Genomic DNA, 83813 nt, shown 5'->3' on the forward strand with positions numbered 1-83813 from the left:
GTGCACACCACCGCGCTGCCGGGGGGGCGGGGGGGCGGGGGGCCCCGCGCCGCGCGCGCCCGCGCCCGCGCCCCCGCGCCCGAATTCCTTGAACTTGCTCTCCCAGGCCGGGCCCAGCTCGGTGCCCATGCGGCGGCGGACGAAGGCCCAGCCCATGGGCGGCGCGTTGGCCTGCAAGGAGGCGAGCTGCTGCGCGTATTCCTCGGGTAGCGCATTGGGCACGGTGGAGAGGAACTGCGCCACCTTCATCAGCGGGCCCTTCAGCCCGCCGAGAACGGCCTTCAGATCCTCCGCATGCGCGGCCTTGTCGGTCTTGATGCCGAGGAAGCGCTCCCCCGCCACCCGCGCGGCGATGCCGCCCACGGCGCCGGAGGTGCGCGCCATCCGGCGGATCTCGCCGAAGAGAGAATTCTCCCGGTTATCAGCCATCCGCGCGCTCGAGTTCGTCGATGAAGCCGGCGATCACGTCCAATCCACGCTTCCAGAATTTCGGGTCGGAGGCGTCCAGCCCGAAGGGGGCCAGCAGCTCCTTGTGGCGCAGCGTACCGCCGGCACGCAGCAGGTCGAGATACTTGGCCTGGAAATCCGGCACCTGCCCATCCTGGTACACGCCGTAGAGGGCGTTCACCAGACAGTCCCCGAAGGCATAGGCGTAAACATAGAAGGGGGTGTGGACGAAATGCGGGATGTAGGACCAGTACACTCCATAGTCCGGCGTGAAGTCGAAGGCCGGGCCGAGGCTTTCGCGCTGCACCTGCATCCAGATCTCGGCGATCCGCTCGGATGACAGCTCGCCCTTCCGGCGCTCGTCATGCAGAAGGGTCTCGAAGCGGTAGAAGGCGATCTGGCGCACCACCGTGTTCAGCATGTCCTCCACCTTGGAGGCCAGCATCAGGCGGCGGCGCTGCGGATCCGTCTCGGCGTCCAGCATGGCGCGGAAGGTCAGCATCTCGCCGAAGACGCTGGCGGTCTCGGCCAGGGTCAGCGGCGTGCCGGACATGAGATAGCCCTGCTTCGCGGCAAGGCGCTGATGGACACCATGGCCGAGCTCATGGGCCAGCGTCATCACATCGCGCGCCTTCCCGTGATAGTTCACCAGCAGATAGGGATGCGCGGAGGGCACGGTGGGGTGGGCAAAGGCGCCGCTGGCCTTGCCCGGGCGCAGCGCGGCGTCGATCCAGGGCTTTTCGAAGAAGTCCTTGCCAAGCGAGGCCAGTTCCGGGCTGAAGGCGGCATAGGCGCTCAGCACCTGCTCCCGCGCGACGGGCCAGGGAATGTTGCGGTCCAGATCGCCGGGCAGCGGCGCGTTGCGGTCCCAGTGCTTCATGCGGTCCAGGCCCAGCCACTTCGCCTTCATGGCGTAGTAGCGGTGCGACAAGCGCGGGAAGCTCTCGACGACAGCGGAGACGAGGGCGTCCACCACCTCGTCCTCCACCATATTGGCGCGATTGCGGGAGGTGCCGGGGCGCGGGTAGTTACGCCAGCCGTCGATGATCTCCTTGTCCTTCGCCAGGGTGTTGGTGATCAGCGAGAAGAGGCGAATGTTGTCGCCGAACGCCTTGGAAACACCGGCAGCCGCGGCCTCGCGCACGGAACGGTTCGGATCCGACAGCAGGTTCAGCGCGGCGGAGACGGTCAGCTCCTCCGTCTTGCCGTCGCGCGCCACGGGCACGCGCATATGCGCGATCGTTTCGTCGAAAAGGCGATTCCAGGCGGAGCGGCCGGTCACCTCCTTTTCGTGCAGCAGCTTCTCCAATTCGTCGGAAAGCTGGTGTGGACGGAACACGCGGAGGTCGCGCAGCCATGGGCGCCAGCGGGCGAGCGCCGCGGATGAGGCGAGCCGGCCTTCCAGCAGGGAATCATCCAGGCGGTTCAGTTCCAGCGTGAAGAAGAGAAGATGGCTGCCAATGACCGTCACCCGCTCCTGCATGGTCTGGTAGAAGCGGCCGTTCTCGGCGTTCTGCGCGTCCCCGCTGAACAGGAGCTGGGCGTAGGACATGACGCGGCCGAGGATCTCCTCGATGCGTTCATACTCCCGCAGCGCCGCCTCCAGCGCGTCACCGGAGAGGGAAGCGAGCTTGCCCGCGTGCTTCGCCTCGAAGGCCTGGGCCGCGCGCTCGGCATCGTCCAGGTCGCCAAGCAGCTTGGGATCGTCGGGGCGGGCATAGAGGTCCCGCAGGTCCCATTCCGGGAGCGCCTCCCCCGCTGGGATGGCCCCGATCCGGGCCTCCGTGTCCCGAAGGGGGGCGTCACGCAGGGGGAACGGCTTTAGGAGGTTCATACGAGCGGGATGCCTTGTGGTATCGGACTTCTCCTCCCCGATATATGCCCCGGGCAGGGCGAGCCAAGGCCGCAGGGCCAGCATGATGGTGGGGAGACGGATGAATCAGGATACGGCGCGTTGGACCAGCCTGCCCGGCATGATGCTGGGTCTCGCCGCCCGGAACCCGGACCGGCCGATGATCCGGCACTGGCAGGGCGGGGAATGGCGCCGGACAAGCTGGCGGGACTTCGCCCTCGCGGTGGCCAGCCTGGCCGCTGGACTCCGGGCGCGGGGAGTCTCACCCGGAGACCGGGTGGTGCTGGTCAGTGAGAGCCGCCCGGAATTCCTGATCGCTGATACCGCGGTGATGGCCATCGGCGCCGTGACCGTTCCGACCTACACAACAAATACCGTGGCCGACCACGCCCATATCCTGCGGGACAGCGGGGCACGCGTGGCGATCGCCTCCTCCGCACGGCTGGCGGACCGGCTGCGCGAGGCGGCCGGGCCCGGAGGGCTGGACCTGCTGGTCTGCATGGAGGCGGCGCCGGATACGGTGCCTTGGGCGGAGATCGCCGCCACGCCGGGCGACATCGCGATGCTGGTGGCGGAGGTGCAGCACATCCCGGAGGGACGGTTGGCCTGCATCATCTATACCTCCGGCACGGGCGGACTGCCCAAGGGGGTGATGCTGCCGCACCGTGCCATGCTGGCGAACACGGAGGGGGTGCGGCCCTTCCTGCGGCAACTGGGGCTGGAATGGTCAGGGGCCTGCTATCTGTCCTTTCTCCCCCTCTCCCATGCCTATGAGCACACGGTAGGCGGGTTCCTCTTTCCGGCCTGCGGGATCGAGATCGTGTTCTCCCGCGGGGCGGAGCGGCTGGCCGCAGAGTTCCAGGAGATCGAGCCGGCTATCATCACGGCCGTACCGCGCCTGTTCGAGGTGCTGCGCGGCCGTATCCTGGCCGGGCTGGAGAAAGAGAAGCCCTGGCGCCGCAAGCTCTTCGAGCGGACCGTTGCCCTGGGATTGCGGAAGATGGACGGACCGCCGCTGAACCTGCTTGAGCGGGTGGAGGATGCGGTGCTGGACCGGCTGGTACGCGCCAAGGTGCGCGCCCGTTTCGGCCGCCGGATGGTGGCCATGGTGTCCGGCGGCGCGAGGCTTGATCCCGACCTGTCCGGCTTTTTCCTCGCGCTCGGGGTGACCGTTTTGCAGGGCTATGGGCAGACAGAGGCCGGGCCGGTGGTGGCCGTGAACCTGCCCTGGGACAATCACCGCCGCACCGTCGGAAAGCCGGTGGCCGGGGTGGAGGCGCGGATCGCCGCCGATGGGGAGTTGCTGATCCGCGGGCCGCTGGTGATGGATGGCTATTGGGGCGATCCGGAGGCCACGGCCCGCACCCTGGAAACGCCGGAGGGCGAGAGCGTGCCCTGGCTGCATACCGGCGATGTCGGGATGCTGGACGAGGCGGGCCGGATCATCATCACGGACCGCAAGAAGGACTTCATCAAGACCCTGGGCGGCGACATGGTCAGCCCCGCGCGGATCGAGGGCCTCCTGATGGCGGAGCCGGAGATCGCCCAGGCCGTGGTCGCGGGCGAGGGAAAGCCCGGGATTGTCGCGCTGGTGGTTCCGGCCGAGGGCGCGCAGCCCGAGCGCGCGATCCAGCGCGTGAACGCCAAGCTTTCGCCCACGGAGCGCATCCGCAAATGGTCGGTCGTGGCGCCCTTCACGGTGGAGGGTGGCACGCTGACCCCGACCATGAAGGTGAAGCGCCGCGCCGTGCTGGACCGGCACGCGGCGACGGTCGACACGCTTTACTGACGCCGCGCCGGGATCAGCCTCCCGGCGCCGGCAAGGCCTTGTCGTTACGACAGCGCGAGAGCGGAAGCGGCTCGGCCGCGATCAGGCGGCTGACCCGTCCCTGCGCGCGATCGAGCTCCACCTGAAGGCAGGCGCAGCCATAGCCGTAATTGCCGTTCACCTTGACCCATCCGCGGGTCGTCATGTCCGGCATCTCGTCCATGCCCGGCGCTTGGTAGCCGCCCTGTGCCGAGAGGATCCATCGGCCATCCCGGTCCGCCAGCCAGTGATTGCCGGGGGTCGGGTTCCACAGCCAGCCGCAGCGGCGCTCCGCCGCCTGCGCCGACCCGGCCGAGCCGGCCAGGACGAGCGCGAGGAGCACCGCGCGGCCCGCCATTGGATCACATGCCGAGCGCGCGGCGGTAGAGGTCGAGCAGCGTCTCCTGCTCCTCCACCTCGGCGGGCTCCTGCTTGCGGATGCGGATGATCTGGCGGACCACCTTCACGTCGAAGCCGGCGCTCTTCGCCTCGGCGAAGATGTCCTTGATGTCGTCGGCCAGCGCCTTGCGCTCTTCTTCCAGGCGCTCGACGCGCTCGATGATGCTACGCAGGCGATCCGCCGCAATGCCGCCGACATCCGGATCCGGGTCAGCCTCCTGCCTCGCGCGGCTCGCGGCTGCCTCATCGATGGTGTCGAAGGGCACGTCAGACATGGGCCTCTCCTTTTCGGTGACGGATGGGGTTCGGGAGGACCGGTGACACTTGGCCCGATGCACAACGACATCCCAAGCCAGCGCCGAGCCAGGTCGCGCTCCCTCAAGCCCCTGAAATCGGGTTGAAAATGCAGCGCCAGGGGGCGCTAAGGCGTGGCGCCCGCAGTCGCCGCGACGATGGGCATCATGAGCGGCCCTGGTCGCCCGACGACCGGACGCAGCCCGCTGCAACCCGCCCGACATTCCTGCCCGACGCTCGCCCCCAAAGACCAGCCATGTCGAAGTCCCCCTGCACGCGCCCATCGCGGGGATGGGCCCGAGGGTCTTACCCCCCTGCCCGGCTCGCCTCAATGGCAATGCTTATTCTGTTGAATGGAACGAAACGGCGGGGTGCCGCGCGTGCTCCGGAAGCCACGCCGCCCAGGCTGGGGCGCGGCGGCGCTACCGGATTGGTCCGTCCGCGCCCCGATGCAGAAGATGCGTCATGGCCGCCGTTCCCAACACCGGCACCAGCAGGTTCGCGATGGGCAACAGCGACATGGCCGCCAGCACCGCCCCGACGGCCAGCACGGAAAACTCCCGCCGCTTGCGCAGCACCCGAGCCTCGGCCACGGACATGCGGCGTTGCGCCACGCCCTCGAACAACCCGTGGCCGAGCGAGATGGCGGCCACGATCCAGAGCAGCACCGCGCCGATCACCGGCACCATCAGGGCCAGGGGCAGGAGCACGAGGTTCAGCGCCAGCACTTTCAGCGCCAGCGTGACGTTGAACACGCCCTGTGCGGCCAGCGAGGCACCCTGCGGCGGCGGAAGACCGGGATAGTGCCGCTGCTCCACCGCCGCCGCCGTCTCGTCCAGGAAGAGGCCGGCGATGGCGAGGGAAAAGGGGATGAACAGCCAGAATGCGGCGAAGAGGCCTGCCACCCCGCCCAATACGCCGGCGATGGTGGCCAGCCAGCCGGAGCCACCCGCCAGCGCCATCACGGCCCAGTCGGCCAGGGCAATCAGCGCACCGAGGGCCAGCACGGCCCCCAGCACGCCCTTGATCAGCGGGCCTCGGAAGCCCCGGTGCAGCATCTGGTCAAAGGGCATGACCAGGCTGGCGATGACGGCGTTCACGCGCGGTCAGTGGCCGGGATTCGATGCGGCAAAGGCCGCCTTCTGCTCCGCGCTGGCCTCGCGCTGGTACTTCGCCTGCCATTCCTTATAGGGCATGCCATAGACGATCTCCCGCGCCTCCGGATCAGGCAGCGGAATACCCTGGCCCTCAGCCGCCTCACGATACCAACGGGAGAGGCAGTTCCGGCAGAAGCCGGCCAGGTTCATCAGATCGATGTTCTGTACATCGGTGCGCTCGCGCAGATGCTGAACCAGGCGGCGGAAGGCGGCAGCCTCCAGCTCGGTGCGGGTCTTGTCGTCGATCTCGGTCATGGGTTCTCCCCCTTCGGGCGCCCAAGATGGTGAGTCACGCGCCGCTGTGCCATCCCCGGCGCCGGCTCGGGGCGGGTACTTATCCCTGCCCTTCCCCGGGCACGCGCGCCATGCCTTCGGCCCGGGTACCGGGATAGGCGGGCAGGCCGTCGGCGAAACGCATCCAACGCAGGCGGCGGGCGGTGCGCGTGTGGTCGGCCGGCGGCACCTTGCCAGGGTCGTCCAGGCTCGCCGTGGTCACGTCGATCTCGCCGGGCAACTCATGGGCGGCGAAGGTCAGGGGCGTGCCACAATCTCCGCAAAAACCGCGCTCGGCACGCGGGCTTGAGGCATAGCGGCGCATTTCGCCCGATGTGATGCGGAACTGGTTCCGCGCCACGCTGAACCAGGCGACGCAGGGAGCGCCGGCAACGCGGCGGCAATCGACGCAGTGGCAGATGGTCGGGTGGAAGGGCGTGCCGCGCGCCTCGTAGCGGAGCTTCCCGCAATGGCAGCCGCCCGCCAGAACCTGCATCTCGCCCATCACGGATCCCCCGCTGTGCCGCGACACCCTGGCGGGCGGCGCGGCGACGGGGAAGCCCTGATTTCAGTCGGCGTAGACGCCGGCTGCCTGGATGATCGGGCGCCACTTGGCGACTTCCTGCGCCAGGAACTGGCGGTGGAAGGCCGGGGTGGTCTGCTCGGGCGGCGGCACCTCCGTCACCAGCTCAGCGAAACGGGTGCGTAGGCGCTCCTCGCGCAGCGCGGCGCGGATCGCGGCGGAGAGGCGCTCCTGTACATCCTCCGGCGTGCCGGCGGGGGCGTAGAGGCCATGCCAGGTGCTCATCACGATTCCGGGCTGACCGGCCTCGGTGGTGGTGGGCAGGTCCAGCCCCTGCACGCGCTGCGGAAGCGTGATAGCGTAGCTCTTGATCCGGTTGTCCCGGATGAAGGGCGCGGTGTTCGTGGCCTGGTCGCAGAAGACGTCGATGCGGCCGGCCATCATCTCGGTCAGCACAGGAGCGGAGCCGCGAAAGGCAACGGTGGTGAGCTGCGTCTGCGCGGCATATTGCATGAGGATGCCGCAGAGATGGTTCGCGCCGCCGACGCCGGCATGGGCGAGGTTCAGCTTGTCACCCCGGCGTTTGATCTCCGCCATGAACTCCGCAAGGTTGTTTGCTGGAAAGTCCGGGCGCGCGACAATGGTCATCGCGGCGTTGGACACCAGCCCGAGCGGGGCGAAGGAGGTTTCCACGTTATAGGGCAGCGTGCGGTACAGCGTGGCTGTGGTGGCATGGCCGATATGGTGGGCCAGCAGCGTGTAGCCATCGGGGCGCGAGTTGGCGACGCGGCCAGCGGCGATGGTGCCACCCGCGCCCGTCACATTCTCCACCACCACGGGCTGGCCCAGGTCCTTCGACATGCCCTCGGCGACCAGGCGGTTGATGACGTCGGTGGGGCCGCCCGCGGCGAAGGGCACGATGACGGTGATCGGGCGGTTCGGGAAAGCCTGCGCCAGCGCACCGGAGGCCGGAAGGGCGAGCGGCAGGGCGGAAGCGGCGGCCAGCACGGCACGCCGGGTGGGCTTGAACATGTATTCCTCCATTCGTGTTTGTCGAAAGCCTGCACCATGGCGGGGGCGCCGTCAGCCCCCGGCATGGAATGGAATCAGGCTGGGGCGTTCGCGCCCTCGATCGCGGCGATCACGGCGCGCGTCACCGTTTCTGTATCCGCCGTGCCGCCCAGATCGGCGGTGAAGACGCCGTCGGCGCAGACACGCTCCACCGCCGCCATCAGCGCCTTGGCCGCGGCGGGCTCGCCCAGATGTTCCAGCATCATCGCGCCGGTCCAGAAAGTGGCGACGGGGTTGGCGATCCCCTTGCCCATGATGTCGAAGGCGGAGCCGTGGATCGGCTCGAACATCGAGGGGGCGCGGCGCGAAGGGTCGAGGTTGGCGGTCGGCGCGACACCGAGCGAGCCGGCGACGGCGCCGGCGAGGTCCGACAGGATGTCGGCGTGCAGGTTGGTCGCGACCACCGTGTCGATGCTGGCGGGCTTGCGGACCATGCGCGCGGCCATGGCGTCCACCAGCTCCTTCTCCCAGGTCACGTCGGGGTAGTTCTTCGCGACCTCCGCCGCGATGTCGTCCCACATCACCATGCCGTGGCGCTGCGCGTTGGACTTGGTGACGACCGTCAGCAGCTTGCGCGGGCGGGACCGCGCGATGTCGAAGGCGACGCGCATGATCCGCTCAACGCCGGCGCGGGTGAAGATCGCGACCTCGGTCGCCACCTCCTCCGGGTGTCCGCGATGCGCACGGCCGCCATGCCCCGCATATTCGCCCTCGGAGTTCTCACGCACGATCACCCAGTCGATATCGCCGGGCTCAACGGCGCGGAGCGGGCTGGTGAGGCCGGGCAGAACGCGGGTCGGGCGGATATTCGCGTATTGGTCGAAGCCCTGGCAGATCTTCAGCCGCAATCCCCAGAGGGTGATGCTGTCCGGCAGTTCCGGGTCGCCCACCGCGCCGAAATAGATGGAGTCGAAGTTGCGGAGGGTGTCGAGGCCGTCCTCCGGCATCATCACACCGGTCTGGCGGTAATAATCGCTGCCCCAGGGCAGCGTCTCGACATCCAGGGCGAAGCCGCCGTCGCGCTTTGCGAGTGCTTCCAGCACGCGCAGGCCGGCGGGGATGACCTCCTTGCCGATGCCGTCGGCGGGGATGGCGGCGATACGATGGCGTCGCATGGTCAGGTGATATTCCCTGGTCGTTGGAAAGCGTGTTGGAAAAAGCGGGCGCGGCTGGCATGCCGTGGCCGATGGACGAAACCTTGGATACGGGCGTGACGCCCGCCGAAGACGGCGAACGCAGGAGCCTCGGCGAATCCGCCTATCGCGCGCTGCGTGCCCGGCTGCTGGAGATGACGCTGCCCCCCGGCCATCAGGCGACGGAGGGCGACCTCGCGGCGCAACTCGGCATGAGCCGCACGCCCGTGCATGAGGCCGTGCTGCGCCTGCAGGCCGAGGGGTTCCTGGCCGTGCAGCCGCGGCGCGGCGTCCGCGTGTTGCCGATCGACCCGACGAGCATGGCCGAGACCTATGAGGTGCTGATCGCGCTGGAAGGGGCCGCGGCGGCGCGGCTGGCCGCCCATCCGAACCCGGCTGCGACCGAAGCCATGGCGCGCGCGACCGAGGCGATGCGCGGAGCCCTGGCGCGGGGGGACCGGCGGGGCTGGGCGGCGGCGGATGACCGCTTCCATCGCGCGCTGGTCGAGGGCTGTGGCAATGCCAGGCTGGCCCGCATGGCGCTGGAGGCCGCCGATCTGGCGCAGCGCGCCCGGCTGGCCACCGCCGCGCTGCGGCCGGAGCCGACCGGATCGGCCGATGAGCATGCGCGGATCCTGGAGGCGCTGAATCGTGGCGAGCCGGAGGCGGCCCGGGCGGCCGTTTCCGCGCACCGGCAGCGGGCCAGCGCGGAAATCCTCCACACCCTCTCCTTGCCTCTCATGCGTCTTGGCGGCCACTGACGGCACGGCGCGCTCCCTCTCGGCGCACCTTGTTCCATACCACCATGCATACCACAAGATGGAACTGCCGTGCGGGTCGGGCTTGTCGCGGGAGGGCAGAGGGTGATGATGCGCCCGGCACTAGGAGGGGCAGCCAATATGGAATGGGATGACCAGCGGGCCCGCGCGGCCCTGCGCCGGATGTTCGATGCGGCCGTGCGCAGCGCCGATCCCCGCGCCATCCTGAAAAACCATCTTCCCGAGCGGCCCGCCGGACGCGTGGTCGTGGTCGGCGCCGGCAAATCCGCCGCCGTGATGGCCGCTGCGCTGGAGGATGCCTGGCCGGATGTGCCGATGTCTGGGCTGGTCGTCACCCGATACGACCATGCCGTCCCGACCCGGCGGATCGAGGTGGTCGAGGCGTCCCACCCCGTGCCGGATGCAGCCGGCGAGAAGGCGGCCATGCGCATCCTGGAGACGGTCCGGGGTCTCACGGCGGATGATCTGGTCCTTGCCCTGATCTCCGGGGGCGGTTCCGCGCTGATGCCGCTCGCCGCGCCGGGGCTGACCCTGGCCGACAAGCAGGCCGTGAACCGGGCGCTGCTGGCCTGCGGCGCCACAATCAACGAGATGAACGTGGTCCGGCGGCACCTTTCCGCGATCAAAGGCGGGCGGCTGGCCGCCGCAGCGCATCCAGCGCGGGTGGTGACACTGGCCATTTCCGACGTGCCCGGGGATGATCCAGCGGCCATCGCGTCCGGCCCGACTGTCCCTGATCCCAGCAGCTTCGCCGAGGCGCGGGCCATCGTGGCCCGCTACGGCATTGCACTGCCCGAATCCGTCCGCGCGCATCTGGATGCCGCGGCGGAGGAGACACCCAAGCCGGGCGATCCCCGCCTTGCCCGTGCAGAGTACCGGATGATCGCCACCCCGCTCATGGCCTTGCAGGCCGCGGCGGCGGAGGCGCGCGCGCTCGGGCTCATGCCGCTGATCCTGGGTGACGCGCTGGAGGGCGAGGCGCGGGAGGCGGGCACGCTGCTGGCCGGCATCGCGCGCTCCGCCGCGGCGCACGGCCTCCCCGTCGCTCCCCCGGCGGTCCTGCTCTCGGGCGGGGAAACCACGGTGACTCTGCATGGCGCCAAGGGAGCGGGGGGACGGAACGGGGAATGCCTGCTCGGCCTGGTCGCCGCCCTGGCAGGGCATCCGGGCATCTGGGCCTTGATGGCCGATACGGACGGGATCGATGGCTCGGAAAGCAACGCCGGCGCGGTTGCCGGGCCGGATACGATCGGCCGCAGCCGCGCAGCCGGGGTTGATCCTATCGCCGCCCTGCAGGCGCATCGCAGCCATGACGTGTTCACGGCGTTGGGGGACCTCGTGGTGACCGGCCCCACCCTCACCAATGTCAATGACTTCCGGGCCGTCATAATCACTTAACAAATGTAAGCCGAACACCCCTCGTAAGGCAGGCTTATCCGAACTAACTCTAGCCCATGCGCGACAAGGCTCTCGAAGATCTCCTGGCCCGCCGTGGGGCCGTTACCCGGATTGCCTCCGGCCTCGGCATTTCCACCGCTGCCGTCTCCCAATGGCGCCGCGTCCCTCCCGAGCGGGTCGAGGAGGTGGCGCGAATCATGGAGGTGCCCCCTGAGACGCTCCTCCACTCCGAACCATCGTTCGCAGGAGCGTCCCGCTTGGCCAGCCGCATCCCGATCCGCCGCCGGCGGCGGACCAAGATCATCGCGACCCTTGGCCCGGCCAGTGCCGCGCCGGAGGTGATCGAGAGGCTGTTCCGTGCCGGGGCCGACATCTTCCGCCTGAACTTCTCCCACGGGTCTCATGAGGACCACGCGGCCCGTATCCGGACCATCCGCGAGCTGGAACGCCGCACTGGCCGGCCGATCGGCATCCTGGCAGATGTGCAGGGGCCGAAGCTGCGCGTGGGCAAGTTTGGCGGCGGGCGCGTGCAGTTGCAGCCCGGTCAGCCCTTCCGTCTCGACCTGTCGCCTGTGCCGGGTGATGTGCGGCGCGTGCAGCTGCCCCATCCCGAGATCATCCGGGCCGCCCGCATCGGCACAACGCTGCTGCTGGACGACGGCAAGTTGCGCTTGGGCGTGACCCGCCAGCGAGAAGACCATCTGGAGACCGAGGTGCTGGTCGGCGGTCCGCTTTCGGACCGCAAGGGCGTGAACGTGCCGGATGTGCCCCTTCCCATTCCGGCGCTGACGGAAAAGGACCGCACGGATCTCGCCTTCGTGCTGGAGCAGGGGGTGGAGTTCATCGGCCTCTCCTTCGTCCAGCGGCCGGAGGACGTGGCGGAGGCCAAGGCCATAGCCAATGGCCGCGCCTGGATCATGGTGAAGATGGAGAAGCCCCAGGCCGTCGAGCATATGGACGGCATCCTGGACCTGGCGGATGCGGTGATGGTGGCGCGCGGCGACCTGGGCGTGGAATGCCCGCCGGAGGAGGTGCCGCTGATCCAGAAGCGCATCATCCGCGGCGCGCGCGCCCGTGGCATCCCCGTGGTGGTGGCGACGCAGATGCTGGAAAGCATGATCTCCGCGCCCACGCCAACCCGCGCGGAAGCATCCGACGTGGCGACGGCGGTGTTCGACGGGGCGGATGCGGTCATGCTCTCGGCCGAGACGGCGGCAGGGCAGTATCCGTTCGAGGCGGTGAACATCATGGACCGCATCGTCGCCCGGACGGAGCAGGATCCGGGCTGGCGCGCCATCACGGACAGCAACCGCCCCGATCCGCGCCACACATCTTCCGACGCCATCGCCGCCGCCGCGCGGCAGGTGGCCAGCACGATCGAGGCCGAGGCGATCGCAGCCTTCACCTCCACCGGGTCCACCGTGCTGCGCGTGGCGCGGGAACGACCGGGCGCGCCGATCATCGGCATGACCGCGAGCGAGCGCACGGCGCGGCGGCTCGCCCTGGTCTGGGGCGTGCATCCCGTGCAGAGCAAGGAGCCCGCGAGCATGACCGACATGGTTGCCAAGGGCGTGCGCGCCGCGGCGGCGGAGGGCTTTGCCGTGAGCGGCGACGAGGTGGTGGTGGTGGCAGGCGTGCCCTTCGGGACGCCGGGCACGACCAACGCGCTGCGCGTGGCGATTGTGGAGTAGTGGCGAGCGTCGGGTCGGTGTATCCGCGCTGCACCTGCCTGCAGTGAGGACAAGGATGAAGCGTATCGCGATGGCCGCCCTGGTCGCGGTTCCGATGATGGCCCTGGCCGGTTTCGCCGCCCCGGCCCAGGCGCAGCGCAGCGGCCTCTACGATGTCAGCGGTGTGGCCGTGGACGGCACGGCCTATTCGGGCCAGATGGCGATCCAGCAGGTTGGCCTCGCGTCCTGGCACGTGGTCTGGAACCTGGATTCGGGACGGTACGAAGGTTACGGCATGTCGGCTGGCCCGGTGTTTTCCGTCGGCTTCACGGTGGGCGACCGGCCGGGCGTCGCGATCTACGAGGTAGCGCCGGATGGCGCCATGACTGGCCAGTGGACGATGATCGGCAGCAACGGCATCGGCACCGAGACGCTGCGGCCCCACTGATCCGGCGCAGCCGGGTTCAACCCCGCAGCGCTGGCCACATCAGGTAATCGCAGCGGCCGTTATTTGCCCCGTCCAGCGCCAGTTCCGGTGCATCGGGCGGGCCGCCGGCGGGGCGCCGCAGCACGCTTTCCCGCGTCACGACAAAGCCAGGCTGTTCCAGCACCAGGCGGAAACGTCCCTGCCCCACCGGGTCCAGCACGGTGTCAACGGCGGGGGCGCAGACGCCCGGCCCACCGCGCGTCAGCTCGGCCCGCATCGGATAGGGGACGGGCGCGGCTTCTGGGATGGCGACCAGCAGCTGGGGCATGGGGCTGGCCGGTGCGCGGATCGGCACCTCGGCCATAGGTGCGGGCGGCAGGTCCGGCGTGCTGCCGCAGGCCGCGAGGCCCACTGCAGCCAGGCCCGCCATGGCCAGGGCCAGATTCGGCCGGAGCGATCGGCGCATCGGAGCTTCCCTCATCCTTCGGTCCGGTCGCGCAACGCGCGAACCGGCCCTTGGCTTCAGGTGGCGGAAGGATCGCCGGGCTGCGCCGCCTCAAGCCGGTATCCCAACCCACGCACGGTCTGGATCACCACCCCGGCCTCGGCCTGGCTAAGGCGGGCGCGCAGGCGGTGGACATAGACCTCCACCGCGTTCGGCTGCACGGCGCGGTCCAGCCCGGCCAGCCGCGCCTCCAGCGTTTCCTTCGCCACCGGGCGCGGGGCCGCGCGCAGCAACACCTCCAGCAAGGTCCGTTCGCGGGGCGGCGGATCGAAGGGCACACCGGCGACGGTCAGGGCGCGGGAGAGCGGATCGAGCGAGATGGCGCCCAGCACCAGCGGCTGCACCCCGCGCCCGCCCCGGCGCTGCGCCGCGTTCAGCCGCGCCACCAGCTCCACCAGTGAGACCGGCTTGACCATGTAGTCGTCCGCGCCGAGGTCGAGGCCCTCGACCACCTCCGCCACCTCGCCGCGCGCGGTCATGATCAGGACCGGAGGCGCGCCGGGGCGATGGCGCAGGCTGCGCACCAGTTCGATTCCGTCGCCATCCGGCAGGCCGCGATCCAGCACCACCGCGTCGTACTCGCCAATCGTCAGCGCCGCCTCCGCCTCCTCCAGCGAACCGCCGATATCGGTCTGCCAGCCGGCGCGCCGAAGTCCTTCGGCCAGCAGCGCCGCGAGCCGGGCATTGTCCTCGACCAGCAGCACGCGCATCCAAGCCCCCCCTCGACTGCGCGCGGAGATTGCGTCGAGCGCCGCAGGATGCCAAGGCGGCGGACCGCTGGAGGGCCGGATGACCTTATGAACGGTGGAGAGCGAGACGCAGGAGCGCCTTCCACGCTCACCGGCGATGCCATGCCCGGGCGATCTGCTCTACTATCCTGCGATGGCTGCCCGCCCGCCCCCTGCCCGTCCGCGTAGCCTCGTCGGCCGCCTTGCCGCGGCCTATGCGGTGATTGGCGCCGGGGCGCTGGTGGTTGGCGGCATCATCCTGCACCAGACGCTGAACCATGTGGTCTGGCGGGAGCATCAGCGCGGGATCATGGCGGCGGGCGCGGTCGTCACCGAACGCATCACGCGCGAGGGGCTGGACGGCCTGATCCGCCCGCTTGGGGGCGAGACGGGCCGCCGCTTCGATACCTCCACCGGCTCGATGCTCTTCGCCGTGGTCGACCCTGCCACCGGACGCGAGATCGTCTCGCCTGGGGTGCGGGAGCAGCTGCCACGGATCGAGCAGGATGGCAGCTTTCCCGAAACCTTCCAGGAGGGCCGGGATGGCACGCGGCTCTGGGGCATCACGCGCTGGATGGACACGCCGGACGGCCATCATGTGGCCGTGCAGATCGCCCAGGACATGGAGCGTTCCTACATCGTGCTCGACGACGTGCCGAGGGCGGCCATTGGGCCCGTGCTCGCGGTGCTCGCCATCGGGGCGGTGCTGCTCTTCGTCGCGAATGTGGGCTTGCTGATCCTTCTCTCCGCCCCGCTGCGCCGGGCGGCGCGCGAGGCGGAGCGGATCGGCCATGGCGGCCCGTCCCGGCTGGAGGAAGGCGAGATGCCGCCGGAGTTGCTGCCGCTGATCCAGGCCGTGAATGGTGCGCTGGACCGTCTGGACGACGCGCTGGAATGGCAGCGCGGCTTCTCCGCGGAGGTGGCGCATGAGCTGCGCACTCCGCTGGCCATCATCCAGGCCGAGCTGGACCTTCTGGATGCAGGCGGGGTGACGGACCGGTTGCGGCGCGATGTGCAGGAACTGGCCCAGCTCGTTTCCGACCTGCTGGAGGCGGCCGAGGCGGCGCGCGACAACCCGGTGACCGGGGGTGCCTTCGATCTGTCGGAGCTGGTGGCCGACACGGCCCGCCGCTTCGGCCCAATGGCGGAGCGCGAGGGGCATGCCCTGCATGCCCCCATTGCCAACGCCCCCATCTGGGTGCGGGGGGAGCGCGATTCGATCGGCCGGGCACTGCGAAACCTGATCGACAATGCCTTGTCCCATTCACCGCCCGGCGGGGCGGTCACGCTTCGGCTCGGCACGCCAAAGGACGGCATGGTGACGGTGACGGTGTCGGACCAGGGCAAGGGCGTGCCGGTGTCGGAGCGGAAGGACGTCTTCCGCCGCCACTGGCGGGCGGGGGACGTGCGCCGGCGGGGCCTGGGGCTCGGCCTTTCGATCGTGGAGCGGATCGTGCACGCCCATGGAGGCACGGTGGAGGTGGGCGATGCGCCGGGGGGCGGCGCGGCCTTCTCCCTCCACCTGCCGCTGGCGCCGGTACCGACCGCGCCTGCGGAAAACGTCCTTCCGGCGGATTGAGCCGCCGGGCCTGCCGGGCCCGGCCTCAGTCCTGGGCGGCGCGGTCGATGAAGAGGGCTCCCCCGGTGACGATGCGGGCCTCGGGGTTCAGCCCGCTGGTCACCTGCACCATGCCATCGGACTGTAGCCCGGTTTCCACCTTACGCATGACGAAGCGGTTGTCATCTAGTGCCTCCCAGAGGGAGGTGCTGGCGCCACGGTGGATCAGGGCACCGGCGGGCACCGCAACCGCGTTGCTCGCATCGCCCACTGCGATGCGGAAGGAGGCGAACATCTCGGGCTTCAGCAGGTGGTCGGGGTCCTCCACCGCAGCGCGGACCGTCAGGCGGCGGGTGGTGGGATCCAGCGCACTGGCCACGTTCTCAATACGCGCGTTGAAGCTTCGCCCGGGCAGCGCGTCCACGCTGACCTGCACCTGCTGGCCCGGGCGGACCAGCGGAGCGTCCATCTCGCGCACGCCGGCCACCAGCCACATCTGGGACAGGTCGGCAATGGTGTAGATCGGGTCTGAGCCGCCGGCATTCAGCCACTGCCCCGAGCCGATGCGGCGCTGCACGACCGTGCCTGCGATCGGGGCGGTCACGGCCACCACGGCGTTCACGCGGCGGGTCTGCTCGATCTGGGCGATCTCTTCCGGGCTGCGGCCAAGCACGCGCAACTTGTCACGCGCGGCCGCGAGGGTCGCCTCCGCCGTGCGCTGGTCGGACAGGGCATTGGCCAGGTCGGCCTGCGCTTGCTCCAGGTCACGCCGGGCGGCGGCCTTGGCAGCGAAGAGGTCGCGTTGCCGAGCCTCGTTCCGGCGGGCGAGGTCGGCCTGGGTGCGGGACCTTGCGGCGGCGTCGAGGGCGGAGAGAAGGTCGTTCGCGGCCGAGGTGAGGTCCGTCGTCTCGATCTCAAACAGCACATCGCCCGCCCTCACCTGCTGGCCGGGCTGGGCGATGGCGCGCACCACGCGGCCCGTATAGGGCGCGAAGACGGGCGTCGAGCGTTCCTCATTGAAGGAGATGCGGCCTTCCGCAATGCGCTCCGGCCGGAAGCTGCGGGAGACGACGGGCTCAATGCGCAGCAGTTTCGCCTCGGTCGGGGAAAGCTTGAAGGAGCCATCCGCCTGACGACCGGTGTTGATCGCGGCACGTGCCGGGGAGGAGATGACCGCCACCTCCTCATGTCCGCTGAATTCCCGGTAGGCATAGACTCCGCCCAGCGCGAGCACGGCAACGCCGGCAAGCAGGATAGGCAGGCGGCGGCGCGGCCGGGCAACATCGGCAGGCGCGGAAACGACCCCGGTTTCGGCAATCTGGGGCGGGGTCATCATGTTCATGGCCAGCACCTGCGCTTTCTTCCCGGCAGGCAGGATCCATCCTTTCCACCGATGCGAAGGCTTATGGCGCAGGCAACTTACAGCCGGCTTACAGGCCGAATTTGCCCTTCCGCTTCGGTCACTCACACGTCAGATCAACAGCGCGCCGACCCGGTTCCGAGTGCCCCTGCCCCGGCTCCGCGCTTCCGTATCCTGACTTCCGGGAGCCGCCCTTGCGCCACCTTGTCGCCCAGGCCCTCGAGCGCCGTCCGCTCGTCCTGTTGCTTCTTGCCGTCTTCATGGTCGTGGGCGTGTTCGGCTTTCGGCATCTCAACATCGAGGCCTATCCGGACCCGGTGCCGCCGACCGTGGTGGTGATCACGCAAAACGCCGGGCAGAACGCCGAGGAGATCGAGCGCACCATCACCATCCCGATCGAGGTGGCGATGTCGGGGCTGCCGAATCTGACGACGGTGCGCTCCACCAGTCTCTTCGGCCTGTCCGATGTGCGCGTGCAGTTCAACTTCAACTACACTTATGAGGAAGCGGTCCAGCAGGTGCTGAACCGGCTGGGGCAGCTCGGCTCCCTGCCCAGTGGCGCGCAGCCCGCCATTTCGCCCGCTTCGCCCATCGGCGAGATCATGCGCTACCGGCTCGTCGGGCCGCCGGGCTATCCGCTGGAAGATCTGAAGACCCTGCAGGAATGGGTGCTGGACCGCCGCTTCAAGCGCGTGCCTGGGGTGATCGACGTCACATCTTTCGGGGGCATTTCCAAGACCTATTCGGTGCAGGTCGATCTCTCTCGCCTGAACGCCTATGGCCTGTCCCTGCCTTCCGTGGTGGAGGCGATCCGAAACGGGTCGGTGAATGTCGGCGCGGGCACGCTGAATGTCGGGCCGCAATCGGTCGTGGTGCAAGGTATCGGCCTGATCCACTCGTTGGACGATATCCGGAACGTGGTCCTGGGAAGCCAGCATGGCAGCCCGATCCTGGTTTCCGACGTCGCGACGGTCGGCGTCGGCAATCTGCCGCGCCTCGGCGTCGCGGGGCATGAGGGGGATGACGACGTGATGCTCGGCACGGTGCTGATGCGCCGCGGCGAGCAGACTCTGCCGACCATTCATGGCGTGCAGGAGGAAGTGCGCCGCATCAATGAGGGCGGCGTGCTGCCGCCGGGCGTGAGGATCGTCACTCTCTATGATCGCGAGGATCTGGTGAGCACCACCACGGTGAAGGTGGTGCACAACATCCTGGAAGGCGTGGTGCTGATCCTGGTGATCCAATGGCTCTTCCTGGGTGACCTGCGCGGGGCGGCGGTGATCGCGGCGACCATTCCCTTCGCCTTCTTCTTTGCGGTTCTGATGATGCTGGCGCGCGGCGAAAGCGCGAATCTGCTCTCCCTCGGCGCGTTGGATTTCGGCCTGCTGGTGGATGCCACGGTGATCATGGTGGAGAACATCTTCCGCCACCTGCATCTGGCCCGGCACCATCCCGGCCCCGACGGCAAGCCCCGCCCCGTGGCGATCACGGTGCTGCGCGCCGCGAGCGAGGTGGACAATGCCATCCTCTTCTCGATCATGATCATCATCGCGGCCTTTATCCCGCTCTTCGCCATGGGCGGGATCGAGGGGCGCATCTTTGGCCCGATGGCCAAGACCTATGCCTATGCCATCGGCGGCGCGCTGCTGGCGACCTTCACCATCACCCCCGCGCTTTCGGCCACGCTGTTCAAACCGGAGACGGAGGAGAAGGACACCTTCGCGGTAAAGGGCATCCGCTGGGCCTATACGCACCTGTTCCATGCCGGCATGCGGCGGCGTGGCCTGACCATGGCGCTGGCCGGCACCATGCTGGTGGGCAGCATGGGCGTCATGTCCCGCCTGGGGGCCGAGTTCCTGCCGACGCTGGAGGAGGGCAGCATCTGGCTGCGTGCCACCATGCCCGCGACCATCTCCTTGGAAGAGGGTAATCCGGTGGCCAACCGGATCCGCCGCATCCTGATGGAGTTCCCGGAGGTGATCACCGTCACCTCCCAGCAGGGGCGGCCGGATGACGGCACGGACAGCGCGGGCTTCTTCAACGCCGAATTCTTCGTGCCGCTGATCGCACAGGAGAAGTGGGTCACCGGCCATAACCGGGACGAGCTGGTGGCCGCGATCAGCAAGCGGCTGGAGGACGAGTTCGCTGGGGTGGAGTTCTCCTTCTCCCAGGCCATCTCGGACAATGTCCAGGAGGCGGCTTCGGGCGTGAAGGGCGCGAATGCGGTCAAGGTGATCGGACCGGATCCGGCCGTCGCGTCCCGCGTCGCGGACCAGATCCGCCGCGAGATGGCGCAGGTGCAGGGCATCGCCGATCTCGGTGTGCTGCTCAGCACGGGGCAGCAGACCCTTTCCGTCACGGTGGACCGCGCCAAGGCAGCGCGGCTCGGGTTGACCGTCAATGACGTGAACACCGCCATTTCCTCCGCCGTAGGCGGGCAGGAGGCGGGCAATCTTTATGAGCCGGGCGGCGATCGGAACTTCCCGATCATCGTTCGGCTCTCCCGGCAATACCGCGATGGTCCCGACGCGATCGGCCGTGTGCCGGTTGGGCCCAATGCGGTGCTGCGGGACGTAGCGAAGATCGAGATGATCTCCGGCTCCTCCTACATCTACCGCGAGAACTCCTCGCGCTACGTGCCCGTGCGGTTCTCTGTCCGTGGCCGCGATCCGGCCAGCGCGGTGCAGGAATCGCAGCAGCGGGTAGAGCGCAATGTGCAGCTTCCGCAGGGCTACCGCCTGGAATGGGTTGGCGAGTTCAAGAACCTGCAGGCGGCGGTGGCGCGTCTGATGGTGGTGGTGCCGATCGCCTTCGCGATCATCGCGATGCTGCTTTACATCGCCTTCGGCCGGCTGCGGGAAACGCTGATCGTCTTCGCCATGCTGCCGCTCTCCATCTCCGGCGGCGTGCTGGCACTCGCGGTGGCCGGGCTGAACTTCTCCGTGCCCGCGGCCATCGGCTTCCTTGCTCTGCTCGGCATCACGGTGATGGAAGCGATCATCTTCCTCTCCTACTTCAATCAGCTGCGGGAGCAGGAAGGGCTGGCCTGGACGCCGGCACTGACACGGGCAGGCTTCGACCGGCTGCGCCCGGTGATGATGACCTGCTTCGCCTCCTTCTGCGGCCTGCTGCCCATGGCGCTGGCCTCCGGCATCGGCGCCGATGTGACCAAGCCGCTGGCCATCGTGGTGGTGGGCGGGATCGGGCTGGTGCCGATCTTCATCCTCCTGGTGCTGCCGGTAACGGTGGACCTGCTGGGCCGCCGCCGTGCCGAGCGGGAGGAGCGGGCGGAGTTAGCCGGTGCTTCCACCCAGCCCGCCCCGGCCGAGTAACCGCGGCGGGTCCGTCCGGCCCGCCGCCGCATTCCTTCTTCCCTCGCCCGAATGACGCGAAGGTTTCCGTAAGATGACCCGCCTTCCCCACGCGATCCTGGCCGCCGCAATCCTGGCGCCGCTGGCCTTCACCACGCCGGCCCTGGGCCAGAGCCGCACGACCCGCGCCCCGACCGCAGCGGAACTGCCGATCCGCGCGCCGAGCCTGACCCTCGCCGAGGCGGAGGCGATGCTGCTGGAGCGTAATCTGGCGGTGGTCGCGGCGCGGCGGGGGGTGGATATCGCCCGCGCTCAGCGGCTGGTGGCGGACACCAACCCGGCAGGCTCCATCGGCTACAGCCAGACCACGGCGCAGGTGAACGAGCGCGGCCGCTTCAGCGGCTATAACGGCGGGCGCTACGTCTCGCCCCTCAACAACGCCTCGGTAAATCTTTCCTTCACCATCGAGCGCGGCGGCAAGCGCGAACTGCGGCGGCGCATGGCGGATGAGCAGATCAGCGTGGCCGAGGCGCAAGTGCTGGATGCGCTGCGGGCACAGATTTTCACGCTGCGGACCGCCTTCATCCAGGCCCTGCAGGCCCGCGCCAATCTGCAAGTGGCACTGGCCAACCGCAACAGCCTGAACAACACGGAGGCGCTGCTCTCCCGCCAGGTGCGCGACGGCGCCATCCCGGAATCCGACCTGCTGCGCTTCCAGGCCAGCCGCCTGCCCTTTGAACAGGACCTGGCCAGCGCTGCCCAGTCCTATGCCGCCGCAGCCGCGCAGGTAGCGGCGCTGCTGGGGGCGGACGCCACCCGCACGCCGGAGCCCGCGGCCCGCGCTGCCGGACGCGACCCGGTGGCCGCCATCCTCGCGGGCGTTCCCTTTGACCTGCGCGGCAATTTCGACAGTACGCCGAGCCTGGACGTGACACGCGAGACCCTGTCGGACGCCCTGCCCAACCGTCCCGACGTGCTCGCGGCCACGCGCGGGGTGAATGCGGCGGAGGCGAATACCCGCCTCGCCGAGGCTGCCCGGTCCCGCGACATCTCGATCAGCGGCGCCCTGACCCGCACGGAGCTGAGCCAGGATCTGCCGGAGAGCCGCCGCCCCTTGCGCGCCAATGACACGCTGGGCATCGGCTTCTCCATTCCGATCTTCACCAGCCGGATTACCGAGGGGAACGTCGCGGTCGCGACGGCGCAGCGCGGACAGGCGCTGGCCCAGGCGCAGGGCGTTCTCACGGCCGCGCAGGCCGACCTTGCCACCGCATGGGCATCCTATGTGCAGGCTCGTTCGCTGCTGGACCTGACCACCGGGGCCGCCCTGCGCCGTGCGGAGGAAGCCTATCGCTCGACCGAAGCCGCCTATCTCGCGGGCGGGCGCACTCTGCTGGATACGCTGGACGCCTTGCGGACGCTGAACACGACGCGGGTGGCGGCGAATGCGGCGCGGGCGGCCTATCTGAGCGCGCTCGCCGGGCTGGAACAGGCGAGCGGAGTCGGGGGAATCGGGCCAAAGTTGTAAGGGCGCGCGCCGAGCCCCTGGGCCGCGGCGCTGATCCACGCTGCGATCAGCCTTTCAGGGAAGCGATGACCTAAAACCGTGCCCCAGGCCTTGTTCAGGCTGACGGAGCGATCGTCCCTGGCTGCCACTCAGCGGGGCATGTTGAGGTGCCCGACACGGCACAACGTCTCAAATAAGGCGCGGCGTTGCAGATAGAGAACCGGGCGGGAGGTTTTAGAGAGCACACCTTTGGACGGCGTGTCCCTCGGCTGCACGGACAGTGCCACATACCAACGTATGATAAGGTGGGCGCCATGGCGGTATGGTGGGCTGAGCCATGTTGTGCCTGCCAAAATGCACCATCCCACGCCGCGTAGTCATGCCGGATGCAGGCTTTCGGAGCCGCGACCGACTGGTAGCGCAGCAGGTGCCGTTTCCGATGGCTTCCACCCCCTCTCGGTGAGGCACTGATGGCTGTCCGCGTGCCCCTGGATTCAGATCGCGACATCGTTCCCAAAGGCTGGGGCGTCGAGGTCTTATCGGATTGCTGGCTCCCGGCCGACGCGGTTCATCCGGCCGCGAAGATCCGGGTCGCGTTGCTGGACCATGCGCGCGGCATCGCGCTGATCGACATGGCGCCGAATACGGTCCCGGACGCCATTGAGCGATTTCTGTTGCTGTACCACCAACTCTTCCCCGAGGTAAGCAAGGCACCCCCGGTGGTGTACCGCTCGGTCTCCGCCGCCGATCTCCTGCAACTCAAGACGGTGCTCGACGAGGCTTTCGCAGACACGGCCCCCTTGGAGGCCGACGACGTGTCGCTCGACCTCGACGACGTGTCCTGGATGGAGATGGCCCGCCAGGTTCTCTCGCTGGAGGCCGGTCCGCAGCCCGGGATGCAGGCCGGTGCGGCGGCCGTGCCGGATGCGGTCACGGAGGCTGGAACCGGCCCGCCCAAGCCGACCAAGACAGCGGAGCCGATGCCAGGGACGGCCAAGGCTCCACTACCCGATGTCATGGCGGACCTGCTGTCGAGTTTCGTCGAGCCCGAGCCGCCGCCGTCCCCCACAATGTCCATGTATCCCCGGCTTCTCGTCGCTTTGGGCCTGGTGGCCGGCGCGGTGCCGCTCGGCTATTTCGTGGTGCTGGGTTACTTCGCGCTCAGCCATGAAATGAATCTTGCTGGGGCGCCACGTCCAACCGAGGCCCGCTTGACGCGGTCACAGGCAGCAACTGGAGACGGCACGGCGGTTCCCTTCGGCTCCGACAGGATTGCTCCCCCAAACCAGCGCGCCACTCTCGCCTCGCTTCCGCCGCTTCCCTCCGGGCTGCCGCCCCTGCTGCGGGACGAATTGGCGCCGGAGGCCGGTTCCGGCCCTGTCGAGGACAGTACGAGGTCTATCCTGGAGGCCGGGCTCGCTGGCGAGGCCGTTCCCGGGCCGGAAGCCGCGCCGGAAAGCGCCCTTTCCCCCTTCTCCGGAGGGTCTCCGGAGGATGTAGCTGCGGCCCCGGCCGGGGCTATTGATCAAGCAGTCGCCACCGCCTCCGGGCCCACGGCCGGGGTGCCGCCGGATCCGGGAACGGAACCGGTTACGGCGCCCGAGGTGATGCCCGCGACCATCGCGAGTGCCCTCTCGACCCACCCACACAATGAGCAGGCCGCTGGAACCACGCTGATGTCCGGGCGGGTCCCTGAGGGCACGCCCGCTCCCCAGACGGGGCAGCCGAGTGGTCCGGCAGGACTCATCCCGGCCATCGCTGATCGCGGTGCTATCCTTGGCGAGCCAGTTCCCTCCCTGGCCGCTCTCTTGCCTGCGGAACCTGACCATTCCGCCGTTGCACCGCCGGCTTCCTCCGAAACGGCGGTGGCATTGGCGCCTCCACCGCTCACGGTCGATCCTCCGGCCGATATGCCCGCCTTGGCCTCGGTGCTTCCGTTGCCAGAACCGGCCTCCGTGGCCACGGCTCCGGCGCCCGTGCCCGCCACGGCGGAACTTTCGGTGGCCGCTCCGGTGATAGCCCCGGCTATTCTGGAGGCCGAGGCGCCCGGCACGGCCGATCCATCGCCCGGAGATCCGGCCTTGGCTCCGGCTCTGTCGCAGCCAGCACCGGCCGCCGCCGAACCGCCGGCCTCCGCCACAGCGGAGGGTCTGATGCCAGCCAACGACCCACCGACCGTGGTCCCAGGCCTGGCCGCTGCATCTCTGCCGCCGGCAGCTGAGCCGCAACCGACCGGCATCACCACACCGGCAGTGGAAGCCGCGCCTGAGCCACTGACAGAGCCTGTGACCGCCCCAATGCTGGCTCTGGCTCCCCGCATGGCTGAGCCGTTGGACTCGACCACAGGACAGATGCAGGAGGCCGCGCGCGCTACGACCGATCCGGCGGCACTGACTCCGGCATCACGGTCAGAACCGCTCCCGGCAAATCCAGCCCGGCCGGATCCGCCTAAAGCGGATGGTGTGGCCTCCGCACCCGGTGCGCTGGCATCGGCCTCCCCGGCCCTGCCCGCTTCCTCGCCCGAGCAGGCTGCGCAGAGCGAGGCGGCGCCCGCTTCTGGCCCAGCCGCAGCTAAGACGCCGGCGACGCCCTCGGCTCCGGTGGTTACCGCCTTGGTGGCACCGCCCCCTGCCCCCGTGGCCAGGCCGGCCGCGTCCTCCCCGGTTCCGCCTGTCTCGATGGCGCCCGAGTTGCTGGACGCGCTGGTACGACGGGGCAACGCCATGTTGGCCGTCGGTGACGTTTCCGCGGCCCGGCTACTCTTTGAGCGTGCCGCTGCCGCCGGCAGCGCCATGGCTGCAACGGGCCTGGGGCGCACCTATGATCCGCTGGTCCTGGAAACGCTGAGCGTGCGTGGGCTGCGCCCGGATCCCGATATGGCGGCTTCCTGGTACCAGCGCGCTGTCGCAATGGGTGATCCCGCTGCGAAGCTGCTCGCCCAGCACTTGGGCGCCCGGCGCCAGGGTGGGGCCAGGCGGAGCGAATGAGGCCGCCGGCCCGGCGGGCAGACCAGGGGGAAGCGCGATGAACCATGGCATAGCGACACGGCGAGGCCTGCTCCTGGCCGGCGCGCTCACGCTGCCGGCGCTACAGCGCGCCGAGGCCCAGAGCCAGGGACAGTGGCAGGGGCAGCGGTCTTCCGGCCGCAGCGCGCAGGCCGCGATGACAGTGCGGGCGAATGCGGGAACCGTCGGGGTGATCTCTGGCGGTGTGGACGGTACCTATATCCGCATCGCGGCGGATCTCGCTGCCGTGCTGGATGACGGAGACCGGCTGCGCGTGCTCCCAATCGTCGGCCGCGGTTCCGTGCAGAATATCTCGGATCTGATGTTCGTCCGCGGCATCGATGTGGCGATCGTCCAGTCGGACGCATTGGCCTTTGTCCGCGGCCGTCGTCTCTATCCCGGCGCGGAGCAGGTGATCCAGTACATCACCAAGCTCTATGACGAGGAGGTGCATGTTCTGGCCCGGCAGGAGATCACGCGCGTCCAGGACCTTGCCGGCAAGCGTGTGAATGTGGACGTGGCCGGCAGCGGCACTGCGATGACGGCCTCCCTCATCTTCGAGGCGCTGGGCGTCGCGGTGGAGACGGCGAACGATCCGCAGGATGTCGCGCTGGACAAGCTGCGGCGGGGCGAGATCGCCGCGCTGGTCTATGTTGCCGGCAAACCTGCGCGCCTTTTCTCCAGCATCCCCGCGGATTCAGGCCTGCGCTTCCTGCCGCTGCCGATGACCCCGGCGCTGATCGAAACCTACCTGCCGGCTCGGCTCGGCGCCGAGCAGTATCCCGGGCTCGTGCCGCCTGACGCGCCTGTGGACACGCTGGCCGTCGGTGCGGTGATGGCCGTCTATGCCTGGCCACCAGGGACGGAACGCTATCGCAAGGTCGCGACCTTTGTGGAGGCGCTCTCCTCTCGCTTTGAGAACTTCCTGCGCCCGCCGCGGCATCCGAAATGGCGAGAGGTGAACCTCGAAGCTCAGGTGCCCGGCTGGGCCCGCTTCAGCCCAAGCCAGGAACCGGCCGAGAACCGCGGTCAGCGCTAGAGTAGCTTCAGCACGCCTGTCCGAGACCTTGCGCGGCGCAGGCGCCGAAGCAGCGGGCTTGGTGTTTGCCTGGGGGACCGCTCAGCTCTCGGCGGCCAGCATCGCCGCATCGATCTGCGCAAGGAGTTGCGGGAAATCCACCGGCTTCGGGTGGTAGTCGTTGCACCCGGCCTCCAACATGCGGTCGCGGTCCCCAGCCATGGCATGGGCGGTCAGGGCAATGATCGGAATCCCGGCGGTGTCCGGCTCCTGGCGCAGCTTGCGGGCGGCGGTCCAGCCGTCCATCACTGGCAGGTTCATGTCCATCAGGATCACATCGGGGCGTTCCGCCTGGGCCATGTCCACGCCCTGCTGGCCGTCATGTGCCAGGACCACGTCGAAGCCACGGCGCCGCAGGCGCCGGGACAGGAAGTCCCAGAGCTCCTCATGATCCTCCACCAGCAAGATCTTGGTCATGGCGATGCACTCTCCCTCTCCGGCTGAAACGGGGTGGGCGGCGACGGGTTCCCTGGATGGGCGCCCCGGGCGGCGATGCGGCGCAGCTCCTTCAGCAGGGCCTCGGGCGGCTCGTCATTGCTGGGCAGCACGCGGCGCACCTGGCCCCGGAGCGCCTCCAGCGCGGCGGGCGGCACGCCGCCGCCGGCCAGGGCGATGACCTGGACGTCCTTGCAGGAGTCGCGCTGACGCAGCTCATGCACCAGGGTCAGGCCATCATTGTCCGGTCCGGGCACGGCGACGAGGACGAGGCCATAGGGCGGGGCGGCGGGATCGGGCGCGATCAGGCGGGCCAGGGCGGCCTCGGATGAATCCGCCTCCTCGACGGACCAGCCCTCGCTTTCCAGGAGCTGGCGCAACTCGTTCCGCGGCTCGGGCTCGGCCTCGACTACGAGCGCGGCGCCGGGAGCGCGGTAGCGGTCCAGCACGGTGCGGAGGCGCTGCCATTGGACGGGCTTGATCAGATAGTCCGCGGCGCCCAGCGACACCGCCAGGGCCCGTTCCTGCACGATCGAGACCATCACCACCGGGATCTCCGCCAGCTCAGGGTCGGCCTTCAGGGCGGTGAGAACGGACCAGCCATCCATGCGCGGCATCATCACGTCCAGCAGGATGGCAGTGGGGCGAAGCTGCTTCGCCAGCCGCAGTCCCTCCTCCCCGTCCTGGGCGGTGCGGACGGCAAAGCCGTCGCGCAGGACGAAGCGGGAGAGCAGCTCACGTGAAGCGGGATCGTCATCGACCACCAGTACCAGCCCCGCCTGGGTCCGCTCCTGGGCGTCGGGCATCGCCTGATGCTGCACGGCCTCGGCCTCCGCCTCCGCCTCGGGTCCGGTCTCGCGCAGATCCATGGGGACGTGGATGATGAAGGTGGTTCCCTTCCCCTGCTCGCTCTCCGCCGAAATGCTGCCGCCGAGCAGCGTGCAGAAAGCCTTGGTGATGGCGAGGCCGAGGCCCGTACCGCCGAAGCGGCGCGTGGTCGAGCTGTCAGCCTGGGTGAAGCGGGTGAACAGCTTGGCGACCTGTTCCTTTGTCATGCCGATGCCGGTGTCGGCGACGTGGAAGGCGATCTCGCGCCGGCCCATCGCGTCCCGTCCTGCCTCGGCGGAGAGCGTCACGCGCCCGCCCTCGGTGAACTTGCTGGCATTGGAGAGGAGGTTGATCAGGCACTGGCGCAGCTTGACCTGGTCGGAATGCATCATACCGAGATCTGGTGGCAGGCGGACCTCGAGCGTGTTCGCCTTGCGCGCCATCAGCGCCTGCACCGTGGCAACGGCCTCATGCACCATCGCGTCCACGGCGAAGTCCTCTGGATGGGTTTCCATCCGCCCGGCCTCGATCTTGGAAAGGTCGAGCACGTCGTTGATCAGAGAGAGCAGGTGGCGCGCATTGGCGGCGATCTTCTGCAGATCCTTGGTCAGCACCTCGCCGCCTTCGATCTCGGCAGCCTCCTCTTCCAGCATTTCGGAATAGCCGATCACGGCGGAAAGCGGCGTCCGCAGCTCATGGCTCATATTGGCGATGAACTGGCTCTTGGCGCGGTTCGCATCCTCCGCCGCCTCGCGTGCGAGCGTTGCCTCCTCCTGCGCCTCGCGCAGATCGGTGACGTCAGTGTTGGTGCCGAACCAGCCGGTGATCTGGCCATCCGGATGCTCCTCATCCGGCTCGTCCCGGATCGGCACGGCGCGGCTCAGGAACCAGCGGTAGCGGCCATCGGCGCCGCGGAGGGGAAAGAAATCCTCCCAGGGCTCCCCGGCCGCGATGGCCGCGCGGAAGCCCTGCTCCACGCGCTCCACATGCTCGGGATGCTGGACGGTCTTCCAGCCCGAGCCCTTCATCGCCTCGAAATCCGTGCCGGTGAACTCGTACCAGCGGCGGTTGTACCACTCGATCTCGCCCTGCGCGTCGGTCTGCCAGGCAAGTTGCGGCAGGGAATTAGCCAGGGTGCGGAAACGTGCCTCGCTACGCCGCAGCCGGTCCTCCGCCCGGCGGCGGCGGGTGACATCCATCAGGATCAGGCCAGCCCCGTCCACCGCCCCGCCATGGGCCACGGGGAAGAGGGTGAGCATGAGGTGGTACCTCTCTCCGGGCCGGTCGGGGGGCGATACCTCCACCTGAACATCGGATTGCGGCCGCCCTTCCTGCACGGCGCGCAAGCGCGGCTCGACCTTCGCCCGAACCGCCTCGGGCAGGACCGTTGCGACGCCCGGCGCGGCTTCCAGCCCCATGCAGCGGGCCGTGATCTCCACCAGGGCGCGGTTCGCATTGATCAGGGCCATGTCGCGGCCGATGAAGCCAAGCCCGACAGGGGCGTTGGCCATCACCGTATCCAGCAGCGCATTCGCCTGCCGCTCCGCCCGGCGGCGCGCGACGGCATAGCTGCCGAGCAGGGCGCAAGCGAGCAGCGCGGCACCAAGCGCAAGGCCCCAGAGCCAGAGCCCCCGTTCCGTGGAGAGGCGGTTGAGCGTTTCGACCCGCTCTCGGACCTGGGCCTGGAGGCGCGGCACCTCGGCCCGGATCTCGTCCATCACCGCCCGGCCCTGGCCGCTCTCGACCAGCTCCTGGGCCTGGTCAGCGCCGCCGCTGCGGCGGGCGTCGATGCTGTGCTGTGCCAGGGCCTCACGCTGCGTGATCAGCTCCCGCAGGCGGGTGACGGGAGGCAGGCCTGCGGGGTCGCGCAGGGCCTCCAGCGCCGCTAGCCTCTCCTCCACGGCGGCCAACCCGGCCCTGTAAGGGTCGAGATACTCCTCCCTGCCGACCAGCAGGTACCCGCGCTGGCCTGTCTCGACGTCCTTGATGGCGGAGAGCACGCCCTCCAACACCACCACCGCCTCATTTCCCGCCGCGACGGAGTCGCTGTCGCGGTCGTTCAACGCATAGGCCACCGCACCTGCCAGCACCGCCACGACGGCCAGCACCGCGGCGATGATCGGCATGCGCGACCGGTGCCGGGGCGAAGCGATGCGGGAATCCTGATCGGGCACGGTTCGTCCTTCGTCGCGGCTTCATCCTGCCGTCCCACCGGGCGGCCCCTCTCCCGGAGGCGATGATCCTTCGCGCAACGCCACAGGGCTTGCCGGGTTACGGGGGAACGGCCCTTGCCGCCCCTCCACCTGGAACGACCCGAGCCGCATGGCCCTTCCCGACCGACGCCTTCCCCCCGTCGCCACGCCGGGCAATCCCGTGGCTGGGGCGGCGATGCTCGTCTCTGCGGCCGTGATCGTGACCGGGCTCTATTACGGGCGGGACATCCTCGTCCCCCTCGTGCTGGCCGTGCTGCTGGCCTTCGTGCTGGCGCCCGTGGCGCGGCTGCTGCAGCGGCTGCGGCTGGGCAAGGGGCTTTCGGTCATGGCGGCGGTGCTGATCGCCTTCGCGCTGATCGGGGCGATCATCGCGACGCTTGGCTCGCAGGCCGCGGATCTGGCGGCTGAGTTGCCGCATTACGCGGCCACCCTGCGCGCGAAGTTCGGCGCCCTGGGCGGCCCGGGCGAGTTGCTGCGCTGGGCGGAGGGGCTGATGAACGGACTGGGCATCGGTGGGCCGCTGGAGCCGCCGGCAGCTCCGGGCACACCCGTCGTGATCGCGGCCCCGCCGCGATCGGACACCGCGCTGCTGAACGTGGTGGGCAGCGTGCTCGGCCCCGTGCTGCATCCGCTGGCCACGGCGGGGCTGGTGATCATCTTCACCATCCTCGTCCTGCTCTATCGCGAGGATCTGCGCGACCGCGCCATTCGCCTGGCCGGGGCGCGCGACCTGCACCGCACGATGACGGCGATGAACGACGCTGCCGCGCGGCTCTCCCGGCTGTTCCTGGCCCAGGTGGCGCTGAATGCGGCCTATGCCGTGTTCATCGCGGCGCTCCTCTGGGCCGTCGGGCTGCCCAGCCCGCTGCTCTGGGGGATTCTCGCCGGGCTGATGCGCTTCGTGCCCTTCATTGGCACCCCAATCGCGGTGACGCCGCCGCTGGTGCTGGCGGCCGCGACCGATCCCGGCTGGACGCTGGCCATCACGGTGCTGGCCGTGTTCCTGGTGGGCGGGGCCTTCATGGGCCAGGTGATGGAGCCGCTGTTCTTCGGGCGGCGCACCGGGCTCTCGCCGCTTTCCGTCGTGCTTTCGACGAGCTTCTGGGCTTTTCTCTGGGGGCCGATCGGGCTGCTGATCGCAACGCCGCTGACGGTGGGCCTCGTCGTGCTCGGGCGCCATGTGCCGCGCTTCGAGTTCTTCGACGTTCTACTGGGCGACCGCCCACCGTTGCAGCCCGAGGAAAGTTTCTACCAGCGTGCCCTGGAAGGCGACGCGGACGGGCTGGTCGAGCAGGCGCGCGACGTTCTGGCCGAACCGGAGGCGAGCTTGGCCGCTTATGGCGACGCTGTCGCGCTGCGGGGATTGGTGCTGGCCCAGACGGACTGGTCGCGGGAGGCGCTGGAACCGGATCGCCTGGAGGTCATCCGCGCGCAGGTCGGCACGCTGCTGGACGACCTTTCCGACTTCGGGCAGCTCGCCGAAACGGCTCTTCCCCTGGCCTGGCGGGCGGATGGGGCGGTGGTCTGCATCGCGGCACGCGGGCCGCTGGACGACCTCACGGCGCGGCTGGCGGCGCTGGTGCTGCACCGGGCCGGGCTGGGCGCCCGCGCGGAGACCAGCGCGGCACTGGAAACGGCCAATCTCGGCCGGCTCGATCCCGCCACGGTGCGGCTCTGCTGCCTTTCCGTGCTGGAGGAGGGGAACAGCATCGCCGGGCTGCGCTACTTCCTGCGGCGCATCGCACGCCAACTTCCCGAGGCAAAGGTGATCGTGGGGCTTTGGCACGCGCCGCCGGACAGCCCAATGCTGGCCGCGCTGCGCGAGGAAGGACCTGCGGATGCTATCGTCACCTCCCTGAGCGAGGCGGCGGCGCTTTGCGAGGCGCTCGCCGCGCGGGCTGGCTGACCAGATGGACCGGATAGCGGTGCGGCCTGCGGAACGCCGCCGCCTCCCGCGGGCCGGAACGACAGGCGGTAGGTCCGGAACGAGGGCTGCGCCCCTGATAGTTGGATGACGCACCGGGGCGCTGTCTCTCTCCGACGACTGTGAAACTCTTTTCGCATCGGCCGCCGGGGAGTGTGCAACCGTTGCGATCCTTGTAGCATGGCACGGGGACAGGGAGGGGACCCGTGTCACAGACCTTGCCGCCGGGCTTTGAAGCCTGGACGGGCGACTCGAAATATGAACTACGCGGCACGCTCGGCGCGGGCGCCATGGGCGTCGTGCTGGACGGGTTCGACCGCGCGATCGAACGCCGGGTCGCGATCAAGGTCGTGCGCAAGCCTGCCGCGGAGGATGCGGAGGCGATTGAGGCTGCCGCGCGCTTCAAGCGCGAAGCGCAGGCCGCCGGGCGGCTTTCCCATCCCGGCATCGTCGCCGTCTACGACTATGGCGAGAATGATGAGACCGCCTGGATTGTCATGGAGATGGTTTCGGGCGGCACGCTGAAGGCCATCCTGGACCGCAATGAGCGCCTGCCTGTGAAGGAGACGGCGCGCATCATGATCCAGGTGCTAAACGCCCTGGCCTATGCCCATGCGCGCGGCGTGATCCATCGCGACATCAAGCCCGCCAATGTCATGCTGACTGCCGAGGGTGACGTAAAGCTGGCTGATTTCGGCATCGCCCGGCTCGAGAATTCTGCGATGACGCAGGTCGGGACGCTGATGGGCACGCCGAGCTACATGGCGCCCGAGCAGCTGCGCGGAGAGGCGCTGGATGCGCGCGCCGATATCTGGGCGGCGGGCGTGATGCTTTACCAGCTGCTGACGGGGGAGAAGCCGTTTCCGGGCGGCTTCTCCGCCGTGATGCACAAGGTGCTGCACACCGAACCGGTGCCACCCTCCGCGCTCTCCGCGACCTCACCACCGGCGCTGGATGCGGTGGTGATGAAGGCGCTGGCCAAACGGCCTGATGATCGCTGGCCCGACGCAAAGGCCTTCGCAGCCGCGATCGAGGCGGCGCTGAACGCGCCGGCGCCCACCCTGACGGTTCCGGCCGAGGATGCCACCATGGTGTCCAGCGCCCCACAGCCTGCCGTGCAGGCACCAGGGGCGACACCGGCAGCGCCGACCGCCCCGAAAGCGGGCGGGCGGCCCGGCTGGTTGCTTCCCGCGGCCGGAGCCGGCATCGTCGCGGCAGCCGGCGTGGCCGGGTTCCTGTTCTGGGCGCGCGAGGCGCCCAGGCCGGCCCCGGCGCCGGCCCCGCCCATTCTCACCGCTCCACCGTCCTCCGTACCGCCCGCGAGCCTCGCTGCAGGGCCTTCGCTAATACCGCCACCCACGGCGCCGTCCCTGACGCAGCCCCCACCTGCTCCGGTGGCTCCATCTCTGGCCGAATCCGCGCCGGCGCCTCAGGCGCCCAGCCAGACGACGTCGGCCAGCCCGCCGACCTCCGCGCCGCCCCCCTCGGCTCCGGTCCACCAGGAGCCGCCCGCAGTGGCACAGCCGGCCATGCCGACCCAGCCACCGGCTTCTTCCATGGCGCAGGCGATGGCACCGGGTGCAGTTGGAAGCCCACCCTCGTCACCCGTCCCGGCTCCGCCTGCCCAGACGGCCCCGGTGGCACCCGGCCAAACGGCACAGGCCGTGCCCACCACGCCGTCTCCGCCCAGGGATCCATTGCCGGCCGGCTCCGCGACCAGCCCGGCTGCGAACACGCAGATCGTCCTCGCCCCGGCGCCCCGTTTCGACTGGCGTGCCATAGCCGCCGCAGCCACCGCGGCCGCGCCCTGCGGCCTGCTGGGCGTCCAAGTAGAAGAGAACGGGTTCCGCCTGCGCGGCGTGCTGCCGCAGGAGGAGGCCGAATCGCTGCGGCGGGAGGTGGCCGCGCGCAACCTGCCGCCCGGCGCCGCCCGGCTGGAGTTGGGCAGCTTCACCGCGCCTTACTGCCCGCTGGTGCGCGCCTTGCGCCCAGCCGTGGCGAGTCCGGCCGAAGCGCCGTCCGTGGCAGTGGACGGTTCGATGCCGCTGCGGAAAGGCAGCCTGCTGCGCTTCTCCGTCCAAATGCCGCCCTGGGCCAACCACCTGCACGTCGCCTACGCCACCTCGGACGGGTCGGTGGCGCGGCTGGAACCAGGGGCGGCACAGCCGCCGGGGGCACGGGTAAGGCTCGGGGATCAACGCCCGGGCTTCCAGGGCTGGGAGATCGACGAGCCCTTCGGCACGGATCTGCTGCTCGTCGTGGTCTCGGATGGGCCGCTTTTCCCGGCGGGGACGCCAGCGGTGCAGGCAGAGGGCGCCTATGCGGAGGGTTTCACCACAGCGCTGCAAGCCGCGCGTGCGGCGGGGCGGCGTGTGGCCCTGACCCCGGTGGTGGTCGACACGGCCGCACGCTGAAAGTGCATACCGTTCCGACGTCGCGATGATAGCGCGCCGCCGTCCTTCGGGGTAAAGCGAAAGTGAGGAGGGCGAGACACATGGTGCTGATGCTGTCCGTGCTCCGCTGCCCGGATGCGGCCATGCCCGGCACGCGGCGGGTGAGCGGGGGCGACTTCACCCTGGGCCGCGCCGAAGGCTGCGACTGGGTGCTGGCTGATCCGGATCGCGTGCTCTCCAAGCGGCACTGCACGCTCGAGTTCCGCTCCGGCGGCTGGCAGGTGCGCGACCTCTCCACCAATGGAACCTTCGTGAACGGCTCGGCCCAGCCAGTCGGGCGTGACAGTTCCGCCCCGCTGAACGACGGCGACCGGCTGCGCCTCGGCGCCTATGAGATCGAAGTGCGCATGGAAGAGGAGGCGGCCTCGCCCTGGTCGCAGCCTGCGGCACCTGGCGGGTTCCAGGGAGGATTTCAGGGCGGCCCGGCCTTCCCGCCCTCCTCCAGCGTGCTGGACGATCCCTTCGCCGGCATCAGCCCGCCGCCGCCAGCACCGCCCGCATCCGGCTTTAGCGAGGGAATCGGCCTGCCGCCGCTAGGGGATCCGCGTGCCCCGGCCGGCTCGGCGCCTGGCTTCGGCTCCAGCCCGGCCTCGCCCTTCGCGACGCCGCCGGTGAATTTCGACCCACTGAGCCCGCCGGGTGCTGGCGGATTCGGGGCTTCTCCGCCCGCCACGACCTGGCCCGACCACACGCCGGATTCCAGCAGCGCCTTCGTGCCGCCCCGCGCGCATTTCGGCGGCGACCTGCCGGTGGACTGGAACCGGCCGCTCTCGGCACCCCCTGCCTCGCCGGCGGGGGAGCCGGATTGGGACAAGCTGCTGGGCGACTTCTCGCCGCCGCCGGCTGCGGCTCCCTTCGGGGCATCGCACCCCGCTGTGCCGGCTTTGCCGCCTGATCCCTTCACGCCTGCGCCGCCACCCGGCCCTGCCCCGTTCACGCCGGCCACGCCGCCAGTTGCGCGCGATTCCTTCGCCTCGCCCACAGCCCCGGCCGAGGCCAGTCCCTTCACGCCGGCCGCGAACCCCTTTGCCGAACCGGCCGTGCAGGCCCGCGATCCTTTTGCCGCGGCCGCGCCGCCGGCCCCGCCTGCCTGGCCGGCGCAGGACAGCTCGCCCTCGCCCTTCGACGAGTCCGCGGCTCCGCCCGCCTTTACGGCTCCTGTGGCAGCCCCGCTTCCGGTAGCGCCGCCGCCGGCCCCCGTGGCCCAGGGCGACGCTCATGCGGCGCTCGCCGCATTGCTGCGCGGCGCAGGGCTTCCGCCGCTGCCGCCTGGCACCGATCCCATCGCTGCGTTGGAGGCCGCCGGGGCTGCGCTGCGCGCCGCGATCGGCGGAATGCGCGGGCTGCTCATCGCGCGGGCCGATGTGAAGCGTGCCTTCCGGATCGAGCAGACCATGCTCTCCCGCCGGGACAACAACCCCGTGAAATTTGCCCCCACCGATGAGGCGTCGATTGCCACCCTGCTGACCGCCGGCGGCGGACGCGGCCCGGCCGCGGTGCAGGAGACGGTGAGCGATCTGACGCTGCATCAGGTGGCGACTCTGGCGGCAACACAGGCCGCGGCGCGCAGCCTGCTGGAGCGCCTGGCGCCGTCGGAGGTGGAAGCCTCCTCACCCGGCGGCAGCGGGTTGCTGCCCGGTGCGCGGGAGAAGCGGTTGTGGGAGGCCTATCGCGGCCTGCACAGCAAGCTGCTCGAGCAATTTGAAGATGATTTCGACAGCGCCTTCGGACGCGCCTTCGCCCGCGCCTATGAGAATGCGGCGCGCGAGGCCGGGCGGCCGCAGCAATAAAGGCGGAAGCTGAGGAACACGGGATGCACTGGCACGACCGCGTCGTCTGGCAAGAGGGCATGTTCCTCCAGGCGCAGCACTTCCAGCAGGCGGATCGCCATGCGGAGCATCGCCTGGAGCAGCGCGTCGCACCGCTGCGGGCGCATCCCTGGGGGCTGACCGAATTATCGCTGGATCGCGACCTACTAGCGGCCGGCAAGTTCGCGCTGGCGAGCGCGGCCGGGATTCTGCCGGACGGCACGGGATTCGCAATTCCGCAGAGTGCCGACCAGCCCACGCCAATCGATCTGCCGGAGGGAACGCGCAACCAGATCGTCTATCTCGCCATGCCCGTGCGGCAGCCCGGTGCGCCGGAGGTGGCGGCGGTGGAAGGGCCGGATGCGGCGGGCGCGCGCTATATCCTGCGTGGCTTCGAGGCCTATGACACGCATTCCAACGCCACCATTCCCGCGGAGCTGGCGGTGGCGCGGCCTCGGCTGCGGCTGATGCTGGAGAGCGAGGAGCGCGACGGCTTCACCTGCATTGGGCTGGCGCGGATCGTGGAGGTGCAGGCGGACCGGCGTGTGCAGGTGGAGGAGCGCTACATGCCGCCCTGCCTCCGCATCTCCGCCGTGCCCGCACTCGGCAATCTGGTGCCGGAATTGGTGGGGATGCTGGCACAGCGCGCCGAGGCGCTGGCGGCGCGGCTATCCCAGCCCGGTGCGCGCGGCGTGGCGGAAGTGGCGGATTTCCTGTTGCTGCAGGCCATTAACCGCTGGCAGCCCTTGCTGGCACATTGGGCGGAAACGGGGAACCTGCATCCGGAATCGCTCTATTCGGCGCTGGTGCAGCTCGCGGGCGAATTGGCCACCTTCACGGCACCGGACAAGCGCGCCAGCACCTATCCCGGCTATCGCCATGACGACCTGCAGCGCAGCTTCGCGCCGGTGGTGGCCGACCTGCGCCGCAGCCTTTCCGCCGTGCTGGAAACCAATGCGGTCGAGATCCCGCTGCAGGAACGGAGCCATGGCGTGCGCGTCGGGCCCATCATGGACCGCAACATCCTGCGTGCGTCGCAATTCGTGCTCAGCGTCATGGCGGACCTGCCGGACGAGCAGGTGCGCCGCTTCTTCCCGCAACAGGTGAAGATTGGGGCGGTGGAGCGCATCCGCGAGCTGGTGATGGTCGCGCTGCCCGGCATTGACGTGCGGCCACTGCCGGTCGCGCCGAGGCAGATCCCGTTCCATGCCCGCACGATCTATTTCGAACTGGATCGCGGCTCACCCCACTGGCAGCAGATGCAGAGCTCCGGTGGTTTCGCGATCCATGTCTCTGGTGAATTCCCGAATCTCAAGCTGGCGCTTTGGGCGATCCGCGGATGACCGACAATCCCTTCGACGAAGCCGAGGACAACGATCGCACCGTGCTACGCGGCCCCGCACGGCCCGTGGCGCAGGTCGGGCCGCAGGGGGGAGCGGCAGCACCAGTGCCGCCGCAGTCCTCACCTGTTTTTTCCGCCCCACCGCTCGCGGGCGGAGCGGAGAGCGTGCCGCATGTCGGCACCGGGCCGCTCGCCGCCACGGCCGCGCCGCTCCTGGAGATCGTGGCTCGCATCGCGACGGCGGGCATGAACGCCGCGCCGGATCCCGCCGGGCTGCATGAGCGCACCATCCATGCCCTGCGCCGCTTCGAGGCGGACGCCCAGACGGCCGGCGCATCGGCCGATGAGATGCGGGAGGCGCATTACATCCTCTGCGCCGCGCTGGACGATGTGGTGCTGGCGACACCCTGGGGCGCGCGCTCCGGCTGGTCCGTGCGCTCGCTGGGTTCGACCTTCCACAACGATGTCCGCTCCGGCGAGCATGTCTTCGACCGGCTGGCCGCGATGCAGCGCGAGCCTGGGCGTTTTCGCGGTGCGCTGGAGATCGCGTATATGGCGCTCTCCCTTGGGCTGCAGGGGCGCTACCGGCTGGCGCCGCAGGGGCCGGCGGAGCTGGATCGCATCCGCTCCGGCCTCTACCAGCTTCTGATCAATCTGCGCGGCGCGGCGGAGAAGGAATTGTCGCCGCATTGGCGTGGAGTGGATGCGCCGCATCGCCGGCCCGGACATTCCGTCCCGGCCTGGGTGGCGGCGCCGGTGGCGCTGGCCTTGGTGACCGGCGTCTGGTTCTGGGCTTTCCACGACACGGGCACGCGGGCGGAGGAGTTGGAAGCGCGGCTGGCCGCCCTGCCGCCGGGCGCGCTGCCCACGATTGACCGCAGCGCGCCGCCGGTGCCGCCGGCGCCCCCGCCTCCGCCACCACCTCAGGCACAGCGGGCCGATGCCTCCGGCTCGCTGCGGCGCTTCCTGGCGCCGGAGATCGCGCGGCGCATCGTCACCGTGGAATCGGACGCGCAGCGGCTGATGGTGCGTATCTCCAATCCCGGCATGTTCGCCTCCGGCTCGGCAACGCTGAATCCGGAATTCGAACCGCTGATGCGGCGCATCGGTGAAGCGTTGAAGGAGGAGCCGGGCGCGGTGCAGGTGCTCGGCCACTCCGACAACCAGCCTATCCGCACTGTGCGCTTCCGTAGCAATGCCGCTCTGTCCCAGGCGCGGGCCGAGGCGGCGCTGGCCGTGATTCAGCGCGCCAATGGCGACCCGTCCCGCTTCATGGCGGAAGGGCGCGCCGATTCCGAACCGATCGCGAGCAACGCCACGGCTGAGGGCCGCGAGGCGAATCGCCGCATCGAGATCGTGCTGCGGCGGGGGGCCGCGCAATAATGAAGGCCACCTTCCTGTCCCGCGCCGCCATCGCTTCGCTGGCCGGCGCGATCCTGATTGCTGTCGTCATCTGGCTGTTCAGCCCACTTCTGGGCGAAAGCTTTGAAAACGGGCTGCTCCGGAGTCTCCTGGCGGCGGTCCCGATCCTGGTCTGGCTGCTCGTCTTCCTGCTCATCGGGTGGCGCCGGTCCAAGCGCGACGGCGCGCTGGTGGAAGAGGTCGCCAAGGCGCCCAGGGTTGAGCAGGACTCGCGGCTGGCGGAGGAGGAGGAAGCGCAGAGACGCAAGCTGGCCGAGGCGCTGGCCGCTCTGAAGCGCAGCACTGAGGGCAAGGGCGGCGCGCTGTATCAGCTGCCATGGTACGTGATCATCGGCCCGCCGGGTGCGGGCAAGACAACCGCACTGCTGAATTCCGGGCTGGAATTCCCGCTGGCCGAGGGCCGCGTGGCCGGCGTGGGCGGCACCCGCGCCTGTGACTGGTGGCTTTCCGAGCGCGCCGTGCTGATCGACACCGCCGGCCGCTACACCACGCAGGATAGCGAGGCGGCGGTGGACAAGGCGGGGTGGGAATCCTTTCTCGACCTGCTTCGGCGCGCGCGGCCGCGCCTGCCGCTGAACGGCGTGCTGGTCGCGATCGGCACGGACCTGCTGGGCAAGCTGGATGAGGCCGGGCGCGAGGCCCATGCCGCAGCCGTGCGCCGGCGTGTGAAGGAGCTGGAGAACAGGCTCGGCCTGCGCCTTCCCGTCTATCTGCTCGTCACCAAGGCCGACCTGATGGCGGGCTTCGTCGAGTTCTTCGACGATCTGGACCGCGGCGCGCGCGAGCAGGTCTGGGGCTTCACCTTCGACCCGAAGGAAGGCGACGCCCAGGCTGGCACGGTGCCGAATTTCGCCAAGCGCTTCGCTGAGTTGCAGGCCCGGTTGAGCAGCCGGCTGATCGAGCGGCTGCAGGCCGAGCGCGGAGCATCGCAGCGCGCGCTGATCGCGGGCTTCCCGGCCCAGCTAGCGGCCCTGGAAGGGCCGCTGGAGAGCTTCGCGCGCGCGGCTTTTGGCGGATCGCGCCTCGATCCCGCGCCGATGCTGCGCGGCGTCTATTTTACCTCGGGCACGCAGGAGGGCACGCCGCTCGATCGTCTGGCGGGCGCGCTGGCGCGCAGCTTCGGGCTGGATCCACGGCGCCCCGCGGCGGTGATGGGGCAGAAGGGGCGGTCCTACTTCCTCGGGCGGCTGCTGAAGGATGTGGTGTTCAACGAGGCACGGCTGGCCGCGCGGGAGGGCAATGCAGTGAAGCGCGGGCGCCTCGTGCAGGCCGCGGCCTGGGGCGTGGCGCTGCTGGCCGTGATCGGTGGTGGAGCCTATGCCTGGAATGCCAACCGCACCGAGGCGGAGCGCGCCGATCGCGTGGCGGTGGCGACGGAACGCGCGGAGTCGGCGGTCGCAACGGCCGGGCCGCTCGACCGCGTGTCGGATCCCGACCTGGCGCGTACCCTGGGTTACCTGGAGGCCAATCGGGCGCTGCCCGAAGCGGCCGCTGGCGAAGGGCCAGGGCTGGGGCTGTCGCGCGAGGAGGATCTCGGGGCCGCAACGGAGGGTGCCTATCGCCGCGCGCTCGGGCGGGTGCTGCTGCCGCGCCTGCTGGCGCGGGTGGAGGCGCAGATCCGCAGTGCGCTGCAGCGGCCTGATACGCTGTATGAGGCGACGCGGGTCTATCTGATGCTCGGCCGCCAGGGGCCGCTGGACAAGGGGCTGATCCGCGAGTGGTTCGCCGTGGACTGGGCCCAGGCCTATCCCGGCGCTGTGAACCAGCCCGGGCGAGAGGCGCTGGCCCGCCACCTGGACGCGCTGCTGGAGCAGGATCTGCCCAGCTATCCCATCGACGGCGCACTGGTGGATGAGGCGCGGCGCGTCTTTTCCCGCATGCCCATGGCTGGCCGGGTCTATGCGCGGCTGCGGCCGCTGGGCGCGAACCTGCCGCCTTGGCGCCCCTCGGAGGTGCTGGGCCAGGCCGGTTCGCGGCATTTCGCCCGCGCCTCGGGCCAGCCGCTGACGGAGGGGGTGCCCGGCCTGTTCACGGTCGAGGGCCTGTACCGTGTGGTGCTGCCACGCCTGCCGCAGGCGGCGCTGGAGGCGGCCTCGGAATATTGGGTACTCGGGCCGAATGCGGCTTCCCAGGCTGGCGACCCGCGGAAGCTGGAGGAGGATGTGCTCGCCCTCTACGCGACGGAGTATGCGCGCGCCTGGCAGACCCTGCTGGACGATCTGGTGCTGCCGCCGCCCTCCGGCCTGCCCGAAGCGGCGGAAAAGCTGAACCTGCTGGGCGCGCCGAATTCGCCGATGAAGGATCTGCTGCGCGGCATCGCGCGGCAGCTCTCACCGGGCACGGCCCCGGAGTTGCCCGCGGGCGGCGCTGGCGCCGCGGCCGCTGCGGCAGTCGCAACCCAGGCCGCGCAGACGACCGCCGGCCGCGTGGCCGCGGCGCTGGGCGCCACGGCCAGCACCGGGGCCGAGCCGGTGGCGCGGGTGGTGGAAGCGCGTTTCAAGGACCTGCGCGAAGCGGCTGGCGCGCCGCTGGACAGCGTGCTCGTGATCCTGAATGAGCTTTATGTTCAGGTGGCGCGGCTGGCCACGGCGCCGCCGGGCACGGTGTTGCCGCCCAGCCCTGGGCTTGATCCCGGACAGAAACTGCTGGCGGAGGCGGCACGGCAGCCCCCTCCCCTATCCAACTGGCTGCGGGCGCTGGCGCAATCCACGCAGCAGGCGCGGGCGGGCGGGGCCAAGGCGGCGATCGCGGCGGCCGGGGCGCAGCAGCTCGGGCCGCTCTGCCGGGGGCTTGAGACGCGCTTCCCCTTCCGCCGCGCGCTGACCGCGGCGGATATGCCGCTGGATGACTTCGTGCGGCTCTTCGCACCCGGCGGGCTGCTGGACCAGTTCTTTACGACGAACATCCGCCCGCATGCCGACACCACACAGAACCCCTGGCGTCCGGTGGCGTCGGACGGGCTGGAGCCGGCGGTGAGCCAAGCGGACCTGATCCAGTTCCAGCGCGCCCAGGCGATCCGCGATGCCTTCTTCCCGTCCGGCGTGCCAGGGGTGGGGTTGGGGCTGCGCTGGCGCCTGACCTTCCAGGGACTACCTGCCGGGACCACCACCGCGAAACTCGACAACGAGGGCATGGCGGTGGAACTGCCCGCGCAGTCGGCGCGGCCGATTGAGATGAGCTGGCCCTCCCGCGCGCCAGTCAGCATCAGCTTCGACCCGCCGGCTGCCTTCCAGCCGGCGCCGCAGGAAGGCCCATGGGCGGCACTGCGCTTCGCCATGCTGGGGCGGCTGGTGGCCACGTCGGCGCCGGACCGGTTCCGGCTCTCGGTGCCCACAGCAGGCGGGGCGGATTTCCTGTTGCAGGCCGGGAGCGGGGTGAACCCCTTTAATCTGCGGGAACTGTCGGAATTCCGCTGCCCGGCACTGCCGGCGCCCAAACCGTGAGTGGGACGGGCGCGGTGGCTACTGCCGGGTTCTTCGGCAAGCTGCCTGCCCATGGCGATTTCGTGCGCCGTGCCCTGCCCGGGCGGTTCGTGGAACCTTGGGATGCTTGGCTTTCCGCCGGCATGGTGCAGGCGGCGGAGGCGCTGGGCGCTTCCTGGCCCGCCGCCTGGGAGGCGGCGCAGCCCTTCCGCTTTCGCCTCTCACCCGGCGCCTGCGGCCCTGCAGCCGTGACCGGGGTGGTGTTGGCCGGCGAGGATATGGTGGGACGCCGCTTCCCGTTGACCCTGGCGCTGGTGCTGCCCGATGGCGGCGATCCCGCCCCGAATTGGCATCCGGTGGCGGAGGCGGCCGGGCGGCGTGCCCTGGCGGGTGGCGTGGATGCAGACGCCCTGGCCGCGTTGCTGCCGGACGGCGACGAAACACTGGACCCGGACCGAACGGAGGATGGGACATGCCGGTTCTGGCGGGGGGAGGAGGCGCCGATCCTGGTTACGGTCGGCCTGCCTCCGGCCACGCATCTGGTTCCCTTGCTGGGGCTGGGGCCATGAGCACCCGAAGCAGCGCCGCGACGCATCGCGGCACGGTCCGCAAGGGCAATGAGGACGCGATGCTCGCGCATGACGCGCTCGGCCTCTGGGTCGTCGCGGATGGGGCGGGCGGACATGGCGCGGGCGAGGTAGCGAGCCGCGCGGTCGTCGATTCCCTGGCGGACCTACCCCCTCATCTTTCCGCGGCGGAAGTGCTGGCGCAGTTCCGGCTGCGTCTTTCGGCCGTGCATGCCTCGCTTCAGGCACGCAGTGAGGCAGAGGGACGCGCACGGCCTATGGCGACGACGGTGGTCGCGCTGCTGCTGCGCGGGGAGCATTACGCTGCACTCTGGGCCGGAGACAGTCGTGCCTATCTGCTACGAGGCGGCACGCTGTTACGCGTGACGCGCGACCATTCACTGGTGCAGGAGATGGTCGATGCGGGCACAGTGGCGGAGGCGGAGGCGGAGAAGCACGCCCAGGCCAATGTCATCACCCGCGCCGTGGGAGCAGACGGGCCGTTGGAGCTGGAGAAGTCCATGGGACGCGTGCAGCCGGGAGACCTGTTCCTGCTGTGCAGCGACGGGCTATTCAAGGCGATGGAGGAGCGGGAGATCGCGGCGCGGCTGCTGCACGGCCATTCGGCTGAGCAACTGGTCGATGCGGCCGTCGCCATGGGTGCGCGGGACAATGTGACGGCTATTTTGATACGCGCGCCGGACTGAGCGGCGCGCCGGCCGGACCTGCCCGGCCGATCTCAGGGGCCGATAAGCACCGTTGGTAGGCCGACGACGATCGTCCCGCCATGCACTGTGGGATCACCGATCCGCGCCGCTGGCAGCTTCTCCACGAAGACGGTCGGACTCCCCATGACGATCGCGTCCGGCGGGCCCACGCAGATGCAGGTATCCGTCACGCGCGCCTGCGGGATCATCCCCGTGAGGACTGTGGGCGCCCCTTTTACGATAGGTCCGCCGACATGCGGGATCGGCGGTACGCCCGGCGTAACCATGGGGCAGACATGCATGTCGGTGATGCGGGACGCGGGCTTGCCCATGCATCAGCCCTCCTCTGGTGGGATGCGCCCCGCGCCGCCAACCGCGATGTCGCGCGCGGCGGCAAGAAAACGGGAGAAACGAATCTCAGCGCGCTCGGGCCTGTAGCGCACGGCGGCGAGGACCACCCCGCCGGCCACAGCCACACCAGGCATATGCGGGGCGGCTGGAACGGCAGGCTGGCCCACTGGCGCCATACTCTCCCCACACCAGAAGGCCGCGACGGCAGCCCAGGCCTCCGGGCTGCGAAAAGCGGTGCGCTGCGCGCACTCCATCGCCGCGCGCCCGGCCGCGTCGCCGGGCTTGCGGACCCAGGCTTCCGCGGCGAGCAGCGCCTCGGCATCGGCCGGCGGCAGGTTCGGGTCCGGTGCGCCGCGCGCACACATGCAGCACCACCAGACCGCTTCCCGCCGGGGCAGGGCATGGGCCACAAGGCGCACCGCCTCCGGCATCGCTCCGGCGGCCGCCAGCCGATCCAACCCCGCCGCAGCATCCATCGCGCCGTCGAGCAGCACCTGGTGACCGGGAGCCAACTCCAGACGGGGCAGGATGGGAGCCAGGGGAACGGCGAGCTTCTGCAACCCAGGTTTCGTCGCGGAGTCGCTCATCAGTTGATCATCACGATGCCGCCTTTGATGGTCAGCATCGCATCTGCCTTCTCTTCGATCATCGGCGCCTGCATCTGCGTCATGATCGTGGCCTTCAGCTTGATCATAGGCGCCTCGATGGTCACCCCCACCTGATCGATGGTGACCTTACTCTGTCCTACCGTCAGCGTAATAGACTGCATCGCCTCCATGTCGATCTTACCGGCCTTGGCCTCGGTCCTGATGTTGCCGAGCTTGACGGTCGTGGTCTGGTTGCCGGTGCTGATCTCGGTGGTCTGGTTGCCCAGGCTCACCAGAGTCGACATGTTGCCCTTGCTGATCTCGTTGGACTGATCACCCGTGCTGACGGTGGTGGACATGTTGCCCTTCTCAACCGTCAGCGTCTCGTTGTTCTGGACAGTGACGGTACGGTCATTCTTCACCAGGCCCTTCATATCCTTCTCGGCCTGGTACTCGAGCAACTCGCTGCCCTTCTTGTCCTCGAACATCAGCATGTTGAAGTTGTTGGCGCCCCCCTTCTTGGAGGAGCGCGTCTTGTATCCCGTGCGCGTCTTGTTCGCGGGCAGCGGGAAAGGCGGCGGGAAGCCCTGGCCATGGACGCTGCCAATCACGATGGGCCGATCCGGATCGCCGTCAACATAGGCGACCAGCACCTGGTCACCAACGCGCGGCAGGTGCCAGTGGCCGCCCCAGGGCCCGGCAGCGGCCTGGACCACGCGCACCCAGCAGGAGGACTGGTCATCCGTCTTGCCAGCCCGGTCCCAGGGAAAATGAACCTTGATGCGACCGTGCTCGTCGCAGTGGATCTCCTCCCCTGACGGGCCGGTCACCACGGCATATTGCACCCCGGCCATCACCGGACGGGGGCGCGGCATCACGGGCCGCCAGGGGCGGTCTGCCTGGATCAGGACAAGACTGTTGCCGTAGTCGGCACCGCCGCCTTGGTCGAGATGGGTCTCGTCATAGGCGCTGTGCACTACCTCGGTCACGAGCCAAACCTCAGCCGCTCCGGCGTCGATCCCGCGCTTCACGCGCAGCCGGCCCCCAGCGAAAACGGCGGGATGGTTACCCTGGGCGGAGACATACTCGACATTGGCCTCCGCGCCCTCCATCAGCAGCTTCGCGGGATCGGCATCGGGGCGCACCGTCTGCCCGCCGGGCCAGCGAAAGAGCTCCATCGAGGCGGCGTGCTGGGGATGCACCACGGTGTTGGCCTGGCCCCGCTTCGTCGGGTCGCGCGCCAGATTGTCATGGTCCAGGGTCGCGACACTGCCGATAGGCAGGCTGGAGAGGGGCTCCCACTGCGTCAGGGCGCCCACCATATCCGCGTCCCGGCGCACCACCTGCGGCTCTCCCGGAATCAGGGGATAACCCGCATTCGCTCCCTCAATGCAGAAGGTGTGCTCCTTTTCCTCGTGCTTGAAATAGTAGCCCCAGCCATTCTCCTCCATCAGCCGGGAGGCGAAGTCGAGATCGGTCTCGTTGAACTGCGTACAATACTCGCGCGGCGGCGTCTCGGTCTCAGTTCCGAAGCGGACGGGACCAGCATTGGCCTCGTTCACCAGGGTCTTGATGATCTCCTGGGCCTTCTTGTTCTGGAAGATGCGACAATCCATCGTGCGGCCGAGATGACGCAGCCGAGGCCCGGCCTCCAGCCTGTAGCTGGTAAGGCTGCGCCCGTCGCCGCCGATCCTGGTGAAGCTGGTGACGATCGCATGGAAGTGCCGGGGATCGCAGGTCTCGCGCGTGACGGTGCAGGTGATGGGCTTGCCAACGATCGCCGTGGGATCGATCGCATCGTCCTCCGAAAGCACCTCCGCATCGACGACAAAAAGCCGGCCGATCCCCTCGCGCACCGAGAGGCGTCGCAGGATCAGGGCATCCGGACCGAGCGGGGAAAGGATCCGCAGAAGGTGCGGCGCCTGGAGAATGCCGGCAGAATCGGACAAGAGCGCAAAACCCTCCGGAAAAACGTCCGGCCCCGCCGCGGAGGGCGGGGCCGAAGAGGCGTGCTCAGGTCGATTTAGCCTCAGCGATGTTGTAGGTCACGTGGCCAGTGGTCTTGCCCTGGAACTTGTCGTCGACGGCAATGTACTCGCTGTCGAACTCAACGAAGTTGATGCTGACGGAGGTGCTCGGGCGATCGCCGCCGCTGCTGATGCTGTAGCCGCTGATCAGCGAGTCCTTCAGGATGTACTTCTGATACGGCACATGCGACCCCTTGTTGTCGGTCTGCGTCATGTGGATCTCGACCTTCTGGGCCTGGCCACCGATCGCCTCCTTCAGGAGAAGCGGGTCAGCCACGTCCATGGTCTTGGTCAGCGTGATTTCGCTCACGGACGGTGCGGTCGCTTCACGCTTGGAACCGCCGCCGACGCCGATGCTGATGCCACGGCCGACGCCCCACTGGAAGGAGTGAACCTCCATCCACTTCTCGTATCCCTTCGCGGTCGCCTCGCCGTTAAGCGAGCCATACTTCAAAAAAATGGCCATGTGTTGGATTCCTTGCCGCTGTTCGGTAGCCCGCGGGCCGCTGCGGCGGCGGTCTGCGGGCAGGAGATGACGCCCGACCTAGCCGAGCGCGTAGGTGAAACCACCCTCCGTTCCGATACCCACCTTCACGCTTCCGATCTGGTCGCCTCCGGCGAGGCGTTCCAGAACCAGGGCGGAAAGCTCGGGAAGAAGCGTGCGGTTCAAGATGGTCTCGATGTTACGAGCGCCACTCTCCGATTCTTGGCAGCGCGCCACGATCGTATCAAGAACCTCAGGCGCCGCCTCGAAACTGGCACCGTAGCTCTCCCTCACGCGGCGGGCGATGCGCTTCATGTTTAGTCCGACGATCTGCCGCAAGGTGTCATCCGCCAGGGGATAATAGATCACGACATTGCAGCGGCCGAGAAAGGCGGGCTTGAAGTATTTCAGCAGGTCCGGGCGCAGCGCCTCGGCGAGCTGCTCTGGCTCAGGCGCCGTATCGGGATCGGCGCAGAGCTTGGCAATCGTGTCCGTACCGGCATTGGAAGTCATGATGATGACAGAGTTTCGGAAATCGATATCCCGTCCCTCCCCGTCCTTCATGTTGCCTTTGTCGAACACGTTGTAGAACACGTCCTGTACGCCGGGATGGGCCTTCTCCATCTCGTCCAGCAGGATCACGGAATAGGGCCGGCGCCGCACCGCCTCGGTCAGCACGCCGCCCTCGCCATAGCCGACATAGCCGGGGGGCGAGCCCATCAGGAGGGAGACCTTATGCTCCTCCTTGAACTCGCTCATGTTGATCGTGGTCAGGTTCTGCTCGCCACCATAGAGTAGGTCGGCGACGGCGAGCGCGGTCTCGGTCTTCCCGACGCCGGAGGTGCCGGCGAAAAGGAAGACGCCGATCGGCTTGCGTGGATCAGCAAGGCCGGCGCGAGATACGCGGATCGCCTGCGCGATCGCCTCCAGCGCGTGGGACTGGCCGATGACCCGCTCCTTGAGCTTCTCCTTCAGGTTCAGCACGGTGCCAATTTCATCGGAGACCATGCGGCCGACCGGGATGCCGGTCCAGGTCTCGACCACCTCGGCGACGGCGACACCATCCACCACGGGGTGGACCAGCGGGTTCTCGCCCTGGATCGCATGAAGCTCGGCAGTGGTCGCGGCCAGCGCCTCCCGGTCCGCGGCGCAGTCGGCACTGTCCTCCGCGGATTCGAGCGCGTGGCGAAGGGCAAGAACCTTCTCGACGAGGCTCTTCTCTGTCTTCCAGCGTCCCTCCAGAGCGGCGAGATCGGCGGCGACAGTCGCCGCCTCCTCCTCCAGCGTTGCCTGACGCGCGGCATGGTCGCCACCGGCGGCCATCTCGCGCTTCAGAGCCTTCAGTTCGGTCTCGATCAGCGCGGCGCGGCGTTGGCGGTCCTCGATCGCGGCGGGGATCGCGGCCTGACTCATACCCACGCGGGCGCAGGCCGTGTCGAGCAGCGAAACACCCTTGTCGGGCAGCTGGCGCGCCGGAATGTAGCGGGCGGATAGACGCACCGCTTCCTCTACCGCGCTGTCAAGGATGCGAACCTTGTGGTGCTTCTCCAGCACCGGCACCAGGCCGCGCAGCATGGCCTGGGCCAGAGGCACGGAGGGCTCTTCCACCTTCACCACCTGGAAGCGGCGGGTCAGAGCTGCATCTTTTTCGAAGTAGCGCTTGTACTCGGCCCAGGTGGTTGCGGCGATGCAGCGCAGCTCGCCGCGCGCCAGCGCAGGCTTGAGCAGATTCGCCGCATCGTTCTGCCCGGCCTGGCCGCCCGCCCCAATCAGCGTATGCGCCTCGTCAATGAACAGGAGGACGGGCGTTGGCGACGACTTCACGCCATCGATCACGCCGCGCAGGCGATTCTCGAACTCGCCCTTCACTCCCGCACCGGCCTGAAGCAGGCCGAGGTCGAGGGAGAGGAGGCGCACATTCTTCAGCGCCTCCGGAACGTCGCCAGCGGCGATGCGGAGTGCGAGTCCTTCCACCACCGCCGTCTTGCCGACACCGGCCTCGCCCGTGAGGATCGGGTTGTTCTGGCGGCGACGCGTCAGGATATCGACCATCTGACGGATTTCTCCGTCGCGGCCGAGGATCGGGTCAATCTTGCCGGCCTTCGCCTGGGCGGTGAGATCAGCGCAGAACTGCTGCAGCGGGCCGTTGCCGGCACCGGCCGGAGCGCCGGGCGCGGCCGCGCCAGCGCCGCCCGGGGCAGCGGCCGTCTCCGCGCCGGCCTGAGCCGCTTCCTCGCTGTCCTTTGCAATAGTGACGAGGTCCTTGCGCACCGTCGCCTCGGGGATGGCGGCGAGGCTCGGTGAGCTGTCACGCAGGTTGCGCGCCAGGCCTTCGTCACCCAGCAGCGCCGCGAGCATGTGGCCCGATCGGATTCGGCCTGCGTTGCCTTCGAGCGAGGCGATCAGCCAAGCCTCGCGCAGCCAGGTGACTAGATCGGGAGAGAGAGAGGGCGCACGTGCATTCCCCGTCTTGAAACGGTCCAGCGCGCGGTTCAGCTCAGCGGTCGCGCGGCCCGCGTCGATGTTCATGTGCTTCAGAATCGCGGCGACATCACTGCCGGCGGTTTCCACCAGCTTCAGCAGGACGTGCTCCACTTCCACATTGTAGTGGGTGCGAGAAAGCGTGAGGCCCGCAGCGGCCTCCAGCTGGCGCCGGGCAAGCCCGGTCAGCCGCGCGACGAGCGCCTTGAGGTCGATAGCCACCACTGCCGTGGATCTCCACTTCCTCCGGGCAGCGCCGCCTGGCGCTGGCTCCGCTTCACGACGCCGACACCCCCACGGGCCGACTTCGTTGCGTCTTCATACAGGACGGAACCTATGTGGAAGGCGGTTGGAATGTCCAGCGGGGTACAACCCAAAACCGGAAGTGCCGCCAAATTTTTCCCGAACACCGTACAATCTTCGTCATGCACGTCGCAATCTTTCGTAGATCGGCCGCTTCCGAACATTTTCCGATCGGACATGAAAATTTTGATACCGTTTGCCGAATTCGCTCTCTTTTGAGCGATATCGGTTGCGTACCGTCAAGCCTCCTTTTAGCTTCCCGCTTCCCCATCGCAGGACCCCTGAATGGCCGAGGACGTGCTCGATCTTTCAGCGTTGCTTTCCGCCCCCGCGAACGGGGTGGATCCGCGCGAGGATCCCTCCTCCGTCTCGCCCTATCGGCGCATGAAGGACGCGCGCACTGAAGCGCGTGACGAGGAGCGTGCGCGCGATGCAGAAGGCGAGGAAGACGCGCCGGTCGCAGATGGATGGCGACTCGTCCGCAAGCTGGGCGAGGAGATGATCAGCGGTGGAACGCGCGATTTCGAAGTGGCCACATGGCTGACGGAGGCCCTGGTGCGTCAGCATGGGCTTTCCGGACTGATCACCGGAACGCGGCTCCTGCACACGCTGCTCGACACGGCCTGGGACGAAGGCTTCCCGGCTCCCGACGCGGACGGGATTGAAGACCGCAGTATCATCATTGGCGGGCTTTCGGGTGCTTCCGCCGATGGCACGATCATGCAGCCGCTCCGCCGCCTACCACTCTTCCGGCGTGGCGACGGCTCGCCTCTGCCCCTTTACCGCTTTGACCAGGCGGAGGAGGTGGCCGGTAACCCGAACCAGGAGTTCCGCGAGCGTCGCTATGCCGCCGGCGTGCCGGAGCTGGCGGCGCTGGAGGCGGAGGCGAGCGCTGCGCGGCCGGGGCTGCGGGCCATCGCCGCAGATGCGGCGCAGGCACTCGAGATCTGGCGGAACTTCGACAGTGCCCTGATGGAGCGCTTTTCCAGCTATGGCGAGGTGCCGACCTCGCGCGTCTTGCGCCTGCTGGAGCGCTTGCAGGAGGTCGCGCAGAAGCTAGGCGGTGCAGCGCCGGCCGAGGCATCTGGCACCGCACCAGAGGAGATGGCGGCGCCGGACGGAGCCCTCGCCGCGGGGATGTCCGGCGCGCCGGTTCAGGCGCCCGGCGCGATGAGCCTGGGCGACCCGAACGCGGCCATTGCCAGCCGGGAAGCTGCCCTGAGTATGCTCGAGCGCATCGCCGACTTCTTCGAGAAGACCGAGCCACACTCTCCGCTGGCTTATACATTGCGGGACGCAGCCCGACGCGGGCGCATGACCCTGCCAGAATTGCTTGCGGAAGTGCTGTCTGACGAAACAGCACGGACGGGCATGCTTTCGGCCCTGGGCATCCGCCCTCCGCAGCCGGAATATTAAGGGAATCGCAATGACGTTGACGGTTCGTTCTGACGGCCGCTACGTTGAGCCCGGAGGGGCCTGCGCGACGAGGCGTGACGTCGCGCGTGAAGCGGTCATATCAGCCAGCAACGGCCATCACGCCCGCAACCAAGCCAGCAAACCCGGGGGGTACCCGCATGTCCGGCGTTCATGACAAGCTTAACCGCGTGCGCAAGCCGCGCGTCCATATTTCTTACGAAGTCGAGACGGAAGGCGCCGCGATCCAGCGGGAGCTCCCCTTCGTCGTCGGCGTCATGGGTGACTTCGCGGGTGACCCAGCCGAGCCACTGAAGCCGCTGGCCGACCGCAAGTTCACGCAGATCGACCGCGACAACTTCAACGACGTCATGGCGCGCATCGCGCCGGGCCTGAATATCAAGGTCGCCAACACCCTGGCCGATGACGGCAGCGAGATGGCGGTGAACCTGAAGTTCCGCTCGATGGAAGACTTTGAGCCAGCGCGCGTGGCGGAGCAGGTGCCGGCGCTGAAGGCGCTGCTCGATACCCGCGCCAAGCTGCGTGACCTGATGAGCAAGGCCGACATGTCCGAGGAGCTGGAGGGCCTGCTGGAGCAGGTTCTGCAGGACAAGGACAAGCTGAAGTCGCTGTCCAGCGAACTTGGCCTCGACGCGAAGGAGGGCTGAGACCATGAGCGAGACGCAGGCTGGCGCCCAGGGCGCGACTGTTACCACCGAGGAAGGTGGGCTTTCCCTTCTGGATCAGGTCGTCGGGGCGACCCGGCAGACCGAGAAGGACCGCGCGCAGGAGCTGATCAAGGCCCTGGCGGAAGAAGCGCTGAAGGGCACGGTGACCTTCAGCCGCAACATGACGCAGACCTTCAACCGGGCCGTGGCGGCGCTGGACGAGAAGATCAGCAAGCAGCTGAACGCGGTGATGCACCACCCGCGCTTCCTGAAGCTGGAAGGCTCCTGGCGCGGCCTGCACTACCTCGTCGACAAGAGCGAGACGGGCACCTCCCTCAAGCTCCGCATGCTCCAGCTCTCCAAGAAGGAGCTGCATCGCGATCTGACCAAGGCGGTAGAGTTCGACCAGAGCCAACTCTTCAAGAAGATCTATGAGAGCGAGTTCGGCCTGCCGGGCGGTGAGCCCTATGGCGCGCTGATCGGCGACTACGAGTGGACCTCGCATCCCGAGGACATCGAGAGCCTGCAGCAGATGTCCTCCGTCGCCGCGGCAGGTTTTGCGCCCTTCATCTCGGGCGTCGGTGCCGGCATGTTCGGCTTCAAGGACTGGACCGAGCTGTCCAAGCCGCGCGACCTCGCGAAGATATTCGAGACGCAGGAATACACGAAGTGGCGCTCCTTCCGCGAGCGCGAGGACAGCCGCTTCGTTTCCCTCGTGATGCCGCGCGTGATCGCGCGCCTGCCTTATGGCGCCGCGACCAAGCCCGTGGAGGAGTTCGGCTATGAGGAGGCCGAGTTCAACGCCGACGGCTCCGCCAAGGCGATGAACCACGAGGACTACTGCTGGATGAACGCCGCCTATGTGATGGGCGCGCGTCTCACCGATGCCTTCGCCCAGTATGGCTGGTGCACGGCGATCCGCGGCGCGGAAGGCGGCGGCAAGGTGACGGACCTGCCGAACCACGTCTTCACCAGCGATGACGGCGACCTGGACGCCAAGTGCCCGACGGAGATTGCCATCACCGACCGGCGCGAGGCGGAACTGTCCAATCTCGGCTTCCTGCCGCTCTGCCACTATAAGAACACCGACTATGCCGTGTTCTTCGGGGCGCAGACTGTGCAGAAGCCGAAGAAGTATGACCGGCCCGAGGCGACAGCGAATGCCGCCATTTCGGCCCGCCTGCCCTATATCATGGCAACCAGCCGCTTCGCCCATTTCCTCAAGGTGATGGCGCGCGACAAGATCGGCTCCTTCATGGAGGCGAGCGACTGCGAGATCTGGCTGAACCGCTGGATCCAGAACTACGTGAATCCGATGGAGGGCGCTGGCCAGGAGAACCGGGCCAAGTTCCCGCTGCGGGAGGCGCAGATCGAGGTGCGGGAAATTCCGGGCAAGCCGGGTTCCTACAACGCGGTCGCGCATCTGCGCCCCTGGCTGCAGATGGAGGAGCTGACGACCTCCATGCGGATGGTGGCGCGGATCCCGCAGAAGAGCTGACGCGTCGCCGCGGCATCCCTGATGACGCCGCTGCGCGAGACGGTGCGGCAGGGTCGGTTCTTCGGCACCGCCCATGCCCAGTCGGCGGCCGCCCTGGCGGAATGGACCGCACAGCGGGATCGCGTGACGATCCTGCGCGATTGGTTCGGCGAGGCGGCGCTTGCCGGGATTCTCGCCGGACCCGATCCTGTCGAACGGCTGGAGGAGGCGATCGATCGCGACATCGCGGCGATCGATCGCCTTCTGTCGCGTGCGTTGGACGCGGTGCTGCACCATCCGCGGCTGCGGCGGCTGGAGGGTTCCTGGCGCGGCCTGCACTGGCTAGCGGGGCGAGCGGAGGGTGATCGGGCGGTCCGGCTGCGCCTCCTTCCGATCCGCTGGCAGGAGTTGGCCCGCGACCTGGAGCGCGCGGCGGAGTTCGACCAGTCCAACCTGTTCAAGAAACTCTACGAAGAGGAGTTCGGCATCGCGGGCGGCGAGCCTTACAGCCTTCTTCTCTGCGACCATGAGGTACAGCCCGGCCCTTCGGCAGGTCATCCCGTAGATGATGTGGCGGTGCTTGGGCGGCTGGCTTCCGTGGCGGCGGCCGCCTTCGCGCCGGTGCTGCTGCCGGCCTCCCCTGCCCTGCTCGGGCTGGAAAGCTTCGCCGAGGCGGGGCCGGCCAATGATCTCACCACCGCCCTTCGGGCCCCGGAGCGGCTGCGCTGGCGCAGCCTGGCGGGGCGGGAGGACACTCGCTTCCTCGGCCTCGTCCTGCCGCGCACCCTAGGGCGCCCGGCCTGGCGGGCCGATGGCACGCGGTCGGACCGGTTCATTTACCGGGAATATGTGCCGGACAGTGACGCGCGGGTCTGGACCGCGCCGGTCTATGCCATGGGTGCGGTCGCGCTGCGCGCTTTCTCCCGCTATCGCTGGCCGGCCGAGCTGCGCGGCGCGGAACCCTCGCTTATCGCTGGTGGCGGCGTGGTGGACGGCCTGCCGCATGAGCGCCTGCCTTCCGACCCGCCCGGCCCGCCGTCCCGCCCGCCGCTGGAGCTGACGTTAACGGACGAGCAGGAGCGGGCGCTGACGGACGCCAACATCATCGCCCTTTGTGGCCTGGAAGGGCTGCCGGAAGCGAGCTTCAGCGCCCTGCCCACCTTCCATCGCCCGCCGCGCATGACATCCGAGGTGGCCGATGCCAACCAACGCCTCTCGGCGCAGCTGAACAACGTGCTCTGTGTCTGCCGCTTCGCGCATTGCGTGAAGGTCATGGGGCGCGACATGATCGGTTCGCAGATTTCGCCGGAGGAGGTGGAGTTCCGGCTCATGCGCTGGCTCTCCACCCATGTCAGCGGCATGGCCGGCGGTGCCGAGTCCGCGGCGCGCTATCCGCTGCGCGATGCGCGGGTGGAGGTGCGGGAGCAGCCCGGCCGCCCGGGCAGCTATGGCTGCGTCGTTCATCTGCAGCCGCATTATCAGCTCGACGATGTCGGGGCGGTGTTCCGCCTCGTCACCGATCTGGACGCGCCCCGCGCCGCCTGACGCGCGCTACCACGAGGAGGAATCATCTTGCCCACGACCGCCGAGGCCCTTCGCGCCGGCGACCTGCCCGCCGCGATCTCCGCCGCCCAGGCCCAGGTAAAGGCCGCGCCGCGCGATGCCGATGCCCGTTGGCTGCTCGCGGAGCTGCTGCTGCTCCAGGGAGAAACCGAGCGGGCGGATAAGATGCTTGATGCCGCCGTGCTCGACGATCCTAACCCGGCGGTGCTGGAGTTCCGCCGCCTGTTGCGGGCCGAGACCGCGCGCGCCCAGGTCTGGGCCGAGGGGCGAGCGCCCGTTTTCCAGGGTCAGCAGGCTACCCCGGCACAGGAAGCCGCGCTGCGCGCTACCGTGCTGCTACGCACCGGTGACATCGCCGGGGCGGCAGCCGCGGCGGCGGAAGCTGAGGCGCTGCGCCCGCGCATCGCCGGGCAGGCCGAATTGGTCGACGGCCGTACCCTGAGCTTTGACGACCTGCGCGACGCAGATGACCTGGCCTCCCCAGGGCTGGAAATCCTGACCACGGCCGGCGAGCACATGCTCGTACCGCTGGAGCGCGTGTCCAGCCTCACCTTCACCCCGGGCCGCCGGCCGCGTGATATCGCGTGGCGGCGCGCGGATATCGTTCTAAAGGACGACTCCGAGGGTTCGATCTTCGTTACCGCCCTCTATCCGCGCGGCGGACTTCCGCTGACCGACGAGATGCGGCTGGGCCGGGTAACGGATTGGGAGGAGCTGACCGAAGGCGACGCCACCCTCGTGCGCGGCGCCGGGCAGCGGCTGTTGTTGGTCGGGGATGACGCCGTGCCGGTATCCCAGCTCGCCTCACTGCGGCTGTCCTGAGATCCGGTAGGCCAGGACCGGGAGGGATGCGATGAGCGACCAGCGCGGCGGGATGCGCGTGCGGCTGCCGCTTCTCGACCGGCTGCTGGACGAGGCGCCGGAGACGGTGCGCGACACCCCGCCCACCGCCACCCAGGCGATGGAGGTGCTGCGTGCCAGCGTGCGGCGTGACCTGGAGGCGCTGCTGAACGCGCGGCGCCGGCGCTGGCTGCTGCCCGAGAACATGCCGGCCCTGACGCGGTCTCCACTCGGCTACGGCATCCCCGACGCGACGTCCGGCAGCTATGCGCAGGAGGAGGCGCGGGAAGCGCTGGCGCGAGAGGTGGAAGCGGTGATCCGGCGCTTCGAGCCGCGGCTGACCAATGTCTCAGTGAACCTGCGCCCGGCCAATGAGCTGGACCGGACGCTACGGCTGCGTGTGACGGCCCTCCTGCGGACCGATCCGGTGCCCGAGCCCATTTCCTTCGACACAATGCTGGAATCCGTCAGCCACGAAGTGCGGGTGACGGAACGATGAGGCCCAGGACGTGAGCGAGAGCCTTCTGCCCTTCTACAATGCGGAGCTGGAGGCGCTGCGCAAGGCGGCGGGCGAGTTCGCCGAGGCGCATCCGAAGATCGCCGGTCGCCTGCGCCTCACCCGTGACGGCATGGGGGATGATCCGCATGTGGAGCGGCTGCTGGAGGGCACTGCCTTCCTGGCTGCGCGGGTGCAGCACCGGCTGGAGGATGAGCTGCCGGAATTCAGCGACGCGCTGCTGGAACTCCTCTCCCCCCATCTCCTCGCGCCCGTGCCGAGCATGACAACGCTGCGTCTTTCGCCGCCGCCGGAAGCGCGCGGGCCGACGCGTGTGGAGCGCGGCCTGGCAGTGGAGACGGAGCCGGTCGCGGGCGGGCAGCCACTGCGCTACGTGACCTGCCACGACGTCACGCTCTGGCCGATCCGGATCGAGGCAGCGCGGCTGATGGGCTTGCCCTTCGCCGCACCGGTCAATCCGCGCGCGCCTCGCGCCGCTTCCTGCCTGCGCATCACGCTCCGCAGCGCGACGCCGGACCTGCCCTTCTCGGCGATCGAGCTCGACAAGCTACGCCTGCACCTACCGGGCACCGGCACCACCGCCTTCGCGCTGCATGAGCTGCTGTCGACTGCCTGCCTCGGCGTGGCGCTGGCCGAGGGCCCCGCCGATCCCGCGCCCACGCTGCTGCCTGCCACCGCCCTGCGCCCGGCCGGCATGACGCGGGAGGAAGCGGCGCTGCCCTGGCCGCGACGCGCCTTCGATGGGCACCGGCTGCTGACCGAGTATTTCGCCTTCCCCGAGAAGTTCCTCTACCTCGACCTGGAAGGGCTCGAGGCGCGCAGCCTGGTGCAGGCGGGGGACCGGCTGGAGGTCTTCATCTATCTCTCTCGCGGCGCCCCGGCACTGGAGCGCGCCGTGACGGCCGAGACGCTGTCCCTGCATTGCACCCCGGCGGTGAACCTCTTTCCTCAGCGCTGCGAGCCGATTGCGCTGGACGGCACGCAATCCGACTGGGTCGTGCTGCCCGATGCGCGCCGTCCGCGCGCGCTGGAGGTGCATTCCATCCGCCAGGTGCGCGAGACGCGGCCGGACGGCGTGCGCCGCAACGTGCAGCCTTTCCATCGCCTGGCGCGGGACACGGCGAACGAGAATGAGGCGGCCGAGGCGCAGTGGATCGCGCGACGCCTGCCCGCCCCCTCCCCGCTCACCGGCACCGAGACGCGGCTGATGCTGCGCGACACCGCCTTCGATCCGATGGCCCCGGCCGATGGGGTGCTGACCGTCGAGGCGCTCTGCACCAACCGCGACCTGCCGGACCTGCTGCCCTTTGGCGGCGGCCAGCCGCATCTGCGGATCGCCGAGGCGGCACCCGTGGCTTCGGCTGAGTGCCTCCGCGCGCCCAGTTCCACCCTGCGCTTTCCACTGCGGGAGCGCGGCGGATGGCGGCTCGTTTCGCATCTCGCGCTCAACCATCTCGGCGTGATGGGCGGCACCGATGCGGCGCTGGCCTTGCGGGAGATGCTGCGGCTGCACGACCTGCGCGACGCGCCGGAGACGCGCAATGCCATCGCCGCGCTGCTCTCGGTGGAGGCGAAGCCGGGGCTGGCGCGGATTCCCGGACAGCGGCCGGGCGTTTTCGCACGGGGCATCGACGTCACCCTTACCTTCGATCCGCAGGCCTGGGGCTCGGGCGGCCTCTATCTTCTCGCGGCGACGCTGGAGCATTTCCTGGCGCTGCAGATCTCGGTGAACGGCTTCGTGCGAACCCGCGCGGTGCTGCGGGGGCGGAGCGAGGCCGTGGCGGAGTGGCCGCCACGAAGCGGCACGCGAGTGCTGCTGTGAACAGCGACACGGAGGCCACGCCGGGCACCGTACCGCCGCCTGGAAACGATCCGGACGACACCATCCTCGGCGGCCTGCTCGACGCCACGATGCGCAGGGCGGCGCCCCTGCGGGGAAAGGCGCTGGCGGAGGCTGGACCGGGGGGGATGAGCGTGGCGGCACGGCTGAACGCCGAGCCCTCCCGCTTCGACCTGGATCAGGCCGCGCATGTCGTCGCGCGTGGCAGGGATGTCGCGGATCTTCCCTTCCGCAGTGTTGCCCGCCTGGATCTGCCGGTGGGCGAGGTGGCCGCCGCTGATGCGGCAGCAGGCAGCATCACAGCACCCAGCTTCGGGCTGATCGGGCCAAATGGCACCCTGCCCCGGCATTATACCGGCACGGCCGCCGCGGAGCAGCGCAACCTGCCGCCCAGCAAGCGACAGGACGGTGCTGCGCTGGTTGCCTTCCTGGAGATGCTGGCGCGCCGCTTCACCGGGCTCTGGGTCAAGGCCGGGGCGAAGGTTCGGCCAGCGCGGGACCCAAGCCGCGCGGATGCGGCCCTGGCGGCTGCCATCGGCATGGCCACGCCGGGGCTGGACGGGCGGCTGGCCACCCCGCTCTCCGGCCTGCTCTATCATGCCGGGCACCTGGCCAACCGCACCCGCAGCGCGGAACGGCTTGCCGCGCTGCTGGAGGAGGAAACGGGGCGCAAGGTCGAGATCGTGGAATTTGTGGGCGGTTGGCAGCGCGTGCCGCCGAAGGAGCGCAGCCGGCTCGGCGGCGCCTTCGCGCAACTGGGCGTTGACGCGGCCGCCGGGTCGCAGATCTGGGACCCTGCCGCGCGCTTCGTGATCCGCATCGGTCCCTTGGACTTGGCAGCCTTCATGGCGCTGCAGCCCGGCACAGTGGGCTTCCGCCGGATCAGCGAACTAACCCGGCTGCATGTCGGGCCGGAAGTCGATTTTGCCGTGAACCCCGTGCTGGCGGCCGGCGCTGTTCCGCCACTTCGGCTGGGTGCGGCCCGGCTGGGGCGCACGGGCTGGATCACCGCATCGCGCCCGCGCATGCGGGATGCCGCCGATGCCCTGTTGCGACCCGATGCTGCGTGAAACGCGGCCCATGAAAAGAGGAACACCGGAATGACGGCCTGGAGCCGCGGCTATGTCGCCGATTCACCCTACACCGCGGCCTATCATCCGGCGCAGGTACCCGCGCATCTCGCCCTGACCGCGGCCATCAACGGCGTGGCCTGGCGTCCGCGAGAGCAAATGACGGTCGTCGATATCGGCTGTGGCCGGGGCACGGTGATTGGTACCCTCGCCGCGTCAAATCCGGGCTGGAACTGCATCGGCATCGACTACAACCCAGCCCATGTGGCGGAACTGTCGGAGTTGGCGGATGCCGCGAGGCTCGAGAATCTCGGCGCGCTGGAGGCCGATGTCGCGGCGCTGTCCGAAGCCGAAATCGAACAGCTACCGCCGATCGACGTGGCCATGCTGCACGGCGTCTGGACCTGGGTCTCCGACGCGGTGCGCGACGGCATCGTGCGGCTGCTGCAGCGCCGGCTGAAGCCGGGCGGACTCGTCTACATTTCCTACAACGCGCTGCCTGGCTTCGGCGCGGATGCGGCGCTACAGCGCGTCATGCGCCTCGGCGCCTCAATGGAGGCCAAGGGAAACAGCACGGAGCGCGCCCAGGCCGGGATCCCGCTTGCGCGTGCGCTGCGCGATGCCGGCGCGGCGCATCTTGCGCATACGCCGATGCTGGAGCGCATGCTGTCGACGGATGCGCCGCTGAACGCGGCCTATCTCGCGCATGAAATGCTGACGGCCCATTGGCGCCCGGTCTTCTTCGCTGATCTGCTTGAGGCGCTGGGGCCGGCGCGGCTCGATTATGTCGGCAGTGCCACCCTGCATGAGAACCTGCCGGACATGGTGCTGGAACCTGCCCAGCGCGCGATCTGGGACGCGATGCCGGATGCCACGGCACGGGAGCTGGTGAAGGATATCTGCCTGCAGCGCCCCTTCCGCCGGGACGTCTTCATCCGCGGCGCGCGGCGGGTGGACCGGGAAGCGGCACTGGACTCGATCCTCATGGCCCAGGTCTCGAACCGGCCGAACGGGATCCCCTATCTTCCGACAGAGCGGGGCAAGGCCGAACTTCCCGAGCGGATCTCGGGCCCAGTGCTGGCGGCGCTGGCAGAGGGGCCGCAGACCATTGGTGAGCTGCGCAGCCGTCCCCCCGGCGCCCGGCTGACTCCTGAGGAGTTGCTGGTGATGCTGGAGGGCACCTTCACGGCCATGCCGATCTGGCGGCCCACGCCGGACGCTCACGCTTTAAGACGGGCGCGGCACTTCAACGTGGTAATGGCGGAGATGCATGCGCCCGGCGGCCTTGGCCATGACCGGCTCGCGCTCGCCTCGCCGCTGATCGGGGCCGGGCTTCCCTGCTCGCCGCTGGAGCTGGCCTTGGCGACGCAGCCCGACATTGCCGAGGTGGATGCGGCCGTGCTGACGGCGCGTCTTCAGCCCGGCATGGATGCTGCGGCGCAGGACGAGGCTGTCGCTGTCGCCAAGGAGGCGATCCGTGAGAGATTACCGTTCTGGAATCGATTCGGCATCACCTGACCATCCGCTGAAGCCCGGCCAATATCTGCCGCCCCGTTGAGGGCCGTCTGCATGAGGAACGACGCCATGCTGCCTTCCCACCGCCTTGCCCTGTCTCTCGGGGCAGCGCTCGCTGTCGTGACGCCGCTGGCGCCCGCGACAGCGCAGTCGGACTCGCGAGCCATGCAGCTGATCGAGCAGCTTCGCCCGGGAGGCAGCGGCACCCGTGGAATCCGGATGCCCGGCACGGAGGCGGCCACACCGGCCCCGAGCCTGGAGGCAGCGCCGGCCGGCAAGCAGCCGACTCAGGCCGCGGTCGTCCCACCCCCGCGTCACGCACAGACGACGGCGCCGTCCGGCACTCCCGCCGTCTCCATCACCGTGCAGTTCGCCACCAATTCCGCCAGCCTGACACCGACGGCCGAGCACGCGCTGACGCCGCTGGGCCAGGCTCTCTCCTCGCCTGAACTGGCGCCCTACCGCTTCCGGATCGAAGGCCACACGGACACGGTGGGCTCGGAGGAATCAAATCGTGAGCTGTCGCAGCGCCGCGCGGAGACGGTGCGGGCCTTCCTGATGCAGCGCTACGGCGTGCCAGCCAGCCGGCTGGAGGCGGTGGGACTGGGCGAAAGCCAGCTGCTGGTCGCGACTGGCGACAACCGCGCGGAGCAACGGAACCGGCGCGTCCAGGTTCTGAATATCGGCAGCTGATGTAGCGGGCCCGGCCGCATGCCCATAGCCGATCCGGACGACACCATACGTCTGACCCAGGCGCCACCCCGCCCGACCATGCCCCAGCACGGCCGTGGCAGCCGGTGGCACATCTGGGCTGGATCCAGCACCGTGCTGGTCGTCCTTCTCCTGGGTGCGGGGCTCTGGGCTTGGCGGAAAGAGGGCGAGGTACCCGCGGCGCCCGCCGCATCGGTCGCCCAGGCGCCGCCAACCGTCTCTATGGCTGTGGCCCCGGCGGCTTCCGCCATTCCGGTGATGGAGCGCGCCGCCGTACTGGACTGGCGCCCGGTCGAGACAACGCTGGTGCGGATGGCCGACCGGCCCGCTGTCTTCCTGATCGCCTTTCCTGACATGCGACAACAAGGGCGGATGATGAACCGCATCGCCGCGCTGGTGGAGAAGGCGCGCACGCCGCGTGACCGGGTGCTGGACGACGCCTCGCTCGCCGCCGCCATCGCGGCAGAGGGTGAGGATCCCGACACCTACTACTACGGCCACAACTACACGCTTGCGGATGTGGAGCGTTTCTTCGCCATGGCGCGAGCCTCGGGCGTTGCTCTCAATGCCGAGGAGGGCTGGCTCGAGGCGCGTCTGCCCATGATGCGCGTGGCCGTCGGAAACGGGCCCGGCGCCATCATAACCCTGCCCGGAGAGGATAGCCGGTTCGCTGCTTCCGCACGCCGGGCAGTGCTTGAGCATGAATCCGGCCATGGCCGCTTCTTCACCGACCCGCCTTTCGCCGATCACGTCATGCGCGCCTGGCGCGAGGTTTTCACGGAGGCCGATCGCGCCGCGTTCCGCCGCTTCCTGGCGAGCGAGGGCTATGACACCACTAATGAGCTGCTGATGGCCAATGAGGCCATGGCCTATCTGCTCTTCACGCCCGATGCGCGCTTCTTCGATCCGGCGCGCGACCTGCAGATGGATGCGGTCTCCGCAGAGCGGCTACGGGCCGCAATGCGTCCGGCGGAGCAGTAGGCGGCGATCGGCCTGCCGCTCCGCCGGCCCGGTTGAATCAGCCCTTCAGGCTGTCGGGCACCTTGCCGCCATTCTCCGCCAGCTTCTGCATGACCTGCTTGTGCAGCCAGATATTCATCGTGGCGGAATCATCGGTGTTGCCGGTATAGCCGAGTTCGCTGGCCAACTCCTTGCGGGCGGACAGGCTGCTGTCGAGGTCGAGCAGCTTCATCAGGTCCACAATGGAGGTCTGCCAATTCAGCTTCTGCGGGTTCTTCGAGGCCATGTCGGTCAGAACCGCCTCCACATCCACGGGCTGGGCGGGCGCGGGGGTGGCAGGCATGGGCGCCCCGGCAGCGGCAGGCGCCGGGCCGCCCGGCGCGGCGCCGCTCGGCAGGTCGCCCGAGGCGCCGGCGGATGGGCCTGCCGCCGGAGCACTTTGCGGAAGGGTGCCGATCGCCGCCTCGGGAGATGGGCTGGCGGCGGCGGCGGGGTGACCGAAGATCTTGGACATGATGGAGCGGAAGACGCTCATGGAACTCTCCTGACCGGAAGATACCCCGGCACAACGGCGCTGCGCTGCCCGGGTTGTCCCTACTCTTCCGGCTCCCGCCCTGACCGGTCGCGGAAGCGCCCGCGATGCAGCGGATAGGCGGTGGTGTATTTCAGCTGCTCCATGGCGAAGCGAGAGGTGACGTTGCGCATCGGCACCGCATTGATCAGGCGCTTGTAGAAGGCGTCGAACTCCGCCATCCCCGTCACGGCCACGCGAAGCATGTAGTCCACCTCACCGGCCATGCGGTGCGCCTCCATCACCTCCGGCATCTCGGCGATCGTGGCGGAGAAGGTGGAAAGCCATTCGGGCGTGTGGTCGCCGGCCTCGATCGCGACATAGACGATCAGGCCAACGCCGATTTTCTCCGCATCCACCAGGGCCACGCGGCGCGTGATGACGCCGTTCGCCTCCAGCTTCTGCACACGTTTCCAGCAGGGAGTCGGGGAAAGCCCGACTTTATCGGCAAGCTGCGCGACAGAGAGGGTGGCATCCTCTTGTAGCAGGCCGATGATCTTGCGGTCGATCTCGTCCATGTCGAGGCCGGCGGGCGGGGAGCTTGCCCCGCCCTCTCCGGGTCAGGCAGGCTTCTTCGTCATAAGGGTGGCGGAACTGACGTTCACCCATTCTGGATTCTCGGCCACTTCGATATCGGGGAGGTTGATCACGACCTCCTCAGTGCCGCTGCGGACAAGGGCGCAGTGGAGCACCTCGGTGGAAGAGGCGTTGATCTCCTGGTGCGGGACATAGGGCGGGACGAGGAAGAAGTCGCCGGCCTTCGCCTCGGTGATGAATTCCAGGCGGTCGCCCCAGCGCATATGGGCAGTGCCGGAAATGATATAGATCACGCTTTCCAGATGGCCGTGATGGTGCGGGCCGGTCCGGGAATTCGGCTCGATCCGGTTGGTGCCGGCCCAGAGATGGGTGGAGCCGGTACGGCTGCCGGAGATCGCGACCTCGCGGTTCATGCCGAGGGTCTCGGGCGTGTCGCAGCTCTTGGCCGTGGCAGCGACGTGGCGGATGCCCTTGTTGCGCCAGTCGTATCCAGCCGGGGGCTGCTTGGTGATGCTGCCGTCAGGCATGATCTGTTCCTCTTACTCTATCTTGCGACATCGTTCCCCTGAGCGGGGAAGGTTGCGGCAGGGCCCCGCGGCGTCAAGCGCTGCGGAGGCCCGCCTGAATAGCGTCGTTAAAGGAGGGGTCGAGCAGGTCGCGCGCCTCGATGCGGCGCCGGACCAAGCCGGCGCGGACATAGAGGTCGATGTTCTTCTGTTCGTCCACGGCAACGGAATCGTCGATCGTCACGACGCGCGTGCCCGCGCGCTTGAACCAGTGCTCGGCAACCGGTGCCGGAACATTCATCAGGCCCGACCAGGTCTTGGCATAGCCGCTCACATTCGCGTTGGCCCAGGCGCGGGCAGCGGCAAGGCGGCGGACGAATTCCGCCAGCTCCGGGCGGCGTGCGGCGATTGCCTCGGTCCGGGCGGCCTGGAAGCCGAGGCCGGGGGTGATCCCTTCCCCATTCGCGATTCGGCGGGCGCCGGAGAGAAGTTCTTCCTGGGAGACATAGGGCTCCCAGGTGGCCCAGGCATCCACGGCGCCGCTGCTATAAGCCGCCTTCGCGTCGGCGGGCAGCAGGAAGACAAAGCGCACGGCGTCCAGCGGCAGGCCGGCATTCTCCAGCGCGGCCAGCACGACCTGGTGGCCGATGGAGCCGCGCCCCGTCGCGATCCGCTTGCCCTTCAGGTCCTGGATGGACTGCACCGGACTGTCCTTCGGCACCATGATGGCCAGGCCGCCGCGATTCTCCCGCGTGGCGGCGATGGCCTTGATCGGCACACCGGCGGCAGCGCCGAAGGTGAAGGGCGCATCGCCCACCAGCCCCGTATCAATGGCATCGGCGTTGAGCGCCTCCACCAGCGGGGCGGCGGCGGGGAACTCGCTCCAGGCGATGCGATCACCGAAGCCGGCAAGCTGGCCGGAGGCCTCCATGACAGCGCGGGCATTGCCGCGCTGGTCGCCCACGCGCAGCGGCGCCTGGGCGCGGAGGATGCGGGGCGTGGCGAGGACAGCCGCACCGCCGAGAAGAAGACGACGCGTAATCATTCGGCAGCCACCTGAACACGTTGCGCCAGCCGCTGCGCAACGAGGCGCTTCGTAGCGGGAAGCAGGGAACGGCCGTATTCCACCGCATCTTCCAGCGGATCGAAGCCGCGGATGAGGAAGGTGGTCACGCCGAGATCATAGTATTCAAGGAAGGCCTCGGCCACCTGCTCCGGCGTGCCGACCAGGGCGGTCGTGTTGCCGCGCGCACCGGTTTCCCGCGCGATGGCGGTGTAGAGGCGGCCCTCCGGCCGGTCGCCCAGCGCGGCAGCATCAAGCAGGCGCTGCGAGCCGGCATTCTGGGGGTGGCGGGCGCCGGACTGGTCGAGGATCGCCTTGCCGCGCACCTTGCGAATGCGCTCGAGAATGGCTTCCGCCCGGCCCCAGGCCGCGTCCTCGGTATCCGCCAGGATGGGGCGGAAGGACAGCGAGAAGCGGATCTGCTCCTGGCGGCCATGCTTCGCCGCCTCGGCGCGCACCCGGGCGATGATCTCGCGCACCTGGGCATGGGTCTCGCCCCAGAGGGCATAGACATCGGCGTGCTTGCCCGCAACGCGCAGCGCGGCATCCGAGGCACCGCCAAAGTAGAGGGGAATGCGCGGTGACTGGACGCTGCGCACCTCCGACGAGGCACCCTTGATCCGGTAATAGGTGCCCTCATGGTCCACGGGGCCTTCGGCGGCCCAGATGGACTTCAGGATGGACAGGTACTCGTCCGTGCGGGCGTAGCGGTCATCCTTGCCCAGCCAGTCACCATCGCGCGCCTGGTCGATATCGTCGCCGCCGGAAATCGTGTGGAGCGCGGCGCGGCCACCCGAGAGCTGGTCGAGCGTGTTGAAGGCGCGCGCGGCCGTGGTGGGTGCCTGGAAGCCCGGACGATGGGCGACGAGGAAGCCGACCTTCTTGGTGTGCGCGGCAGCGTGGGCGGCGAGTTGCAGCCCGTCCGGCCCGTTGGAGTACCAGCCGATCAGGATGCGGTCGAAGCCGCCCTCGTCATGCGCCTGGGCGGAGGCGATGAGATAGCCGGGGTCGATGGCGGGCCCGCTGGCCGGATGGATCTCCGACTGCTGGCGCGGCTGGATCATGCCGATGAATTCGACGCCATCCGCGGGAAGGGTGTTGAGGGTCATGATGTTCCCTTCTTTCAAACCGGGAGGAGTGCGGCGCGACCGGCCGCGAGGAGTGCCGCGTCGGGCTGCGGCGTGTGGATGCGGGCGCAGAGCACATCACGCAGATGCCGCTCCAGTGGGTTGGAGCGGGCGAGGGCATGGTTGCCGCAGAGGGCGACCGCTTCCTGCACGGCGGCAATGGCGTTGTCGGCGGCGACGGTCTTCACCAGGCCCAGCTCGGCCGTGGTGGTCTCGTTGCGCGCGGCGCTGTTCACCAGGCGCTCATTGGTCAGGATACGCGCTTCGATGCGGCCCACCGCCTCCTGCATGCGCGGCAGGGTGGCGAGGGGCTGGCCGAGATTGGCGGGCACGCGGGTGCGGAGGAAGCCAATCAGCCAGTCCCGCGCCGCCCGCGCCACGCCGGTGTAGAGCGCGGCGATCAGCAGCGTGTTCCAGGCGGTGGAGTCCAGGTCCTTCGCAGCCCATTCCTGCGGGGCGCGTAGATCCAGCGCGTGGTCCTCGGGCAGCGCGACCTCGTGCATCAGCACGTCATGGCTTCCGGAGGCGCGGAGACCAGCTTGGTCCCAGGTCTCGACGATCTGAACGCCCGGGGCTTGCATAGGCAGGAGGAAAAGGCCGGTGCGCGGGGCTTCCTCATCCGTCCTGGCAAAGACAAGGCCCCAGCTCAGCGCCGGGCTGCCGGTGGAGTAGATCTTCCGGCCGCTGAGCAACCATCCGCCGGGCACGCGGCGGGCCGTCGTGGCCGGCAGGCCTCCGCGCGCGGGGGTGCCCAGCTCGGGCTCCACGCGCAGGGCGTTCATCACCTCGCCATCCCGCACCGCGCCACGGCCAAGCCGCCCGCGCATGGCCTGCGGGATGGCGAGGTTCCGCGCGACACCGCGATGCTGGATGAACTGCATGGAAAGCACCAGCGCGGTGGCCGGGCAGCCCTCCGCGATGGTGCCGACGATCTGCGCGGCCTCCGCCAGCCCGACATCTCCGCCTCCGAATTCGGGCGGAACGGTCAGGCCGAGCAGGCCCGCATCGCGCAGGGCGTCGATGTTCTCATGGGGGAAGCTGCCCTCACGGTCATGGGCTGCGGCGCCCTCGGCAAACCGCCGGGCAAGCTCACGCAGCGGGAGGGCGCGGGTGGAAAGGATCGAGCCGTCCATCACGCTGCGCGCCCCGGACGCCAGAAATTGCGGTCCCAGAGTGGCGCGACATCCACCTTGCGAGGGATAACCCCGATGCGCGCGAATTCATCCGCAACAGCCTGGTGAGACGCGACGGCCCCGTCGTCCACCGGGGCGAGGCTGCGGGGCTGGGACACATTGTCCAGCAGCGCGCGGATGGTCGGCTCCGGTACATTCAGCACGGCGGCCTGGGCGGCGGCGTATTCGGCCGGGCGTTCCTGGATGAACGGCATGGCGCGGCGGATGCGGTCCAGAAGGTCGCGCGCCGCCTCGGCCCGGGCGGGCTCATCGGCCAGCCCCGCGCGGATGAAATAGGGATAGTTGCCGGAGAGGATACCCTGGGCCGTGCGCAGCACCCGCGCGCCGGACTGCCGCGCCACGGGGACGGAGTAGCCATAGATAGCCCAGGCATCGAGCGCGCCGGAGCGGAAGGCCGCCTGCCCGTCCGAAGGCGTAAGGTTCATGAGTTGCACGTCGGAGAGGGAGAGCCCGGTCTCCGCCAGCATGCGCGACAGGTAATAGTGGGTGGTGGTGGCACGCACATAGCCGACGCGCTTACCCTTCAGGTCCTTGATGGACTGGATGGGGCTGTCCTTCGGCACCAGCACGGTTTGCTCGTTAACATCGCCGCGGATAACGGCAACGAGCTTCACCCGTGCGCCGGAGACAGCGGCGAAGGTGGGTGGAATCTCGCTGCCATAGGCGAGGTCCAGCGCACCGGCATTGGCGGCCTCCAGCATCAGATTGCCCGAGCCGAACTCGGACCATTCGACGCGGTAGGGCGTATCCGCCAGGCCGGCGAGGCGGAGCAGGAGCTGGTCGCCCGCCTTGTACTGCGCGACGCGCAGCGTGACCGGCGCTTGCGCCTGGGCGATCACAGGAACGGCCAACGCGCCCAGAAGGGCCGCGCGGCGCGTCATGTTGCGCATCACGCGGCTTCCCGGATCACGTCGGCCTCGACGCCCAGCTCGGAGAGCAGGCGGCGGCGCAAGGTAACGAAGCGCGTATCGCCATGGCTGCGGGGGCGCGGGATCTCCACCTTGATGTCCGCCGCGATCCGCCCGGCATCCAGAACCAGCACGCGGTCAGCCAGCAGCACCGCCTCGTCCACGTCGTGGGTCACGATCAGCGTGGTGGGGCCATGGACGCGCCAGAGATCCAGGACCAGCGCGTGCATGCGGATGCGGGTCAGCGCGTCCAGCGCGGCGAAGGGCTCGTCCAGCAGCAGCAGGCGGGGCTCCCGCACCAGGGCGCGGGCCAGGGCCACGCGCTGCGCCTCGCCGCCCGAGAGGGTGGCGGGCCAGGCATCGCGGTGCTTGGTCAGCCCGACCTCGGAGAGGGCCTGTTCAGCGCGTTCCTTCACGCCCTTCCCTTCCAGGCCGAGCGCAACGTTGTTCCAGACCCGCTGCCAGGGCAGCAGGCGCGGTTCCTGGAAGGCCACGGCGACGGAGGCCGGGACGCGGATCTCCGCATCGGCGGGGGCCGGGTCCAGCCCGGCCAGCGTCCGCAGCAGGGTGGACTTGCCGGAGCCGGAGCGGCCCAGCAGGGCGGTGAAGGAGCCGGGCTCCAACTCCAGGTCCAGGGCCTTCAGGACCGTGTTCTGGCCGAAGCGGCGGGTCAGGCCGCGAACCGAGACGGCGCGGCTATCAGTGCTCGTCATGGCGTTCAGCCCTTGATCAGGTTGGGGCGCCAGGCCAGGGCGCGGCGTTCGAAGGCGCGGACCAGCGCGTCGGCACCCAGGCCGAGCAGCGCGTAGACGAGCAGGCCGACCACGATCACGTCGGTGCGCAGGAAGTCGCGAGCATCGTTGATCAGGAAGCCGATGCCGGCGGTGGCATTGATCTGCTCCGCAATCACCAGGCTGAGCCAGGCGCTGCCCAGGGCGTAGCGCAGGCCAACCAGTCCAGAAGGCAGCGCGCCCGGCAGGATGACGTGGCGCACGAGGCCGCGCTGGTCCAGGCCAAAGACCCGGCCGGCTTCCACCAGCTTGGGATCGACGCCGCGGATTCCCGCAAAGAGAGTCAGGTAGACGGGGAAGGCGCTGCCGAGGGCGACAAGCGCGATCTTCGGCGTCTCACCGATGCCGAACCAGAGGATGAAAAGCGGGACGAGCGCCAGGAAGGGCAGCGTGCGCAGCATCTGCATCGGGGCGTCCACGATCTCCTCCCCGCGCCGGGAGAGGCCGGAGATCAGCGCCAGCACCATGCCGGCCGAGACACCGATGGCTAGTCCGGTCGCCACGCGGCCCAGGGAGACAAGGAGATGCTGCGGCAATTCGCCGGAGATAAGCAGCTCCCAGGCAGTGGCGAGGATGGTGGTGGGGGCGGCCAGGGTGCGCGGCGCGATCAGCCCGGCCATGGAAGCCGCCTGCCAGAGCAGGACGATAACCAGCGGGGAGAGGAAGCGGCGGTAACGGGAGAGGTCGGGACGGGCGAAGGAGAGACGGAACGACGCGGCGGGTGCAACGGCACCGCGCCCGCCGATGGCGTGCGTGTCGGACATGGGAGAACTCCGGCGAGGCGGGATGCCGCGTGGCGCGGCGGCGGGTCGGCGCGGTGGTTCAGCCGCGACAACAGGCCCGACAACGGCCGAACGGGGCGGCGCGAGGGAGCGTGTCGTTCATGCCCAGAAAGCTATGTGCGGGGGGCGGCGCCGGAAAGAGCGTGGATTCCCAAAGATTTTCCGGCTTCTAGTCACTCCATCCTACCGGGGCGCGGTCTGGGGGAATGCTATTCCCCCAGACACGAAAGAAGCCGCCCAGGGGGCGAATCCCCCTGCCCTGCTATTCGGCGTCGGCCTGCCGCTCGGGGGCCGCGGCGATGAAGGCCGGGTGATCGGCGCAGGCGCGGGCTGCCTCGTTGATCCGGGCCAGGGCGCTGAGATCAGCGCCGAAGCGCTTCGCATTGCCAAGCTGCGGGATCAGACAGATATCGGCCAGGGTCGGGGTAGAGCCGAAGCAGAAGGGACCCTTGGTGTCCGTCAGCAGCTTCTCGCAGGCTTCCAGCCCCTCCTGGATCACCCAGCGGGCCCAGCCTGTCACCTCCTCCTCCGGGAAGGACATGCCGCGCAGCCGGGCCAGCACCTTCAGGTTCTGGACGGGGTGGATGTCGCAGCAGATGGCCTGGGCGAAAGCGCGGATGCGGGCCCGCTCCAGCGCGGTGCCCGGCAGGAGCGGCGGCTCGGGATGGGTTTCGTCGAGCCATTCGCAAATGGCCATGGACTGGGTGAGGACAGCGCCGTCATCCGTCTCCAGCGCGGGCACCAAGCCCTGGGGGTTGAGGCACAGATAATCCGGTGCCCGCTGCCCTCCGTGGCGCAGGTGGCGGAAGCTGTGCTCCACCGCCAGCCCCTTCAGGTTCAGCGCGATGCGCACCCGCCAGGCGGCAGAGGAGCGAAAATAGCCGTGCAGTCGCATCGCCTGTTTCCGTTCAGTCCAGGGTGATCTTCAGGTCACGGATCAGGGGTAGCCAGGTCGTGCGCTCGCGCTCCAGCAGTGCCTCGAACTCGGCGGGGCCACCGGTCAGCGGCTCCAGCCCGATCTGCTGCATGCGTGCGCGCACGCCGGGATCCCGCACGGATGCGTCCAGCTCCCGCGTGAGATGCGCGACCACCGCGTCCGGTGTCGCCCTGGGCGCCACCACGCCCTGCCAGGCGAAAGCCTCGAAGCCGCGCAGGCCGAGGGCGCCCTGTATGGTGGGCACCGAGGGCAGGTCCTCCAGTGGGCTGGCCGACATGACGGCCAGGGCCTTCACCTTGCCAGTACGGAGGTATTCAGCACCCGAGGGATAATCGAGCACCATCATCGGGATGTTGCCCGCGATCAGGTCGTTCAGCGCCGGCGCGGCGCCGCGATAAGGCACGTGGTTGAAGCGCCCGCCAGCCTCGCGGGCCAGCCGCTCCATCGCCAGGTGGTGCGGCGAGCCAATGCCCGGCGTCGCGCAGTCGACGGTGCCTGGCTGGGCCTTCACCTTCTCCATCAAGGCCTGCACCGTATTGGCGGGCGCCTTCTCCCCCACGGCGAGGAAAAGCGGGAAGCGCGCCATCAGCCCGACCGGGCGGAAGTCCTTCACGGGATCATAGGGCAGCCGGTGGAACAGTGCGGTGTTGAAGACCAGCGTGCCGTTGTCGGCGGTCATGATGGTGTAGCCGTCGGGCGGGGATTTGGCGGTGAATTCAGCGCCGACATTGGTGGCGCCACCCGGCCGGTTCTCGATCACCACGGGCTGACCGAGCCGCGTGGAGAGATTGGCGCCGACCAGCCGCGCGAGCGTGTCCGTGCCGCCGCCCGCCGCATAGGCGACGATCCAACGCACCGGCTTGTCCGGATAGGCGGCCAGGGCCGGCATGGCGGGCAGCGCCGCCGCAAGCCCGGCGCCGAGCAGGGCACGGCGGCCCAGGGTGATGTCCTTCATGGTTCGTCCTTCCCACGACCGGCTCTGCGGCCGGCCTCATGCTGCATCAGTTGGCCGGCAGAATGACCGCGCGGCAATCCCCGAAGCCGATGCTGACAAAGCCCTCACGCGCCGCACGGGCGCGCAGGATGATCTCGTCGCCATCCTCCAGGAAGCGGCGGGTCTCGCCGGAGGGAAGCTGAACCGGCTCTTTCCCGCCCTTGGTTGTCTCGAGCAGGCTGCCGAAGCCCTGGGAATCAGGGGCGGAGATGGTGCCGGAACCTAGCAGGTCACCCGGGTTCAGGTCGCAGCCGTTAGAGGTGTGATGCGCGACCATCTGGGCCACAGTCCAATACATGTGCCGGGCGTTGGATAGCGCGAGGCGGTGCGGCGCCATGCCCTTTTCCCGCATCGCCGCGGTCAGAATCAGCACCTCCAGCGCCAGGTCGAAGGCGCCGCGCTTCTGGTCGGCCTCGTCCAACAGATAGGAAAGCGGCGTGGGATCGCCTTCGGGCCTCGGCGGCTGGGGAATGCGGAAGGGTTCCAGCGCCTCCGGCGTCACCACCCAAGGGGAAACGGTGGAGCCGAAATTCTTCGCCAGGAAGGGGCCGAGCGGCTGGTATTCCCAGGCCTGGATATCGCGCGCGGACCAGTCATTGAGCAGGCCATAGCCCGCGATATGCGCCTCGGCCCGACCGATCGGAATGGGGTCGCCAAGCGTGTTGCCGGGGCCGATCCAGACGGCCATCTCCAGCTCATAGTCCAGCCGCTCGCAAGGCGCGTAGCGCGGCACCTCGGAATCCGGGGATTTAAGCTGCCCCTTCGGCCGGCGCACCGGTGTGCCGGAGACGCGTACGGAGGAAGCGCGGCCGTGATAGCCGATGGGCACGTATTTGTAGTTCGGCAGCAATGGGTTGTCGGGGCGGAAGACCTTCCCGACATTGGTCGCGTGGTGGATGCCGACATAGAAGTCCGTGTAGTCGCCAATCCGGGCCGGCAGCGTCAGCGTGCAGGCCTCCATCGGATGCAGATGCGGCTCCACCGCATCCCGGTGCTCGCTGCCCTCGGCCAGCAGGGCAGAGAGCCGCGCGCGCAGCTCCTTGCGGCGTTCGGCGCTGAGGGCGAAGAGGGCGTTCAGCGACGAATTGGCCGCCGCCTCCCGCACATCCTCGTCCACGGGCGCCATGGTCAGATCGAGGATCTGGTCCCCGATCGCCACGCCCACCCGCGCCGAGCCCATATCCAGCGGGATGAACACGCCAAAAGGCAGGTTCTGGATGGAAAAATCCGGATGGCCGTTGGCGGAATCCACCCAGCTGCGGAGCGCGGGGTCGTGCGTGGCGTCGGTGGTCATTGTCTACCGCTGGTTCGGGTTGAAGTGCTTCTGGAGGCCCTGGCCGTAGAAACCGTAGTCCTTCTGGAACTGCGGCGCCTCGGCGGCGTAGCGCGTTACGCGTTGCGGCAGGCGTGTCTCGAACATGAAGGCGAGCGTGCCTTCCAGCTTATGCGGCTTCAGCTCAGCATTGCTGGCGCCCTCGAAGGCCGTCACATCCGGTCCATGCGGCAACATGCAGTTGTGCAGGGAGAAACCGCCGGGCGAGAAGCCGCCGCCAGGCTTGGCGTCGTAGACGCCCTCAATCAGCCCCATGAACTCGCTCATGACGTTCATGTGGTACCAGGGCGGACGGAAGGTGTTCTCGGCCACCAGCCAACGATCGGGAAAGATGACGAAGTCGATATTTGCCGTGCCCGGTGTCTCGCTGGGCGAGGTCATCACCGTGAAGATCGATGGGTCCGCATGGTCGAACAGAATCGGGCCCACCGGGGAGAAGCGGCGCAGGTCGTATTTGTAGGGCGCATAGTTGCCATGCCAGGCCACCACATCCAGCGGGGAATGCGCGAGATCCGTGCGCCAGAGATTGCCGCCCCACTTCACTGTCAGGGTGGAGGGCGCGTCCCGGTCCTCATAGGCCGCGACGGGCGTCAGGAAGTCGCGCTGATTGGCCAGGCAGTTGGCGCCAATCGGGCCGCGCTCCGGCAGGGTGAAGGCGCCACCATAGTTCTCGCAGAGATAGCCGCGGGCCGGGCCGTCGGGCAGCTCCACGCGGATCTTCACGCCGCGCGGAATCACCGCAATCTCGGTCGGGCGGATGTCGATGACGCCGAATTCCGTGCAGATCCGGAGCGCACCCTGCTGCGGGACGAAGAGCATTTCCGCATCGGCGTTGTAGAAATACTCGTCCTGCATGGAACGGGTGATGAGGTAGATATGCGCCCCCATGCCGGACTGGCTGGCCGCGTCGCCAGCCGTGGTGATGGTGTGTATGCCCTCAAGGAAGGAGAGCTTCTCCTCTGGCAACGGGATTGGATCCCAGCGCAGCGGAGCGAGTGGCAGGTCCACCTCGGCACAGGGCGCGGTGCGCCAAAGCCCGGCATCCACCTTCCGGAACTGGCCCCAATGGGCGACGGTCGGGCGGATGCGGTAGAGCCAGGACCGCTCATTCGTCGCGCGCGGCGCGGTGAAGGGCGAGCCGGAGAGCTGCTCGGCATAGAGGCCGTAGGGGCAACGCTGCGGCGAGTTCCGGCCGATTGGCAAGGCGCCGGGCAGGGCCTCGGTCTCGAAGCCGTTGCCGAAGCCGGGCATGTAGCCCGTTTCATTGGTCGTGAGCGGCTGCGGACGAAACGGGGCGTTCATCGCAAGCTCCTTTCTGGTCTAGCGGCCGAGTTCCGCTGATTTCATCTCGGTGCCGTGCTCCAGCGCCTTCCACATCTCCACATCGCGCTCCGCGGTCCAGATGCGGGGGTGGTCGATGCCCTTGGCCTCGTCATAGGCACGGGACACGTCGAAGGGCATGCAGTGGTCAAAGATCACCCAGTGCCCGTATTTCGGGCGCATGACGGACATGGCCTCGTCATAGACCTGCTTGAGCGAGGCACCAGCGGCCACGCCCTTCCTCGCAATAGCAAAGAGATCTGAGGTGAAGTCGGCCGTGCCCTGCAACCCCTCCTCGATCTGCGCGGGGCTGGTAAGGGACGCGCCGCGGCCCGGCACCAGGGCAGCCGGCTTCAATGCGCGGATGGCGTCCAGCGTGCCCGGCCAGTCCGCGAAATGCGCATCGCCGCAATAGGGGGTGGCGCCATATTCCACGCAGTCGCCGGAAAAGAGCACGCGCTCTTTCGGCAGCCAGACGATCGTATCACCAGCCGTGTGGGAGCGGCCGATATGGATGATCTGCACCTCCCGCTTTCCCATCCAGAGTGTCATCTTCTTCTGGAAGGTGATGTCCGGCCAGGTCAGGCCGGGGATGCTCTCCTTGCCCCGGAACAGGCGGGGGAAGCGGCCGATCTCGCTGTCCATGTCCTGCTGGCCGCGCTCCACGATCAGGTCGCGGGTGACGTCCGAGGCAATGATCTGCGCACCCTCATAGCCCGATGCGCCGAGCACGCGCACGGCGTGATAATGGGACAGGACGATGTGGCGCACCGGCTTGTCGGTTACCGTGCGGATCCTGGCGATCACGTCCTGCGCCATGCGCGGCGTGGCCTGGGCATCCACCACCAGCACGCTGTCATCGCCGATGACCACGCCGGAATTGGGATCGCCCTCGGCGGTGTAGCCGTAGAGGCCGGGGCCGAGCTCATCGAAGGAGATGGTCTTCTCGGCGAGGTCGTTGGTGCTGGCGAAGCCGGACATGGTGATTCCTTCCTTCGGGTTCAGGCGCGAGCGGCCAAGGTGGCGTCCCGCCCCGCGGGCTCGATCCCCTGCCGCGCCCGCGCCAGGGCCTGGCGCAGAACGGTGAGGTCGCCAATGTGGTTCGAGAGGAGCAGGATCAGCCGCGCATCCACCGCGCGGCACTGCTCCGGGGTGAGATCCTGATAGGCAACCAGCAGCGCCTCATAGAAGTCGTCGGGGGCTGCGATGTTAGGCTCGGTGTTCAGCATGGGGCCCTCCCCGTCGCGCGATTCAGCGCCGCGCGTACCGCGTCGGGATCAAAGCGGCGCCAGCGGGCACAGACATGCTGGTCCGGGCGAATGAGATAGGTGGTCCCGGGTTGCGCATCATAGCGACGCGCGGCGATGCCTTCCGGATCCTCGGCGGGGGTCAGGTTCACCACGCGGATCGGGGGCACCGTTTCGGGCATCGCCAGGGCAGCATCCCCGAAATGCAGCAGGGTGAAGCCACCGCCGAGCCGCCCGAGCAGCCACTCCTGCGAGTTGCCGGACAGCAAGGGTGCATCGAGGGCCGGCGCGCCGGGCAGCATGCCGCCCTGGAAAGAATCGGTGTCCGGCGAGTTCAGCGGGGAATCCCGGTAGGTGCAGGGCACAGAAAGGCGTCCGCTATTCACCAGGTGCCGCGCGAAAGCGCAGTCCCGCGCAAGGTCCAGCACCGCATCCCGGAAGGCGCGACTGGCCTCGTTCTTGGGCGTGATGAAATCGGTGGAACGGGTGGAGTTCAGGATGTTCTCATCGGCCGCCGCCACGCGCTCGGCGTCATAGCTGTCCAGCAGGGAGTCCGGCGCCTTCCCGCGCAGCACCAGGGCGAGCTTCCAGGCGATGTTCTCTGCGTCCTGGATACCGCTATTCGCGCCACGCGCGCCGAAGGGCGAGACACCATGCGCCGCATCGCCGGCGAAGATCACCCGCCCGTGCCGGAAGCGCTCCATCCGCAGGCAGGAGAAGGTGTAGATGCTGACCCATTCCAGCTCGAATTCCGCATCGGGGCCGAGCAGCGCCTTCACGCGCGGGATCACGCGCTCTGGCGCCCGCTCCGCCACCGGATCGGCATCCCAACCAAGCTGAAAGTCGATGCGCCAGACGCCATCGGGTTGCCGGTGCAGCAGCACGGACTGGTTAGGGTGGAAAGGTGGATCGAACCAGAACCAGCGCTCGGCTGGAAAATCGGCCTTCATCCGCACATCGGCAATCAGAAAGCGGTCTCTGAAGCTGCGGCCCCTGCTTTCCAGCCCCAGCGCCTTGCGGATGGGGGAGCGCGCGCCGTCGGCGGCCACCACGTAATCCGCAAGGATGCGGTACTCGCCTTCCGGCGTTTCAACGGTCAGCTCCACCTCCTCCCCGGTCTGGGAGACGGCCGTGACCTTGTTGTTCCAGCGGATTTCAATGTTCGGCAGTGACCGCGCGCGGTCCAGCAGGAAGCCTTCCACATAGTATTGCTGGAGGTTGACGAAGGCTGGCCGGCGGTGCCCGCCCTCCGGCAGCAGGTCGAAGCTGTAGACGGGCTGGTCCCGGTGGAAGACGCGCCCCAGATTCCAGGTGACGCCCTTCTCGACCATCCGGTCGCCACAGCCCAGCCGGTCGAAAATCTCCAGGCTGCGCTTGGCGAAGCAGATGGCACGTGAGCCGGCAGAGAGGGTCTGATCGTCGTCGAGCAGCAGCACCCGCTGGCCGGATTGCGCGAGGTCGATCGCTGTGGTCAGCCCGACAGGCCCCGCCCCGACGACCACGACGGGATGATGGACAACCTGCGCCGAGGACTGGTCGGGCGAACGCCGGTACTCAAAACGGAGCGACTGGTAGTCCACGTGCATGACCACGCCCTCCCGGGTCCCCCCTGCCGCTCCGCTGGCTGGCGGCCATCTCGACGGGGATGTTATGCTCCGAACGATATCATCTCATTTGAGACGATTGCAAGAGGTGCCCCATCACCACGCCTAAGCCCGCCCCCCTGCTCCTTGAAGCCTTCCTGCCCTACCGGATCTCGGTAGCGGCGGAGAGCGTCAGCCGCGCCTTCGCGGCGCGCTATGAGGCGGAGTTCGGCCTTTCCATCCCTGAGTGGCGGGTCATGGCCGTGCTGGGCGAAGGGGAGCCGCTCTCAACCCAGGCGGTGATCGCGCGCACGGAGATGGACCGGGTGAAGGTCAGCCGCGCCGTAATCCGCCTCGCCGATAAGGGCCTTATCCAGCGCGCAGCCCATCCCGAAGACCAGCGCGCGCAGGTGCTGCGCCTGGCGCCGAAGGGCCTAGCGCTGTATCGCCGCATCGTTCCCCGCGCCCATGCCCTTCAGGCCGAGCTGGCAGATGCCCTCACGCCGGAGGAGGTGCAGATGTTACAGGATATCCTGGACAAGCTGCACCACCGCGCCACCCGGCTATTAGGGGAGGAGGACCGGGCAGCCGAGTGATTAGCGCCAAGCTTCGAGAAGCTGGTCCGTTTTCACGGTCTCGACCTGCTGACCGTAGCGCGCGTGATAGAGCGTGAGCAGCGCGTCATGTGTCTCATCGGTTGAGGAGCAGATCGCGTCGGTCGGAATCACCACGCGGTAGCCACGGTCCACGGCGCCGAGCACGGCGGCAAGGACGCAGACATCTGTTTCGGCCCCGGTGATGATGAGGGTGTCGATCCCGTCCTTCTTCAACATGGTCTGCAGCTCCGGCTGCATCCATGGCGAATAGACCTTCTTGTCCACCACGCGACCGGGCGGCACCAGCTTCGCCAGGGAAGGCACGAGTTCGACCATGCCGGGCGGGAGTGCCTCAAGCGTTAACCCGCTCCAGCGCTCGTAGTAGTGGCGCCAGGTGCCCTCGCCTTCCCCAGGATGGGCGGCGGGGATGAAGCGGGTGAAGATCGTTCGCTCCGGGTGGGCCGAGGCGATGCGCTCCACCATCGGCAGCACCCGCTCCATCCAGGGCGTGTGCCATTCAGTGCGCTCGGCGAAGATGTTCTGCATGTCCACGCACAGATGCGCGCAGTGCTCGCCCAATGGCCCGAACCGAAACCCTTCGTCCGACATGCGTCCTCCAGCCCTTAGAAAAGGGCAGAACGCCCGCATCCAGTGCTGGGATGCGTCGCCGGGCCTTCAGTGCCGGCCGGATGCCCGGTCCGCACGGCGGGACCGGGCGATTCGGTCCAGCATATCGGTTGCGTAACGCCTTGCATCCTCCAGGTGCGATGCATCAGCCGGCACGCCCCCGAGATCCTGTGCCGCTTCAGAACTGTTCGCGATGAAGACGAGCATGGAGACAACCTCCTCAAGGTCTGGCTGAGGCAGCCGTGCGGCAATGGCCGCGATGGTCATCTCCAGCACACGCAGCCGCATCGCGGTGCTATCCGAGTTCGTGTTCGGCTCGCTGCGCCTTTCTCTGGACGTCAAGCTTCACCTCCGTTGGCCGCAAAATACAACCTATGGTGTAGATCGATCGGGAGGCAAGGGTGGCATCCGGCTGGTCGGACGGGCCCGCAATGCCCCGCCAAGAGGCCGGTATGGTGGCCGATCTTCGGCAAACCCGACATGAAATCAGCAAAATATGCCGGAATCAGACCAATCTCGCAAAAAGCACAGTTACAGGAATTAGGGTGGATGGCAGATACTCGCTCTGCGGGATGCCTATAACGGATTCGCAACCTCTGGTCGTAAAGTTTGGGGGACTGGCTGACGTGCCGAGCATATCGCGGGCCTTGCCGAGCCGCCTGCCCGATGCAGCTTTCGAAGCTGCGGTCCGACAGGCTGTCGATATGATTCTCGCGCGCGTGCCCGCGGAAAGGCGGGGTGCGATGTTTCAAGACCTTCAGCGAGAGCTGACACTCTGCCTTGCGGAGGCACCGACCACAGCGCAGGCCCTGCCTGGCATCATCCTCCGGGCACGCCTTGCGGCCGCCCTTGCCGCATTCAGGCTGCCCGACACACGCATTTAACCTGCGTGGCAGCTCTTAAGCTGTCCAGGAGGCGGCCCCCTCAGACGGCGCCCGCGGCCGGTCTGCGCGTCAGCTTCGCGGATTGCCGAAATTCATGCCGCTCGCATAGGCCGGCTCGCTGGACCCGGACGAGGAGGACGCTTTTGCGGGATTATGGCGCAGCGACCACTACGGGCCCCGCAAGGACTTGGAACTTCCGCATGATTCCTTCCCAGGGAAGTCGGCAATTGGCCCTTCCGACCAAGCGGCCTCGGCCTACGCTGCACGAGAACGCTCCCCGTCGGCCCCGAAGCGAACGATGCTGGCCAGCAACGCCTTCGAGCGCTTCGCGCCCAAGACTGCCATTCGGCTGACCCAGCCGACTGCTCCGAACCGGAAATGCCGGACCGGCCCGTTGCCCGGGAAAGAGCGCTTTCTGGTCGCGGGACAAAGACAACGGGGCATCTGAAGATAGGATGCCCGCCGCGGCAGCAGATGCCCCGAGGCAGCCGCCATCAATAAGGCCCTAATCCGCAAGTCATCGGAAACGCCCGCCGCCTTCGCTCTGGCGGCGGGCCGCCTCTTCCGGTCAGGCGCTTGCGTAGTCCATCGCCCGCAGGTGGGCGAGCAGCCTGGGTCCGCTTGGCTGCCAGCCCAGGCGTGCCCGCGTCCAGTCGCTCGATGCCGGCATGTCGAGGCCGACGAACATGCCGAGCCACCCGAAATGGTCCGGCACCTCCTTGGGCGTCATGGCGATGACCGGCACGCCCAGGCCGTGCCCGATGACCTCCGCAATGTCCCGGGCCGCCACGCCCATCTCGTCGACCGCATGGTACCGGGCGCCCGGCTCTGCTCTCTCCAATGCCAGCCGGTAGAGGCGAGCCACATCGAGGACATGAGCGGCCGGCCAGCGGTTCAGCCCGTCGCCCACATAGGCGGAAACTCCCTTCGCGCGAGCGACCTCGATCATGGGCGAGATGAGACCCTGCCTGGCGGTGTCGTGCACCTGCGGAAGCCGCATGACCGACAGGTTGACTCCGGCCCCGAGCAGGGCAGCACCAGCGATCTCGGAAGCCTTGCGGGGGTTTGGATGCGCGGGGTTGAAGACATCCTCCCTGGCGGGCTCCCCATGCCCGGAATCACCCATCCCGGTAGTGGAGGTAATGACGAGCGGGCGGTCGGATCCGGCTAGCTCGGCGCCCATGGCCTCGATGGCGCGCCTGTCCTTCTCGCAGTTCGCCACGAAGTTCGAGAAGGTGTGGTCGAAGGCGCAGTGAATTACGCCCTCCGCCTGTGCGACGCCGTGCCACAGGCTGTCTGGGTCTTCCAGAGTCCCACGATGCGCCTGCGCGCCAATGGCGGCGAGTTTTGCAGCGCCCTCATCGGAGCGCGCGAGGCCAAGCACCTGATGGCCTGCCTGGATGAGTTCGGCGACGATTCTGGAGCCGATGAAGCCAGTCGCGCCGGTGACGAACACGCGCATGTCGGAGCCTCGTTGCTACCCGGAGGCCCGTATCTCTCCGTCCTAGTTACCGTTAAAGTAGTGATCTTATCATGGTATAATGGCTAACAGGATGGTCGCGTCCTCAGGCAGCGAAAATCGGCTTGGCGCCTATCTGAAGGACCGGCGTACGCGCCTCGATCCGGCCACGCTCGGCTTCCCGGCGGCGGCGCGCCGGAGGACGGCGGGTCTGCGCCGGGAGGAGGTGGCCCAACGCGCCAATATCAGCGTCACCTGGTACACTTGGCTGGAGCAAGGACGGGGTGGTGCTCCATCGGCCGAGGTCCTGAACCGGATCTCCGGCGCGCTGATGCTGACCGACATCGAGCGCGAGCACCTGTTCCTGCTTGGTCTCGGGCGCCTGCCGGAAGTCCGGTATAAGGCCGCCGAAGGAGTTTCGCCGCGGCTGCAGCGCCTGCTTGACGCCTTTGAGTACAGTCCCGCGATCATCAAGACGGCCACTTGGGACATCGTGGCGTGGAACCGGGCGTCCAGCGTGGTGCTAACGGATTACGGGGCGCTTCCGCCGGGGCAGCGCAACATTCTCCGCCTCATGTTCGGCAATCCCCGGATCCGGGCCGCGCAGCACGACTGGGAGAGCGTCGCCCGCTTCGTGGTCAGGGCCTTCCGCGCCGATGCGGCGCGCGCGGGCGCGGTTTCGGAGGTCGGCCAGCTCGTGGATGAGCTGTGCCAGACGAGCCCGGAGTTCGAGGCAATCTGGCGGGAGAACGACGTCGGCGGCCATGGCGGGGGCACAAAGCGCCTTCGCCACCCAACTCTCGGCCCGCTCGATCTGGAGTATTCCTCATTCGCCGTCGAGGAGCGGCTCGACCTTCGCATGATCGTCTACAACCCCGTCTCGGCCGCGGAGGCGGCGCGAATCCGGGCTCTCGCCATGGCAGAGCCGCCAGTTCCTTAGGACTCTAGGAAGCAGGCATTTTCTGCCGCTTTCGCCTACTCGCATCCCGAAGCGGCAATGATCGCCCGGATCCGCATGACGGTCACCGCATCCGCCTCGACCGGCGCGAATTGCAGAACCTGCGAGAACGCCGCCTGCAGTCGCTCCGCAGTCCGCCGGCGCTCCAGATGTGAGTCCTTTCGTGCCAGATGAGCCTCAAGCCCTGGACGGAATACGTCTTTCACCAGAGCTGCGCCGGATGATCGATCCACGTTCGCAACAACCACGCCTGTATCGCCCTGACCGGGCCGCAAGATGCGGAGCGTCAGGGCCGGGTCATCCATGCATAAATTCGCAAAAACACGCACACGGAATGGCTAGTGGCCGACCCCGCTCTTCAGAGATCGGCCAAAGTCCGGCGGTTTCGGAGTCAGCACCTGGATGGCGCGCGACGGAGCGGGATCTTCGCCAAGCCTTCAGCCCGGGGGCCGCGTCGCGGGGCTACCATCGGTACGCCCCGGAGCAGATGTTGCCGCTCTTCCGGTGCCCGGCCCGCCGACAGAGTCAACGCTGGCCCTGTATTCCGGATTTGACATGGCGTCGTTCCGGTCGGAACTTCCTTCAAGTCCTCCGGCAGGCTCGCCAGGGCGCTGCGGCCATCTGAGGAAAGTGCCGGACACCGTGATCAGGTCGTCAGGGCCGCTCCGCGCGATCCATTCATGGAACGGGCCGGTATAGGGCATCTCAAGCGTCATGGCGGAGTCGGTCAGGCAGGGGATTCCGGCAGCGACGACGATCCGCCCCTTCCCGATCTGTCCAGAGGTGCCGACACTCCGGACGCGGAGGCGCCATTCGGTAAAGCGGTACTCCGTAGGTCCGAGCAGGGCATCAATCTGCTCGTCGCGTTTTCGACGCAGCGCATCCATCTGATCGCGAAGCCGGGGCAGAGCCGCCTGGCGTCGCTCCTGCCGCGCACGCCGGAGCAGCGGCGCATAGCCCTGCCAGGCCTGCCGAATGACTTTGCAGAATTCCACCTGCTGCGGCGGCAGCACCTCCTTCGCAGCCCTGGGCGCTCCGCGGGCGGATGATGCCAAACCAGCAAAAAGGAGGAGGGCGGCGGCGCCCTGGAACACGGGGCCCATCCCCCTGCCCGATCGCGACCTGATCATCGCAGGAGCATCAGGGAGACCGCCTTCCAAAGGGAGCGTCACCTGGGAGCCTGCCGCGCATCTGGCCCGGGCCCGCATCATTCCTCGTTGGCCAGCAGCCGTTCGAAATGGGCGCAGTCGCAGGCGGAGCACCCTTCATAGAAAGGCGTGCCATGCGGGCAGCCGCCGGGCTGGTACAGGCGGGGACTGTCGTAGTCACCTTCCAGGAAGGCCCGGATGCCCGCCCGGAGCCGCTCCACCTCGCCCACCGCGATGGCGGCCAGTTCCTCCGGCGCGTCGCATTCGCGCCAGAACTCCACCCCACTCTGCCGGAACCAGTCCTGAAAGGCAGCCGCCAGATTGGCCACCTCGATCCTCGTCTGATCGCTCATCTGCCTTCCCCCCGGAAGCGCCTGTGCCTCGGCCGACAGTATCGGAGCACGATGCGGCAGCGTGGAGGAACAATCCTCCATCGAGCGAGTTTCGTCACGGCCTGTCTTGGAGGAATGGACGTCTCAAGAGCGTGTGGCGCCGCCCTCCACGCCCCGTCCCGCCGGGGAGAGTGAGGAGGCCACAAGGTCGCCGGTCCGGCGGTAATGTCCGAGCAGAACCTGCACGGCCTCCTCTGGCGCCGGGCCAGGGGCGTCAATCTTCCCCTGAGAATGCCTGAGTGGAGGAGAGATGGATGCTGGAAACCCCGGTCCTCATCGCTGGCTGCTGTGCTGCGGGGTTTTGGCGGGCCGGGGCTACTGGCGGCCTATGAGGCGGAGCGGCGGCCGGTCGGGCTGCGCAACCGCGAGGGTTCGCGCAGCCACAACGAGACGCGCCGCCAGATTGCCTCCCTCTACACGCGCGATATCTATGCGGAGGAAAGCGAAGGGGACGCCGCCCGGGCCGCTGCCGCGGCGCGTATCGCGGAGATCGGCAACTGGGAGAATGAGTGCACGGGCATCTAAGGTCCGTTGACATTCATCGCGATGCGATGATGGCCGCGGCGAGGCTGATGCTGGCGCGGAAGCTGGTGTCGGTCTTGTCGTAGCGGGTGGCGATGGCCCTGAACTCCTTGAGCTTGGCGAAGA

At 68.7% G+C, this 83813-nt stretch carries 72 protein-coding genes and 2 pseudogenes; 33 read left to right on the forward strand and 41 right to left on the reverse strand.

The features are described from left to right. Together ACO1BU_RS01825 and ACO1BU_RS01830 are read right to left on the reverse strand one after the other, a co-directional pair. Window positions 1-429: pseudogene (locus tag ACO1BU_RS01825) on the reverse strand (AarF/ABC1/UbiB kinase family protein); the annotation flags it as partial. Next, window positions 422-2281 carry a M3 family oligoendopeptidase gene (locus ACO1BU_RS01830; RefSeq protein ID WP_424134193.1) on the reverse strand — a complete coding sequence of 620 codons (1860 nt, stop codon included), beginning with the start codon at window positions 2279-2281 and terminating at the stop codon, window positions 422-424. The pseudogene ACO1BU_RS01825 and the gene ACO1BU_RS01830, both read right to left, overlap by 8 nt. A 100-nt stretch (window positions 2282-2381) precedes the next feature. Between ACO1BU_RS01830 and ACO1BU_RS01835 the strand changes: the two genes are divergently transcribed. Further along, complete coding sequence (locus tag ACO1BU_RS01835; protein WP_424134194.1) at window positions 2382-4088, forward strand: AMP-dependent synthetase/ligase; 1707 nt, start codon at window positions 2382-2384, stop codon at window positions 4086-4088. A 13-nt stretch (window positions 4089-4101) separates the two neighbouring features. Here the strand turns inward: ACO1BU_RS01835 and ACO1BU_RS01840 are convergent, their stop codons facing one another. The 7 genes from ACO1BU_RS01840 to ACO1BU_RS01870 all read right to left on the reverse strand — a co-directional run bounded on the left by ACO1BU_RS01840 (window position 4102) and on the right by ACO1BU_RS01870 (window position 8938). Continuing rightward, window positions 4102-4464 carry a DUF4087 domain-containing protein gene (locus ACO1BU_RS01840; protein WP_424134195.1) on the reverse strand — a complete coding sequence of 121 codons (363 nt, stop codon included), beginning with the start codon at window positions 4462-4464 and terminating at the stop codon, window positions 4102-4104. 4 nt (window positions 4465-4468) lie between these two features. Further along, a complete protein-coding gene (locus tag ACO1BU_RS01845; RefSeq protein ID WP_424134196.1) occupies window positions 4469-4780 on the reverse strand; it encodes a DUF2312 domain-containing protein in 312 nt (103 codons plus the stop codon). 441 nt (window positions 4781-5221) lie between these two features. Then, entirely contained in the window at window positions 5222-5899 is a 678-nt protein-coding gene (locus tag ACO1BU_RS01850) for an EI24 domain-containing protein (protein ID WP_424134197.1), read from the reverse strand. A 6-nt stretch (window positions 5900-5905) separates the two neighbouring features. Then, on the reverse strand, window positions 5906-6211 hold the full coding sequence (locus ACO1BU_RS01855) for a DUF1244 domain-containing protein (RefSeq protein ID WP_424134198.1): 306 nt from the start codon (window positions 6209-6211) through the stop codon (window positions 5906-5908). 79 nt (window positions 6212-6290) lie between these two features. After that, window positions 6291-6734, reverse strand: coding sequence for a GFA family protein (locus ACO1BU_RS01860; RefSeq protein WP_424134199.1), 444 nt, complete (start codon window positions 6732-6734; stop codon window positions 6291-6293). A gap of 63 nt (window positions 6735-6797) precedes the next feature. Continuing rightward, window positions 6798-7784, reverse strand: a complete 987-nt coding sequence (locus ACO1BU_RS01865; protein ID WP_424134200.1) for a tripartite tricarboxylate transporter substrate-binding protein — start codon at window positions 7782-7784, stop codon at window positions 6798-6800. A gap of 74 nt (window positions 7785-7858) precedes the next feature. Further along, entirely contained in the window at window positions 7859-8938 is a 1080-nt protein-coding gene (locus ACO1BU_RS01870) for a tartrate dehydrogenase (RefSeq protein ID WP_424134201.1), read from the reverse strand. A 71-nt stretch (window positions 8939-9009) separates the two neighbouring features. Between ACO1BU_RS01870 and ACO1BU_RS01875 the strand changes: the two genes are divergently transcribed. The 4 genes from ACO1BU_RS01875 to ACO1BU_RS01890 all read left to right on the forward strand — a co-directional run bounded on the left by ACO1BU_RS01875 (window position 9010) and on the right by ACO1BU_RS01890 (window position 13251). Beyond that, on the forward strand, window positions 9010-9717 hold the full coding sequence (locus ACO1BU_RS01875; protein ID WP_424134202.1) for a GntR family transcriptional regulator: 708 nt from the start codon (window positions 9010-9012) through the stop codon (window positions 9715-9717). 138 nt (window positions 9718-9855) lie between these two features. Next, on the forward strand, window positions 9856-11133 hold the full coding sequence (locus ACO1BU_RS01880) for a glycerate kinase type-2 family protein (RefSeq protein WP_424134263.1): 1278 nt from the start codon (window positions 9856-9858) through the stop codon (window positions 11131-11133). A 257-nt stretch (window positions 11134-11390) separates the two neighbouring features. Further along, complete coding sequence (pyk, locus tag ACO1BU_RS01885) at window positions 11391-12824, forward strand: pyruvate kinase (RefSeq protein ID WP_424134264.1); 1434 nt, start codon at window positions 11391-11393, stop codon at window positions 12822-12824. Window positions 12825-12879: 55 nt separating this feature from the next. Then, window positions 12880-13251 (forward strand): hypothetical protein, encoded by a 372-nt coding sequence (locus ACO1BU_RS01890; RefSeq protein ID WP_424134203.1) that lies wholly within the window; start codon window positions 12880-12882, stop codon window positions 13249-13251. Between the two features lie 16 nt (window positions 13252-13267). Here the strand turns inward: ACO1BU_RS01890 and ACO1BU_RS01895 are convergent, their stop codons facing one another. Together ACO1BU_RS01895 and ACO1BU_RS01900 are read right to left on the reverse strand one after the other, a co-directional pair. Then, window positions 13268-13696, reverse strand: coding sequence for a hypothetical protein (locus tag ACO1BU_RS01895; protein ID WP_424134204.1), 429 nt, complete (start codon window positions 13694-13696; stop codon window positions 13268-13270). A 56-nt stretch (window positions 13697-13752) separates the two neighbouring features. Further along, window positions 13753-14445, reverse strand: a complete 693-nt coding sequence (locus ACO1BU_RS01900; protein ID WP_424134205.1) for a response regulator transcription factor — start codon at window positions 14443-14445, stop codon at window positions 13753-13755. A 172-nt stretch (window positions 14446-14617) separates the two neighbouring features. On the opposite strand from ACO1BU_RS01900, the gene ACO1BU_RS01905 reads away from it, so the two are divergent. Beyond that, window positions 14618-16042 carry a sensor histidine kinase gene (locus ACO1BU_RS01905; RefSeq protein WP_424134206.1) on the forward strand — a complete coding sequence of 475 codons (1425 nt, stop codon included), beginning with the start codon at window positions 14618-14620 and terminating at the stop codon, window positions 16040-16042. Between the two features lie 25 nt (window positions 16043-16067). On the opposite strand, the gene ACO1BU_RS01910 is transcribed toward ACO1BU_RS01905, so the two are convergent. Beyond that, complete coding sequence (locus ACO1BU_RS01910) at window positions 16068-17363, reverse strand: efflux RND transporter periplasmic adaptor subunit (RefSeq protein WP_424134207.1); 1296 nt, start codon at window positions 17361-17363, stop codon at window positions 16068-16070. Window positions 17364-17575: 212 nt separating this feature from the next. On the opposite strand from ACO1BU_RS01910, the gene ACO1BU_RS01915 reads away from it, so the two are divergent. From ACO1BU_RS01915 to ACO1BU_RS01930, 4 genes are all read left to right on the forward strand, one after another. After that, window positions 17576-20713 carry an efflux RND transporter permease subunit gene (locus tag ACO1BU_RS01915; RefSeq protein WP_424134208.1) on the forward strand — a complete coding sequence of 1046 codons (3138 nt, stop codon included), beginning with the start codon at window positions 17576-17578 and terminating at the stop codon, window positions 20711-20713. 73 nt (window positions 20714-20786) lie between these two features. Continuing rightward, window positions 20787-22220, forward strand: coding sequence for a TolC family protein (locus ACO1BU_RS01920; protein ID WP_424134209.1), 1434 nt, complete (start codon window positions 20787-20789; stop codon window positions 22218-22220). 461 nt (window positions 22221-22681) lie between these two features. Next, a complete protein-coding gene (locus ACO1BU_RS01925; protein ID WP_424134210.1) occupies window positions 22682-25186 on the forward strand; it encodes a hypothetical protein in 2505 nt (834 codons plus the stop codon). Between the two features lie 37 nt (window positions 25187-25223). Continuing rightward, complete coding sequence (locus tag ACO1BU_RS01930; RefSeq protein ID WP_424134211.1) at window positions 25224-26243, forward strand: TAXI family TRAP transporter solute-binding subunit; 1020 nt, start codon at window positions 25224-25226, stop codon at window positions 26241-26243. A gap of 81 nt (window positions 26244-26324) precedes the next feature. Here ACO1BU_RS01930 and ACO1BU_RS01935 read toward each other — a convergent pair whose 3' ends face one another. Then, window positions 26325-26699, reverse strand: a complete 375-nt coding sequence (locus ACO1BU_RS01935) for a response regulator (RefSeq protein ID WP_424134212.1) — start codon at window positions 26697-26699, stop codon at window positions 26325-26327. Next, window positions 26696-29719, reverse strand: coding sequence for a response regulator (locus tag ACO1BU_RS01940; protein ID WP_424134213.1), 3024 nt, complete (start codon window positions 29717-29719; stop codon window positions 26696-26698). The genes ACO1BU_RS01935 and ACO1BU_RS01940 overlap by 4 nt, the downstream gene beginning before the upstream one ends. A gap of 148 nt (window positions 29720-29867) precedes the next feature. Between ACO1BU_RS01940 and ACO1BU_RS01945 the strand changes: the two genes are divergently transcribed. From ACO1BU_RS01945 to ACO1BU_RS01980, 8 genes are all read left to right on the forward strand, one after another. Then, on the forward strand, window positions 29868-31664 hold the full coding sequence (locus ACO1BU_RS01945; protein WP_424134214.1) for an AI-2E family transporter: 1797 nt from the start codon (window positions 29868-29870) through the stop codon (window positions 31662-31664). Between the two features lie 224 nt (window positions 31665-31888). After that, entirely contained in the window at window positions 31889-34096 is a 2208-nt protein-coding gene (locus tag ACO1BU_RS01950) for a serine/threonine-protein kinase (protein ID WP_424134215.1), read from the forward strand. 80 nt (window positions 34097-34176) lie between these two features. Then, complete coding sequence (gene tagH, locus ACO1BU_RS01955; protein WP_424134216.1) at window positions 34177-35925, forward strand: type VI secretion system-associated FHA domain protein TagH; 1749 nt, start codon at window positions 34177-34179, stop codon at window positions 35923-35925. 23 nt (window positions 35926-35948) lie between these two features. Next, window positions 35949-37286, forward strand: coding sequence for a type VI secretion system baseplate subunit TssK (tssK, locus tag ACO1BU_RS01960; RefSeq protein WP_424134217.1), 1338 nt, complete (start codon window positions 35949-35951; stop codon window positions 37284-37286). After that, window positions 37283-38668 (forward strand): type VI secretion system protein TssL, long form, encoded by a 1386-nt coding sequence (gene tssL / locus ACO1BU_RS01965; RefSeq protein WP_424134218.1) that lies wholly within the window; start codon window positions 37283-37285, stop codon window positions 38666-38668. Before tssK ends, tssL begins: the two co-directional genes overlap by 4 nt. Continuing rightward, window positions 38668-42150 (forward strand): type VI secretion system membrane subunit TssM, encoded by a 3483-nt coding sequence (gene tssM / locus ACO1BU_RS01970; protein WP_424134219.1) that lies wholly within the window; start codon window positions 38668-38670, stop codon window positions 42148-42150. The genes tssL and tssM overlap by 1 nt, the downstream gene beginning before the upstream one ends. A gap of 14 nt (window positions 42151-42164) precedes the next feature. Further along, the gene (gene tagF / locus ACO1BU_RS01975) at window positions 42165-42698 is read left to right on the forward strand and encodes a type VI secretion system-associated protein TagF (protein ID WP_424134220.1); all 534 of its coding nucleotides are present in this window, start codon (window positions 42165-42167) and stop codon (window positions 42696-42698) included. Next, the gene (locus ACO1BU_RS01980) at window positions 42695-43402 is read left to right on the forward strand and encodes a PP2C family protein-serine/threonine phosphatase (RefSeq protein ID WP_424134221.1); all 708 of its coding nucleotides are present in this window, start codon (window positions 42695-42697) and stop codon (window positions 43400-43402) included. Before tagF ends, ACO1BU_RS01980 begins: the two co-directional genes overlap by 4 nt. A gap of 32 nt (window positions 43403-43434) precedes the next feature. On the opposite strand, the gene ACO1BU_RS01985 is transcribed toward ACO1BU_RS01980, so the two are convergent. From ACO1BU_RS01985 to tssH, 5 genes are all read right to left on the reverse strand, one after another. After that, entirely contained in the window at window positions 43435-43734 is a 300-nt protein-coding gene (locus tag ACO1BU_RS01985; RefSeq protein ID WP_424134222.1) for a PAAR domain-containing protein, read from the reverse strand. Between the two features lie 3 nt (window positions 43735-43737). Next, the gene (locus tag ACO1BU_RS01990) at window positions 43738-44340 is read right to left on the reverse strand and encodes a DUF6931 family protein (RefSeq protein WP_424134223.1); all 603 of its coding nucleotides are present in this window, start codon (window positions 44338-44340) and stop codon (window positions 43738-43740) included. Next, on the reverse strand, window positions 44340-46289 hold the full coding sequence (locus ACO1BU_RS01995; RefSeq protein ID WP_424134224.1) for a type VI secretion system Vgr family protein: 1950 nt from the start codon (window positions 46287-46289) through the stop codon (window positions 44340-44342). Before ACO1BU_RS01995 ends, ACO1BU_RS01990 begins: the two co-directional genes overlap by 1 nt. 64 nt (window positions 46290-46353) lie before the next feature. Next, the gene (locus tag ACO1BU_RS02000) at window positions 46354-46833 is read right to left on the reverse strand and encodes an Hcp family type VI secretion system effector (protein ID WP_424134225.1); all 480 of its coding nucleotides are present in this window, start codon (window positions 46831-46833) and stop codon (window positions 46354-46356) included. A gap of 78 nt (window positions 46834-46911) precedes the next feature. Then, on the reverse strand, window positions 46912-49554 hold the full coding sequence (tssH, locus tag ACO1BU_RS02005; RefSeq protein ID WP_424134226.1) for a type VI secretion system ATPase TssH: 2643 nt from the start codon (window positions 49552-49554) through the stop codon (window positions 46912-46914). A 366-nt stretch (window positions 49555-49920) separates the two neighbouring features. Between tssH and tssA the strand changes: the two genes are divergently transcribed. From tssA to ACO1BU_RS02060, 11 genes are all read left to right on the forward strand, one after another. Then, a complete protein-coding gene (tssA, locus tag ACO1BU_RS02010) occupies window positions 49921-51051 on the forward strand; it encodes a type VI secretion system protein TssA (RefSeq protein ID WP_424134227.1) in 1131 nt (376 codons plus the stop codon). 44 nt (window positions 51052-51095) lie between these two features. Continuing rightward, on the forward strand, window positions 51096-51716 hold the full coding sequence (tssB, locus tag ACO1BU_RS02015) for a type VI secretion system contractile sheath small subunit (RefSeq protein WP_424134228.1): 621 nt from the start codon (window positions 51096-51098) through the stop codon (window positions 51714-51716). 4 nt (window positions 51717-51720) lie between these two features. Next, window positions 51721-53214 carry a type VI secretion system contractile sheath large subunit gene (tssC, locus tag ACO1BU_RS02020; RefSeq protein ID WP_424134229.1) on the forward strand — a complete coding sequence of 498 codons (1494 nt, stop codon included), beginning with the start codon at window positions 51721-51723 and terminating at the stop codon, window positions 53212-53214. 21 nt (window positions 53215-53235) lie between these two features. After that, entirely contained in the window at window positions 53236-54738 is a 1503-nt protein-coding gene (gene tssC, locus ACO1BU_RS02025) for a type VI secretion system contractile sheath large subunit (RefSeq protein ID WP_424134230.1), read from the forward strand. 27 nt (window positions 54739-54765) lie between these two features. After that, a complete protein-coding gene (locus ACO1BU_RS02030; RefSeq protein ID WP_424134231.1) occupies window positions 54766-55578 on the forward strand; it encodes a type VI secretion system accessory protein TagJ in 813 nt (270 codons plus the stop codon). A 31-nt stretch (window positions 55579-55609) separates the two neighbouring features. Continuing rightward, the gene (gene tssE / locus ACO1BU_RS02035; RefSeq protein ID WP_424134232.1) at window positions 55610-56095 is read left to right on the forward strand and encodes a type VI secretion system baseplate subunit TssE; all 486 of its coding nucleotides are present in this window, start codon (window positions 55610-55612) and stop codon (window positions 56093-56095) included. Window positions 56096-56105: 10 nt separating this feature from the next. Further along, a complete protein-coding gene (gene tssF, locus ACO1BU_RS02040) occupies window positions 56106-57935 on the forward strand; it encodes a type VI secretion system baseplate subunit TssF (protein WP_424134233.1) in 1830 nt (609 codons plus the stop codon). Continuing rightward, window positions 57932-59023: a type VI secretion system baseplate subunit TssG gene (gene tssG, locus ACO1BU_RS02045; RefSeq protein WP_424134234.1), complete on the forward strand. Its 1092-nt coding sequence runs from the start codon at window positions 57932-57934 to the stop codon at window positions 59021-59023. The genes tssF and tssG overlap by 4 nt, the downstream gene beginning before the upstream one ends. Window positions 59024-59053: 30 nt before the next feature. Continuing rightward, the gene (locus ACO1BU_RS02050) at window positions 59054-60541 is read left to right on the forward strand and encodes a class I SAM-dependent methyltransferase (RefSeq protein ID WP_424134235.1); all 1488 of its coding nucleotides are present in this window, start codon (window positions 59054-59056) and stop codon (window positions 60539-60541) included. A gap of 66 nt (window positions 60542-60607) precedes the next feature. Then, window positions 60608-61231, forward strand: a complete 624-nt coding sequence (locus ACO1BU_RS02055) for an OmpA family protein (protein WP_424134236.1) — start codon at window positions 60608-60610, stop codon at window positions 61229-61231. A gap of 18 nt (window positions 61232-61249) precedes the next feature. Beyond that, window positions 61250-62230: a hypothetical protein gene (locus ACO1BU_RS02060; RefSeq protein ID WP_424134237.1), complete on the forward strand. Its 981-nt coding sequence runs from the start codon at window positions 61250-61252 to the stop codon at window positions 62228-62230. Window positions 62231-62267: 37 nt separating this feature from the next. Here ACO1BU_RS02060 and ACO1BU_RS02065 read toward each other — a convergent pair whose 3' ends face one another. The 16 genes from ACO1BU_RS02065 to ACO1BU_RS02140 form a co-directional block, all read right to left on the reverse strand. Further along, window positions 62268-62744: a DUF3597 domain-containing protein gene (locus ACO1BU_RS02065; protein WP_424134238.1), complete on the reverse strand. Its 477-nt coding sequence runs from the start codon at window positions 62742-62744 to the stop codon at window positions 62268-62270. Between the two features lie 59 nt (window positions 62745-62803). Next, entirely contained in the window at window positions 62804-63298 is a 495-nt protein-coding gene (locus ACO1BU_RS02070) for an Lrp/AsnC family transcriptional regulator (RefSeq protein WP_424134239.1), read from the reverse strand. 42 nt (window positions 63299-63340) lie between these two features. Further along, window positions 63341-63844 carry a cupin domain-containing protein gene (locus tag ACO1BU_RS02075; RefSeq protein ID WP_424134240.1) on the reverse strand — a complete coding sequence of 168 codons (504 nt, stop codon included), beginning with the start codon at window positions 63842-63844 and terminating at the stop codon, window positions 63341-63343. Between the two features lie 73 nt (window positions 63845-63917). After that, window positions 63918-64868 (reverse strand): ABC transporter substrate-binding protein, encoded by a 951-nt coding sequence (locus tag ACO1BU_RS02080; protein WP_424134241.1) that lies wholly within the window; start codon window positions 64866-64868, stop codon window positions 63918-63920. Further along, window positions 64865-65995: an LLM class flavin-dependent oxidoreductase gene (locus tag ACO1BU_RS02085; RefSeq protein ID WP_424134242.1), complete on the reverse strand. Its 1131-nt coding sequence runs from the start codon at window positions 65993-65995 to the stop codon at window positions 64865-64867. Before ACO1BU_RS02085 ends, ACO1BU_RS02080 begins: the two co-directional genes overlap by 4 nt. 14 nt (window positions 65996-66009) lie before the next feature. Then, entirely contained in the window at window positions 66010-67146 is a 1137-nt protein-coding gene (locus tag ACO1BU_RS02090) for an acyl-CoA dehydrogenase family protein (protein ID WP_424134243.1), read from the reverse strand. Continuing rightward, a complete protein-coding gene (locus ACO1BU_RS02095) occupies window positions 67146-68096 on the reverse strand; it encodes an ABC transporter substrate-binding protein (protein WP_424134244.1) in 951 nt (316 codons plus the stop codon). The genes ACO1BU_RS02090 and ACO1BU_RS02095 overlap by 1 nt, the downstream gene beginning before the upstream one ends. After that, entirely contained in the window at window positions 68096-68827 is a 732-nt protein-coding gene (locus ACO1BU_RS02100) for an ABC transporter ATP-binding protein (protein WP_424134245.1), read from the reverse strand. The genes ACO1BU_RS02095 and ACO1BU_RS02100 overlap by 1 nt, the downstream gene beginning before the upstream one ends. Before the next feature lie 5 nt (window positions 68828-68832). After that, complete coding sequence (locus ACO1BU_RS02105; protein ID WP_424134246.1) at window positions 68833-69669, reverse strand: ABC transporter permease subunit; 837 nt, start codon at window positions 69667-69669, stop codon at window positions 68833-68835. Window positions 69670-69949: 280 nt separating this feature from the next. After that, window positions 69950-70582: a maleylacetoacetate isomerase gene (maiA, locus tag ACO1BU_RS02110; protein ID WP_424134247.1), complete on the reverse strand. Its 633-nt coding sequence runs from the start codon at window positions 70580-70582 to the stop codon at window positions 69950-69952. A gap of 13 nt (window positions 70583-70595) precedes the next feature. Next, window positions 70596-71579 (reverse strand): Bug family tripartite tricarboxylate transporter substrate binding protein, encoded by a 984-nt coding sequence (locus tag ACO1BU_RS02115; protein ID WP_424134248.1) that lies wholly within the window; start codon window positions 71577-71579, stop codon window positions 70596-70598. A gap of 46 nt (window positions 71580-71625) precedes the next feature. Next, window positions 71626-72912 carry a fumarylacetoacetase gene (gene fahA, locus ACO1BU_RS02120; RefSeq protein WP_424134249.1) on the reverse strand — a complete coding sequence of 429 codons (1287 nt, stop codon included), beginning with the start codon at window positions 72910-72912 and terminating at the stop codon, window positions 71626-71628. Window positions 72913-72915: 3 nt separating this feature from the next. Further along, on the reverse strand, window positions 72916-74253 hold the full coding sequence (gene hmgA / locus ACO1BU_RS02125) for a homogentisate 1,2-dioxygenase (protein WP_424134250.1): 1338 nt from the start codon (window positions 74251-74253) through the stop codon (window positions 72916-72918). 18 nt (window positions 74254-74271) lie between these two features. Next, entirely contained in the window at window positions 74272-75252 is a 981-nt protein-coding gene (locus ACO1BU_RS02130) for an MBL fold metallo-hydrolase (RefSeq protein WP_424134251.1), read from the reverse strand. 20 nt (window positions 75253-75272) lie between these two features. Further along, complete coding sequence (locus ACO1BU_RS02135) at window positions 75273-75500, reverse strand: DUF2783 domain-containing protein (RefSeq protein WP_424134252.1); 228 nt, start codon at window positions 75498-75500, stop codon at window positions 75273-75275. Next, the gene (locus ACO1BU_RS02140; RefSeq protein ID WP_424134253.1) at window positions 75494-77104 is read right to left on the reverse strand and encodes an FAD-dependent oxidoreductase; all 1611 of its coding nucleotides are present in this window, start codon (window positions 77102-77104) and stop codon (window positions 75494-75496) included. Before ACO1BU_RS02140 ends, ACO1BU_RS02135 begins: the two co-directional genes overlap by 7 nt. 254 nt (window positions 77105-77358) lie before the next feature. Here ACO1BU_RS02140 and ACO1BU_RS02145 point away from each other — a divergent pair, with 254 nt between their 5' ends. Continuing rightward, window positions 77359-77697 (forward strand): MarR family winged helix-turn-helix transcriptional regulator, encoded by a 339-nt coding sequence (locus ACO1BU_RS02145; RefSeq protein ID WP_424134254.1) that lies wholly within the window; start codon window positions 77359-77361, stop codon window positions 77695-77697. On the opposite strand, the gene ACO1BU_RS02150 is transcribed toward ACO1BU_RS02145, so the two are convergent. The 3 genes from ACO1BU_RS02150 to ACO1BU_RS02160 form a co-directional block, all read right to left on the reverse strand. Further along, window positions 77698-78306 carry a cysteine hydrolase family protein gene (locus ACO1BU_RS02150; protein ID WP_424134255.1) on the reverse strand — a complete coding sequence of 203 codons (609 nt, stop codon included), beginning with the start codon at window positions 78304-78306 and terminating at the stop codon, window positions 77698-77700. Window positions 78307-78372: 66 nt separating this feature from the next. After that, window positions 78373-78666 carry a hypothetical protein gene (locus ACO1BU_RS02155; RefSeq protein WP_424134256.1) on the reverse strand — a complete coding sequence of 98 codons (294 nt, stop codon included), beginning with the start codon at window positions 78664-78666 and terminating at the stop codon, window positions 78373-78375. 1110 nt (window positions 78667-79776) lie between these two features. Further along, window positions 79777-80670, reverse strand: coding sequence for an SDR family oxidoreductase (locus ACO1BU_RS02160; protein ID WP_424134257.1), 894 nt, complete (start codon window positions 80668-80670; stop codon window positions 79777-79779). A gap of 91 nt (window positions 80671-80761) precedes the next feature. Here ACO1BU_RS02160 and ACO1BU_RS02165 point away from each other — a divergent pair, with 91 nt between their 5' ends. Next, window positions 80762-81607, forward strand: coding sequence for a helix-turn-helix transcriptional regulator (locus ACO1BU_RS02165; protein ID WP_424134258.1), 846 nt, complete (start codon window positions 80762-80764; stop codon window positions 81605-81607). A 35-nt stretch (window positions 81608-81642) separates the two neighbouring features. Here the strand turns inward: ACO1BU_RS02165 and ACO1BU_RS02170 are convergent, their stop codons facing one another. Beyond that, a complete protein-coding gene (locus tag ACO1BU_RS02170) occupies window positions 81643-81930 on the reverse strand; it encodes a hypothetical protein (protein ID WP_424134259.1) in 288 nt (95 codons plus the stop codon). A 375-nt stretch (window positions 81931-82305) separates the two neighbouring features. Between ACO1BU_RS02170 and ACO1BU_RS02175 the strand changes: the two genes are divergently transcribed. Then, window positions 82306-82674: a hypothetical protein gene (locus tag ACO1BU_RS02175; RefSeq protein WP_424134260.1), complete on the forward strand. Its 369-nt coding sequence runs from the start codon at window positions 82306-82308 to the stop codon at window positions 82672-82674. Between the two features lie 158 nt (window positions 82675-82832). Here ACO1BU_RS02175 and ACO1BU_RS02180 read toward each other — a convergent pair whose 3' ends face one another. Continuing rightward, the gene (locus ACO1BU_RS02180) at window positions 82833-83126 is read right to left on the reverse strand and encodes a hypothetical protein (protein ID WP_424134261.1); all 294 of its coding nucleotides are present in this window, start codon (window positions 83124-83126) and stop codon (window positions 82833-82835) included. Window positions 83127-83453: 327 nt separating this feature from the next. Between ACO1BU_RS02180 and ACO1BU_RS02185 the strand changes: the two genes are divergently transcribed. After that, entirely contained in the window at window positions 83454-83690 is a 237-nt protein-coding gene (locus ACO1BU_RS02185) for a hypothetical protein (RefSeq protein WP_424134262.1), read from the forward strand. Between the two features lie 13 nt (window positions 83691-83703). Here the strand turns inward: ACO1BU_RS02185 and ACO1BU_RS02190 are convergent. After that, window positions 83704-83813, reverse strand: a pseudogene (locus tag ACO1BU_RS02190) (IS5/IS1182 family transposase); the annotation flags it as partial.

This window comes from Roseomonas chloroacetimidivorans (genome assembly GCF_049629625.1).
Lineage (GTDB): Bacteria > Pseudomonadota > Alphaproteobacteria > Acetobacterales > Acetobacteraceae > Roseomonas > Roseomonas chloroacetimidivorans.

What these genes read in the sequence shown, in the direction of transcription:
- ACO1BU_RS01830 (WP_424134193.1), bottom strand. Translation starts at nt 2,281, where the DNA reads ATGAACCTCCTAAAGCCGTTCCCCCTGCGTGACGCCCCCCTTCGGGAC.
- ACO1BU_RS01835 (WP_424134194.1), top strand. Translation starts at nt 2,382, where the DNA reads ATGAATCAGGATACGGCGCGTTGGACCAGCCTGCCCGGCATGATGCTG.
- ACO1BU_RS01840 (WP_424134195.1), bottom strand. Translation starts at nt 4,464, where the DNA reads ATGGCGGGCCGCGCGGTGCTCCTCGCGCTCGTCCTGGCCGGCTCGGCC.
- ACO1BU_RS01845 (WP_424134196.1), bottom strand. Translation starts at nt 4,780, where the DNA reads ATGTCTGACGTGCCCTTCGACACCATCGATGAGGCAGCCGCGAGCCGC.
- ACO1BU_RS01855 (WP_424134198.1), bottom strand. Translation starts at nt 6,211, where the DNA reads ATGACCGAGATCGACGACAAGACCCGCACCGAGCTGGAGGCTGCCGCC.
- ACO1BU_RS01860 (WP_424134199.1), bottom strand. Translation starts at nt 6,734, where the DNA reads ATGGGCGAGATGCAGGTTCTGGCGGGCGGCTGCCATTGCGGGAAGCTC.
- ACO1BU_RS01865 (WP_424134200.1), bottom strand. Translation starts at nt 7,784, where the DNA reads ATGTTCAAGCCCACCCGGCGTGCCGTGCTGGCCGCCGCTTCCGCCCTG.
- ACO1BU_RS01870 (WP_424134201.1), bottom strand. Translation starts at nt 8,938, where the DNA reads ATGCGACGCCATCGTATCGCCGCCATCCCCGCCGACGGCATCGGCAAG.
- ACO1BU_RS01875 (WP_424134202.1), top strand. Translation starts at nt 9,010, where the DNA reads ATGGACGAAACCTTGGATACGGGCGTGACGCCCGCCGAAGACGGCGAA.
- ACO1BU_RS01880 (WP_424134263.1), top strand. Translation starts at nt 9,856, where the DNA reads ATGGAATGGGATGACCAGCGGGCCCGCGCGGCCCTGCGCCGGATGTTC.
- ACO1BU_RS01890 (WP_424134203.1), top strand. Translation starts at nt 12,880, where the DNA reads ATGAAGCGTATCGCGATGGCCGCCCTGGTCGCGGTTCCGATGATGGCC.
- ACO1BU_RS01895 (WP_424134204.1), bottom strand. Translation starts at nt 13,696, where the DNA reads ATGCGCCGATCGCTCCGGCCGAATCTGGCCCTGGCCATGGCGGGCCTG.
- ACO1BU_RS01900 (WP_424134205.1), bottom strand. Translation starts at nt 14,445, where the DNA reads ATGCGCGTGCTGCTGGTCGAGGACAATGCCCGGCTCGCGGCGCTGCTG.
- ACO1BU_RS01905 (WP_424134206.1), top strand. Translation starts at nt 14,618, where the DNA reads ATGGCTGCCCGCCCGCCCCCTGCCCGTCCGCGTAGCCTCGTCGGCCGC.
- ACO1BU_RS01910 (WP_424134207.1), bottom strand. Translation starts at nt 17,363, where the DNA reads ATGAACATGATGACCCCGCCCCAGATTGCCGAAACCGGGGTCGTTTCC.
- ACO1BU_RS01920 (WP_424134209.1), top strand. Translation starts at nt 20,787, where the DNA reads ATGACCCGCCTTCCCCACGCGATCCTGGCCGCCGCAATCCTGGCGCCG.
- ACO1BU_RS01930 (WP_424134211.1), top strand. Translation starts at nt 25,224, where the DNA reads ATGAACCATGGCATAGCGACACGGCGAGGCCTGCTCCTGGCCGGCGCG.
- ACO1BU_RS01935 (WP_424134212.1), bottom strand. Translation starts at nt 26,699, where the DNA reads ATGACCAAGATCTTGCTGGTGGAGGATCATGAGGAGCTCTGGGACTTC.
- ACO1BU_RS01945 (WP_424134214.1), top strand. Translation starts at nt 29,868, where the DNA reads ATGGCCCTTCCCGACCGACGCCTTCCCCCCGTCGCCACGCCGGGCAAT.
- tagH (WP_424134216.1), top strand. Translation starts at nt 34,177, where the DNA reads ATGGTGCTGATGCTGTCCGTGCTCCGCTGCCCGGATGCGGCCATGCCC.
- tssK (WP_424134217.1), top strand. Translation starts at nt 35,949, where the DNA reads ATGCACTGGCACGACCGCGTCGTCTGGCAAGAGGGCATGTTCCTCCAG.
- tssL (WP_424134218.1), top strand. Translation starts at nt 37,283, where the DNA reads ATGACCGACAATCCCTTCGACGAAGCCGAGGACAACGATCGCACCGTG.
- tssM (WP_424134219.1), top strand. Translation starts at nt 38,668, where the DNA reads ATGAAGGCCACCTTCCTGTCCCGCGCCGCCATCGCTTCGCTGGCCGGC.
- ACO1BU_RS01980 (WP_424134221.1), top strand. Translation starts at nt 42,695, where the DNA reads ATGAGCACCCGAAGCAGCGCCGCGACGCATCGCGGCACGGTCCGCAAG.
- ACO1BU_RS01985 (WP_424134222.1), bottom strand. Translation starts at nt 43,734, where the DNA reads ATGGGCAAGCCCGCGTCCCGCATCACCGACATGCATGTCTGCCCCATG.
- ACO1BU_RS01990 (WP_424134223.1), bottom strand. Translation starts at nt 44,340, where the DNA reads ATGAGCGACTCCGCGACGAAACCTGGGTTGCAGAAGCTCGCCGTTCCC.
- ACO1BU_RS02000 (WP_424134225.1), bottom strand. Translation starts at nt 46,833, where the DNA reads ATGGCCATTTTTTTGAAGTATGGCTCGCTTAACGGCGAGGCGACCGCG.
- tssA (WP_424134227.1), top strand. Translation starts at nt 49,921, where the DNA reads ATGGCCGAGGACGTGCTCGATCTTTCAGCGTTGCTTTCCGCCCCCGCG.
- tssC (WP_424134229.1), top strand. Translation starts at nt 51,721, where the DNA reads ATGAGCGAGACGCAGGCTGGCGCCCAGGGCGCGACTGTTACCACCGAG.
- tssC (WP_424134230.1), top strand. Translation starts at nt 53,236, where the DNA reads ATGACGCCGCTGCGCGAGACGGTGCGGCAGGGTCGGTTCTTCGGCACC.
- tssE (WP_424134232.1), top strand. Translation starts at nt 55,610, where the DNA reads ATGAGCGACCAGCGCGGCGGGATGCGCGTGCGGCTGCCGCTTCTCGAC.
- ACO1BU_RS02050 (WP_424134235.1), top strand. Translation starts at nt 59,054, where the DNA reads ATGACGGCCTGGAGCCGCGGCTATGTCGCCGATTCACCCTACACCGCG.
- ACO1BU_RS02055 (WP_424134236.1), top strand. Translation starts at nt 60,608, where the DNA reads ATGCTGCCTTCCCACCGCCTTGCCCTGTCTCTCGGGGCAGCGCTCGCT.
- ACO1BU_RS02060 (WP_424134237.1), top strand. Translation starts at nt 61,250, where the DNA reads ATGCCCATAGCCGATCCGGACGACACCATACGTCTGACCCAGGCGCCA.
- ACO1BU_RS02065 (WP_424134238.1), bottom strand. Translation starts at nt 62,744, where the DNA reads ATGAGCGTCTTCCGCTCCATCATGTCCAAGATCTTCGGTCACCCCGCC.
- ACO1BU_RS02070 (WP_424134239.1), bottom strand. Translation starts at nt 63,298, where the DNA reads ATGGACGAGATCGACCGCAAGATCATCGGCCTGCTACAAGAGGATGCC.
- ACO1BU_RS02075 (WP_424134240.1), bottom strand. Translation starts at nt 63,844, where the DNA reads ATGCCTGACGGCAGCATCACCAAGCAGCCCCCGGCTGGATACGACTGG.
- ACO1BU_RS02080 (WP_424134241.1), bottom strand. Translation starts at nt 64,868, where the DNA reads ATGATTACGCGTCGTCTTCTTCTCGGCGGTGCGGCTGTCCTCGCCACG.
- ACO1BU_RS02085 (WP_424134242.1), bottom strand. Translation starts at nt 65,995, where the DNA reads ATGACCCTCAACACCCTTCCCGCGGATGGCGTCGAATTCATCGGCATG.
- ACO1BU_RS02090 (WP_424134243.1), bottom strand. Translation starts at nt 67,146, where the DNA reads ATGGACGGCTCGATCCTTTCCACCCGCGCCCTCCCGCTGCGTGAGCTT.
- ACO1BU_RS02095 (WP_424134244.1), bottom strand. Translation starts at nt 68,096, where the DNA reads ATGCGCAACATGACGCGCCGCGCGGCCCTTCTGGGCGCGTTGGCCGTT.
- ACO1BU_RS02100 (WP_424134245.1), bottom strand. Translation starts at nt 68,827, where the DNA reads ATGACGAGCACTGATAGCCGCGCCGTCTCGGTTCGCGGCCTGACCCGC.
- ACO1BU_RS02105 (WP_424134246.1), bottom strand. Translation starts at nt 69,669, where the DNA reads ATGTCCGACACGCACGCCATCGGCGGGCGCGGTGCCGTTGCACCCGCC.
- maiA (WP_424134247.1), bottom strand. Translation starts at nt 70,582, where the DNA reads ATGCGACTGCACGGCTATTTTCGCTCCTCTGCCGCCTGGCGGGTGCGC.
- ACO1BU_RS02115 (WP_424134248.1), bottom strand. Translation starts at nt 71,579, where the DNA reads ATGAAGGACATCACCCTGGGCCGCCGTGCCCTGCTCGGCGCCGGGCTT.
- fahA (WP_424134249.1), bottom strand. Translation starts at nt 72,912, where the DNA reads ATGACCACCGACGCCACGCACGACCCCGCGCTCCGCAGCTGGGTGGAT.
- hmgA (WP_424134250.1), bottom strand. Translation starts at nt 74,253, where the DNA reads ATGAACGCCCCGTTTCGTCCGCAGCCGCTCACGACCAATGAAACGGGC.
- ACO1BU_RS02130 (WP_424134251.1), bottom strand. Translation starts at nt 75,252, where the DNA reads ATGTCCGGCTTCGCCAGCACCAACGACCTCGCCGAGAAGACCATCTCC.
- ACO1BU_RS02135 (WP_424134252.1), bottom strand. Translation starts at nt 75,500, where the DNA reads ATGCTGAACACCGAGCCTAACATCGCAGCCCCCGACGACTTCTATGAG.
- ACO1BU_RS02140 (WP_424134253.1), bottom strand. Translation starts at nt 77,104, where the DNA reads ATGCACGTGGACTACCAGTCGCTCCGTTTTGAGTACCGGCGTTCGCCC.
- ACO1BU_RS02145 (WP_424134254.1), top strand. Translation starts at nt 77,359, where the DNA reads ATGGCCGTGCTGGGCGAAGGGGAGCCGCTCTCAACCCAGGCGGTGATC.
- ACO1BU_RS02150 (WP_424134255.1), bottom strand. Translation starts at nt 78,306, where the DNA reads ATGTCGGACGAAGGGTTTCGGTTCGGGCCATTGGGCGAGCACTGCGCG.
- ACO1BU_RS02160 (WP_424134257.1), bottom strand. Translation starts at nt 80,670, where the DNA reads ATGCGCGTGTTCGTCACCGGCGCGACTGGCTTCATCGGCTCCAGAATC.
- ACO1BU_RS02165 (WP_424134258.1), top strand. Translation starts at nt 80,762, where the DNA reads ATGGTCGCGTCCTCAGGCAGCGAAAATCGGCTTGGCGCCTATCTGAAG.
- ACO1BU_RS02170 (WP_424134259.1), bottom strand. Translation starts at nt 81,930, where the DNA reads ATGGATGACCCGGCCCTGACGCTCCGCATCTTGCGGCCCGGTCAGGGC.
- ACO1BU_RS02175 (WP_424134260.1), top strand. Translation starts at nt 82,306, where the DNA reads ATGGAACGGGCCGGTATAGGGCATCTCAAGCGTCATGGCGGAGTCGGT.
- ACO1BU_RS02180 (WP_424134261.1), bottom strand. Translation starts at nt 83,126, where the DNA reads ATGAGCGATCAGACGAGGATCGAGGTGGCCAATCTGGCGGCTGCCTTT.